Here is a 112,822-nt window from a genome sequence, read left to right as displayed (position 1 = left end):
GGGAGATCCGCGACAACCACGTGTACGCCACCGGCGACTCGGGGCGACGGACCCTGGAGAAGGAGGCCGAGGCACTCGCCGCCACGGGAGTGGCCTCCACGTGGCACGACGTCGCCGACGAGCTGCCGTTCGACGTCACGGGGCTGGTGCGCGTCGCCGACCAGCTGCAGATCCACCCCGTCCGCTACCTCGAGCACCTGCTGCGGGAGGCGTGCGGCGGGGCGGACGAGGGCTGCGTCCGGCTCGTGAGCGGCGCGCGGGTGACCGACGTGCACGTCGGCAACCCCGTGCGGCTGGAGGGGACGTGGCGCGGGGCGCCGTTCCGGATCGCCGCCGAGCGGGTCGTCGTGGCGACGCTCCTGCCGTTCCTCGACCGCAGCGTCCTGTTCGCGCGATCGGAGCCGCACCGCTCGTGGTGTCTGAGCGCGCGACTCGCCGGCCCCGCCCCGCGCGGCATGTACCTGTCGGTCGACTCCCCCACCCGCTCGCTGCGCACCGCGACCGCGCCCGAGGAGGTGCTCGTCGGGGGGCAGGGCCACGTCACGGGTCGCGGCGGCGCGACCTCGGACCGCCTCGCCGAGCTCGACCGCTGGGCCCGGCAGCACTTCGACGTCGTCGACGTCACCGGCGCGTGGGCGGCACAGGACTACACGACGGCGGACCGGCTGCCGTGGGTCGGGCCCCTCGTCCCCGGCAGCGAGCGGGTGCTCGGGGCCGGTGGGTTCGCCAAGTGGGGCATGACGGGTGGCACCGCCGCGGCGCTGCAGCTCGCCGAGGGCGTCCTCGCCGCACGCTCGGGTGGATCCGCGACGTGGCCGTGGACGCCGTGGCGCCCGACCGCGCTGAGCCAGGCCGTCGGTGCCGCGCCGATGAACGCGGGTGTCGGTCTCCACCTCGCCGCCGGCTGGGCGCGGGCGGCGCGCACCGCCGACCACGGCGCCGCGCCCGTCGAGGGCGGCGGCGAGGTGCGCCGCCAGAAGGGTCGCGTGCCGTGCGGCATCAGCACCGTCGACGGCACGACGCACGAGCGCTCGGCGGTCTGCACCCACCTCGGTGGGGTCGTGTCGTGGAACGACGCGGAGCGCTCGTGGGACTGCCCCCTCCACGGCTCGCGGTTCGCTCCCGACGGGCAGGTCCTCGACGGCCCCGCCGTCCGCGACCTCCCGCCGTGCCCGACCGCCCAGGAGCGCAGCGAGGAAGGCAGCCGGGAAGGCAGCCAGGAGGGCTAGCGTGCGCCCGTGAGCGCCGTCGCCGTGACCGTCTTCGCCGGTGGCACGGTCCGGCCCGGCGCGGGGCTCGCGCCCTCGACTGCTCTCGCCGTGCGCGGCGACCGGGTCGTCGCGCTCGACGACGCCGCCCTCGCCCTGCGCACGGCCCCGGGCGCCGAGGTCGTCGACCTCGCCGGCGACGCCCTGCTGCCCGCGTTCGGCGACGGTCACGTCCACGCCCTCTTCGCCGGCCTCGAGCGGCTGGGTCCGCGGGTGTCGGGGCTGCGCAGCGTCGAGGCCGTCGTCGCCGAGGTCGCCCGGTGGGCGGCGGCACACGCGGACGCGGACTGGGTGGTGGGCGGCCGCTACGACCCGGTGCTCGCGCCGGGCGGGGACCTCGACGCCCGGCTCCTCGACGCGGCCGTGCCGGACCGGCCGGTCGTGCTCGACGCCACGGACCACCACACGATGTGGGTCAACAGCGAGGCGCTGCGCCGGTGCGGCATCGACGCCGCCACGCCCGAGCCGGCGGGGGGCCGGATCGTGCGCCGCGCCGACGGCAGCCCGCTCGGGACGCTGCGGGAGTGGGACGCCTGCGACCTCGTCCGCGCCCACCTGCCGGCCCGGACGGACGCCGAGCGGGTCGCCGCCGTGGCGGAGGCGACCGCGACGCTGGCGGCGAGTGGCGTCACGTGGCTGCAGGAGGCGTGGGTCGAGCTCGACACCGTGCCCGCGTGGCTCGAGGCCGCCCGGCAGGACCGGCTCGCCGCCCGCGTCGACCTCGCGATCCGCCTCGACCCCGACCGCTGGCGCGAGCAGCTGCCGCTCGTGCGGGACGCCGCGGCCGACGTCGCCCGCCTCGCCCACCCCCGCCTCACCGCCCGCACGGTCAAGGTGTTCGTCGACGGGGTGCTCGAGGGCGGCACCGCGACGCTGCTCGAGCCCTACCTGCCGCTGCCCGGGGACCGCGCCGCGTGCGCGTGCCCCCACCCGGGGCGCGGCCCCGCCGTCCGGCCCGCCGAGGGGTGGGGCCTGCCGGTGTGGTCGGGCCCGGAGCTGCGGGCGGCCCTCGCCGCGTACGCCGCGGCGGGCTTCCGGCCGCACCTCCACGTCATCGGGGACGCCGCGGTCCGGCTCGGTCTGGACGCCCTGGAGTCGCTGCGCCCGCGGGGCCCGCTGCCCGCGCGGCGCGCGGTGCTGGCCCACGTCCAGCTCGTCGACCCCGCCGACCTGCCCCGTCTCGCCGCGCTCGGCGTCGTCGCGAACTGCGAGCCGCTCTGGGCGGCCTGGGACCCCGTCCAGCGCGACCTCACCGCGCCGCGTCTCGGGCCGGTCCGCACCGCCCGGCAGTACCCGCTCGCCTCCCTCGTGCGCAGCGGCGCCCACGTGTCGTTCGGGTCGGACTGGCCCGTGACGAGCCACGTCCCGCTCGAGGGGATCCAGGTCGCCGTGACCCGGCGGCCCGTCGACGAACCGGCCCGTGCACCGTTCGTGCCGGCCGAGCGCCTCGACGTGGCGACGGCGCTCGACGCGTACAGCCGGGGCAGCGCCTACCAGGCGTTCGCCGACGACCGGGGCGTGCTGCGCCCCGGCGCCGAGGCCGACCTCGTCCGGCTGTCGGCCGACCCCCACGCCGTCGACGCCCGCGACCTGCACGCCGTCGAGGTGCGCGGCACGTGGTGCGCGGGTGCGCGAACGGCGTGAGGCGGCTCAGCGCTCGCGGACGCGGACGGTCACCGGCAGGACGACCCACAACCCGACCGTGAGGGTCGCGACGGCCGCCGAGATCGTGATCGCCGTGCCGCGGGTGAGGACGACGTCGAGGGCGAGCACGAGCGCGCCGAGGACCGCGCCGAGCAGGACGTACACGCCGACGATCGCGAAGCGGTTCGACCACACGACGATGTCCTCCTTGAGCCCGCGCCGGAAGAGCGTGCGGTGGAGGGCGACGGGCGCGATGAGGAACGCGGTCGCGACGGCGCACGCGACGAGCGTCATCGAGTACACGACGTGCGTGAAGCGGTCGGAGTCCGCGAACACGCGCGTGAACGCGATGGTGAGGAGGAAGGCGAAGAGGATCTGGGTGCCGGTCTGCGTGACGCGCAGCTCCTGGAGCAGCTCGTTGTAGTTGCGGTCGAGCCGTTCCGCCTCGGTCTCGTCGCGGCTCTCGCCGACGCGCAGCTGCCGACCCTCACGCCGGTGCGTCCGGCGCTGCGCCTCGATGCGCTTGTCCGGCCGCGCCTCCTCCGCCTCCGTGTCGCTCGCGCCCACGACCGCTCACCTCGCCTCTCCCCTGCGCACCGACTACCCCCGCGGTCGACACACCAAACCCCCGCTGGCACCATGCGTCGGTGGCAGCAGGAGGCCGGACGGAGGCCGCGCCGGACGACGGCCCCGAGCCGCACCGGCTCGACCTGCTCGCGCAGCAGCGGCAGCTCGACGGGCTCCTCGCGACCCGGGAGCACCCGGGCGCGTGGCGGCGCTCCCTCGTCCAGGCGCTGCCGGTTCCCGTCGTGCTCACCGACGTCGACGGGCTCGTGCTCGAGCTCAACGGCGCTGCCTGGACCCTCGTGGGTCGCAGGCGCGACGAGCTGCTCGAGCGCCCGTTCGAGGAGCTCGTCGCCGAGGGGGACGCGGCCCGCCTCCGCGAGGTCGTCCGGCTCGCGCGTGAGGTCGACGCCCCCCAGCAGCTGTCCCTGCGGCTGAAGGACGCGGAGGGCCGCGAGACGCCGCTCGACGTCGTCGCCAGCGCCGACCGCGCCGGTGACGGCACCCTGACGTGGGTCGGGGGCCACGGCCGCACCGGGCCGGACCACGACGACGACCTGCGGACGGCCGAGGCCTTCACGGAGATGTGCCGGCTGCCCCTGGAGGTGGAGAACGACGCGCGGCGTCTGCTCGCCCGCGCCGCGCTCCTCGTCGAGCGCGCGCTGCCGGCGTGCGACGGGGTGAGCGTGACGCTCGGCGCGCCGGAGGCACCCACCGCACAGGCCACGGACTCCGCGTTCGCCCAGGCCGTGGACGGCGCCCAGCTGCAGGCCGGGGACGGCCCCTGCCTGCGGGCCTTCCGCACCGGTCGGGCCCAGGACACCGGCAACCTGCGGGAGGACGCCCGCTGGCCGCGGTTCGCGGAGCTCGCCGCGCCCGTCGGTGCCGTCTCGGTGCTCGGTCTGCCGCTGCGCTCGGACCGGGAGTCGCTCGGCGTCCTCAACATCTACTCCCGCGACGTCGCCGCCTTCGGTGACCGGGACCGGCGGGTCGCGGACCTGCTCGTGAGCGCCGTGGTCGCCGTCGTCCGGGCGACGCAGGAGCGGGCGGGCCTCGTCGAGCTCGGCGACCAGCTCCGCGAGGCCCTCGCCTCGCGGGCGGTCATCGAGCAGGCGAAGGGCGTCCTCATGGGTCGGGAGGGCCTGACGGCCGACCAGGCCTTCGCGCGGCTCGTCGCGCTGAGCCGTCGCAGCAACGTCAAGCTGCGGGACGTGGCACGGCAGGTCGTCGACGGCACGGCGCCCGCCGCCTGAGCTCCGGCGCGTCCTCAGAGGGGGACGGGACGCCCCGCGAGGACCGCGTCCACCGCACCGGTGCCGCTGCGGGCGGCGAGCCGGACGTACGTCGCGGCCACCTCGGCCCGGTCGGTCCCCTCCAGCGGCACGACGCACACGACGCCGGTGCCCGACGCCTCCAGCGAGCGGGCGAGGGAGTGCCCGAGCGCGAGGACCGCGCCCCCGGCGGCGGCGAGGTCGAGCGGCGGCACGGCGCTCACCGTCGCCCCGGGCGCCTCCGCGGTGAGCAGGACCCGGCCGCCACCGGTCAGGTGGGGGGCGGCGGCGTGCACGAGGTGGACGACGGAGCCGACGAGCAGCGACCACGTCCGGTGCCACGTGTCGGGCCGGACGTCGGCGAGCGTCGGGGCGGCGGAGGCGCCCGTCACGGCGTGGACGAGCACGTCGAGCCCGCCCAGGTGCTCGACGGTGTCCGCGACGACCGTCGCGCAGCGCTGCGGGTCGGTGAGGTCCGTGGGCAGCAGGAGACCGGCGCGCCCCGCCCGGGTGACGTCGTCCTCCGCCGCCCGTGCGTCGTCGTGCGACCCCGCCCGGGCGTCGTCGTACGCGACGGCGACGTCCGCGCCCGCCCGGGCGAAGGCCGCCACCAGCGACCGTCCGAGACCCCGCTCGCCGCCGACGACGAGCACGTGGACCCCGCCCAGCGGTCGCTCCGGTCGACCCCCCGGACGTTCGGGAGGGAGCGGACCGCGCCCGTCACCCGGGGGCCGAGGCCCCACCGGCGCGGGACGGTCCTGCACCATCCCCGGGTCGAGGGGCGCCGTCAGCCGGCGCCCGTCTCCTGGTTCTCGTGCTCCATCTCCGCGCGCAGCCGGGCGAGTGCGCGTGAGAGCAGGCGCGACACCTGCATCTGGGTGACCCCGATCTGCTCGCCGATCTCCGACTGGGTCCTCTCGGCGAAGAAGCGTAGCGACAGGATGTGCCGGTCGCGCGCGGGCAGACGGGCGAGGAGCCGCTCGAGCGCGACCCGGTCCGCGACCCGCGACTGCTCGGGCTCGCCGTCGGAGACGGTGTCGGCCCACGTCGTGCCGGGGTCGTCGCCCGGAGGGGCGTCGAGGGACGCCGTCGTGTAGCCGTTGCCGGACACCAGCGCCTCCACGACGTCCTCCTGCCCGACCCCGAGCTCCGCCGCGACCTCCGCCACCGTGGCGGAGCGGCCGAGGTCGGCGGCGAGGCGCTGCGTCGCGGTGGCGACCTGCGCCCGCAGCTCCTGCACCCGCCGCGGCGGTCGCACCGCCCACCCGGTGTCGCGGAAGTAGCGCTTCACCTCGCCCGTCACCGTCGGCGCCGCGTAGGCCATGAAGTCCGTGCCGCGCTCCGCGTCGTAGCCCTGCGCGGCCTTGACGAGACCGAGGGAGGCGACCTGGACGAGGTCGTCGACCGGCACGCCGCGGTCGCGGTACCGCATCGCGAGCGCGCGGGCCGAGGGCAGGTTGAGGAGCACGACCTCCTCCTGCAGCAGCCGCCGCTGCTCCTCGCACTCGCAGCGAGCGATCCGCTCGAACAGCTCGTGGGTGCGCGCCTCGACCTCCGCACGGGCGGCGGCACGCTCCTCCGAGCGCTCCCTCGCGCGGTCGTGGGTCCGGTCCTGCGTCGCGGCGGTCACGCGAGGACCTCCTGCGCCGGACCGGTGCGCCGGTCGCTGAGGTCGTCGTGGAGCCCGACGACGGTGTCGACGAACCGGTCGGGGGCGTACGTGGCGCCGACGCGCTCGTGCCCGGCGAGCCCGTAGGCTTCGAGCCGGAACGCGTCCGACAGGAGGTCGGCGACCGCCGCCCGGGTGCCGGTGCGGTCGCGCGGCTCGACGACGAGGCCGGTGACGCGGTCGACGACCATCTCGTCGGCACCTCCCGTGCCGGAGACGACGACCGCGCGGCAGGCGGCCATCGCGGCGAGGACGCCGAGACCCCGGCCGGGCTGCGTGGAGACATCGACGACGAGGTGCGCCTCCGGGCAGACCAGGTCGGCGGGCCGCCGCTCGACGACGCAGCGCGTGCCGAGCCGGCGGACGACCGGCAGCGTGCGGAGCCGCTCCTTGACGACCCCGGCGGTGGCCTCGTCCAGGCCCGTGGTCCGACCGACGACGAGCCGCGCGCCGGGGTGGTGGAGCACCGCCTCGGCGACGGGGCGCAGCGCGCCGACGTCGGCGGGGTCGCCGACGGACAGCACGACGACGCCACCGTCCGCGGGCACCACCACCGGGTCGAGGTCGGTGGGACTGCTGAGGCCCGGGTTGGCGACGTGGAGGGTCGGCTTCGGGACGCCGCGCTGGGTGGCGACCCCGCGGGCCCACTCGTTCTCCACGAGGACGGCGTCGGCCGCGGCGAGCGCGGCCCAGCCGAGCCGGCCGAGGACGGAGCCGTCGAGCCGGTCGTCACCCGGCCAGGAGGGGAGCTGGTCGGCGTGGGCGACGACGGGCGTACCCGTGCTCGCCCGAGCGGTCGCGGCGACCGCGGCGGCTCGCCAGCCGACGGCGTGGACGGTCCCCTCCGGCGCCTCCTGCGCGAGGCGTCGCGCGATCGGCCCGGCGGCGGAGATCCCGTCGTGGCGCTGGGCGCCCGCGGGGGCGGGTTCGAAGATGTCGGCGTCGACGAGCGCCGCGGCGGGCGCGGCGTCGTCGTGCTGCAGCGCGGTCGGCTCGAGTGCGCTGACGAGCCGCACGTCGCGGCCACGCTCGCGCAGACGGGTGGCGAGCTCCGCGGCATCGGCGAGGCTCCGGGCGGTGGCGCCGAGCGGACGTCGTCCGGTGGGCCCCACGAGAACGGTGACAGTCATGCTCCAGCTCCTTGCGTCGCTGGCGGTGGCGCCGGTGGTCTAGAGCGCCGGCCCCGGGGTCTGTCGAAACCCGGAGCAGTGGTGCATGTCTATCGGCATCCCACGTTCGTGTCGAGACCAAACCCCGTGAACCGGGCACGGCGGGAATGGTTCGCCGGATCGCCGGGTACCTGCGCGACGTGGTCCTGCGCACCGCGCGCCGGCCACGGACCGTCACGACCCGTGAGGAGATCCCCTATGGCCACCGCCGACGTCCCCCGCCACGAGGGCGGCTCGTTCGAGCCGGTTCCCCGAGCCCCGCAGGACACCGCCCGCCCCTACCCGCCGGAGGCCGACCCGGTGTCGCGCGAGCCCGACGTGGAGCCCGCCCAGGTCACGGGCGACCAGGTGGACCCGCTGCCGGAGGAGCTGTACCCGGAGAACCCTCGGCAGGACGACAGGCGCGCCGACGGGGCCGAGCCGCCGGACTGACGGCGGACTGACGGCGGACTGACGGCGGACGAGGTCGAGCCCCGCACCCGAGGGGGGAGGCCGGGGCGGGGCTCGACCGATCTGGGGGTCGCGCGGGCGCTGCGGGTCAGAGGGGGCCGGTGGACCCGCTCTGGACCTCACCGCGCCAGGCGCCGGTGGCGGTGCCGCGCTCCTCGATGAAGCGCTTGAAGCTCTCGAGGTCCTTCTTCACCTGGCCCTCGACGAGGCCGAGGGCGTCGCCGGCCTTCTCGACCGCGCCCTCGGGCTCCCAGTCCATCGCGAGGGTGACCTCGGTGCGGTTGTCCGTCAGAGGGGAGAAGGTCACACGCCCGGCATGGGTCGGGCCGTCGACGCTGCGCCAGGAGACGCCCTGGTCGGGCTCCTGCACGAGGATCTCCGCGTCGAAGTCGCGGCTCACCCCTGCGATCTTCGTCTCCCAGTGGGTGCGCGTGTCGGACAGCTGCTGGATCGACTCGACCGCGCCCATGAACTGGGGGAAGTCCTCGAACTGCGTCCACTGGTCGTAGGCGACCTGGAGGGGGACGTCGACCTCGATGCTGCGGGTGATCGTGTCCATGGTGTCCTCTCGTCTGCGTGTCTGGGCCGTCGGCCCGGGACGTCAGCGAGGTACCCGGCGAAGGGGCGGACAAACGTGACGGATCGCACGTGCTGCCCCCCGCGGAGGGCAGGGCGTCAGACGCGGGCGAGGAGGTCGTCGAGCGCCGCCCACGCCAGCGCGGGAGTGGCGGCGTCGTGGCGGAACGCGAGCCTGGCGTCGACCGACCGACCCGCCCCCTCGACCCGCAGCACGACCCCGTGCCGGTCGAGCCGCACCGGTACCGGCACCCGCTCGGGGGACACGGCGACGCAGGCCGGCAGGTGCGCGGCCAGCGCCGCGACCGCGCCGGGGGCGGCCGCGAGCCCGAGGAGCAGGTCGGCCTCCTCCGCCGCGAGCGGGTCCGGGCGGGCGGCGCGGTAGTCCGCGGGGTCGACGTCGACCGTGGGCCGGCGGCGCTGCCCCGGTCGCGGGACGGAGGTCCACCGCACGGCGTGGGGTCGCAGCCGGAGCCCGTGGCGGGCGGTCCCGTCGACCGCCGTCACGCGCGTCACGAGCTCCGCGCTCCCCCGCACGCGACCGCGCAGCGCGAGCGGGGCGAGGTCCGTCACCCGGAGCACCACGTCACCGGTCCCGCTCGACGCCTCCCGCCCGGGGAGCGGACCGAGCGCGCCGAGCGGGCCGTCGGCGGCCAGGACCACGTCGCCGTCCTCGGCGACGCAGACCGGCCCGTCGAGCGTGGCGGAGCCGGCCGCCCACGACACGTGCACCGAGCCGGCCGCGGCGAGGGCGGAGCGGACGCGGTCGGCGGGTCGGTACGCGGTCACCCGTCGAGGTTAGGCTCACCTCACTCGAAAAAGCAACGCGAGCGCGAGCAATCTCCGCGACGGGGGCGCGTGCGCGATCCTTCGGTCGTGAACCCGCCCCGCCACCCCCTGCGCGAGCTGTGGTCCCGGTACCGCGCCTACCGGCCGCGCCTCGTCCTCGCCGTCGCGATGTCGGTCGTCAACAAGGTGATGGACGTCGTGCCCGAGCTCGTCATCGGCGCCGCTATCGACGTCGTCGTGCGCGGCGACGACTCGCTCGTCGCGGCCGTCCTCGGCGTCGAGGACCGGTTCACGCAGCTCGCCGTGCTCGCGGGCGTCAACGTCGTCGTGTGGGTGCTGGAGTCGGCGACCGACTACGCGGCTCAGGTGCTGTGGCGCGGCCTCGCCCAGGCGGTCGAGCACGACCTGCGGACCGAGGCGTACGCCCACGTGCAGTCCCTCGACCTCACGTGGCACGAGGCACGCACGACCGGGGGCACGCTCGCCGTCCTCAACGACGACGTCAACCAGCTCGAGCGCTTCCTCGACGTCGGCGCGCCCCGCGTCATCCAGGTCGTCCTCAACGTCGTCCTCGTGGGGGCCGTCTTCGCAGCGAGCTCGTGGACGCTGACCGTCCTCGCGTTCCTGCCGATCCCCGTCATCGTCGTGGGGTCGCTGTGGTTCCAGCAGCGCCTGCGCCCGTTGTACGCGGAGGTGAGGCGGACCAACGGCGCCCTCAGCGGGACCCTCGCCGCCAACCTCGGGGGCCTGCCGACGATCCGGGCGTTCACGGCGGAGGACCGCGAGACCGCGCGCGTCGCCCGGGCCTCGCTCGCCTACCGCAGCGCCAACACCCGGGCGATCCGCAGCTCGGCGGCGTTCGTGCCGCTCATCCGCATGGCGATCCTCGCGGGGTTCACGACGACCCTGCTCCTCGGGGGTTGGGCGGCCCTGCGGGGTGAGCTCGAGGTCGGCCTGTACTCGGTGCTCGTCTTCATGACGCAGCGGCTGCTGTGGCCGCTCACCGACGTCGGGGAGATGCTCGACCTCTACCAGCGGGGCATGGCGTCCGCGCGCCGCGTGCTCGGGCTGCTGCGCGAGCGAGCCCGCGTCGTGCCCGGCGCGCGCTCCCTGCCGGCGCCCGTCCGCGGCGGGGTCACCCTGCGCGACGTGCGCGCCGGCTACGACGACGGCCCCGACGTGCTCCGCGGCCTCGACCTCGAGGTGCCCCCTGGAGAGGTCCACGCGGTCGTCGGTCCGACCGGCGCGGGCAAGTCGACCCTGCTGCGGCTCGTCCTGCGCTTCCAGGACCCACGCTCGGGCCAGGTGCTCCTCGACGGGGTCGACGTGCGGGAGCTGTCGTGGGAGGCGCTGCGAGGCTCCATCGGCTACGTGAGCCAGGACGTCTTCCTGTTCCGGGGCAGCGTGCGCGACAACATCGCGTACGGCCGGCCCGACGCGAGCGACGAGGCGGTGGTCGCGGCGGCCCGTGCCGCGGAGGCGCACGACTTCGTCGAGGCGCTGCCCGACGGCTACGCCACTGTCGTCGGCGAGCGCGGCGCGACGCTGTCCGGCGGGCAGCGGCAGCGCCTCGCCCTCGCGCGGGCGCTCCTGCGCGACCCGGCCCTGCTCGTGCTCGACGAGGCGACGAGCGCCGTCGACAACGACACCGAGGCCGCGATCCAGCGCTCGCTGGCCCGCGTCACCGCCGGTCGCAGCACCCTGATGGTCGCCCACCGGCTCTCCACCGTCCGCGACGCGCACCGCATCTGGGTGCTCGACGGCGGCCGGGTCGCCGAGGCCGGCACGCACGACGAGCTCGTCTCCCGGGGCGGGGCCTACGCCGCGATGTGGGCGGTCCAGACCGGCGAGCGGACGGCGGCTGCGGCGGGCGGGTGACGGCCGGCGACTGGGACGTCCGAGCGGCGACTGGGACGTTCTCGGGGTCACGGGGGCGCGCTGAGCCCGCAAACGTCCCACTCGGCGACGCGACGTCCCGGTCACGGGTCAGGAGGGCCGGGCGACCGCGTCACGAGGTCGCCCTGCTGCCGTCAGGAGCGCGCGTCGGCCGGGGACTGGACCGGCACGGTCGGCCCGGTCGGCCCGGTCGGCCCGGTCGGCCCGGAGGCCGTGGCGGCTGTCGGGGCGTCCGTCCCGTCGGCCGTGGCGGCGGGCACCTCGACCCACAGCATGGCGACGTCGTCACGCAGCCGACCGGCGGCGTGGGAGCGGACGGCCGCGAGCAGCGAGTCGAGGACGACGTCCCCGGGGAGCGGGGCGGTCGGGCGCAGCGCCGCCGGGAGGTCGAGGAAGCGACCGTCCCGCGCGCGGGCCTCCGTCACGCCGTCGGAGTGGAGCAGCAGCGCGTGCGGGCGGACGGACCCCCCGAGTCGCAGCGGTCGCGGCGCGACGGTCCCGGCACCGAGCCCGAGGGGGACGTCGACCGGGAGCGTGCCCTCGCGCGCGCCGACCCCGGCCAGCACCTGCGGCTGCGGGTGACCGCACGTGACGCCGCGGACGCCGGCCGGGGAGATCTCGAGGACGACGGCGGTGACGAAGTCCTCCGTCTGGCCCTCGGTGGCGACGAGGACCTCGAGGGCGCGGACGACCTCGCGCAGGTCCGGCTCGCGGCGGGCGGCGTCGCGGAAGGCGCCGAGGGTGTAGTTCGCGAGCCGCACGGCGGCGAGGCCCTTGCCGCGGACGTCGCCGAGGACGACCCGCACGCCGAAGCGGGTGTCGAGCACCTCGTAGAAGTCGCCCCCCACGTCGGCCTCCGCGTCCGCCCCGACGTAGCGCGCCGTGACCTCGAGCCCGCCCACGCGCGGCGGCAGCGGTCGGATGACGGCGTCCGTCATGGCCGCCACGACCTGGGAGGCGCGGGCGAGCCGCCGCTCCGACCGCAGGCGCTGCCCGGCCGCACCGGCAGCGAAGACCGTGAGGACGGCGATGACGACGAGCCGGGCGAGCTGCGCCGTCACCTGACCGTCGTCGGCCTGCAGGCCGTACAGCCCCGCCGCGACGAGGGCGCTGGCCCCCGTGACGACCGCGGTGAGCGGCGACCCGAAGACCGCGGACAGCATCGGCACCGCGACGAGCACGCCGACGTAGGCCGTCTTGGGCCCCTCGACCTCGTCGGCGACGAGGATGGCGGCGATCAGCGCCAGCGGCAGGACCAGCGAGGTCCAGGGCCGCTCGAGCGACGCCCACCAGGGCGTGCGGGTCGGCATCGGCCCCTCCTCGTGCCTGGTTCCGTCCTGTCCCGGTGTCCTGTCCCGGTGTCAGACTGTCAAGGCTGCCGGGGCGGGTGTCGGCGGGCAAGTCCGTGCGACCGGGGCGGGTCAGGGGTCGCCGCGCACGACCAGCACGTCGGCGAACGCCGGGTCGTGGCGGCTCGTGAAGCGGTGCTCCCCCGGGCCGGGTGCGGTGAACGTCGTGAGGGTGCGACCGGGGACGACGACGTCGAACGACCCGTCGGCGGCCGTCAGGGTCACCTCGGTGGTGCTCTGGTTGTAGACCGTCACGGGGCCGCCGGCGCTGGCGACGGACCCGACGTGGAACCGGTCGTCGTCGACGAGCACCCCGACGGACAGGTCGCCGTGGTCGTGGCCGCTCATGTCCGCCAGCAGCTCCTCGGCCGGCTCCTCGGCCGCGGGCACCGGGGCCGCGGGCACCGGGGCCGCGGGCGCCGGGGCCGCGGGCGCCGGTGCCGTCGGTGCCGTCGGGGTCGTGGCCGCCGGGGCGTCGGTCACCGCGGGCGGCGGCGAGGCCGCGAGGGCGACCGCGGCCCCGATGGTCGCCGCCATGACGACGACCTCCACCCCGAGGAGGCGGCGGAAGGCGCCCGGGCGGCCCTGGCGCAGCAGCGGGAGGGTGGTGCGCCGGTGCCACCACCCGAGAGCGACGAGCACGGCCAGGAGCGCGACCTTCGACAGGAGCAGGGCGCCCCACCCGGAGCCGAGCACACCGAGAGCGCCGAGCCCACCGGTGCCGCCGCCGACCCCGGCGCCCGTGAGGACGGGCACGGACGCCACGCCGCTCCCGACGACGACGCCGACGCAGCCGACGGCCAGGTGGGAGAACCGGGTCGCCGCCGACACCGGGTCGGTGAGCCAGGCGCGGTGCCGCAGGAGCCCGACCACGCCGCCCACCCACACCGCGGCCGCGACGACGTGCGCCGCGAGCAGCCACACCACCCCGCCGTGGCCGTCGCCTCCCGCGCCGTGCCCGCCGACCACCGGGAGCACCGCGGCCATGAGCACCGGGACGAGCAGGAGCCGGGCGTGCCGGGCGCTCCGTGCCCGGGCCGCCACGAGGGCGGTGACCCCCAGGACGAGCGCGGCCGCGAGCGCGGGCCGGGCGACGGGCAGCGCGGCCACGTCGAGCAGGGCACCCGGCGGGACCCGGTGGACGGGCACGGCGAGCAGGGCGCTCGCGGTGAGCGGCAGCCGCAGCAGCTCGAGGCCGCACCACGCGGCCGCGAGCGCTGGGACGGCGGCGAGCGCCCGGCGTGTGACGGCCGGCGGTCCGCCGGGCGCCGCGCGCGCGAGCAGGCCCGCGACGACGAGCTCCCCGACCAGCACGACGGCGACGACGCGGGTCGCGAGAGCCACTCCCGACCTCGCCCACCCCGTCACCGGACCCGCGTCGGGCAGTCCGGCGGAGGCGGGGACCGGGGCACCGCCGCCGACCGCGAGGCCGAGCGCACCGACGACCAGGGCGACCCCTGATGCCGCGACGACGAGGGCCGCGGCCCGGCTCCGGACGCGGTCGTCGCCGCGACGCACGGGGACCCGCGGGAGGACCGCCACGGCGCCGCCCACGTCACACCTGCCGGGCGAAGACGACGACGTTGTCCTCGAACCGGCCCGTGCTCTCCGCGATCGTCCCGCCGCACGTGATGAGCCGGAGCTCCGGGCCTGCGGTGTTGCCGTAGACGGCGAGCGTGGGGAAGGAGTCCTTCGGGAACTGCTGGAGCTCGTAGACCTCGAAGGTCGCCGTGGTGCCGTCCGCCCGCTCGACGTCGACGCGGTCGCCGGGGCGTAGGTCGCCGAGGTCGTGGAAGACCGAGGGGCCGCGTGCCCGGCTGCTGACGTGGCCGAGGAGGACGGCCGGTCCGACGTCGCCGGGTCGCGGGGAGCCGTCGAACCACGCGGCGGTGTCGAAGTCGGGGCCCTCCGGGACGGCCAGCCGGCCGTCGGGCTGCAGGCCGAGGTGGAGGAGGTCGGAGTCGACGTCGATGGTGGGGATCCGCACGGCGACGGGGGCGGCCGCGGGGTCGGGCGCCCGGATCGCGCTCGGGGCCGTCGACGTCCGAGCCGACGGTGCGACCGGTGAGGCGGGGGCGGTGGGCGCCGCGGTGGTGGGTGCCGGCTCGGTCGGCAGCGCGTCCGGCGCGGGGCGGGGCGCGGCGATCCCGCCCGCGGGTACCGCGGGCGGCGCTTCGGCGTCCCGGCCGACGAGCCCGACGACCAGCGCGGCGGCGCCCGTCACGACGAGCACCACGGCGAGCGCGGTCACGGCCACGGTGCGGCCGGGACGCCGGGCGGCGCGGTCCTCGCCGCGCCGCCCGGCGTCCGCCGTCATCAGCTGTCGTCCGCCGTGCGGCGACGGGCGACGAGGTAGGCGCCACCGGCGAGCGCGAGCGCCCCACCGGCCGCGAGCGCGATGTTGCGCCCGGCCGCCTCCGCCTCACCGGTGTCGACGCCACCGGCCGGCATCTCGGTCATCTGCGAGGCCTGGAGGACACCGCACAGCGCGGGGTCGGTGGCCTCACCGGGCAGCGACGGGTCGAGGTCGGACGCGCCGCGCTCGCCCTCGGAGTACGCGCCGTCGCCGTCGTGGTCGACACCGTGGACGACGACGACGGCCTCACCGGAGAGGATGTCCTCGGCGACCTCGGCGCTCACCTCGACGTCGCCGCGCGAGTAGCTGATGTCGTCGCCCACACCGAAGCGGTCGACGGCCAGGCCGGAGTCGGGCGAGGTGTCGCCCTCGGTGGTGAGTGACACGACGATGCCGCCGTAGAAGGGCGCGCCCTCGCTCGTGGTGAGGAACCCGTCGCCGTCCTCGTCGGCGTCGGCGGTGGGGCACTGGCCCATGGCGTCCTCGCCGTAGTGGATGTGGGCGGCGTGGGGCGCGTCGGCGAGCAGGCCGGAGGCCGCGAGCGTGAACTCGAGGGTGGTGCCGTCCACCTGGACCATGGCCGAGCCGGTGCCCCCGGAGTCGTTGAGGGGCGCGAGGTCCGCCTGGGCGGAGCCGTTCGTGCCGGAGGCCAGTGCCGGGGCGGCGGCGAGGAGCAGGGCGGCGGCGCCGGCCGCGGGGGCGGCGACGGCGAGTCGGGTGCGGAGCATCGTGGTGTCCCTTCGTCTGACGAGTCCCGCGCGGGGCGGGCGGTCAGGAAGGGGTCCGGCACGGGCGGCGGGGCGGATTGGTCCGGTCGCGCCGGACGCCGCCCGATCCCGCCCCGCCGAGCGGCGGCGCGGCTCAGCGCGCGCCGAGCGTGGCCTCGAGGTCGTCGAGGACGAGGTTCGCGGCCGTCACGCCGATGCCGAGGAACCACGTGTCGTCGGGCACCTCGTGGACGTCGCCGCGCTCGACCGCGTCGAGCCCGCCCCACAGCGGTCCGCCGGTGACGGCGGCGAGGTCGGTGTCAGCGGGGTCGCCGTAGGCGGCGTAGAAGACGACGTCGCCGTCCGCGGCGGCGATCGTCTCCTGACCGGCCTCGACGAACGTGTCGCCCTCCCGTTGCGCGGCCGGGCGCGCGAGGCCGGTGTCGGCGAGCACGGTCCCGATGAAGGACGTCGGCGTGTAGAGGCGCACCTGCCCGGGCAGGAAGCGCACGACGCTGACCTCGACCGACGCGGGGTCACCGCCGCTCACGTCCTCACCGACCTCCGCGGCGCGGGACTCGTACGCGGCGAGCAGCTGCTCGGCCCGCTCCGTCTCACCGAGCGCCTCGGCCGCGAGCCGGAGGGTCTCCTTCCACGAGTCGCCGACGTCGCCGGCCATGACGGTCGGCGCGATCGCCGACAGCTCGTCGTAGAGGTCCTCGTGGCGGACCGTGTTGGACAGGACGAGGTCGGGCTGCAGCGCCGCGATCGCCTCGAGGTTCGGCTCGCCGATGGTGCCGACCGGCTCGGTGTCCTCGAGGGCGGGTTCGAGGTACTCGACGAGGGACTCCGAGACGTCGGTCGTGACGGCACCCACGGGCGTCACCCCGAGGGACACGACGGCGTCGAGCTCGCCCGTGTCGAGCACGACGACCCGCTCGACGTCCGCAGGCACCTCGGTGGTGCCCATGGCGTGCTCGACGGCGCGGCTGCCGGCGTCGGTGGCCTCGGCGTCGACCGTGGGACCGGGGTCGACGGTGGCGGGGGCGGGAGTGGCCTCGGGGGCGGCCGTGCCGCCGCAGGCGGCGAGGGCGAGAGCGAGGCCCAGGGCAGCGGGCAGGGTCAGGGTCGTGCGGGGTCGCACAGGTCCTCCTCGGACGGGGTGGTGGGACCGTCGCTCACTCGGCGACGACGTCGGGGTCGGGCTGCTCGGTGACGAGGACGCGCTCGAGCTCGTCGAGGAAGGCGGCCATCTTCCCCCAGGCGGCGCCGACGGTGGCCGTTCCGTCGACGACGTGGAGCTGGTCGGCCTGCGAGGCGGCGAGTCCCTGCACGAGCGGCGCGTCGAGGAACGCCTGCAGCGTCGGGTCGCCGGCCTCGCCGGAGAAGTCGAGGACGACGACGACGTCCGCGTCGTGCGCCGGGACCTGCTCGAGGCTGTACTCGCCGCTCTCGTACGGCTGCGACTGGGGGTCGGGCCGCAGCAGGTCGAGGTCGGCCATGACGGTGCCGACGGCCTGGCCGTCGTCACCCCGGTAGAACTGGCCCGCGTCGCCGGTGGTGAGGACGGAGACGCTCAGCTCGTCGCGGACGGGCTCCAGCTGCTGCTGCAGGTCGGCGATGCGCGCCTCGTACCCCTCGAGCCGCTGCTGCGCCTGGTCCTCCTCGCCGACGAGCCTGCCGATGTCGAGGAGCGCCTCGGTCAGGGGCCGGTCGAAGATCTGCACGAGGACGGTCGGCGCCATCTGCGAGTACTCCTCGTACGTCTCGTCGAACTCGTAGCCGACGATGAGGTCGGGTCGCTGCGCGGCGACGGCCTCGAGGTTCGGCTCGCCGTAGGCGCCGACGAACTCGACGCCGCTCGTGTCGTAGCCCTCGACGCGCCGGAACGACTGCTCACCGTCGTCCCCGACGAGCCCGGCACTGGCGACGGGCGTGACGCCGAGCTCCAGGAGCGGGAGCAGGGCGTTCTGGTCGGTCGTCGTCACGATGCGCTGCGGGTCGAGGGGCACGTCGGTGGTGCCCGCGGAGTGCTCGAAGGCGAACGTGGCCGCGCTGGCCCCCGGCGAGGCCGCCGCGCCGGCCGAGGCGTCGTCATCGGCGGTGGTCGACCCGCAGGCCGTGAGCAGGAGAGGGGCAGCGAGGGCGAGCGCAGCGTGAGCCGGCCGGGGTCGCCGTCGGTCGACGGGAGGTGTCACGGGTTCTCCTCGGGTGCAGGTGGGCAGGAGGCAGCAGCCCCCGGGCGGCGAGAAGCCGGGGTCATGGGGCTGGGACGGACGGTCAGGTGGCCAGGGACTTCTCCAGCCACCACAGCTGTCGCTCCGCACAGCCGGCGGGGTCGCGTAGCGAGCACGTGGTGCACACGCGCTTGGTCCCCCGCTCCGGCGGGAAGCGGGCGTGGTACTCGCGCAGGGCGTCGGTCATCTCCTCGTCGGGGACCGGGTCGGGGTCGGGACGCTGGTACGCGAGGCAGCAGCCGCCCTTCTGGCCGAGGTAGGCCCGCCCCCACGACGTCGACACGGTGCGGACGCTCGGGCTGACGCGCCAGGGGGCGCCCGGCGCCTGCAACGCCGCTTGCAGCCGCGCCACGGCGTCGTCACGGACGGGCAGCTGCGGCTGGTAGAGCGTCGCCATGCCGACCTCGTCGGCGACCTCGGCCCACAGCGCACGGGCGCCGACGCGGGCCAGGCCGCGGACGGCGTCGACGAGGGGGCGGACGGCGCGCACGAGCGCGTCGACGGTCCGCGTCACGAGCTCGGCCTCGTCCGCGACCAGCTCCACCCGGTGCTGTCCGGGCGGGACGGGGACATCCGCGAGCCGGGCCCACGGGTGCTCCGGCGTCACGAGGAGCGTGGCGCCGCGCACGTCGAGCCGGTCCGCCCACCCCTCGGGGTCCTGCCGCCAGCGCAGGCCGTCACCACCGACGCCGACGGTGTCGGCGAGCAGGCCGGCACCGCCCGCCGCGAGGACGAAGCCGACGACGTCCGCGACGCGACCGGCCGTCCACGTGACGACCCACTTCGCCACCATCTGCGTCGTGCCGCCCTCGCGGGCGTGGACCTCCGCGTGGAGCCGCGCCAGGCCGCCGTCGAGCAGCTCGCCGTACGTCACCCAGCGGTGGGAGTCGGCGTCGGGCCCGTCGTGGCGGGCGAGGTGGGCGTGGAGGTGCTCGTCGAGCCACGCGCGAGGGGTGGGCGCGGCGAGCAGGGGCTCGGTCGCGCTCCGGTGCGCGCGCTCGGGTGCCAGCGTCACGAGTCCGTCTCCCCGACCTCGGTAGCGAGCACGCGGCCGCCGCGGCGCCCCAGGGGCACGACCATCGGGGTGCCGGTGACGGGGTCCGGCACGACCCGGGACCGGAGCCCGAACACGTCGGCGACGAGCTCCTCGGTGACGACCTCGGCCGGGGTCCCCTCCGCGACGACGCGACCGTGCTTCATCGCGACGAGGTGGTGGCTGTAGCGGGCGGCCTGGTTGAGGTCGTGGAGCACGAGGACGACCGTCCGCCCCTCCTGCTCGTTGAGGTCGGCGAGCAGGTCGAGGACCTCCACCTGGTGGGCGAGGTCGAGGAACGTCGTCGGCTCGTCGAGGAGGAGGAGGTCGGTGCCCTGGGCGAGCGCCATCGCGATCCACACCCGCTGGCGCTGCCCGCCGGACAGCTCGTCGACGTGGCGGTCGACGAGGTCGGCGGTGCCGGTGGCGAGCAGCGCGGCCGCGACGGCGGCGTCGTCGTCACGACCCCACGGCCGCAGCCACGACTGGTGGGGGAAGCGGCCGCGGGCGACGAGGTCGGCGACGGCGATGCCGTCCGGCGCGACCGGCTGCTGCGGGAGGATGCCGAGGCGGGTCGCGACCTCTCGTGTGCGCATGCGGGCGATGTCGCCGCCGTCGAGCACGACGCGGCCGGTCTCCGGCCGCAGCAGGCGAGCGAGGCCGCGCAGGAGCGTCGACTTGCCGCACGCGTTCGCGCCGACCACGCACGTGATGCGACCGGTGGGGATGCGGACGTCGAGCCCGTCGACGACCCGACGGCCGTCGTAGCCGAGCGACAGCCCCTCGGCGGCGAGCCGGGCCGCCACGGGCACGGCGCGCGAGCGGGGGGCGGCGTGCAGGAGCGTCATCAGCCGGTCCTTCCGACACGGTTGGCACGGGCGAGCAGCCACAGCAGGTACGGCGCACCGACGAGACCGGTGACGATGCCGACGGGCAGCTCGGTGGGGGCGAGCGCGGTGCGCGCGACGAGGTCCGAGAGCAGGACGAGGAGCGCTCCGGTGAGCGCGGCGGGGACCATCGTGAGGGGCGCGCCGACGAGACGCCGGGCCACGGGTCCCGCGACGAAGGCGACGAAGGCGACGGGCCCGGCGACGGCCGTCGCGACGGACACGCACGCGACGGCGACCACGACGAGCGCGGCGCGCGACGCCTCGACCCGGACGCCGACGCCGCGGGCGGTGTCGTCGCCCAGCTGCAGGGCGCGGAGCCGGGGGGCGAGCGCGAGCAGGGCCGGCACCAGCACGGCGAGGGCGACGGCGAGCACCTGCACCTCGTCCCACCCCCGGCCGTTGAGCGAGCCCGTGAGCCAGACGAACGCCCGCTGGGCGTCGGTGATCTCCGCGCGCGTGAGGAGGTAGCTCGTGACGGCGTTCAACATGGCGGCCACGGCGATGCCGACGAGGACGAGCCGGTAGGCCGAGAGGCCGCGCCGGTAGGCGAGCAGGTAGATGGCGGTGGTCGTGAGGAGGCCGCCGAGGAACGCCGCGGGAGCGACGAGGGACTGGTCGACGCTCACGCCGAGCGCGGTGCCCGCGACGAGGACGGCGACGGCCGCGACGGTCGACCCGGCGCTGACGCCGATGACGTCGGGGCTCGCGAGCGGGTTGCGCGCGAGGCTCTGGAAGACGACCCCGCCGAGCGCGAACGCGACGCCGACCAGGACGGCGGTGAGGGCACGCGGCAGGCGGAGCGTGCCGACGACGAAGGCGGCGTCGTCACCACCCCGCCCCACCAGCGCGGCCGCGACATCCCGCAGCGGCAGGGCGAACTCGCCCGTGACGAGCGAGACCGCGAACGTGACGGCGCAGCCGAGGGCGAGCAGGACACCGACGACGACGGCGCGGCCGCGACCGGTGGTACGGCTGCGGCGGACGCCGGCGACGACTGCGGCGACGTCCGCCGCCGTCGTGGTCCGCGCGGCTCGCTCGATCGTGGTGGTCGCCATGCTCACACCTGCGCGAGGGTGCGTCGGCGGACGAGGGCGATGAAGACCGGGGCACCGACGACGGCCGTGACGATGCCGACCTGGAGCTCGCCGGGACGCGCGACGACCCGGCCGAGCACGTCGGCCGCGAGCAGGAGGGCGGGGGCGAGCCCGGCGGAGTACGCGAGGACCCAGCGGTAGTCGGGGCCGGTGAGCGCGCGGGCCACGTGCGGCACGGTGAGCCCGACGAACGCGATGGGCCCGGCGGCGGCGGTGGCGGCGCCGACGAGCAGGACGACGGCGACGGCCGCGGTGACGCGCGTGAGCCCGACGCGGGCACCGAGGGAGCGCGCGACGTCGTCGCCGAGGGCGAGGGCGTTCAGGGCCCGCCCGGACAGCAGGGCGACGACGGCACCGACGGCGAGGAAGGGGGCCACCTGCGCGGCGACGTCGAGGCCGCGGCCCGCCACGGACCCCACCGCCCAGAAGCGGTACTGGTCGAGGGTGGCGCTGTCGAGCAGGAGGAACGTCGTCGTGACGGACACGAGGAAGGCGGTGACGGCCGCTCCGGCGAGGGCGAGCTTCACCGGCGTCGCACCGTCGCGCCCCATCGCGCCCAGGCCGTAGACGACCACCGACGTCACCGCCGCCCCGGCGAAGGCGAACCACACGTGACCGGTGACGGAACCGACACCGAAGGCGAAGATCCCGACGACCACCGCGAGCGCGGCGCCGGCGGAGACGCCGAGGATGCCGGGGTCGGCGAGCGGGTTGCGGGTGAGGCCCTGCATGACGGTCCCCGCGAGCCCGAGCCCCACGCCGACGAGCAGGGCGACGACGGTGCGGGGGACCCGCAGGGACTGCACGATGACGTGGTCCTCCTGCGCGGGGTCGTACGTCGTGAGCGACTGCAGCACCGTGTCGAGCGGGATGGGCTTGGACCCCACGGCGAGGCTGAGGAGGCAGAGCACCGCGAGCCCCGCGACGAGACCGAGCAGGCCGGCGGCCCGACCGGTGACCGAGGGCAGGAGGCCGCGGCGGGCGGCGGGTGCCGCGACCGGACCGGCCGGACGGGTCGTCGTCGTCGTCACGCGCACCTCCTCATTTCGTCGCTGCCTCGGATCGCTTGTCGGTGAGGCTAACCTAACTTGGCGTCGCCGCGGAGGTCACGAGTGTTCACCGACGGTTCACCACCGGTCTACGTCGCGTTGCCCGGCCTGTCCGCTCCGCCCGCTTCGCTCCCCTCGTCCGACCGACCGTCGCCCGAGGAGATCGCCGTGCCCCGCTCCGTCACGACCGCCACCACCCTCACCGTCGCCGCCACGCTCGCCGCGCCGGCCGTGCTCGCCGCGGTGGCAGCCGTCGCACCCGCCGGACCGTCGGAGCGGTCGACGCAGCCTGTCGCGGCGGCTGGGGAGCGCGCCCGACCGGCCGAGGCCACCGAAGCCCTCGTCTTCGGCCACCGCGGCGCCAGCGGCTACCGCCCCGAGCACACGCTCGAGGCCTACCGCCTCGCCGTGGCGATGGGCGCGGACTACATCGAGCCGGACCTCGTGCCGACCAAGGACGGCGTGCTGGTCGCGCGGCACGAGAACGAGATCAGCGGCACGACCGACGTCGCGGACCACCCGGAGTTCGCCGAGCGGCGGACGACGAAGACCGTGGACGGGGTGCAGTACACGGGCTGGTTCACCGAGGACTTCACGCTGGCGGAGCTGCGGACGCTGCGCGCCGTCGAGCGCATCCCCGCCACGCGTCAGGAGAACACCCTCTACGACGGTCGCTACCTCGTGCCCACCTTCGACGAGGTGCTCGCGCTGGCGAAGGCGGAGAGCCGCCGCACCGGCCGCACGATCGGGGTGGCGCCGGAGACGAAGCACCCGTCGTACTTCGACTCCATCGGGTTGTCGATGGAGGAGCCCCTCGTCCGCTCGCTGCGGCGGGCCGGTCTCGACCGGCCCGGGGCGCCCGTCGTCGTGCAGTCCTTCGAGACCGCGAACCTCCGCGAGCTCGACGAGCGCACCCGCGTGCCGCTCGTCCAGCTCGTCGCCGGCAGCGGACGGCCGTGGGACGTCGTCGAGGCGGGCGGGACCACGACGTACGCCGACCTCCTCACCGACGAGGGCCTGACGGAGGTCGCCACCTACGCGGAGTGGATCGGTCCGGACAAGAACCGCCTGGTGCCCCGTGCCGCCGACGGCACGCTCGGCGCCCCGACCGACGTCGTCGCCCGCGCCCACGCGGCAGGTCTGCAGGTCGTGCCCTACACCTTCCGCAACGAGAACCAGTTCCTGCCGGCGGACCTGCGCGTCGGGACGGCCCCGGACGACTACGGCCTCGCCTTCGAGGAGTACGAGGTGTTCTTCGACCTCGGTGTGGACGGCGTCTTCTCCGACAACCCCGACACCGCCGTCGCCGCGCGCGACGAGGGGTGACCCCGGGGCAGAATGCCCCCGTGAGCCACGACCTCATCGACACGACCGAGATGTACCTCCGGGTCGTGCTCGAGATGGAGGAGGACGGCGTCGTGCCGATGCGCGCCCGCATCGTCGAGGCGCTGGGGCACTCCGGGCCCACGGTGTCGCAGACGGTGGCGCGCATGCACCGGGACGGGCTCGTCGACCTCACCGACGACCGCCGCCTCCAGCTCACCGAGGAGGGGCGCCGGATCGCGACGGGCGTGCTGCGCAAGCACCGCCTCGTCGAGCGCCTCCTCGTCGACGTCATCGGCCTCGAGCTCGACCACGCGCACGAGGAGGCGTGCCGCTGGGAGCACGTGGTGTCCGACCGGGTGGAGCAGCGGCTCGTCTCGCTGCTCGGCGACCCCGACACCTCGCCCTTCGGCAACCCCATCCCCACGCAGGCCGACGGCACCCACCCGCTGGGCCCCGCCGAGGGGCAGCTGCCCCTCAGCGAGGTGTCGGGCCCGGGCCGCTACCGCGTCGTCCGGCTCGGCGAGCCCGCCCAGAGCCCCCGGGCGCTCCTCGTCGCGCTCGTCGAGGCGGGGGTCGTCGCCGGCGCCGAGGTCGAGGTCGCACCCGACGACGGAGCGCACCTCGTGTGCCGACCAGGGGGCAACCCCGTGCGTCTCGACGAGCCGCCGAGCCGGCACGTCCTCGTCCAGCCGCTGGGCTGAGGCGCCCGCGCACCGGCCGGGCTCGCGCCGGCTGGCGCTCGCGCCGGTCCGGCGTACCGTCCCGCGTCATGACCCCATCCCCTGCCGGTGCCTCGGGCGACGCCCGCGAGGCCTACGAGGACGTCAAGGACTCCGACGAGGTCGACGCGCTGCAGCGCATCGGTCGGTACGGCTACGTCGTCTACGGCGTCTTCCACGTCGCCCTCGCCGTCCTCATCTTCCGGCTCGCCTTCGGCGGCGGCGGGGACGCCTCGACGAGCGGCGCCCTGCGTCAGCTCGCGCAGCAGCCCTTCGGGATGGTCCTCATCTGGGCCATCGCGCTCGGGCTCGTCCTCCTCGTCCTCTGGCAGGCGATGGAGGCCGTCCTCGACCCCGACGACGCGGGAGGCAAGGGCCGGGCCAAGGCCGCCGGCCGCGCGGTCGGCTACGGCATCGTCGCCTTCGTCGCCGTCCGGCTCGCCCTGTCCGGCGCCTCCGGCGGCGGGTCCTCCGGCGGCTCCGGGGAGGAGACCCTGACGGCGAGGCTCCTCCAGCTGCCGGCCGGGCAGCTGCTCGTCGGTGCGGTCGGCGTCGGGATCCTCGTCGTCGCCGGCTACCACGTGTACAAGGGCTACAGCCGCAAGTACATGGAGGACGTCGAGACGCTCGACCTGTCCCGCCGGGCGCGCAAGGTCGTCGACATCAGCGGCCGCGTCGGGTACCCGGCCAAGGGCGTCGCCTACGCGACGATCGGCGTCCTGTTCCTGCTCGCGGCCCTGCGCGGCAGCAGCGAGCAGGCGGGCGGCCTCGACGAGGGCCTCTCGACGCTGCGCGACGCGCCCTTCGGGCCGTACCTCATCGCGCTGATCGGGCTCGGCTTCGCGCTCTTCGGCGTCTACTGCCTCGCACGTGCCCGCAGCGCGGGGGACGCCACCGGCTTCGTGTGACGGTCCGGCCGGGGGCGCGCCGCGGCCCCCGGCCCGGCGCCCTCACGCGCGACGCACGACCGCCACGGTCGTCGGGCTGCGGTGGAGCAGCGTCTGGCTGGTCGAGCCCAGGAGCAGGCCACCGAACCCGCCGCGGCCGCGGGAGCCGACGACGACGAGCCGCGCGCCCTGCGCCTCCCGCAGCAGGACCGGTGCGGGGTGGCCCCGCTCGACGACCCGCGTGACGCGGACGTCGGGGTACCGCTCGGTCCAGCCGGCGATCGTCTCCGACACCATCCGGACCGCCGCCTCCTGCAGGCTCGGCTTGTCCGGGACCGGGTCCGCGAGCTCCGGCGCGCCGATCCACAGCTCGTCCCACGCGAGGACGGCGGTCAGGGGGCTGCCGAGGCGCTGCGCCTCGGCCATCGCGAAACCGACGGCCGCGCCGGACTCACCCGAGCCGTCGAGTCCCACGACGACCGGGGCGTCCGGCTTCGGCTCCTGCCGCTCGCGGCCGCGCACCACGACGACCGGGCAGGCGGCGTGCGCGCTCAGCGGGACACCGACCGCACCGAGCAGCAGACCCGTGAGCCCGCCGTGGTCGCGGGACCCGACCACCACGACGGCCGCGCTGCGGGACTCCTCGCGCAGCGCGCCGGCGGCGCCGCCGAGGTGCAGCGCGCCGTCGACCCGGTCACCGACGAGGCTCCGGGCGTAGCCGGTCGCCGTCTCGAGCACCTGCTGGGCCTCGCGGGTGTGCCCGACCTCCGCGCCCTGCGCGGCGAGCTCGAGGCGCAGGGCCGCCGCACCCCCGCCGTAGGCGTGGACCAGGCGCAGGTCGCGGTCGGTGTCCCTCGCGTACGCCGCGGCCCAGTCGAGCGCGCGGTAGGACTCGGGCGAGCCGTCGACGCCGACCACCACCGGTCCGTGCTCGAGCCCGACGCGGGTGACGTCCTCCTGAGTCGCGGCCACCGCGACCACCTCCCTCGCTCCGGCGCGGACCGGGGTGCCCGCGCCCTCCCTCCCAGGCTCCCCGCCCGCGGGCGGTCACGGGCGGGACGAAGGTCCCCGGTGCCTACGGCAGGTCGGGCACCCGCTCCATCGCGTCGACGAGCGCGGACGTGCGGTCGTCGTGCAGCAGCGCGGCAGCGAGGTCCGGGTCGACGGACGCGGCGGCGACGCCCGCCTCGGCGAGGGCGAGCAGCCGCTCCTCCTGCCGGACGTCGGCGGCGAGCAGGTGCGTGCCCGGCGAGGCGCCTCGCTCGGCGCGGTCGCCGCGCCGACCGCGGTCGAGGAGCACCTGCATGCGCAGCACCTCCGCGACGCCGTCGACCCCGGAGTCGTCGATCCCGGCGACCGTCGGGGCCACCCAGCGGCAGCCGGTGTGGACGGCGCCGAGCAGCTGGGCCGGCCGGTGGAGGGCGGACACGAGCACCGGGCGCCCCTCCCGGACCATGGCCGCGGCGGCGGCGAGACCGCCGCGGGTGGCGGGGACGGCGACGGTGACCTCGGGGTGGACCGCCGCCACCCGGCGTGCCTCCCGCAGCAGCGCCTCGGGGTCCCGCGCCCGCGCCGGGACGCACACCTCCCGCGCACCCGCGCCCACGAGCTCCTCGACGAGGTGCGGCACGTCGTCGCGCAGGACACCGGCCCGCTGGAGGAGGGAGGGTGTCGTCACGACGCCTGCGAACGCCCCCGTGCCGAGCAGCGGTACGAGGTCGCCGACCATCGCCGAGGCGACGTAGATGCGCACGTCACGGATTGTGCTCGCCACCGCCCGCCGCCGGAAGGTGACGCCGGCCGATTCATCCCGCGGGCGGGTTCGCGCGCGACGGCCAGGACCGCTCGACCGAGCGCAGCAGCGGCAGGACCCGCGGTGCGACGACGGTCGAGAGGGCGACCACGCTCGTCGACCGGACCACGACCGCGGACCTGCTGATGGCGAGCAGGGTCTCCTGCAGCTGCTCGTGGCTCGCCGCGGCCACGGTGCACATGACGTCCCCGACCCCCGTGACGGCGTGCGCCTCGACGATCCCCGGCACCGCGGCGAGGTCGCGGACGGCGTCGTCGAGACCGCCCTGCGCGATCTCGAGGGTGACGAAGGCACGGACGCCGAACCCGGCCGCCGCGAGGTCGACGTCGGGTCCGTACCCCGTGACGACGCCCGTGTCCTCCAGCCGCTGCACCCGTGCCTGCACCGTCGCCCTCGCCACCCCCAGCCGGCGGGACAGCTCGAGGGCACCGGCTCGCGGCTGTGCGCGCATCGCCTCGAGCAGGGCGACGTCGAGGGCGTCCAGCTCCACGCTCACAACCTAGTCACAGCGCCCAGCACGTGTCGCCGGGTCCTGTCGCTGGTGGACCCACCGCCCAGTGCGGGACGGCCGGTTGCCCACCTCCCGCCCCGTCCGCTGTCATCGGAGCCAGGAACCGCCTGCCCGACCGGACGAAGGAGCCCGCCATGACCATCGAGCAGACCCTCACCGACGCCGAGCGCCTCGCCCACCTCGACGCCGCGAAGCTGCGCCAGCTCGTCGGCCTCGTCGAGTACGACGACTCGCGCGACCCGTTCCCCGTGTCCGGCTGGGACGCGATCGTGTGGGCGTGCGGCAACGCCACGCAGTCCGCGCTCTTCTACCAGCACGTCTTCGGCATGGAGCTCGTCGCGTACTCCGGGCCCACGACCGGGAACCGCGACCACCACGCGTACGTGCTCACCACCGGCGCCGTCCGCTTCGTCCTCAAGGGCGCGGTGGACCCCGACAGCCCGGTCGCGGACCACCACCGCGCGCACGGCGACGGGGTCGTGGACATCGCCCTGGAGGTGCCGGACGTCGACCGCTGCATCGCGCACGCCCGCGCCCAGGGCGCCCGCGTCGTCGTGGAGCCGCACGACGAGGTCGACGAGCACGGCACCGTCCGGCTCGCGGCGATCGCGACGTACGGCGACACGGTCCACACCCTCGTCGACCGCTCCCGCTACACCGGGGCCTACCTGCCCGGCTACGAGGCGCGCACACCGGTCGTCGCGGACCCCGGCGCCCAGGTGTTCGCCGCGCTCGACCACGTCGTCGGCAACGTCGAGCTCGGCCGCATGGACGAGTGGGTCGACTTCTACAACCGCATCCTCGGGTTCACGAACATGGCGGAGTTCATCGGCGACGACATCGCCACCGAGTACTCCGCGCTCATGAGCAAGGTCGTCGCCAGCGGCGACCACCGCGTGAAGTTCCCCCTCAACGAGCCGGCCGTCGGGAAGAAGCGCAGCCAGATCGACGAGTACCTCGACTTCTACCGCGGCCCGGGCGCCCAGCACCTCGCGCTCGCGACCGACGACATCCTCGCCGCCGTCGACCGGCTGCGTGCCGCCGGGATCCAGTTCCTCGACACCCCGGAGAGCTACTACACCGACCCCGAGCTGCGGGCCCGGATCGGCGAGGTCCGGGTGCCGATCGAGGAGCTGCAGAGCCGCGGGATCCTCGTCGACCGCGACGAGGACGGGTACCTGCTCCAGATCTTCACCAAGCCGATCGGCGACCGCCCGACCGTCTTCTTCGAGATCATCGAGCGCCACGGCTCCCTCGGATTCGGCAAGGGCAACTTCCAGGCGCTGTTCGAGGCGATCGAGCGCGAGCAGGAGCGCCGCGGCAACTTCTGACGCGCGGGGCCGGGAGCCACGGGCGTCGCCCGGTCCCGGCCCCGAGGACACTCAGCGGCGGAAGGCGTCCTTCGCCTTCTCGCCGGCCTGCTTGAGGTCGGCCTCGGACTGGTCGCGCTTGCCCTCGCGCTCCATCGACTCGTCGTCGTTCACGCGACCGAGGCCCTCCTTGGCCTTGCCCGCCATCTTGTCGATCGTGTTCTCGGTCTTCTCGGAGTCGGCCACGGTGTCCTCCTCGGGACGTCGCTGTGCGGAAAGGTCCGGACACGACGGGTGTACCCCCGTCACGGGCGTGTCACACGTCCCGACCGACCATCCGGGCACTCCGGGCAGTCCGGGCTCCCCCGTTCGGACAGACCCGTGGAACCGGCCGTCCCCCTGCCTCCGGCGCTCCTACGGTCGGAGGGTGCGCGTGATGACGACGGAGGCCTTCGACCTCCCCACCCCCGGCGTCGACCCCCTGGGATCGGCGTCCGGACTGCGGTCCGCGCTGCTGCTGCCCGTGGGGCTCCGGAGCCGTGCGACGCACGCCGTCGTCGACGCAGGGGTGCTCGGTGCGCTCCTCGCGTTCACGGGCCTCATCGGGCTCGCCGGGCTCCTGGCCGGGGCGCCCCCGGCGGTGGTGTCCGCCGCGTGGCTGCTCGCGGGTGCCGCCGTGCTCGTCGCCGTCACGGTCCTGTGGCCCGCGCACGACGGCGGCCGGACGGCGGGCATGCGCCGCACGGGGCTGCGCGTCGTCGACCGGCACGGACGGCCCGCGGGTACGGGCTCGCTGGCGGTGCGGGCCGCGTTCCTGCCCCTCGACGTGCTCGCCGGTCCCGTGCTCGTCGCGTGCCGCGCCGACCGGCGCCGCCTCGGGGACCTCGTGGCCGGCACGCAGGTCGTGCGGGACGTGCGGACGGTCGACCTGCGGGACCTGGTCAGCGCAGCGGGGGCGCCGGTTCCTCGTCCGGGTACTGCGAGGAGCCCTCGGGCGCCGTGGCCGACAGGCGCCGGAGCTCCTCGTCGCTCAGCCGGAGCGAGGCGGCCGCAGCCGAGTCGGTGATCGTCGCCGGGCGGGTGCTGCCGGGGATCGGCACGACGACGGGCGACAGGGACAGCAGCCACGCGAGGGCGACCTGCTGGGCGCTCGCGTCGTGCGCGGCGGCGACCTCGGCGAAGGCCGCGTAGCGGGACCCGACCTCCGACGCCTGCGCCGCGCCACCGAACGGCGACCACGGCACGAAGGCGATGCCGTGCTGCTCGCACGTCGTGATGACGTCGGCGTCGACACGGAAGCGCGGCGAGAACTCGTTCTGCACCGCGACGACGCCGCCGTCGTCCGGGCCGCCGGCGACGTCGAGGGCGACCGAGAGCATGTCCGGGGTGACGTTGGAGACCGCGACCTGCCGCACCAGCCCGGCCTCGCGCAGCGCCACGAGGTTCGCCACCTGCTCCGCGAAGGGCAGCGACGGGTCGTGCCGGTGCAGGTAGTACACGTCGACCTGGTCGCGCCCGAGCGCGGCGAGGCTCGCCTCGCACGCGCGGCGCAGCCCGTCGCGGCTCGCGTCGCGGCCGGCGCCGTCGGGGCCGAGGACGATCCCGCCCTTCGTCGCGACGACGACCGACGCGGCGTCACCGGACCAGGTGCGCAGCGCCTCGGCGACGAGGGCCTCGTTGTGCCCGACGTGCTCCCACGACGGGGAGTAGATGTTCGCGGTGTCGAGGTGGGTGACCCCGGCGTCGAGCGCGGCGTGGACCGTCGCGAGAGCGCGCTCGCGGTCGTCGAGCATGCCCTCCCACGACAGCGGCATGGCGCCGAGGCCGATCGGGAAGACGTGTCGGTCGCCGAGGCGGCGCAGGTCGGTGCTCGTGGCTGCGGTCACGCGGCGATCGTGCCAGGGGCGCCTCACCCGAGCAGCACGAGGCGCCACGTGCCCGCCGCGACGCCTGCTGCGGTCGACACGACGGCGACCCCGAGGCCGCCGACGACGACGAGCCAGTCACGGCCGGTGAACCGGCTCTGCCGCGCCCACGTGCGCTCGCGCACCGCGCCGAAGCCGCGGGCCTCCATCGCCGTCGACAGGACCGTGGCCCGGCGCACCGCGAGCACGAGCAGCGCGAACAGCTGGCTGCCGAAGGTCCGCAGGCGCGAGAGCCGGCCCCCGCCGCCGAGACCGCGGGCGCGACGGGCCTGCGTGAGCGTCGTCCACTCCTCCGCGAGCACACCGAACAGCCGCATGCCCGCGAGGGCCGCGAGCACGAATCGGTGCGGCAGCCGCAGCACCTGCCCGAGCGCGTCGGCGAGGTCCGTGGGGTCCGTGGTCGCGAGCAGGACGACCCCCGGCAGGCCGATGGCGAGGACCCGCGTGGTGATGGCGAGCCCCGCCGCGGCGGAGCCGGCCGTCACGTCGAGGAGCGTCGTGCCCCCGACCTGCCACGCCCACCAGGTGGCGCCCGAGTCGACCCCGAGGAGGGCGGTGACGACGCCGGCGGGGACGGCGGCCACGACGACGATCCAGCCCCGCCGCCACAACCCGCGTGCCCCCACCCCCGTGAACGGCAGGGCGAGGAGGACGCACGCGAGGGCGACCGTCACGGTCACGAGGTCCGTCGTGAGGACGAGCGCGACGGCGACGAGGGCGGCGACGGCGAGCTTGGCGACGGGGTTGGCGCGGGCGAGCGGCGCCGAGGTGTCGACGCCGACGGGCCCGGCGAGGACGTCGGTGGGCGGCCTCATGCCGCGCGCCGTCGCCGCGTCCACGCGCCGGGTGACCGCGGCGCCCGGTCCGCGGGGTGGACGAGGCGGAGGACGTCGTCGGCGAGGGCGTCGACGAGGGCGTCGTCGTGCGTGACGGCCACGACGGCCGTCCCGGCGTCGAGGAGCTCGGCGAGGAGGGCGACGAGCTGCTCCCACGTGCGGGAGTCCTGCCCGAAGGTCGGCTCGTCGAGCACGAGGACCCGTGGGCGCGTGGCGAGGACGGTCGCGACGGACAGCCGCCGCTGCTCCCCGCCGGACAGGGTGAAGGGGTTGGCACGGGCGACGCCGCGCAGCCGGAGGCGGTCGAGGAGGTCCTCCACGCGCGCCTCGACCTCGTCCCGTGGCAGTCCGAGGGCCCGAGGGCCGACGGCGAGCTCGTCGCGGACCGTCGCGGCGACGAGCTGGTGCTGCGGCTCCTGGAACACCGTGCCGATCCGCGCGGCGAGCTGCTGCGGGCGCCAGCGGTGCGGTCTCGGTCCGGCGTCGCCGGCGAGCGCCGGGACCGCCTCGAGCACGCCGGCGTGGGGCGGCAGGAGCCCGGACAGCACGAGGGCGAGGGTCGACTTACCGGCCCCGTTCGGCCCGACGACGGCGAGGAGCCGCCCCGCGCGGACGTCGAGATCGACCCCCGACACGGCCGGCTCGGGGCTGCCGGGACGACGTACGGCGAGACCGCGGGCGCGGAGCAGCACCTCACCGCCGACGCGGCCGACCTCACGGTCCGGGGTGGCAGGCGGGTGCTGCGGGGCCCAGACCCCCTCGGCGGCGAGGCGGGCGCCGTGGCGGCCGAGCACCTCGTCGGGCGGGCCGTCGGCCCGTACGCCCCCGCCCGGCTCGAGGACGACGACGCGGTCGACGAGCGGGAGCCACGGCCCGACACGGTGCTCGACGAGCAGCGCCGTCCCGTCCCGCCGCAGCAGCTCCGCGATCCGCGCGCGGACGACGTCACCGCCCGCGGGGTCGAGCATGGCGGTGGGCTCGTCGAGCAGGAGCAGCCCCGGCCGCAGGGCCACGACCCCGGCGAGGGCGAGGCGCTGCCGCTCCCCGCCGGACAGCCGCGCCGTGCTGTGCTCGCGGCCGTACGGGAACCCGACGTCGCCGATCGCCTCGTCGACGCGGGGCCAGATGTCGGCGGGCGGGACGGAGTGGTTCTCCAGACCGAAGGCGACGTCGTCGCCGCAGCGGGCGAGGACGGTCTGGGCGACGGGGTCCTGCAGGAGCAGGCCCGTGCGCGCGAGACCGGCCCGCACGCCCTCGACGCGGGCGCGGCGGGCGGGGACGTCGTCGAGCAGCAGCTCCCCCTCCTCCTCGCCGCCGCCGTCGCGGGCGTCCTCGCCGGGGTCGAGCAGCCCCGCCGCCCCGGCGAGGACCGTCGACTTGCCCGCGCCGCTGGGACCGAGGAGGAGGACGCGCTGGCCCGCCGGCACGTCGAGGTCGAGGCCGCGCACCGCCCAGGCCCTCCGCCCGGCGTGCCGCCAGCCCCACCCGCGCGCCCGCAGCGCGACCCCGTCCACGGCGGGCTCAGACCCGCTCGACGTCGCGGCCGGATCGCAGCGGGGCGAGCGCCCCGGTGCGGGCGAGCGCCCGGGTGAGGGCCCACGACCCGAGCCCGGCGATGACGACACCGGAGACGACGGCGAGACCGACGTAGGCGAGCTGGAGGACGGGGACGAGCTCCGGGTAGTAGAGGATCGAGTCGAGCACCCCGACGACGACGCCCGCCCCGGCGCCGGCGAGCAGTGCGACGGGCAGCCGGAACGAGCGGTAGAGGAACAGCGCGAGGACGAGCTCGGCGCCGAGGCCCTGGAGCAGCCCGTACCAGACGACGCTGAAGCCCCACGAGCTGCCGATGAGCGCGCTGAGGGCGGCGGCGACGAGCTCGGTGTAGACCGCGGCACCCGGCTTGCGGATGACCAGGCCACCGAGCACGCCCGGCAGGAGCCACACCCCGACGTACCAGGCGGACACCGGCGGCACGACGGCGGCGGACACGAGCGGGTACGCGACGGCGTTCCACACGGAGAACAGCAGGCCGCCGGCGACGCCGAGGACGCTCGCGACGACGATGTCGACGACCCGCCAGGGGGCCCGCGCGGACGCGATGCCGACGACGCTGCCGAGAACGAGGGTGACGAGCAGGGCGGCCGGCAGGGTGAGGTCGGCGAGGTCGGTGCGGAAGATCTCGACGCCGGACGGTAGGCCGACCGCGTAGACGGCGGCGCCCGAGACCACGGCGGCCGCGAGACCGGCGACGACCTTCGCCACGGGGACGGGACGCCGTGCGGTCCTCCCCGACTCCGTTCCCTCCGGCGCGGTGCCCGTGTGCTGGTGGTGCGTGGTGCTCATGGTTCCTCCCAGTCGTCCAGGAGGGGGACCCGGTCGACGGCCGGTGTGCCGTCGACGGGTCGAGGCTCGACTCCCTTCGCCGGTCCTAACCGGATCAGGTTCGAGGGTCTGCGGTCTCCCGCACTCTCAGCGCCCTGCGGCGCTCCCCTGTCGTGCCTCCCACCCTACGCCCGCTCCGCGGGCGTCTCACGCGCTGGCTCAGCCTCCCGTCGTGCTCCGGAAGCGACGCAGCCGCAGGCTGTTCGTCACGACGAACACCGAGCTCGCCGCCATCGCGACTCCCGCGAGGAGCGGGTTGAGCAGCCCGGCGACCGCGAGCGGGATCCCGGCGGTGTTGTAGGCGAAGGCCCAGAACAGGTTGCCCTTGATGGTCCGCAGCGTCGCCCGCGACAGCCGCACGGCGTCGACGGCGGCGCGCAGGTCCTCCCGCACGAGCGTGAGGTCGCCGGCCTCGATGGCGACGTCGGTCCCGGTACCGATCGCGATGCCGAGGTCGGCGGCGGCGAGTGCGGCCGCGTCGTTGACGCCGTCGCCGACCATCGCGACGACGCGGCCCTCGCCCTGGAGCCGCTGCACCTCGGCGAGCTTGTCCTCCGGCATGACCTCGGCGCGGACGTGCGCGGGGTCGATGCCGACCTGCTCGGCGACGGCGAGCGCGGCCGCGCTCCCGTCGCCGGTGAGCAGGTGCGGCTCCAGGCCGAGGGCGCGGAGCCCGTCGACGGCCTCGCGCGCAGTCGGCGTGACGGTGTCGGCGACGGCGAGGAGGCCGCGGGCGCGCCCGTCCCACCCGACGGCGACGACGGTCCGGCCGCGGGCGGCCTCGGCGTCGGCGCGCTCGGTGAGCGTGTCGTCGAGGTGCTGCGCCCACTCCTGCGCCAGCCAGCGGGGCCGGCCGACGACCACGGCGTGGCCCTCGACAGTGCCGGCGACGCCGAGCCCCTGCCGGGAGGCGAATCCCTCGACGGGCGGGAGGGCGCCGGCGGCACCCGCGACGACGGCGCGGGCGATGGGGTGCTCGCTGCCGTTCTCGAGGGCGGCCGCGAGCCGTAGCACGTCGTCGCGGTCCTCGCCGGCGGCGGGGACGACGTCGACGAGGCGCATGCGCCCGCTGGTCAGCGTGCCCGTCTTGTCGAGGACGACGGTGTCGACCCGGCGCGTCGACTCCAGCACCTCGGGGCCCTTGATGAGGACGCCGAGCTGGGCGCCGCGCCCCGTCCCGACGAGCAGCGCCGTGGGCGTGGCGAGCCCGAGGGCGCAGGGGCACGCGATGACGAGGACCGCCACCGCGGCGGTGAACGCGACCGTCGGCTCACCGGCGAGCAGCCACCACCCCAGCAGGGCGAGGAGCGCGACGACGAGGACGACGGGGACGAACACCGCCGACACCCGGTCCGCTAGCCGCTGGACCTCCGCCTTGCCCGACTGGGCGGCCTCGACGAGCCGTGCCATCTGCGCGAGGCGCGTGTCGCCTCCGACGCGGGTCGCCCGGACGACGAGCCGGCCCGAGGCGTTGACGGTGGCGCCCGTGACGGCGTCACCCGGCCCGACCTCCACCGGCACCGGCTCGCCGGTGAGCATGGAGGCGTCGACGGCGCTCTGCCCGTCGACGACGACGCCGTCGGTCGCGACGGTCTCGCCGGGACGGACGACGAAGTGGTCGCCGACGGCGAGGCGCTCGACCGCGCGTCGCTCCTCGCGGGTGGTGCCGGGGCCGTCGGGCAGGACGGCGACGTCCTTCGCGCCGAGGTCCATGAGCGCGCGCAGCGCCGCACCGGAGCGGTGCTTCGCGCGGGCCTCCAGCCAGCGGCCGGCGAGGACGGCGGCGGTGACGACGGCGGCGACCTCGAGGTAGATCTCGTGGGTGCCGGCGCCGCGCTCGCCGATGAGCTGCAGCCGCATCGTCATGCCGGGCATGCCGGCCTCGCCGAGGAACAGCGCGTACAGCGACTGCCCGAAGGCGGCGAGCACGCCGATGCTCACGAGGGTGTCCATGGTCGCCGCGCCGTGGCGGGCGTTGACGAGCGCGGCGCGGTGGAACGGCCACGCCCCCCACACCACGACGGGCGAGGCGAGGGTGAGGACGAGCCACTGCCAGCTGTCGAACTGCAGCGCGGGCACCATCGACAGCAGGAGGGTGGGCAGCGCGAGGAGGCCGCTCACGAGCGCACGCTGCCGCAGGGCGGCGACAGCCGGGTCGGTGGGCGGCTGCGCGCCGTCGCCGACCGTCTCCTCCGGTACCGGGGGCACCGGCAGGACCGCGCCGTAGCCCGTCTTCTCGACGGTCGCGATGGCGTCGTCGACGCTCGTCCCGTCGGGCAGCACGACCGTCGCCTTCTCGGTCGCGTAGTTGACGCTCGCCTCGACGCCCGGCATCCGGTTGAGCTTCTTCTCGATGCGCATGGCGCACGAGGCGCACGTCATGCCGGAGATGTCGAGGACGACGGGAGCGCCGGAAGCCGGCGCCTCGGCACGGGTCGGTGCGCTCACGCGCGGACGAGCTCGTAGCCCGCCTCGTCGACGGCCTCGGCCACGGCGGCGTCGTCGAGCGGGGCGGAGTGGGTGATGGCGACGGGGCTCTCGCCGCCGGCGACGAGGTCGATGCGGACGTCGACGACCCCTGGGAGCTTCGACAGCTCCTCGGTGACGGCGCCGACGCAGTGCCCGCACGTCATGCCGGCGACGGTGACGGTGGTGGTGGTCTCGGCCATGGGTGTCTCCTCGGGGGTCGGTGGGGTTCTCAGGAGCGGACGAGGCGCGCGACGGCCGCGGAGGCCTCGGCGAGCTTCTCGTCGGGGCTGGTGCCGTCCTCGACCGCGTGGCGGACGCAGTGGTGGAGGTGCTCGTCGAGGAGCTCGAGCGCGACACCGCGCAGGGCCGCGGTCGTGGCGGACACCTGCGTGAGGACGTCGATGCAGTACGTGTCCTCCTCGACCATGCGCTGCAGGCCGCGGACCTGGCCCTCGATGCGGCGGAGGCGGTTGAGCACCTTCGCCTTGTCGCCGCTCTGCACGTAGGCGGGCGGCTCGGTGGCGGCGGTCACGACGGTCTCCTCGGTCACGACGGGAACTTTACCCCTACCCCCTAGGGGTATCAAGCCGAGCGACCGGGGCCTCGCCCGTTCCCCTGGCGTGCGCTTCCTCGACCCCCTGGACGAGCCCGCTCCCTAGTCTCGTCCTCGTGACCGAGATGCCCCCGCCGCTGGCTCCGCTGCTCGAGCGCGCCGTCTCCCTCGCCGTCGCGAGCGTCGCGGACGGCGGCGGACCCTTCGGCGCTGTCGTCGTGCGACCGGCGGCCGACGGCTGGGAGACCGTCGCGGAGGGCACGAACCGCGTGACGGCGACGCACGACCCGTCCGCACACGCGGAGGTCGTGGCCCTGCGAGCCGCGGGTGCGGCGCTCGGCACCCACGACCTCGCCGGCTGCGTCCTGCTGAGCAGCTGCGAGCCGTGCCCGATGTGCCGCGCGACCGCGATGTGGGCGCGGGTCGACGCCGTGTGGTTCGCCGCGGACCGCCACGACGCCGCCCGCGCGGGCTTCGACGACCTCGCCTTCTACGACATGCTGGACCTGCCCCCGGAGCAGCAGGTGCCGCCCGTCCGGGCTGCGGCGCCGCTGGGCGCCACCCGGCCGTTCGAGGCGTGGGCCGCCCACGAGGCGAGGGTGGAGTACTGATGCCGGGCGGAGCCTCCACGCCGCCCAGCACCGTGACGGTCACCGTCACCAGACGCGCGCTGCCCGGCCGGGAGGCCGAGATGGGCGCGTGGATCGCCGCGGGCCAGCGCCTCGCTGCGGGCTTCCCCGGCTTCCTCGGCGCCGGGCACGTGCGGCCCGGGACCGACGGCGACGTCTGGCACATGCTCTACCGCTTCGCCGACCCGACGTCGCTCAGGGCGTGGGAGGGCTCCGAGCAGCGGCGGTGGTGGCTCGCGTCCGCGCTCGGCCTCGTGCAGGAGGAGCAGGTCGAGCAGCGCACGGGGATCGAGGGCTGGTTCGACGAGCCGCGGGGCCGCGTCGTGAGCACGCGGGGCGGGGCGCCGCCCCGCTGGAAGCAGGCGTGCGTCATCTGGACGGCGTTCTTCCCCACCAACCTCGCCGCGCAGGCGGCGCTCACCCCGTTCGTCGGCGCGTGGCCCCTCCTCCCGCGTGTCCTCGTCCTCACGCTCCTGCTGACGCCCGTCATGACGTACCTCGTCCTGCCGTTCGTCACCCGCCGGCTGCAGTGGTGGCTCGAGGGCCGCCCCGCGCCGTGGCGGCGTGCGGGACGGTCGGGCCGGAGCTCGGGCACGTGAGCGTCGACATGACGGTCGAGGACTTCGAGCAGGCGGTGTCCGAGGCCCTCGACGAGGTGCCGGGCGAGCTCGCCTCGCTCATGGACAACGTCGTCGTGCTCGTCGAGGAGGAGCCGCCGGCCCACGAGCCGCCCGACCTGCTCGGGCTCTACGAGGGGACGCCGCTCACCGAGCGCGACAGCTGGTACGCGGGCGTCCTGCCCGACCGCATCCTCGTGTTCCGCGGCCCGCTCCTCGCGATGTGCGACAGCCGCGAGGAGGTCGTCGAGGAGGTGCTCGTCACAGTCGTCCACGAGATCGCCCACCACTTCGGCATCGACGACGACCGGCTCCACGAGCTGGGGTGGGGCTAGGCGCATACCGGGTACGGACCCGTCATGAGTCCCGTACGGATCCGACCTCTCGGCGGCGCCCCCGGCTGCATCGCGATGATCGTCATATCGGTGCTGCTGTCCGTGGCCCTCACCGTGGTCCTCAACCTGCTGGTGTGAGGACGTCCTCGAGCGATCGAGCAGGTCGTCCGGTGACACGCGCCACGTCGTCGCTCACGCGCGCCATCTCACCGGCAGCGATCGCGGTGTACGTCGACACCCACGCCTCGACCTGCCAGTCCGGCGCGCCGTAGCGTGCCCGCGACGCGTACGCCTCCTCGAGCGTCTCCGGCTCGTAGCGGAGCGTCCGCCCGGTGACACGAGAGGCGACCGCCGCCGCCTCGGCGAGGGTGAACGCCTCCGGCCCGGTGAGGACGTAGGTGGCGTCCCGGTGGGCGTCCGGGTCCAGCAGGACGGCGGTGGCGACGTCGGCGACGTCGGCGATCGCGACGCCGGCCATGCGGCCCTCGCCGGCCGGACCCCGGATGACGCCGTCCTCGCCGGCGAGGAACGGGACGAAGTCGGCGTAGAGGTTGTCCCGGAGGAACGTGTGGTGGGCGACGCCGGACGCGCGGACGTGCTGCTCGGTCGCCCAGTGGTCGCGACCGAGCGTGAACGTCGACGTGGCCGACGCGCCTGCGAACGACGTGTACACGAGGTGCCCGACGCCCGCCGCGGCCGCGGCGTCGACGAAGGTGCGGTGCTCGTCGACCCGGTCCTCCGCCTCCGCGCCGCTCACCATGAGGACGACGTCGAGCCCGTCGAGCGCACGCCGGGACGCCCCGCCGTCGCGGTACTCGCACACGGCGACGTCGACCCGCCCCGGCCCCTCGAGGCCGGGGACCCGGGACGCGTCCCGCACGAGCAGACGCACGTCCCGCCCCGCCGACACGAGCGACCGAGCGACCCGGCCCCCGACCCGCCCGGTCGCACCCGTCACACCGATCCTCAGCTGCGTCATGCCGTCGCCAACCACCGGCGCGGGCCCGCTCTTCCGGCGCGCGACCCACCGCCTGAGGTGGCGTTTTGGAGCAGGGCGCCCTCTACACCTATGCTTCAACCGCTCCACACGGGACGTCCCGCGCCCCTATCGTCTAGCGGCCTAGGACGCCGCCCTTTCAAGGCGGTAGCACGGGTTCGAATCCCGTTGGGGGTACGAGCACCACCCGGCACCACGTTCCACCCGGTCAGGAACCACCCTGGCCCCGTAGCGCAGTTGGTTAGCGCGCCGCCCTGTCACGGCGGAGGTCGCGGGTTCAAGTCCCGTCGGGGTCGCACACTCACACAGGAGCCCGCCACCGTCCGGTGGCGGGCTCCTGTGCGTCGTGCCTCGGGGGCCGAGGACGTCAGCCGATGAGGTCCAGCTGCGTCTGCGGGTTGAGGTGGTCGAGCTTGACCGCGCCTGCCCGCGCCTTGTCGCTCAGCAGGAACACGTCCATGCCGCGGTCGGTGTCGTTGGCGTAGATGTGGCCGTTGTACCAGTACGACGACCACGTGTAGGCGCCGTGAGGACGGGCGAAGCCGACCTCCGCCTGGGCTGCGGACGCCCCGGCGAGCAGCGCGTCGACGTCGACGACGGTCGTGCCGCCGGTGTAGGCCGACGAGACGAGCACCTTCTTGCCGTCCCGACGCGGGACGAAGTTGAAGTTGTGCATCGTGCAGATGCCGCTCTCGGACCGCGGGATCTTGTAGTCGGCGAGGTGCTCACCCGTCGCGGCGTCGACGAACCAGATCCGACCCTGCCGGTCGTCGGGGTCCACGCACCGCGCGGCACCGCCGCCACCGGACTCGTCACCGAACGCGACGACCTCACCGTCCCAGCTGAAGCTCGCCGAGTGCCACAGGTCGATGTTCGCCGGGTTGACGGCCGGGTCGTCGAACTCCCAGAGCACCTCCGGCGCGAGCGGGTCGCTGATGTCCCACAGCTGCGCGACTCCGAGGCACGCCGCGGCGGCCCGGTCGATCTCCTTGAACACGGAGATGTCGTGGCAGGCGCTGAAGGTGAAGGCGTTGAGGTACGTCACCTGCTCCATCTCGAGCTGGTACTCCGTGACCGACGCCGCCGCGGGGTCGCTCAGCGGCACCTCGACGATGGAGACGACGTTGTGACCGTCCCCGCTCTGCGTCGGCCGGCAGTTCGGGCCGAGCGCCGCGCCGCCGAGGGGGTAGCTCGACACGTAGAGGATCGCCCGGTCGTTCTCCGGCTCCGGCAGGACGGTGTGCGTGTGCGACCCGCAGTCGGTCGGGATGGCCGTCACGAGCTGCGGCGACGTCATGTCGCTGATGTCGAAGACGCGGATGCCCTCGAACATGCCGGGTGTGCTCGCGGTCGCGTTCGTGCTGGTGCAGGCGGAGCTGCTCTGCGGGGAGTCGACGGACTGGAACACGAGGTTCCCGACGACGGACACGTCGCCCTGGGGACCGTTGCACCGGAAGTCGGTGACCGTGACCGGGGCGGCGGGGTCGGAGACGTCGAGGATGCGGAAGCCGGCGTAGTTGCCCGCGACGGCGTACTTGCCGAAGAAGGCGAGGTCGGACTGCGTGGCCGTGTTCGACTTCGGCGAGTTCGACAGGAGCTTGACGTTCTGCGACGAGATGCTCGGGCCCGGGTTGCCCGGTCCGAGGTGCTCGCCGTCGTGCGCGACGGCCGGGACGGCGACCGCGAGCGACGCGGCGACCGCGAGCGCGGCGATGATGGCTGGGGTCCTCATCGACCCACCCTTTCTTCGTGAGGGCTGGAGGGGCGCCACGCCGCACGGTGGCGCGCACCTCCTCGTGATCGCACCGTCGCGACGCAGGGCGTCGACAGGGCGGGGTACCGCCCTCCCGACCCCGGCCGCATGATCAGCGACCGGGTGAGCCGGGACGCTAGGTCCCGGCGCGGGCAGCGTCAAGGCTCCGGGCGCACGGGGCGCCGGGGGCGGGCCACGGCGGCTGCACCGACCTGGCCTACCCTTCGAGGGTGGCTGGGGTGAGGCGTCGCGTCGGCCGGTCCTCGACCGGCGTACGGCTCGCGGCGATCCTCCTCCTCGTCGCCGGGGTGCTCGGCATGCACGGTGTCGTCGACCTCGTCGGGACCGGGGCGGCCGCGCACACCGCCGCGGCCGGCCACCACGCCGACGTCACCGGCGGGACGGTCGGGCCGACGGCGCCGGGCCACGGCGACCACGGCTCACCGGTGCACGACGTCCTCGTCGGCTGCGTCCTGGCCCTGGTCGGGGTCGTCGTCACGCTCGCGGTCCGGATCAGCCGCCGCGCCGCCACCGGGTCCCCGTCCGTGCGCGATCGGCTGGAGCCGCTCGCCGCCGCCCCGGCCCTGCGCCTCGTCCCGCCGCCCCCGCGCGTCCGCCTCTGCGTCATGAGGGTCTAGGAGCGGCTCCCGCCGCCCCCGCACCCGACCCGACGACACCCCCAGGAGACACGCATGCGCACCACCCGACTCTGCTCCGCCCTGTCCGGCCTCGGCCTCGCCACCGTCCTCGCCGCCTGCGGCGGCGCGACACCGGGGGCGGACGGCGCGGGCGGTACCGCCGCGGCGGTCGCCGCCGCCGACATCTCGGCCGAGCACAACGAGGCGGACGTCACGTTCGCCCAGGGGATGATCCCCCACCACGAGCAGGCCGTCGACATGTCGGACATGGCGCTGGCCGCGGCCGAGGACCCGGCGGTCCTCGCCCTCGCCGAGGAGATCTCGGCCGCACAGGGACCCGAGATCGAGACCATGCGCGGCATGCTGGACGCCTGGGGCGCCGAGCAGCCCGCCGACCACGGCGACCACGCCGGCATGGACATGGACGGCATGGCGGGGATGATGTCCGCGGAGGACATGGCCGCGCTCGGGGACGCCGAGGGCCCGCCCTTCGACGAGATGTGGCTGACGATGATGGTCGAGCACCACGAGGGTGCCGTCGACATGGCGCGGACCCAGCTCGACGAGGGCGCCAACCCCGAGGCGCTCGCCCTCGCCGAGGAGATCATCAGCACGCAGGAGGCCGAGATCGCCCTCATGCAGGACCTCCTGGGCGGCTGAGGTCGTGACACGCCGTCCGACCACCCGGGTCGCGGTCGCAGCGTGCGCCCTCGTCCTCCTCGTCGGCTGCGCCGGCGGGGAGGACGGGGGCACCGCCTCGGACCTCGATCCCGGCATGCTCCACGTCCACGGTCTGGGTGTGGACCCCGTCGACGGGACCGTCCTCGCCGCCACGCACACCGGCCTGTTCCGCGTCGACGGCGACAGCCCCGACGTCTCCGTCGAGCGGGTGGCCGACCGGTGGCACGACCTCATGGGCTTCGCCGTCGACGGCGAGCGGCTGCTCGCCAGCGGCCACCCCGACGCGCGGGAGGACCTGCCCGTGCACCTCGGTCTCGTCGCGAGCGACGACGGGGGCGCCACGTGGCAGCCGGTCTCCCTGACGGGCGACGCCGACCTGCACGCCCTCGCCGCCCGCGACGACCAGGTCGTCGGGTGGGACGCCACCACCTCGGTGCTGCGGCGCAGCGACGACGGCGGGCGGACGTGGCAGGAGCTGGGCGGCGTCCCGGAGGTGAGCTCCGTGGCGCTGCTCGCCGACGGCACGCCGGTCGTCGTCTCGGCCGGCCGGGTGCAGCGGCTCGAGGGCGTCGACCTGGTGCCGTTCGATCCACCGGCCCCCGACCGGGCGCAGCACGTGGCCGTCCCGGCCGGGGGGTCGCCGGTCCTCGTGACCGGCGCCGGCGAGGTCGCGCGGCTGGACCCGGACGGGTGGGCGGTGACAGGTGACCTGGGGGCCCCGGCGACGGCTGTCGCCGCGGTGAGCGACACCGATCTCCTCGCGGCGACCGAGGAGCACGTCCTGTCCTCCACCGACGGCGGCCGGACGTGGACCGCGGTGGTCGCGCTCGCCGACACCCGGACCGGTACGGCGGCGGGATCGTGACGGGCGCAGTCGGTGCCCTCCCGGGGCTGCTGCTGACCGGCGGCGGGATCCCGAGCCCCGACACGGGCGTCTGGTACCTCGGCCCGGTCCCCGTCCGCGCGTACGCGCTCGTCATCATCGTCGGTGTCGTCGTCGGGGCCCTCATCGGCCGACGGCGCTGGGTCGCGCGCGGCGGGCGACCCGACACCGTCGAGGAGGTGCTGATCTGGGCGGTGCCCGCAGGCCTCGTCGGCGCCCGCGTGTGGCACGTCGTCTCGCGCTGGCAGGCCTACGCCGACGACCCGTGGTCGGCCCTGCGGGTGTGGGAGGGCGGGCTCGCCATCTTCGGCGGCCTGCTCGGTGGTGGCCTCGCGGCGGTGCTCGTGTGCCGACGCCGTGGTGTCTCCGTCGGCGCCTTCGCGGACGCGCTCGCGCCGGGCATCGCCGTGGCCCAGGCGATCGGCCGGTGGGGCAACTGGTTCAACCAGGAGCTGTTCGGTACCCCGACGGACCTGCCGTGGGGGCTGCGGATCGACCCGGAGAACCGGCCCGCGCAGTACGCGGAGGCGGAGACGTTCCACCCGACCTTCCTCTACGAGTCGCTGTGGAGCCTCGGCGTCGCGGCGGTCCTGGTGTGGGCGGACCGACGGTTCCGGCTCGGCCACGGCCGCGTGTTCCTGCTCTACCTGTGCCTGTACGGGACCGGCAGGATCCTCACCGAGACGCTCCGCACCGATCCGGCGACGCTCGTGCTCGGCGTGCGCTGGAACCAGCTGGCCGCGCTCGTCCTCGTGCTCGTCGCCGCGCTCGCCCTGCTCGTGCAGTCGCGTCGCCGCCCCGGTCGCGAGGAGGTCGTCGAGACCGGGACGGCGACGGGTCGTCGCGGCGCCGAGCCGGGCGCGGCGTCAGGCGCCGGTGGCGGCGCCCAGGCCCTGCAGGCGCACCCGCCGGAGCAGCTGCGCGTTGAGGGCGACGACGACGGTCGAGGTGCTCATGAGCACCGCCCCCACGGCCATGGGCAGGACGAACCCCCAGGGGGCGAGGACCCCGGCCGCTAGCGGGATCGCGACGATGTTGTACCCGGCGGCCCACCACAGGTTCTCGATCATCTTCCGGTACGTGGCCGCCGAGAGCGTGCGGATGGCGAGCACCGCTCGCGGGTCGTCGGAGGCGAGCACGATGCCGGCCGAGCGACGGGCGACGTCCGTGCCCGCGCCGATGGCGATCCCGACGTCCGCCCGTGCCAGGGCGGGCGCGTCGTTGACGCCGTCACCGACCATCGCGACGCGGTGGCCCCGCGCCTGCAGCTCCGCCACCTTCGCGTCCTTCGCCTCGGGCAGGACCTCGGCGAAGACCTCGTCGATGCCGAGGTCCCGACCGACGGCCTCTGCGACGGAGCGCGCGTCGCCCGTCACCATGGCGACCGTGACGCCCGCCTCGTGCAGGCGGCGGACGGCCTCGCGGGACACGTCCCGGACGGCGTCCTCCAGCGCGAGCGCACCGGCGACCCGGCCGTCGCGCACGACGTGGAGGACGGCGGCGCCGCGCGCGGTCCACGGTGCCGCCCACCGGGTGAGGTCGGCGGGGACCTCGAGGCCGTCCTCCCGGAGCATCGCGGGGCCACCGACGGCCACGACCCCGGTCCATGCACCGTCGGTGACGGTCGCCTCGACGCCGCGGCCGGTGCGGGATCGGAAGCCCCGCGTCGCGGGGACCGCCCCCCTCGCCGCCGCCGTGGCGTGCACCGCCCGCGCCAGGGGGTGCTCGGAGTCCGCCTCGACGGCGCCCGCGAGCCGCAGGACCGTGCCGGTGTCGACGCCGGCCGTCGCGGCCATGTCGGCGACGACGTGGCGACCCTCGGTGAGGGTGCCGGTCTTGTCGAACAGGACGGCGTCGACCGTGCGCATCCGCTCGAGGGCGAGCCGGTCCGTCACGAGGATCCCGGCGCGGGAAGAGGTCGCCGTCGAGATGGCGGTGACGAGCGGGATCGCGAGCCCGAGGGCGTGGGGGCAGGCGATGACGAGGACGGTCACCGTCCGGTCGAGGGCGACGAGCGGCTGGCCGAGCGCGAGCCACACGACGGCGGTCACGGCCCCGGCGACGAGGGCGACGTAGAAGAGGAGGGCGGCGGCGCGGTCGGCGAGGGCCTGGGCGCGCGAGCGGGAGGACTGCGCCTGCTCGATGAGGCGGCGGATGCCGGCGAGGCTCGTGTCGTCGCCGGTCGCCGTGACCCGCACCCGCAGGCTCGACCCTGCGACGACCGTCCCGGCCACCACCTCGTCGCCCGCGCCGCGCGGCACGGGGTTCGACTCCCCCGTGAGCATCGACTCGTCGACGTCGGCGGCGCCCTCGGTGACCGTGCCGTCAGCCGGCACCCGCGCGCCGGGCCGGACGAGCACGACGTCGCCCGCGGCGAGCACCGCGACGGGGACGGTCTCGACGCGACCGTCGGCGTCGACACGCTCGGCCTCGTCCGGCAGGAGGTCGGCCAGCGCGGACAACGCCCCCTGCGCCTGACCGACCGCGCGCATCTCGACCCAGTGGCCCAGGAGCATGACGGCGATGAGGAGCGCGAGCTCCCACCACACCTCCTGGGCGAAGAGACCGAGCGCGGTGGCCGTCGAGCTCACGTACGCGACGGTGATCGCGAGGCTGATGAGAAGCATCATCCCGGGGCGGCGGGACCTCAGCTCGGACCAGCCGCCGCTGAGGAAGGGCCACCCTCCCCACCAGAAGACGACGGAGCCGAGCACCGGGCCGATCCACTCCTGGAGCGGGACCGCCGGCGCCGTGTAGCCGAGCAGCCCCTGGACGTGGTGCGACCACACGACGACGGGGACGGTGAGGGCGAGCACGACCCAGAAGCGGTCCCGGAAGGCCGCGGCGTGGTCGCCGTGGTCGCCGTGGTCGCCGTGATCGGCGTGGGCGGGACGGGTCGCGTGGCCGGAGCCCGGTGAGTCACCGCCCGACGGCTCGTGGTGGTGGACGACGGGCTCTTCGACGGTTCCCTGTGCCGACATGGCTGCCTCCTCGGGCCGGCGCCGCCCGCTCGGGCGACTGGCAGATGTATATACCCCCCGGGGGTATAGCACAAGAGCGGTGTGCGACCGGATGACCCGTCGCCCGTCGCCCGGCACCATCGACGCGTGCGGTGTCGGTGGCGCTCGTGAGGCTGCTCGTCGTCGAGGATGAGCCGCACCTGGCCGACGGTCTCCGCGAGGGCCTGGAGGCCGAGGGGTTCGCGGTCGACGTCGCCGCCGACGGCTCCGAGGGCCTGCGGCTGGGGCTCGCCGGCGAGCACGCCGCGATCGTCCTCGACCTCATGCTTCCCCGCCTCGACGGGTACCGGGTCTGCTCGGCCCTGCGCGCCGCCGGCCTCGACACACCGGTCCTCGTCCTCACCGCACGCGAGGGGGAACGCGACGAGGTGACGGCGCTCGAGACCGGCGCCGACGACTTCCTCACCAAGCCGTTCTCGCACGCGGTCCTCGTCGCCCGGCTGCGGGCCCTGCTTCGACGGCGCACGAGTGACGAGCCGGACGAGCTGGCCGTGGGGGACCTCCGCATGGACCCGGCCGCCCGCACCGTGTGGCGCGGCGGTACCGAGGTGCGTCTGACGGCGCGCGAGCACGCCGTGCTCGAGCACCTCATGCGCCGTGCGGGTCGCGTCGTGACGAAGCGGGAGCTGCTCGACGAGGTGTGGGACCCCTACGTCGAGATCGACCCGAACATCGTCGAGGTGTACCTCCGCCGGCTCCGGAACAAGGTCGACCGGCCCTTCGGCCGTTCGAGCCTGCAGACGCTGCGAGGCGCCGGGTACCGGCTCTCCGCGGACGGCACCGACGGCACCGACGGGGCCTGACGTGCTCAGGTGGTGGACCCGGGTCGCCGGGGTGCGGGTGCGGACCACGGCGGCCGCGGTGCTCGTCGTCGGTCTCGCCATGACGGTCGGGGGTGTCGCGCTCGTCCTCGCGCTGCGGACCACCCTGCTCGACGGCGCACGCAGCACCGCGGAGGTGCGGGCGGCCTCGGTCGCGGCGTCGCTCGCCGCTGGTGCGGACCCGGTCCAGGCCGTCACCCCCCAGCGCGAGGGCGACGACCTCGTCGTGCAGGTGGTGGACCGGTCGGGTCGTGTGGTCGCCGCGTCGCCGCTCGGGCGGTCCCTCCCGGCGCTGCGACCGGCGGGGGCGGAGGGTGCGGCGGTGGTCGACGACCTGCCGGGCGGGGGCGAGCTCGACGACGAGCTCCTCGTCGTCGCGGTACCGGCGACGGCCGACGGCTCCGCGGCCACGGTGCTCGTGGGGCGCGAGGTCGACGACATCCTCGCGTCGACCCGGCTCGTCACCGTCCTGCTGGCCGCCGGTGGCCCGCTGCTCGTCGTGGTGGTCGGGGCGACGACGTGGGTCCTCGTCGGGCGCGCGCTCGCGCCGGTCACCGCCATCAGGCGTGAGGCCGACGCGATCGGCGACGACCGGCTGCAGCGGCGGGTGCCCGTCCCCGCCACGACGGACGAGGTGGCGCGCCTCGCCACGACGGTGAACCGCATGCTCGACCGTCTCCAGGCGGGCCGGCAGCGGCAGCAGCGCTTCGTCGCCGACGCCGCCCACGAGCTGCGCTCCCCCGTCGCCTCGCTGCGGCAGCACGCGGAGGTCGCCCACACGTACCCGGGGCGCACGTCCGCGGAGGAGCTCGGGCGCGACGTCGCCGAGGAGGCACGCCGGCTGCAGCGGCTCGTCGACGACCTGCTCCTGCTGGCGCGCGCCGACGAGTCCGCGGCCGGCACGTCGCTGGCGGTGGTCGACCTCGACGACGTCGTGCTCGCCGAGGCCGCGCGGGCGCGCGCCTCGAGCGGCGTGGTGTTCGACGTGTCGGAGGTGTCCGCGGGTCGAGTGCAGGGCGACGAGGACGCACTGCGCCGCGTCGTCGGCAACCTCCTCGACAACGCCGTGCGGAACACCGGCACCACCGTGCGGCCGGCCCTTCGGGAGGAGTCCGACGAGGTCGTGCTCGTCGTCGACGACGACGGTCCGGGCGTGCCCGCCGGCGACCGGGAGCGCGTCTTCGAGCGGTTCGTGCGGCTCGACGCCGGCCGCGGTCGCGCCGCCGGGGGGACCGGGCTCGGTCTGGCGATCGTCCGACAGGTCGTCACGTCCCACGGCGGCTCGGTGCGCCTCGGGACGAGCCCGCTCGGCGGCGCGCGCGTCGAGGTGCGGCTCCCGGCGGTCGTCGAGCCGTAGCGCACGGACCGCGTCGTTCAGCGGGCGGTCAGCCGGACGAGCGCATCGTGGGACCACGCCCGGGCAGGTGGCCCGGCGGGAAGGAGCCCCACATGCGACGCAGGACCACGTGGATCATCGGCGGGGTCGCGGCCCTCGCGGTCGCCGGCGCCAGCACGGGGGTCGCCGTCGCGGTGAGCGACGACGACGGCACGGAGCAGCCCATCACCGGCGACGCCCTCGAGCAGGCGTCCGAGGCCGCGCTCGAGCACACCGGCGGTGGCGAGGTCACCGACACCGAGGTGGGCGACGAGGAGGGCTACTACGAGGTCGAGGTCACGCTGCCGGACGGCGGCGAGGTCGACGTCCACCTCGACGAGGACTTCACCGTCATCGGTGACGAGCCCGAGGACGAGCCGGACGACGACTGACGTCGACCGCTCCGACGGACCCACGGCGACCGCCCACGACCCGGGCGGTCGCCGTGCCACGTCCGGGACGGCTCGGACCGGCCGGGGTCGACAGCTACGGCTTGATGCCGACGTACCGGGTCTCGAGGTACTCCTCGATCCCCTCCGGACCACCCTCCCGACCGAAGCCGGAGTGCTTGACGCCGCCGAACGGCGCGGCGGGGTTCGACACCAGGCCCTGGTTGATCCCGACCATCCCGGTGTCGAGCTCCTCCGACAGTCGCAGCGCGAGGGAGAGGTCACGCGTGTACGCGTACGCGACGAGGCCGTAGTCGGTCCCGTTGGCCGTCTCGAGCGCGTCCTCGACGGTGTCGAAGGGCACGACCGGTGCGACGGGGCCGAAGATCTCCTCCTCGAGGAGCCGGGTCCCCGGCGCCACGCCCGACAGGACGGTCGGGGCGTAGAAGGAGCCCGCGCCCGGCAACGGCTCCCCGCCGGTGAGGACGTCGGCGCCGGTGTCCCGCGCGTCCTGGACGAGGGCGTCGACGTCGTCGCGGGACCGGCCGTCGATCAGGGGACCCACCTGCACGCCGGGATCGGTGCCCCGACCCACGCGCAGCCGTGACATCCGGTGCGCGAGGCGTGACGCGAAGTCCTCCGCGACGGAGGCGTGGACGAGGAAGCGGTTGGCTGCCGTGCACGCCTCCCCCATAGTCCGCATCTTGGCGACCATCGCGCCGTCGACGGCGGCGTCGAGGTCGGCGTCGGCCATGACGAGGAAGGGCGCGTTGCCGCCGAGCTCCATCGACACCCGCAGCAGGTTGCGGGCCGACTGCTCGACGAGCACGCGACCCACCTCGGTCGAGCCGGTGAACGTCAGCTTCCGCAGGCGCCTGTCCTTCAGCAGGGACCCGACGACCGCTCCGCTGCGCCGCGTGGTGACGACGTTGAGGACGCCGTCCGGCAGTCCCGCCTCCTGCAGCAGCCGAGCGAGGGCGTACATCGACAGCGGCGTCTGCGAGGCGGGCTTGACGACCATGGTGCAACCGGCGGCGACGGCGGGACCGATCTTGCGTGCGCCCATCGCGAGCGGGAAGTTCCACGGCGTCACCATGAGCGTCGGCCCCACCGGGCGCTTCATCGTGAGCAGGCGCGTGGCGCCGTCCGGCGACGTCGACCAGCGTCCGGCGACCCGGACCGCCTCCTCGGAGAACCAGCGCAGGAACTCCGCGGAGTACGCGACCTCCCCACGGGCCTCCGCCAGGGGCTTTCCCATCTCCAGGGTCATGAGCAGCGCGAGGTCGTCCGCACGCTGCGTCACGAGCTCGTAGGCGCGCCGGAGGATCTCCCCGCGCTCGCGCGGCGGCGTCCGCGCCCAGGTGTCCGCGACCTCGACGGCGTGGTCGAGCGCGGTGGTCGCGTCCTGCTCGTCGGCGTCCGCGACGTCGGCGAGGGGCCGGCCCGTCGCGGGGTCGTCGACCGGCATCGTCGCACCGGACCGGGCGGCGACGACCTCCCCGGCGATCCAGAGCCCGTCGGCCGCCAGCCCGAGGGCGCGGGCCTCGTCCTCGCTCGTGATGACGTCGTGCACCGTCGCGGTGCTCATGATGCTGCCTCCAGGCGTCGGTGGACCTCGTGCAGCAACGACGCCACCTCGTCGCCGCTGGTGGCGGGGACCACGTACGTCACGGACACCTCGCTGTGCGTACGGATGGACAGGACCTCGGCTCCGTCGGGGTCACGGGCGACGACGGGTCGTCGGACCGGGCTGCCGAGAGCCACCGTCAGAGCGGCACCGGCCGGGACCGCCAGGGGGTCCGCCTCGGGACCGTCGGGGCGGGGACCGGCGACGACGACGGTGACGGGCGCGCTGCCGGGCCGGGACGAGGCGACGGCACGGCGAAGGCCGTCCAGGGACAGGCCGGACGGGTCCTCGACGACACCGGGGCTGTCGCTGCCGCCGGGTCCGTACCGGGGCAGCACGCCGACCGCCCCGTCGCGGTGCCCGGCCGCGCCTCGCGCGCCGAGCACGAGGTGCAGCAGCCGGACGAGGCACTCGTCCGCGTCCCCAGGGCCGAGCGGGACGCCGGGGTCCGTCCCGAGCAGCCGGGCGAGGTCGATCGTGGCGCGCGCTGTGAGCATCGCGGCCACTCCCTCGCCCCGCGTCGCACCAGGGGCCACGTCCGACGACGGAGAGCGGCGCGCGACGGCCAGGACGTCGTCGGCGCTCGCCCGACCACCTCGTCCCGAGGGCTGCAGCTGCGACAGGTCGACCCCGTGCTCCCGGGCCAGACGGCGGACCCGGGGGCTGTCCCGGTGCCGCCAGGGACGTCCGCCCGGCCCGGGGCCACCTCGCGCCGTTCGGGCGGGCGGCGGCGCGGTCGCGGTGCTCACTCGCCCAGCGCCTTCGCGATCTCCTGCTCGATCCGCTCCGCCGACGGCAGGACGAGGTCCTCGAGGGAGTCCGCGGACGGCAGCGGCACGTGCGGGGTGGTGATGCGGACGATCGGCCCGTCGAGGTCCCAGAACGCCTCCTCCCCGACGATGGACACGATCTCCGCACCCCAGCCGAGCAGCCGCGGGTTCTCCTCGACCGTGAACAGCCGACCCGTGCGCCCGACGGAGGCGAGGATCGTCGCGGTGTCGAGGGGGACGAGGGAGCGGACGTCGACGACCTCGACGTCGATGCCGCGCGCCGCGAGCGCCTCCGCCGCGGCGAGCGCCCGCGGCACCATGAGCCCGAGCGCGAGCACGGTGGCGTCGCGGCCGGGACGCCGGACCTTCGCGGTACCGAGCTCGTCGACGATCTCGCCCTCGGGGACGTCCGCCTTGCTCGAGTAGAGGCCCTTGTGCTCGAAGAACAGGACGGGGTCGTCGCTGCGGACCGCGGCGGCCATGAGGCCGACGACGTCCTCGGGAGTGGACGGCGTGACGACCTTGAGGCCGGGGACGGCCATCGCCCAGTTCTCGATGGACTGCGAGTGCTGGGCGCCGAAGCGCAGGCCGCCACCGTTGCCGCTCTTCACGACGAGGGGGAGGGTGACCTGCCCGTCCGTCATGTACCGGGTCTTCGCCATCTCGTTGACGACGAGGTCCCAGCAGACGGCGAAGAAGTCCGAGAACATGATCTCGGCGACCGGCCGCAGGCCCGTCATCGCCGCACCCATCGCGGCTCCGAGGATCGCCTGCTCGGCGATCGGGGTGTCGATGACGCGGCGGGGCCCGAACCGGTCGAGCAGACCGCCGGTCGTCTTGAAGACGCCGCCGGCTCCGGCGACGTCCTCGCCGATGAGGACGACGCGCTCGTCGCGCGCCATCTCCTGGGCGATGCCGCGCGCGACGGCCTCCCGGTAGCTCAGTTGCGCCATGAGTGGCCTCCGTCGGCGTACACGTCGGTGAAGGCGGAGCCCGGGTCCGGCAGGGGGCCGGCCTTCGCGGCCTCGGTGGCGGTGTCGACCGCGGCGGCGACCTCCCGGTCGATGGGCTCGATGTCCTCCGTTGCGACCCCGAGCCGTTCGAGGCGGCCCCGGTACACCGTCAGGGGGTCGTAGGCGAGCCACGCCTCGAGCTCGCCCGGCGGCTTGTACTTGCCGGGATCGGCCCGGGAGTGCCCGCCGTGACGGTAGGTGAGCGCCTCGACGAGGACGGGGCCCTTCCCGGACCGGGCGTGCTCGAGGGCGTCGGTCGCGGCGAGGTAGCAGGCGTCGGCGTCGTTGCCGTCGACCGCGACGGGTTCCAGCCCGTACGCGGAGGCGCGGTCCGCGGCGGGACGCTCGACCGCGGTGATGTCGCGGATGGCCGTGTACTCCATGTAGAGGTTGTTCTCGCAGACGAAGACGACCGGCAGGGCGAAGACGGCGGCGTAGTTGAGGGCCTCGTGGAACGCCCCGATGTTCGTCGTGCCGTCGCCGAAGAAGCAGACCGCGACCTGGCCGCTGCCGCGGTACTGCGCGGACCACGCCGCGCCGTTCGCGATCGTGAGGTGCGCGCCGATGATCGCGTAGGAGCCCATGACGCCGTGCTCGACGCTCGTGAGGTGCATGGAGCCGCCCTTGCCGGACATCAGGCCGTTGGCCCGGCCGAGCAGCTCGGCGAGCACCGGCTCCATCGGGACGCCGCGCGCGAGGGTGTGGGCGTGCCCGCGGTAGGTCGCGAAGGTGTAGTCGTCCTCGCGCATCGCGGCGCCGAAGCCGGCGGCGACGGCCTCCATGCCGAGCGACAGGTGCGACGTGCCCTTGACGAGGCCCTGCATGAACAGGTCGTACGCGCGCTTCTCGAACTGGCGGAGCTCCTGCAGCAGCCGGTACAGCCGCAGGCGCGTCTCGCGGCTGACGTCCGCCCCGTCCAGCGCCGTCGGGTCCTCCGGGGGGAGGACGACGGGGTGGTCGCCGTAGCGGTGCTCCTCGAGCGGGACCCTCATGCCTCGGCCCCCGTGCTCGTGGAGCCGACGAGAGAGCCTGCGGTGGCCGTGGCCCGTACGTCGGCGACCGGCGCCGCCGTCCCGCCCCGGCCCGCGACCGTGTTGAGGTGCGACTGGGCGTCGCGGGTCGCGGCGAGCGGCCCGTCGACGCTCCAGTAGCGGCGCCCGGCGACGAGGAGCTCCTCGGCGGGGAACTTCGTGATGACCTCGCACCCGTCCGCGGTGACGACGAGCTCCTCCTCGATCCGCGCCGCCGACCAGCCGTCCGCCGCCGGCCAGTACGTCTCCAGCGCGAAGACCATGCCCTCCTCGATGACCTCCGGGTGGTCGAGGCTGACGAGCCGACTGAAGATCGGTTTCTCCCAGATGGACAGGCCCACTCCGTGCCCGTACTGCAGTGCGAACGCCGCCTCCTCGTCCGCGAAGCCGAACTCCTGCGCCGTCGGCCACACCGACACGATGTCGGCCGTCGTCGCACCGGGTCGCACGAGCGCGATGGCCTGGTCCATGTACTCCCGGCAGCGGGTGTAGGCGTCCTTCATCGCGACGGAGGCGCTCCCGACGGCGAAGGTCCGGTAGTAGCAGGTCCGGTAGCCCATGTAGCTGTGGAGGATGTCGAAGAACGCCGGGTCGCCGGGTCGGACGATCCGGTCCGAGTACACGTGCGGGTGCGGTGCGCAGCGTTCGCCGGAGATCGCGTTGACGCCCTCGACGTGCTCCGAGCCGAGGTCGTAGAGGGTCTTGTTGACCAGACCCACGCACTCGTTCTCGCGCACGCCGGGCCGGAGGAAGTCGTAGAGGTCCTCGTAGGCTGCGTCGACCATCGAGGCGGCCTGCGTGAGGAGGCGGACCTCGTCGTGGGTCTTGATGCGTCGCGCCTCGAGGAACACCTGCTGGCCGTCGACGACCTCGACTCCGGCGGCCTGCAGGGCCATGAGGACCGGCATCTCCACGACGTCGACGCCGACCGGCTCACCGAGCACGCCGTGCCGCTCCAGCTCGGTCCGCACCTTGGTCGCGACATCCGCGGCGATGCCCGCGTCCGGGTGGAACGCGCCGCGCAGCGTCGAGATTCCGGCGCGGGCACGGCCGGGGCTCGCGTCGTGGTGGGGCGCGTGGCCGTCCTCCGAGACCGCCCCGGACGAGGACAGCCACGGGTTGTACAGCTGGTGGTGCCGGGCGGCGGAACCGAAGTCCCACACGACGGGGTCGGCGCCCCTCACGAGCAGCGAGAAGCGGATCAGCTTGTCGACCGCCCACGTGCCGATGTGGGTGGACGTCATGTAGCGGATGTTCGTGAAGTCGAAGGCGAGCAGCGCCCCGAGCGACGACCGCTCGAGCTCGGCGCGCAGGCGGGCGAGCCGTTCCTCGCGGAGGCGGTCGAGGTCGATCCGCTGCTCCCAGTCGACGGCCATCGTGCCGTACGTGTGCGTGCCCATGATCAGGTCCCTTCGGACGTGGCGGAGACCGCGGTCTCCTGTGGAGTGGGGGCATCGGTGCGGACGCGCGAGGCGAACCACGTGCTCATCGCGACCATGTCGCGGTCGCCGAGCCCGTCGGCGAGCGCGCGGGTGTGCAGCTCATGGGCGCGGCGGACGAGGGACGACCGCAGTCCCGCCTCCTCGGTCGCCGCGTCCGCGAGCGCGAGGTCCTTCGTCGCGGTCCGCAGGTCGAAGGCGACGGGGGCGGTGTCCGGGGCGAGGAACGCCTCCCGCTTGTAGGCGAGGAAGGTGTTGGCGAGGACCCCGGCCGCGAGCACGTCGAGCAGGCGGTCGCGGGCGACCCCGCCGGCCTCGGCGGTGACAAGGGTCTCGGCGAGCGCGGTGCTGAAGGTGTGGAGCAGCGCGTTGACGGCGACCTTCGCGGACGCCCCGGACCCCTGCGCCCCGACGTGGACGACGGTGGCGGCGACGGCGTCGAGCACCGGGCGTGCACGCTCGAGCACGTCGGCGTCGCCGCCCACCATGAGGCCGAGCCGCCCGGCCTCGGCGACGGCGGTGCTCCCGCTGACGGGGCTGTCGAGCATGTCGACGCCGGCCGCCCGGCACCGCTGCGCGGCCTCGAGGGCGTGCTCCCGGCCGGTCGTCGAGCAGTCGACGACGACCGTCCCCGACCCGGCTCCGGCGAGGACGCCGTCGGGACCGTCGAGCACGGCGAGGAGCGCCGGTCCGTCGGTGAGCATCGTGAGGACGACGTCGGCGCCGTCGGCGGCCGCGGCGGGTGTCGCTGCCACGCGCACGTCGTGGCTGCCCGCGAGCTGCTCGGCCGGACCCGGCGAGCGGTTCCACACCGCGGTCGGGTGCCCGGCCGCGGCGAGACGCGCCGCCATGCGCGAGCCCATCCGGCCGAGGCCGCAGACGGCGACCGGCACGGAGGCGGTGGAGGCGGTCGACGCGGTGCTCACGGGCTCACCGCCGTCGTGTCGACGAGCAGCTTGCCGCGGGCCCGCCCCTCCGCCAGGCGGCGCAGGGCGCCGTCGACGGCGTCGTGGAGCGGGACGACCCGCTCCACGAGGAAGGCGGCGAGGTCGCGTTCGGCGAGCAGCGCGAGCGCCGCGGGGATGTCGTCGTCGCACACGTGCGCGACGGTCGTCACCACGTCGATCTCGCGGAGGATGAGGTCGACCGCCTCGAAGGACACCGGCTTCTTGGGAAGGCCGACGAGGAGGATGCGGCCGCCGCGACGGGTGAGGCGCTGGACGGTCGACATGCCCTCGGGGACGCCGCTGGCCTCGACCGTGACGTCGGCGAGGTCGCCGCCGGTCAGCTCGGACACGACCGCGGACGCGTCCTCCGAGCGGACGTCGACGGTGTGCGTGGCGCCCATCTCCCGCGCGACCCGCAGCCGCTCGGTGTCGACGTCGAGGGCGACGACGGCGCGGGCGCCCGCGGCCGCGACCCCTGCGACGATGAACGAGCCGATGGCGCCGGCCCCGTTGACGACGACGACGTCGCCCGCGGCGACACCCGCGCGCCGGACCCCGTGCAGTCCGACCGCCAGCGGTTGCGCGAGGGCGGCGTTGTCGTCGTCGACGGCGTCCGGGACCCGCCGGAGCATGGCGGCGGGCAGCAGGACGTGCTCGGCGAGCCCGCCGTCCGCGGACAGCCCGGCCGTCCAGTACGAGCGGCACAGGTTCGTCCGGCCCTCTCGGCACCACTCGCACGAGCCGCACCACGCCCCGGCCCCCGCGACGACGCGGTCGCCGACGGTCACCTCGTGCTCGCCCGCACCGAGCGCCTCCACGACGCCGACGAACTCGTGCCCGAGGACCACCGGGCCGAGGACGCCGGAGGCCGGGTGACGCGTCCGGAGCGGTGTCATGACCGGGCCCGCGGTGAACTCCGAGGCGTCGGTCCCGCACAGCCCGGCGCGCACGACCCGCACGAGCGCCTGTCCCTCACCCGGCGCCGACGGCGCCGACCGCTCCTCCACGCGGGCGTCGCCGGCCGCGTGGAGCACGAGGGCCCTCATGCGCCGGCCCCCGACTCGATGTGGACCTTGACGTTCTCGTCGGTACGGGCTGCGGCCTCGTACGCCTCCGGTGCGCGCTCCAGCGGGAAGCGGCTCGTGACGATCGGCGACATGTCGATGCCGGTGCGCGCGAGGAAGCGCAGCGTCTGCGGCCACACCCCTGGCGAGCCGATCGTGCCGCGCAGCTGCAGCTGCTTGGACTGCACGAGCCCGAGCTGCGCGGGCACCTCGGCACCCACGTCGATGCCGATGTTGACCAGGCGCGCGTCGAAACCGGCGACCTCCAGTGCGGCGGCCATCGCCGCCGGATGGCCCGAGGCCTCGAAGACCACGTCGGCGCCGCGGCCGCCGGTCGACTCGTGGACGAGGTCGACGAAGCCCTCGGCGGTCGGGTCGAGGACCTCGTCCGCACCCAGGGTGCGGGCGACGTCACCGCGTCGGGCGTCAGGTTCCGCGCAGATGACCCGGGCTCCGAGCGCGTTCGCGACGGCGACCGCACTGAGCCCGATCGGTCCGGCGCCGAAGACGACGGCGGTGTCGCTGCCGTCGATGTTGTCGGCGCGGGTGGAGGCGAAGTACGCGCAGCTGAACGGCTCGACGAGGGCGGCCTGGGTGTCGTCGAGCTCGTCGGGCACGTGGTGCAGCCACTCGGGCCGGGCGACGAAGTACTCCGCGGCGGCCCCGGAGATGGAGAAGCCGAAGTGCTCCTGGCCGATCACGCACTCCCCGAGGACCCGGTCGCCGGGTCGGAAGGACGTCACGTCCTTGCCGACCTCCGCGACCGCCCCGGACCACTCGTGACCGGGGATCAGCGGGTAGGAGAAGGGGATGATGTAGCGCCCGTGCAGGAGCTCGAAGTCGGAGTGGCAGATGCCGACCGAGCGCAGCGCGACGAGGACCTCGTCGTCGCCGATGGCCGGCGGCTCGGTCTCGGCCAGGACGATCCGGTCCTTGTCGGCGAACTGCAGGGCCTTCATGTCGTGCTCCTCGCGGTGTCGGGGACAGTCGGCAGGACGTCCTCGGCGCGGAGGCGGTCGAAGACGTCGAGGAACGAGCGGCTGCTGTCCTGGGCGTCGGTGAAGCCGGCCTCGCGGCTCTTCGTCATGTCGGCCCACGTCTCGACCTGTCGACCGAGGTCGCTGTCGGTGTGCCACCACGACACGAGCCGGTCGACGTCGGGCTCCACGAGGCCCTCGCGCGCGGCGATGTCGCGCCACAGGGACGCCGCGTGGTCCATGCGGCCCTCGAGGGGCGTGGGGTGGCCGGGGTACGGGGCCGGCTCGACGCCGAGTCCGGCGGCGACAACCGTCCACATCTCCTCCCAGCGGAACGTGTCGCCGTTGGTGATGTTGAAGGCCTCGTTCGCGGCGCTCGGGCTCGTCGCGGCCCACGCCAGGTGCCGGGCGAGCAGCCGGGCGTCGGTGATGTCGGTGGTCGACGTGTACTGCTCGTGGGAGCCGGGGAAGACGAAGGGCTCGCCCGTCTCGCGACAGAGGGTCCCGTACACGCCGAGGGTCACCGCCATGTTCATCGCGTTGCCGACGGCGTAGCCGATGACGGTGTGCGGGCGGTGGACCGACCACGAGAAGCCGTGGCGGGACGCCGCGTCCCACAGCACGTCCTCCTGGTCGTAGTAGAAGTTGGCGACGGGCAGGCGCGGCTGGCTCTCCCGGAACGGCGGCTTGGCCGGCTCCTGCGCGTACGCCTCGAACGGACCGAGGTAGTGCTTGAGCCCGGTGACGAGCGCGGCGTGCTGCACGGTGCCCGCCGGGCCGACCGCCTCCAGCACGTTGCGGAGCATCGCGCTGTTGACGGTGATGTTCTGAGCCTCGGTGGGCTGCCGCGACCACGTGCAGAAGAAGACGTGGGTGACCCCGAGCCCGCCGAGGGCGTCGGCGGTCGCCTCGGCGTCGAGGACGTCGACGGGCACGTGGGTCATGCCCTGGGCCCGACCCGGTGGGCGTCGGCTGACGCCCAGCACCTCCCAGCCCTGGTCGAGCAGGTACTCGGCGGTGTTGCCGCCGGTGATGCCGGAGGCGCCGACGACGAGGGCGCGGCGGGCGCTCACGCGGCGGCCCCCGTCTCGTGCTGGAAGATTTCCAGCGTGACGCCGTCCGGGTCCCGGAAGTAGGCGAAGGCGCACCCGGCGAGGGGCCCGTCGGTGATGTCGAGCGGCGGCGCGAGGAACTGCACGCCCTTCGCCTGCAGGTCCTCGTAGGCGGCTCGGATGTCGGGGACGTCGATGCAGACGTGCGCGGAGCCGACGTCGGCGTTCGAGCGGGTGAAGGTCTCGTCCCGCCCGTTGTCGTAGCAGAGCAGCTCGACGACGGCGTTGCCGAGGCGGAGCATGGCGAAGCGGAGGCGGGCGTCGGGGACCCCGACCGCGCGGCCGAGCTCCTCCCCGGAGCCCTCGGCGATCCACTCGGGCTCGACGCCTAGGACGTCCGAGTACCAGGCGAGGGAGGCCTCGAGGTCCTTCACGGTGATGCCGACGTGGTGCAACGTGCCGATGGCGGCCATGGCTGTCCTCTCCTTCTGTGGCTGGTGGGCTCGGCGCGGCGGGCTCAGCGCGCGGCGCTGACGAGGACCTTCAGCTGGTCCCCGGTGGGGTCGACGAGCCGGTCGAAGCCGGCGGTCACGACGTCGGCGAGGTCGATCTGCGCCGTGACGGCGCGGGCGACGGGGTAGGAGCCCTTGGCGATGAGCCGGATGATGCGCGGCCAGTCCGTGAGCCGGTAGCACCAGGAGCCGACGAGGGTGACCTCGTTCTCCGCGAGCGCCATCGCGTCGATCGTCGCGGGCCTGGTGTGCAGGCCCGTCTGCACGACGGTGCTGCGCCGGGAGACGTTCGTCAGGCACGTCTGCAGGCCGGGGGTGGTCCCGGAGCACTCGACGCCGACGTCGAAGCCGGCGCCGTCGGTGAGGTCGCTGACGACCTCGTCGAAGCCGTCGGCCGTCGGGTCGACGACCTCTCCCAGCTGCAGGTCCCGCGCGAGCTGGGCCCGGGCCGGGTTCGGCTCGGCCACCACGACGAGCCCCGCGCCGACGGCGGAGGCGTACATCGCCGACAGGACGCCGATGGGTCCGGCGCCGGTGACGAGCACCGTGTCGCCCCCGGTGACACCGGCCCGGTCCACGCCGTAGGCGGCGACTGCTGCCGGCTCGACCACCGCAGCCTCGATGTCCGACACCTCGTCCGGCACACGGGCGACCTGGTAGTCCTTGACGACGGCGTGCTCGGCGAGCCCGCCGGTCTCGGCGCTCAGCCCCGTGCACGCGAAGCGCTCGCACAGGTGCCCGTAGCCGCGGCGGCAGTACCGGCAGCGCCCGCACACGATGGCGGGCATCACCGACACGCGGTCGCCCGGGCTGACGTCGCGGACGTCGGCGCCGACCTCCACGACCGTCGCGGAGAACTCGTGTCCGAGCGTCTGCGGCAGCACGGCCCCGGTGAGGGGGTGGGGGCTCGTGGGCGTCACGATCGGTCCCACCGCGTACTCGTGGAGGTCGGTCCCGCAGATCCCGCACCAGTGGACACGGAGGAGGACGTCGTCCGGGGCGGCGACGCGGGGCTCGGGCACCTCCTCGACGCGGATGTCGCCCTGACCGTGGAAGCGTGCGGCTCGCATGAGGGGGCTCCTCTCAGACGCCGGCCGCGCGGGTCCCGCGCAGCCGGCTGTAGACGACGGCGGCGACGACGATGAGCGCGCCCTGGAACAGGTACTGCCACTCCTGGTCGAGACCGAGGAACGTGGTGGCGTTGAGCAGCTGGACGACGAGGAAGGCCCCGAGCAGCGTCCCGACGAACGTGCCGCGGCCACCGAGCAGGCTCGTGCCGCCGAGGACGACGGCCGTGATGCTCGTGAGGGTGTAGCCGACGCCCTGGGCGGGGTCCCCGATCCCGAGCTGGGCGAGCAGGAGCACCGCGCCGCAGAAGACGAGCACCGAGACGAGGACGTACGCGGCGACCACCGTGGGGTTGACCTTGACCCCGAGGCGCCGCGCCGCCTCCTCGTGGGAGCCGACCGCTCGCAGGCGCAGCCCCCAGCCGCTGGCGCGCAGCAGCCGCTCGAGGACGAGCGTCACGGCGACGAGGACGACGAAGACGACCGGGATCGGCCCGACGGTCGTGAGCAGGGCGTCCGTCACCTGTCGGCTGATGATGCCGCCCGGCGAGGCACGCAGGGTGAAGCTGAGCCCCTGGAGCGCGATGTACGCGACGAGCGTCGCGGCGACCGGTGTGAAGTGCGCGAACCGGACGAGGGAGCCGTTGACGGCGCCGGTGGCGCCCGCCGCGACGAGCATGAGCAGGAAGCCGGCCAGCAGCACCGGTAGGGCGGCGCCGTCGTTGACGAAGAACGACGCGACCACGACGAGGAAGCCGGCCAACGGACCGACCGAGAGGTCGATCCCACCGGTGAGCAGGGCGACGGTCTGACCGAGGGAGATGAAGCCGAGCGCCGTCACGAGCATGAGGACCGACGTCACGTTGAACGGCAGCAGGTACCGGTCGTTCTGGCTGAGGATGAACGCCCCGAGCCCGAGGATCACGACGGCGAGGGCGACGACCGGCGCGTAGTCCCCCTCGAGTGCCCGGCGGATGCCGGCGGTGCGGGTCGCCGTCGCGGGACGCTCGACGTCGGTGGTCCGACGGTGGGTCGTCGACTCGACCGCGGCGCGGACCATGCGCTCCTCGGTGAGCTCCTCACCCTCGAGCCGTTCGACGACGTGACCGCGGGACATCACGACGACGACGTCGCAGAGGCCCTCGAGCTCCTTCGCGTCGGAGGAGGCGACGACGACGGGGACCCCCTGGTCGGCGACCCGACGCAGGATCGAGTAGATCTCCGCGCGGGCTCCGACGTCGACGCCCTGAGTCGGCTCGTCGGCCAGGACGAGGCGCGGCTCCGCGAGCAGGGCGCGGGCGAGCACGACCTTCTGCTGGTTGCCGCCGGACAGGCTGGTGACGGGCGTGTCCGGGTGCGGTGCCTTGACCGCCAGGGCGCGCATCTCCCCGCTGACGGCGTCGAGCTCGCGCCGCCGGGACAGGAACGGCCCGCGGGTGAACCGGCGCAACGCGGCGACCGCGGCGTTCTCCCGGACGGACATCGACATCATGAGCCCCTCGCGGTGCCGGTCCGCCGGGAGGTACGAGGCGTCGCGGAGCAGCTGGCGCCCGTGGCGCGCTTCGTCTCCCAGCCGCACGGCGCCGTGCGACGCGGCCAGGCCGGCGAGCGCGCGCAACAGCTCGGACTGCCCGTTCCCGACCACGCCGGCGATCCCGAGCACCTGTCCCCGGCGCACCTGGAGCGAGACGTCGGTGAACCCCTCGCCGGTGAGGCCGTCGACCTCGAGGACGAGCGGGGCGTCGGCGGCGTCCGGCCGCTTGGGCGGGAAGGTCGACTCGAGCGTGCGACCGACGATGAGGGCGAGGAGCTCGTCGTCGGACACGTCGACGGTCGCGGCCGTCCCCCGCAGCCTGCCGTCGCGGAGGACCGTGACCCGGTCGGCGAGCAGACGGACCTCGGCGAGCCGGTGGGTGATGTAGACGACGGCGGTCCCGGTGGCGGCCGCGGCGCGCACCCTGTCGAAGAGGAGGTCGACGCTGTCGCTGCCGAGCGGCGCCGTCGGCTCGTCGAGGATGAGGACGCGCGGGCGCTGGGCGAGCGCCTTCGCGAGCTCGAGCAGGTGCTTCTGCGCGACGGTGAGGTTGCCGACGCGGTCGTCGAGGTGCGCCTCGCAGCCCACGTCGTCGAGCAGGGCCCGCATGGTGCGACGCGGCTCGGCGCCCTCCTCCCGCAGGCGGGCCCGCCCCAGGGCGACGCGCAGGTTCTCGGCGACGGTGAGGTCGGGCAGGACCGCGGGGTGCTGGTGGACGATGGCGATGCCGAGCTGACCCGCCGTCACCGGCGTGAGGTGCTCGACGTCCTGACCGCCGACCACGATGGTGCCCTCGTCCGGGCGCAGCGTCCCCGAGGCGACGCCCATGAGCGTCGACTTGCCGGCGCCGTTCTCGCCCAGGAGGGCGTGCACCTCGCCGGGCAGGACATCCAGCGAGACCCCACCGAGGGCGACCACACCGCCGAAGCGCTTGTGGATGTCTGTCAGGCGGAGGACCGGCACGCGGGCCCCGGCGGTGTCGTGCGCACCGTCGGCTCGCAGGTCGGTCACCGGACCGGGCACCGTCGCGGCCCCTCCGGTGGTCCGGGGGGCGGCCGGGGCCTGTTCTGGCACCACGACGTGCTCCTCTCGTGCGGGCGGGGCTGGGGTTCGGGCGGCAGGGACGGGTGGGGCCCCGTGCCGGAGGGCGGGGGACCCCTCCGGCACGGGGGTCGCATCACTCGAGGAGCGCCGCCTGCTCCTCGGCGGGCAGCTCGGCGGACAGGTAGATGTCGCCGGGCAGGTCGGGCTCGCACTGCACCTCGTTCGGGTCACCGGTGACGGAGTTCTCGAACAGCGCGTGCTGGTGGGCCGTGCTCTCCGGCACCTCGCCGCCGGTCGCCTGGGCGATGGCGTACTGCATGGCGGTGCGGACGTGGTCGTTGCCGGTGGCGATGGTGAACAGCTCGAAGCCCTCGTTGGCCTCCTGGTTCTCCTCCCAGAAGCAGCCGAGGACGTTGCCGTCGGAGGTGACGAGCGGCGGGATCGTGCGGCCGGCGTTCTCGAACTCCGGCAGCGCGCCGACGAGCGAGGGGCCGAAGTCGGACACGATGACGTCGATGTCGTCGTAGCGGGCGATGGCCGCGGTGAGGACCTGCTGCGCGAGGGCCGGGTCCCAGTTCGTCACCTCGAACGGCTGCTCGCCGATGAAGGTGTAGAGCTCGGGGTCGAGCGCGGCCTGCATGGCCTCGGCCGCCTGGGTGCTCTGGCTGTTGCCGGCGGGGCCGCCGAGGAACAGCACGTTCCCGCCGTCGGGCAGCAGCTCCTGGATGCCCGCTGCGTAGTTCTGCCCGTCGTTCTCGTTGTCGAGGGCGATGAACGCCGTGTAGTCGACGCCGTCCTCGCCGCCGGGGTCGACGCGGTAGGGGACGGTGACCACGCCGGCCTCGAACGCGCTGCGCAGCGCGGGGAGCATCGCCTCGCCGGCGTCGGGGAAGACGACGAGGGCGTCGACGCCCTGCGCGACCATGCCCTGGATGTCGGAGATGGCCTTCTGGGTGTCGCCCTGCCCGTCGGCGTAGAGGAACTCGGTGACGCTCGGGCACTTGGCGGCCTCGTCCCGGCCGGACTCGGTCGTGACGAGGCGCCAGCTGTTGCCACCGAAGCCGTCGGTGAACCCGAGGGTGATCTCCTCGGGACCGCACCAGGCGGGGACGTCCCCGGAGGCAGCCGTGTCGCCGTCGCCCGCGGGCTCGTCCGTGCTGTCGGCGCCGGCCGCGGGGGCCGCGTCGGTGGCCACGGCGTCGCCGTCGTCGGAACCACCGCAGGCCGCCAGCAGCAGGCCTGCGGCTCCGAGCGCGGCGAGCGCCCGGAGGTGTGGGAGTGCGCGGGTCATGGGTTGGGTCCTCTCTGTGGTGCTGACGCCCCGGCGTCGTCGCCGGGACGGGTGGGAGGTGAGGGTCAGGGGCCGGTCGCGGGTGCGCCGGACCGGGCGGGCAGGAGGGAGGAGAGCCGCCGGCGGACCGATGTCCAGTCGACGGTGAACAGGGCCACCCCGAGGCCCAGGGCCGCGGCCTCGACGATGGTGCGGATCGCGAAGCTGACACCGAGCGCGAGGACGAACTGCTGCAGCTGGCTGAGGAACAGCGCGGCGACCGCCGTCGCGACGAGGTAGCCCCGGCCGCCGAGCAGCGACGTCCCGCCGAGGACGACCGCGGCCACGGACGGCAACAGGTACGCGTCGCCCTGGAAGGCGGTGGGCTGGGCGACGATGCCGGCGAGCATGATCCCGGCGATGCAGTACAGGACCTGCGCCCACAGGTACGCCGAGGCCCGTCGACGCACGACCGGCAGGCCCGTCGCGTGCGCCGCGGGGGCGCTGGCGCCCACCGCCTCGAACTCGCGGCCGGCGACCGTCGACTTCATGGCCGTCGTCGTGACGGCGACGACGACGACGGCGATGAGGACCGCGTGGGGGACGCCCGCGGTGATGCCGCCGGTGAGGTCCGCCAGCAGGTCGGTGGTCCGGCGGGGGGCACCGGAGCTGATCGCGAGGACCACGGCGTACAGCAGCGCGCTCATGCCGAGCGTGGCGACGATGGGGTTGAGCCGCAGGCGGCTCACGAGGAACCCGTTGACCAGCCCGGCCGCGATCGCGAAGCCGAGGGCGGTGAGGATGGCGAGGGGGAGGCGCGAGTCGTCGCCGTTCGGCTGGTGCGTGACGACGACGACGGCGAGGGACACCGCGCCGGGGACCGACAGGTCGAAGCCCCCCTGCTGGACGACCAGCGTCTGACCGAGGGCGACGACGGCGAGCACCGCGGCGAAGGGGAGCATGCCGAGGAGGGCCCCGCGGCTCACGCTCGACGGGGCCACGACGGCGCTCACGACGAGGAGGGCGACGAGGGCGACGCTGATCGTCGCGAGCCCGCGGGAGACCGACGGCCAGCGCGGCCGGCGCGCGCCGGACGCGTTCTCGGGATCGCGGGTCTGAGCGGGAGCGCTCACGTCCACCTCCTCGTGGCACTGAGCGGGCGCCTCCGTCGGCACCCTGTCTCGCTGTTCGGCAGGACTGTACAAGCCTAATCAGGTGTTCACAACTGGTGTACGCACGAAGTGAGACCGGACATCGACGTCCGACCGGTGGCCCCGTGAGCGCCGGGTGCCGGGGGCGCTGCTGCGACGACGTGGTCAGTGGTGCTGGTGGTGGACGAACCAGATGCCGCGCGCCGGGACGCTGCCCGTGTTGGTGAACAGGTGGGGCAGCGACGAGTCGAGGCCGAGGGCGTCACCGGCCCTCAGCACGAAGACGTCGAAGCCGGCGGTGACCTGCAGCTCCCCCTCGAGCAGGTAGCCGTACTCGAAGCCGAGGTGCCGCAGCATGCGCTCGTCGGTCGTGGAGCTCGCGCCCGGCGGGTACTCGATCTCGAGGAAGTCGAACGTGTGGTCCGTCGTGCGGGCCAGCTGCTCCCAGATGACCCCGGAGTCCATGACGAGCCGTGGTCGCCGGCCCGGCGACGTCACGGACCAGCGCGCTCCGGACGGCCGACCGAACCACTGCTCGCCGACCTCGTCGTCGAGACGGTCGCCGTCGTCCGACGGCGTCCGCGGAGCCCGGCGGGCGGCTGCCGCGCTCGACCGCCGCAGGACCGCGGCGACCGAGGGGGCGGGGTCCCGGGACGCCTTCGCGCTGTCCGCGCCGGCGCCCTCGGGCTCGGCGGGCTCCCCCGCCGGGGTGGGTTCCACCGGCTGCACGGGGTCGGGCTCGAACAGGACGTCGATGGAGACGTCGAGCAGCTGCGACAGGGAGTACAGCGTCGCGACGCTGGGCTGGGACTTGCCGTTCTCCAGCTGGGAGACGAACGAGGGAGAGACCCGGAGCTGCCGCGCGACCTCGCGCAGGGACAGCCCGGCCCTCGTGCGCTCGGCCCGCAGCCTGGCGCCGAGGCTCGCCATCGGCGCATCCGGATCGGTCGGGGGCCGTCCCGCCGGCTCCGCCGCCGTGTCCCGGGCCTCGGGCGGCGGGGGGACGCGCACTGCCTCCGACGAGCGGGGTCCGGCTGCCACGGTCACTCCTGGGGTGATGAGGATGTCGAGGATAGGTGCGAACGGCGGGGAGGGCAGGGCGGAGGTCGCGGTCAGAGCAGGACCATGCCCCCGTCGATCATGATCGTCTGTCCGGTCAGGTAGTCGCTGTCGGAGGAGGCGAGGTACAGCGCGGTGCCGACGATGTCGTCGGGGGTCGCGGGCCTGCCCCTCAGGATGCCCTCCGCGAACGCCGCCATCGCGCGGCCGGGCTCGTCGGCGTCGCCGATGGCGACGAGGTCGGCGTCCAGCGCGGTCCACAGCGGGGTGTCGACGACGCCGGGCGAGAAGGAGTTGACGGTGATGTCGTGCTCGGCGAGCCCGCGCGCCGCCGCCTGCGTGAGCGCGTTCACCGCGAACTTGCTCGCGCAGTACGGCGCGAAACTGGGGAAGCCCTGGCGACCGGCCATCGAGGACGTGTTGACGATCTTGCCGCCACCCCTGGGGATCATCCGCCGCGCGCCTTCCTGGATGCCGATCAGGGTCCCGAGGGCGTTGACGTCCATGATCAGGTGCCAGTTCTCCTCGGTGACGTCGAGGAGATGCATCGGGCGGTTCACGCCGGCGTTGTTGAACAGGACGTCCAAGCCGCCTGCTGCGTCGAGGAACCGGTCGAACGCCGCTGCGACCTCCTCCCGGCGGCGGACGTCCGCGACCAGGGGGACGCTCCTTCCCGGGTGCTCTCGGTCCAGGTCGTCGCACGCGGCTCGCGCGAGGTCCTCGCTGCGGTCGAGGACGCCGACGACGGCGCCCTCGGCGACGAAGGCACCGGCGAAGGCGCGCCCCATGCCGCTGCCGGCGCCCGTGACGACGACGGTCCTGCCGTCGAGTCGACCAGTCACTGGTGTCTCCTCTCAGGTCCGGGCCGGAGAAGCGGCGGCGAGCCGCTCCCTGACCCACTGCAGCTCTCTGACGACGTACGAGTCGACGTCACCGGTCTTGAGGTGCGGAGGAAGGACGTCCCACGTGTACGTCTCGATCTCCAGGTGCGAGGACAGCGGCGTGCGGGCGTGCACGCCGAGGGCCTGCTCGATGCCGAACCGTGTGGTCCCGAAGGCGCCGAGGTCGTCGAGGAAGACCGGCACGTGGAAGTGGGTGCGCCACTCTCGCGCCCCTCCGGGGTCCTCCCGCCAGGCGTCGATGGCGTCGGCGAGGGTGAGGAAGCGCCGGGTGGCGCCGTCGCGGAGCTCCGTCGTCTGGCTCAGGTAGATGGTGTCGGTGAAGCGCTCGAGCTCGGCGACGACGTCCGCGTCGACCTCCGGTGCGCGCAGCGCCGCGGCCTCCTGGAGCTTGAGGATCGGCACACCGCTGCGCACGAGCAGGTCGAGGGACTCGGGGACGTCCTCGAAGCCGACCGTCTGGTGGCAGATGTCGAAGACGACGCCGAGGTGGCGGCGGACGAGGTCGGTGGCCTCGGAGACGGGGACGCCGGCCCGTGCGGCCAGCGCCGTCAGGCCCTGCCGGGAGTACACGTGGTCCTCGAACCAGCGGACCGTCTCCTCGGTCGTCTCGAGGTAGCAGGCGGGCTCCGGCTCGAGCGCGAGCGTCACGCACCGGCCGGTCCGGCGCTCGAGGTCGGCGAGGTGCGCGACCACGTCGAGCACGTTGTCCGTGAGCCGCTGCACGACCTCGGCAGAACCCACGTCTGCGCGGAACGCCAGCGGCGCGGACTGGATGCTCGGGCGGACGTCGGCCGGCGCGATTCGCGCCAGCAGGTCGGCGATGTCCTTCGTGTAGCCGACGCGGGTCGAGGTGCTCCAGTCCGGGCGGTACACCTCCTCCATCACACGGCGACCCTTGAAGGGACCGTGGGGGAAGGCGTTGACGGTGAAGAGGTACAGCCGCTGCTCGGCGAGGAAGCCGGCGAGGCGCTCGACCTCGTCCGGCTCGTCGCGGAGCGTGTCGACCGAGGCGCCCGAGAGGCGCAGGCTCACGCCGAACGGGCCCGCCGCTGCCACGGCGTCCCTCACCGCCGGGACGTGGGTCGTCAGGCTGTGCCACATCTGCGACCAGTCGTCCCCGGGGTGAACGAGCGTGGAGTACGTGAGGTGTCCGTGGCCGTCCTCGAGGCGCATCGCACCCACCTTCGTCGTCGGAGGCCGAGCCGCGCGGGGTGGCACCTCGTCATCGCAACCCCGCGATGCATTCAGTATTACTGAACAGCCGCAGAGCGTTTGTGTCAAGCAGCACTGCCCGATACGGGTAGCCGCCCGTGACGGTCGTGCTCCGCCTGCGACGGCGAGGCCGCCGCCACCACTGCGCTATCGTTGCCGCGCGCCCAGGGCGCACGGCCAGATAGCTCAGTTGGTAGAGCGTCCGACTGAAAATCGGAAGGTCGGCGGTTCGACCCCGCCTCTGGCCACTCCCGCCGGCTCCACACCGAGGCTGTGGAAGCCCAGGGTCGCGGGTCCGTAACCGGGCTGGTGACGGTCGCGGGCGGTGGCCTCCTCAGCCCGGCCCTCGTGCTGGTCGCCGCCGTCGTCGACGGCGCGGGGTACCCCGCCTCCGGTGACTGGGACCGCCCGCGCGGGGGCGGGGGTCGGCCCGCCCGCTCGTGACAACCGTCATGATCGATGACGTCCGGTCGGTAGCCGTGCCGGCAGCGCCCTCACGCGCGGCGCTCAGCGCCACCGGCCCGACGCGTCACCCCGGGTCCTCGCCGTCCCACACCCCGTCCGGCGCCCGGTACCACCGCAGTCCGTCCCGCTCCCACGCCCGCGCCAGCACACGCACACGGTGGGCGAAGCCGTCGAACCCGTCGTCGTCGCGGCGCGCCTGCGCCGACCACGCGACCTCGGCGACAGCGGCGAGCCGTGGCAGCAGCAGTGTCGTCACGTCGTCGAGCGAGCGGGTGGTCTCCGACCACAGGGCCGCCTCGACCCCGACGACGTGCTCGGGCGGCAGGCCCGGCACGAGGTCGTCCGGGTCCCACTCCCACGAGCGACGGAAGGGCACGAGACCGGCCCAGTCGAGACCGAGCGGGAAGTCGGCGTCGTACTTCATGTCGAGGTACACGCGACTCGCCGGGGACAGCAGCACCTCCGCTCCGGCCTCGGCGGCCGCGACGAGCGGGCCGGTGTCCTGCCGCTCGTCCCACAGCTGGACGACCGTGCCGGGCGGCAGCGGCGCGGCTGCGGCCTCCTGCCACGCGACGACGGTGCGGTCCTGCGCCTCGACGGCCGCGGCGGCCATCTGCACGAGCCGCACGTACTCCTCGGGGTCCATGGCGAGGACCTCGTCCCCGCCGATGTGGAGCGGGGAGCCGGGGGTCATGCGGGCGACGTCGGCGAAGACGTCCCGCAGGAACGGCTCGGTGGCCGGCACGTCCGCCCACAGCCGGCTGAAGCCGACCTCGGTCCCCGTGTAGGCGGGCGGTGCCTGCCCGTCCGGCGTCAGCTCGCCGTACGCGTGGAGGGCGGCGTTGGTGTGGCCGGGGACGTCGACCTCCGGCACGACCGTGACACCGCGCCCGCGGGCGTGCGCGACCAGTGCCGCCCAGTCGGCCCCCGTGAGGAAGCCCCCGGGGTCGCCGTCGACGGCGGTCCCGCCGGAGCGCTCGGTGAGCAGCGGGCGCGAGGGCACGTGGAGCCGCCAGCCCTGGTCGTCGGTGAGGTGGAGGTGGAGGACGTTGAGCCGCAGGTCCGTGAGCACGTCGACGACCCGCAGCAGGTCCGGCAGCGGCAGCGGGTGACGCGCGACGTCGAGGCTCAGCCCGCGCCACGGGTACCGCGGGGCGTCGGTGACGGTGACGGGCGCGAGCGCCCGTCCCCCGCCCTCGGGCGGGGCGGCGGCGAGGAGCTGTCCGAGCGTCGTGAGCCCGTGGCGCAGGCCGGGGACCGCCCGCGCGGACACGACGACGCGTCCCTCGCCGACGGCGAGGTCGTAGCCCTCGTCCGCGACGTCGACGGCCGGCTCGCCGAGCGCACGGACGGCGTCCGGTGAGAGGACGAGCTCGAGGTCGCCCGGCCGGGCCGGCCCCTCGACCACGGCCGGGACGGAGCCGAGCGTCCGCGCGAGGCGGTCGGCCGCGACGGCGGCCACCTCCCGTGCCGCGCCGGTCGCGACCAGCCGCGTCGAGGCACCGACGACGACGGGCGCACCTCCACCCGGCAGGACCGACGCCGGCAGGGGGACGAGACCGACGTCGAGCACGCCTCGGCCCGCGACCCCGGGCACCGGTACCCCGCCCCGGAGCACGTGCAGCGGTCGCAGGTCGGGCGAGCACACGACGACATCGGCCCGCCGCCCGGCCTCCAGCGCCCCGACGTCGTCGAGACCGAGCAGGGCAACCGGTGTCGTGGCCGCGGCCCGGACGGCGTCGACGAGGGGGACGCCTGCCGTCACGGCCTGCCGGACGACGTCGAGCAGGTGCGCGGTCCCGCCGGCGAGCGCGTCCGCCTGCGCGCCGGCCGCGAGCCGCGCGGCGCCGTCCGCGACGCGCACCGCCTGCCCGCCGAGGACGTAGTCCCCGTCCGGCACCCCGGCTGCGGCCATGGCGTCCGTCACGAGCACGACGGCGTCGGGGGCGACGAGGTCGAAGACGCTCCGCACGGTCGCGTCGGCGAGGTGCACCCCGTCGGCGACGAGCTCGACGACGGCGTCCCCACGGGCGGCTGCCGCCAGGCACGCGGCGACGGGGCCGGGGTCGCGGTGGTGCCACGGCCGCATCCCGTTGAACAGGTGCGTGACACCCGGACGTCGCCCCGACAGCCCGAACGCGGTCGCGACGGCGTCGTCCACCAGCTCCGCCGAGGCGTCCGTGTGACCGAACGACACGAGCGCCCCGGCCGCGACCAGCGCGTCCACGACACCGTCCTCGTCGAGCACGCCCGGCACCTCCGGCGCCACGGTCATGCTCACGAGGTGTCCCCGGGCGGCGTCGGCCAGGGCGCGCACGAGGTCGGCGTCACCCGGCACGAGGTGCGCCGGGTCCTGGGCGCCGCACCGGGCGGCGGACAGGAACGGGCCCTCGGCGTGCACCCCGACGATCTCACCGTCGTCGGCGAGGTCGGCGAGCATCGCCGCCTGGGTGAGGAGCAGGTCGGCGGGCGCGGTGACGAGCGAGGCGACGAGCGACGTCGTGCCGTGACGGGTGTGCTCGGCGACCGCCCGGCGGGCGTCGTCCACCGAGGCGGCGTCGGGGAACCCGACCCCGCCCCCGCCGTGGCAGTGGACGTCGACGAGCCCGGGCAGCAGGACGACGTCGGCAGGGTCCGGCAGCGCGACGGGCGCCTCGTCGGCGGCGCCGACCCACACCACCCGGTCGCCGTCGACCACGACGACGCCGTCGGGCAGCACGGCGTCGGGCAGCACGACGGCACCGCGGAGGACGCGCACGGGTACGGTCACAGGACTTCTGTAGCAGGTCGCGCCCGCACACGGCGCGCACGAGAGGGGACACCGGCGTGCAGGTCGTCATCGCCCCGGCCGAGGAGCTGGCCCGGACGGCCGCCGACGCGGTCGAGGAGCTCCTCGCCCGGCGACCCGACGCCGTCCTCGGGCTCGCGACCGGCTCGAGCCCCCTCGGCCTCTACGACGAGCTCGTCCGCCGCCACGAGCGGGGGCTGTCGTTCGCGCGCGTGCGGGCGTTCTCCCTCGACGAGTACGTCGGGCTCCCGGCCGGGCACCCGCAGTCGTACCGCTCCGTCCTGACGCGGGAGGTCGTCGCCCGCCTCGACCTGCCCGCCGACGCCCTCCACGTGCCCGACGGCACCGCGGACGACCTGCCCGCCGCGGCCGCCGCGTACGAGGCCGCGATCGCCGACGCGGGCGGCGTCGACCTGCAGGTGCTCGGTATCGGCACCGACGGTCACCTCGCCTTCAACGAGCCGGGCTCCTCCCTCGCCTCCCGCACGCGCGTGAAGACCCTCACCGCGCAGACCCGGCACGACAACGCCCGCTTCTTCGACGACGACCCGGACGCCGTGCCGCGGCACGTCCTCACGCAGGGGATCGGGACCATCCTCGCCGCCCGCCACCTCGTCCTCCTCGCGACCGGCCGGGCGAAGGCGGAGGCCGTCCACCAGATGGTGGAGGGCGCGGTCAGCGCGCTGTGGCCGGCGACGGCGCTGCAGCTGCACCCGCACGTGAGCGTCCTCGTCGACGAGGCCGCCGCCGCCCGGCTGCAGCTCGCGGGGTACTACCGCGAGGCGTGGGCGGGCCGCCCCGACGGCTGGGGCCTCTGAGCCCCGAGCGGGGCCACGAGCACGACGAGGCACGCGCACACGACGAGGGCCGCGGGCACGCCGACGGACTCCGAGGTGCCCGCCCCGGCGAGCGACCACCCGACCGAGGCGCCGGCGAGGGCGCCGACGAGGGTCGCGCCGAGCGCGGTCCCGCCGTCGAAGCAGAGGTTCCACACCGCGCTCGCCGTGGGGGTGTCGGCGCCGTCGACGCGGGCGAAGGCCGCGACGAGCGTGAGGTTCTGCACCGCGCCGTACCCCACCCCGCAGACGAACGCGGCCACCAGGACCAGGGCCCCGGCGCGCCACCCGTCGCCCAGCAGCAGCGCTCCGCCGACACCGGCGAGCCCCAGCGCCCCCACGACGGCCGACGCCGGCAGGAGCAGCCGCGTGCCGAGCCGGTCGGCGAGGAGCCCGGCGCGCCAGCGCGCGACCGCCGTGGTCGCCCCGAACAGCAGCAGGGCCACGGGTGCGAGCACCCCGGCGGGTCGCTCGATCGGGAGGAACGTCATGAGCCCGGCACCGGCGAGGGTGACGACCAGCAGGACGGCGGACGGGACGAGCGCGGCGGTGACGGCACGCCCGTGGTGCGCCAGGCCGCGCGGACCCGAACCGACCGGTGCCGTGGCGTCGGCACGCTCGTCCCGCGCCATCCGCAGCGCCGCGCGGACGCCCAGCAGCGGGGCGGCGGCCACCAGCGCGACGGGCCAGAAGGCGACGTTCTGTGCGAGGGCGACGGCACCCGGCACGACGACGACCGACGCGAGCCCGACCGCGAGGCCGTACAGCCCGGCCGTCTCGCCGTGGCGGCCGCGGGGCGCGAGCGTCCACGTGAGCGTCGACCCCACGACCGTGAGCGCGGCGAAGCCGGTCCCCCGGACGGCACTCACCACCAGCAGCGGGAGGAGGTCGTCGGTGAGGGCGTACAGCGGCGCGGGCGCGCCGAGCGCGACGAGGCCCAGGGCGAGCGTCCGGCCGTTGCCGAGACGGCGCACGACAGCAGGCACGAGCGCCTGCGTGACGACCGTGGCGGTCAGCATGGCGGTCGTCACCAGCCCCGCCTGCGCGAGGCTCGCCCCGCCCTGCACCGCCCACCACGGCAGCGCCGCGAGGGTGGCCGCGAAGCCGACCATCCCGGCGAGGGTGACACCGACGAGCCGGCGGACCCCGGGCAGCGCCCACAGCGGGACCGGGGCCTCGGGCGTCACCCCGGAAGGGTAGACACCGCGGCATGACGGTGAGCCCGGCGAGCGGCCACCCGTTCCGTCCGGCCGTCGTGGTACACATCGACGACCGCGACGACGCGGCGGGGGCGGTCAGGCTCCCGGACGCCCCACCACCCCGAGGACGAACCATGGCCCGCCCGCGCCCGCTCCACGCCTTCGTCGCCACGACCGCCGCCGCTGCCCTCATCGCGGGGGCCGTGCTCCTCGGCGCGGCGCCCGTCAGCGCCGTCAGCACCGCCAGCAGCGCCCGCAGCGCCGCGTGCACCGACGCCCTCGCCGCGCTCGAGGCCGAGTTCGGGGACGTGGAGTTCCCCGACACCGGCGACCTCGAGCAGGTCCTCGCCGAGCTCGAGGCCCAGCTCGACGCCGACACCGAACCCCTCTTCCTCGAGCTCGACCGGCTCTTCGAGCGCGCGATCGCGCTCGGGGTCGACGACGAGGCCGAGGACCTCGCCGACGCGGTCGCCGCTCCGCTCGCCGACCTCGCCGCGGCGCTCACCGCCCTGCAGGCCGACCTCGTCACCGCGCAGGCCGACCTGGCGACGGCGCAGGACGACCTCGCCACCGCCGTCGCGGACGGCGCCGACACCGGCACGATCGCCGCGCTCGAGACCCTCGTGGCCGACCTCGGCCAGCAGGTCGCGGCCCTCGAGGCCGACATCCTCGCCGCCGAGGACGACGTCGCGTTCCTCCAGGGCTTCCCCGGCGAGGTCGAGGCGCTGTTCGTCGAGCTCGACGACCTCTTCACCGCGTTCGAGGACGCCCTCGGGGAGCTCCTCGGCACGGGCGCCGACATCGATTACGACCGGCTCCTCGAGCTGCTCACGACCGTCAGCCTCGAATGCCTCACCGACGACGCCGGGGCCGGTGCCGGCTCGGGCGGCGGCACCCCGGTCGCGACGCCCGCCACGCCCGTCACGGCGCGGGCGAGCTTCACCGGGTGAGCCTCGTGCCCCGCACCGGCACCGCGTCCGTCGCGGCCGCACTGACCCTCGCGCTGCTCCTCACGGGCTGCGCGGGCGGCGAACCGACGGCGCCCGCATCCACGGCACCGGGCCCGACCACCGAGGCGGCCCCGACCACCGGCGACCGGCCTCCGGGAGACGCGTCACCGGCGCCCTCGGCCTCCCCCACCGCCGCACCGTCACGACCGGTCCTCGCCGACACCCTCGACCCCGGCGAGGGCTACGCCCTCACCGCGCTCGCCGGGACGGTCGAGGTCCTCGACGAGCCCGGAGGCGAGGTGGTCCACGCCCTCGACAACCCCCGTGACACCGGCGCCCCCCTCACGTTCCTCCTGGCGGAGGACCCCGGCGACGGCTGGTACCGGGTCCACCTGCCCGTGCGACCGAACGGCAGCACCGGCTGGGTCGCCGCCGACGACGTGACGGTCGCCCGCGTGCCGTACCGACTCGTCATGGACGTCGCGGCCAACGAGCTCACCCTGCTCGAGGGCGAGCGGGTGCTGCGCACCATGCCCGCCGCGAGCGGGACGGGCGACACCCCCACCCCGACCGGGCTCTTCTACCTCACCGAGCTCCTCGAGCCGACGAACGCCGGCTACGGGCCGTTCGCCTACGGCCTGTCGGCGCACTCGGAGGTCCTCACGAGCTTCGGCGGGGGTCCCGGGCAGATCGGCCTGCACGGTACGGACGACGCCGCGAGCGTCGGACGCGCCGTCAGCCACGGCTGCATCCGGCTGTCCGACGACGACATCACGTACCTCGCCGGCCTGCTGCCGCTCGGCACGCCGATCGAGATCGCCTGAGGGCGCTCAGCCCTCGCGCGCGAGCTCGAGCACGACGCGGGTCCCGACGGCGCCGGGGTCGAGCCGCGCCGTGCCGCCCTGCGCCTCGGTGAGCGACCGGACGACGGCGAGCCCGAGTCCCGCGGTCCGGGCGCCGCCCCCCGGCCGCGTGGTGACGAACGGCTCGAACGCGCGCTCGCGGACGCTCGCGTCGATCCCGGGGCCGTCGTCCTCCACGACGAGGCGCACGTGGGCGGTGTCGGACTCGACGCGGACCCGTACGGCGGTGCCGGGCGGGGTGTGCGTGCGGGCGTTCACCACGAGCGCGAGCAGCGACTGCACGAGCCGGTCCTCGTCGCCGGTGAGGACCACGGGCTCCGCCGAGGTGTCGACGCCCGTCAGGCCGAGCCCGGCCAGCCGCTCCTCGAGCGCGTCGACGACGTCGGGGGCGAAGACCGGCTCACGGGCGACGGCCCGGTCCTGGCCCGCCGCGAGCGCCGTCAGGTCGGCGACCACCCGGGCGAGGCGGTCGAGCTCCCGCCGGACCACCCCGGCGCTACGGCGCGCGGAGGCCGCGTCCGCCGACCCGTGCTCGAACAGCTCGAGGTGGCCGCGCGCGACGGTCAACGGCGTCCGCAGCTCGTGGGAGACCGCCGACAACAGCTGACGCCGCTCCTCGGCGGCCCGGTCGAGCCGGTCGACCATCGCGTTGAACTCCGTCGCCACCACGCCCACCTCGTCGAGGCGGTCGGGCTCGGGCACGCGCCCGCCACCACCCTCCCCGACCTGCCGGGCCGCGCCGGCGAGGGCGCGGAGCGGTCGCAGCTCGCGCCGCACCGCGACGAGCAGCACGAGCCCGCCGACGAGCAGGCCGATCCCGCCCGCGAGGCCGATGCGCCACAGCACCGACGCGCCCCGGTCGCGGGCGTCGGCGAGGCTGCCGAGGGCGGTCGCGGACCCGACGACGACGCCGCCGTCGACGACGAGCGGCGCCGTGAGGACGCGCACGTCGCCGCGGGCGGTCGAGACGGTGGCGGCGCGGCCCGGTTCGCCCTCCGGGAGCTCGTCGGCGTCCCGGAGCGCCAGCAGCTCCGGCGGCCCGTCCGACCCTACGAGCCGCTGCCCGCCGAGGTCGAGGACGAGCAGGTGACCGCTCCCACCGGGGGTCGTCGCGAGGTAGCGCTCGCCGGCGAGCCTCAGCTCGGCGGGGGACGCGACACCGTCGGCGCCGGCGGTGCCGGCGATGTCCTCCGGCAGACCGGCGCCGACCTGGTCGAGCTGGCCGCGTAGGAGCGCATCGACGTCCGACTGCTCCCCGACGGCGACCAGACGCCACGCGAGCAGCGCGGCGACGACCAGCGTGAGTCCCATGACGGCGAGCGCCACGAGCGTGAGACGGACCCGCAGGCTCACCGTCGCATCACCGTCGCATCACCCGGCGACCAGGCGGTAGCCCGCGCCGCGGACGGTCTCGATCCTCTCGGGTCCGAGCTTGCGCCTCAGGTGGCCCACGTACACCTCGACGACGTTCGAGGCGCCGTCGAAGTCGTAGCCCCACACCCGGTCGAGCAGCTGGGGGCGGGACAGCACCTGCCCTGCGTGGCGGATGAGGACCTCGAGGAGGACGAACTCGCGGCTCGACAGCGTGACGTCCGAGCCGGCCACCCGGGCGCGGCGCGTGAGGACGTCGAGCTCGAGGTCGCCGGTGACGAGCGTCGTCGACGTCGCCTGCTCGGGCTGGCGGAGGCGGGCCCGCACGCGGGCGAGGAGCTCGCTGAAGCTGAAGGGCTTGACGACGTAGTCGTCGGCCCCGGCCTCCAGGCCGGCCACACGGTCCTCGACCGTGTCCTTGGCCGTGAGGACGATGACGGGCAGCGCCGGACGCAGCTGCCGGATGCGCGCGAGGACCTGCTCCCCCGACAGTCCCGGGAGCCCGAGGTCGAGGATCACGAGACGCACGTCCTCCCGGCGGGCGAGGTCGAGCCCCTCCCAGCCGTCGGCCGCGGTCGCGACCGGGTAGCCGGCAGCCTCCAGCCCCTGCCGCACGAACGCGGTGATCCCCGGTTCGTCCTCCACCACGAGCAGCGTCACGGGCACAGCGTGCACCTGCCGCGCCCGCCGCGGGGGCCTTCCGGGCACGAGGTCCACCAACCTGACGATGTCGTCATCCGCCTGTCAGGTACCGCTCACCCGACGAGCCGATCGTCCTCCCATGCGCAGTACAGCGGTCATGGCGACGGTCGGGGCTCTCACCCTCAGCGGGATCGCGGTCGGGGCCGCGATCGCCGCCCCCCGCGGCACGGACGACGACGCCGTCGCCGCGGTCACCCTCGACGCGGTGGCGGTCGAGACGCAGGCCGCGTCGGCCTCCGCCGGCCCGACCGTCCGTCCCCGCACCGTCGAGGGCCTCGACGAGCTGCGCGGGACGCTCGCGTACCAGTCGGACGACACCGACGAGTTCGCGGTGGGCGGGGTCGAGCTCGAGCTCGGACCCGAGGAGTGGCTGGCGACCGCGACGTCACCGGCCGACTTCGACGGCGACGGCGTGATCGGGACGGTCCTCGTGGAGCTGCAGGGCCTGGTCGGCACGGACGTCACGGTCGCCGGGCGTCTCGACGACGACGCCGAGGAGCTCGAGGTGTTCCGGGTGCAGGGGCTCGCGTACCGGCAGGTCGCCGACGGTCCCGCGCCGTGGGAGCGCGACTCCGGTGTCGCGAGCCGTGAGCGCATCATCGAGGCGGCCCTCGAGGCCGTCGGGGCCGGCGCGAGGGTCGTGTCGCTCGAGGAGGAGGACGACGACGGCGCGGCGTGGGAGGCGGAGGTGCTCGCCGCCGACGGCCTCGAGTACCGGGTCCTGCTGGACGCCGCGGGCGTCGTGCTCGACACCCGCAGCGAGGCGACCCCGACGGCGACGCGGTCGACGACACCCACCGCGACGCGCACCAGCGACGACGACGAGCCCGGCGACGACGACGAGCCCGGCGACGACGACGGCGGGGACCGTCCCGACGGCGTGAGCGACGACGGGCCGGACCACCACGCCGGTGACGACGACGGCGGCGAGCGGGCCGAGGACGACCCCGACGACCACGACGACGACTCCGGCCGCGGCCGCGGGCGCGGTGGTGACGACGCTTCCGACGACTCCGACGACTCCGACGACTCCGGGTCGGACGACTGACGCGACGGGCTCAGCGGAGGGCGGCCATGAGGTCGCCCACCGAGTCGACGCGCTCGAGCACCTCCCACGGCGACAGCTGCTCGAGGTCGTCGCCGACCTCGGCCCACGCCCGGGGTGCCGCGACCCGGGGCAGCTCGCGGCCCCGCAGCGAGTAGGGCGTGACGGTCGTCTTCGCGAGGTGGTTCTGGCTCCAGTCGACGAGGACCTTCCCGCTGCGCAGCGTCTTCTTCATGTCGCTGACGACGAGGCGGCGGTGGTCCCGCGCGAGCTGCTCCGCGAGCGCCTTCGCGTAGTCGCGAGTGCTGCCGTGCGCCCGGGCGGCGCGCGCGGGCCACGGCGCGTACAGCTGCATGCCCTTGCTGCCGGAGGTGACGGGGACGGTGTCGAGGCCGTCGTCGCCGAGCCGCTCCGCCACGAGGTGGGCGACCGACGCGCACTCGGCGAGCCCGGCGCCGGTGCCGGGGTCGAGGTCGACGACGAGGCGGTCGACGCCCTTGAACGCGCCGCGCGGGCCGACGCGCCACTGCGGGGTGTGGAGCTCGAGGGCCGAGAGGTTGGCGAGCCACACGAGGCCGGCGACGTCGTCGACGAACGGGAACTCGATGCGGGTCGAGCCCTCGTCCTCCGGCTCGGCGGGGATCGTCTGCCGTCGGACCCACGTGGGGGCGCCGCCCGGCACGTTCTTCTCGAAGAAGGTCGCGCCGGGGCCGGTGGCACCGACGCCCTGGGGGAACCGCTTGCGGCTGACCGGGCGGTCGCGCAGCTGCGGCAGCAGCACGTGGGCGATCCGGGCGTAGTAGTCGACGACCTCCGCCTTCGTCGTGCCGGTGGCCGGGTAGATCACCCGGTCGAGGTGGGTGAGGCGGACCGGCCGGCCGCCGACGTCGACCACCTGCGCGTCGCCGGGGCTCACGGCGCCTCCCAGGGGTCGGGGTCGGTGTCCTCGCGCACGCCGAGGACGACGGGGTGCCGCAGCCGTCCGCCGCTCGTGCGCTCGCGGTACGCGACCTCGACGGCCACCGCCGGGTGCACCCAGCGGGCGCCGCGGCGGTCGAGCGCGGGGACCGTGTCGGCGAAGGGGCCACGGTCTCGTTCGCCGGCACCGGCGAGCGCCGCGCCCACGCTGCGCGCGAGCGCGGCCCCGAGGCCGCTGCCGACCCGACCGAGGTAGCGGAGGTCGCCCGAGACGTCGGGGGCGCCGACGAGCAGGGAGCCGGGGGGTGGGCCGACCTGCCCCTCGACCGGGCGCCAACCGCCGACGAGCACGGTGCGCCGGCGCCGGTGTGCGTGCTTGCGCCAGTCCGGGGATCGCCGGCCCGGCCGGTACGGGGAGGCGCGCCGCTTGACGACGACCCCCTCGACGCCCTGCGCGCGCGTGGCGTCGAGGAGGGCGTCGACGTCGTCGAACACGTCGGGCACGATCGCGCACGGCGGCACCTCCCGCGCGAGGAGGCGTTGCCGCCGGGCCTCGAGGGGCTCGGCGCAGACGTCGGCGTCGCCGTCCCGCAGGACGTCGAAGACGACGACCCGCACCGTGCCGGCCGGGTCGCCGGCGGCCAGCGCGGTGAAGTCCGGTCGGCCGTCGACGAGGCTCACGACCTCGCCGTCGAGCACGGAGCCGTCGGCGACCGGCCCCGCGAGCGCACCGAGGGACGGGAAGCGGGCCGTGAGGTCCTGGCCCGTGCGCGACAGCAGCCGGTAGGCGCCCCGGCGGCCGCCCGGACCGACGAGCACCCGGTAGCCGTCCCACTTCACCTCCGCGAGCCACGCCTCGCCCCGCGGCAGCTCGTCGGCCGTCGCGGCGACGGGCAGCATGGGGCGGAGCGAGCCGTCCGCCCACCCGTCGCTGCCGCGCCCCGTGGCCACGGGAAGCACTGTGGTGCAACAGTTGACCATGCGCGCGATGTGGAAGGGTGCCGTCGCCTTCGGGCTGGTCAACGTGCCGGTCAAGCTCTACACCGCGACGAGCCAGCACGACGTCTCGCTCCACATGGTCCACGCCGAGGACGGCGGCCGGATCCGGTACCGCAAGACGTGCACCGTGTGCGGCGAGGAGGTGCCCTCGGACGAGATCGCCCGAGCCGCCACGACCGACGACGGGCAGATGGTCGTCGTCGACGAGGAGGACCTCGACTCGCTGCCGGTGTCGAGCTCGCACGAGATCGAGGTGCAGGAGTTCGTGCCGGCCGAGCAGGTCGACCCGATCATGTTCGACCGCACCTACTACCTCGAGCCGGAGGCCCGCGCGAGCAAGCCGTACGCGTTGCTGCGCGAGGCGCTGCGGGAGACCGACCGGATGGCCGTCGTCACCATCACCGTGCGGCGGCGGGAGTCGATGGCCGTGCTGCGGGTGCGGGACGACGTCATCGTCCTGCAGACGCTGCTGTGGCCCGACGAGGTGCGCGAGGCCGACTTCGACGTCCTGTCCGCCGACGTGGAGGTGCGCCCGCAGGAGCTCGCGATGGCCGCCTCGCTCGTGGAGTCGATGGCGTCGGACTTCGACCCGTCGGAGTTCAGCGACTCCTACACCGAGGCGCTGCGCGAGCTCATCGCCGCGAAGGCCGAGGGCGGCGAGGGGGTGCAGGCGCCCGTCGAGCGGGTGTCGGACGACCAGGACGCCCAGATCGTCGACCTCATGGCCGCGCTGCGGGAGTCGGTCGAGCGCACGAGCGCCGCACGGGGCACGTCGGGCACGGCCACGGCCGCCCCGAAGAAGACGACCGCGAAGAGGACGACCTCGGGCGCGAAGACGACGACCGCGGGCACGAAGAAGTCACCAGCGGAGAAGGCCTCGGCGGCGAAGAGGACGACCGCGAAGAAGACCGCAGCGAAGAAGACCGCAGCGAAGAAGACCGCGGCGAAGAAGACCGCGGCGAAGAAGACCGCGGCGAGACGCACCCCCCGCTCGGCGTGAGCACGCCGACGGGGCCGGTCCGTGGTGGACCGGCCCCGTCGGCGTCGCGCTGCCCCCACCCCGCGAGGGCAGGGGGTGGATCAGGCCTCGGGTGACTCCGCGCGCTGCCCGGGCACACCGGCGCGCAGGCGGGCGACCTCGGAGGCGCGGTAGCGGCGGTGGCCGCCGAGCGTGCGGATGCTCGAGAGCTTCCCTGCCTTGGCCCACCGGGTGACGGTCTTCGGGTCGACGCGGAACATCGCGGCGACCTCGGCGGGGGTCAGCAGCTCCTCGTCGTCGGAGGTGCGGGTCGTGGCCATGGGGGTCCTCTCGCAGGGCGGCGGTGCCCGGCACGGGGGGCATGTCGGACATCAGGGGTGTGTGAGAGAAGTGTCAACTAGCACCGCCTGCGACGGAAGTGGTCTTTTCGGCTCGACACGACCTCGGTCGTTCGGACGAGGCGAGGGCGGTTAGGGTCGCCCGCGTGACCGCCGACGACGAGGTCCTGCGGGCCGGGCACGAGCAGGTCGTGTTCTGCCACGACGAGCGCACCGGCCTCAGGGCGATCGTCGCCCTGTACTCCACCGCGCTCGGCCCCGGTCTCGGCGGCACCCGGTTCCAGCCGTACCCGGACGAGGCCACCGCCCTCACCGACGTCCTGCGCCTGTCGGAGGCGATGGCGTACAAGAACGCCCTCGCCGGGCTCGACCACGGCGGCGGCAAGGCCGTCGTCATCGGGGACCCCGTCACCGACAAGTCGGAGGCGCTGCTGCGCGCCTACGGCCGGTTCGTCGCGAGCCTCGGGGGTCGGTACGTGACCGCGTGCGACGTGGGGACCTACGTCGCGGACATGGACGTCGTGGCGAAGGAGTGCCGCTGGGTGACGGGCCGCAGCCCCGCCGACGGCGGGGCCGGCGACTCCTCGGTCCTCACGGCCTTCGGGGTCCACGAGGGGATGCTCGCCGCCGCCGAGCACGTGTGGGGCGAGCCGTCGCTCGCCGGGCGCCGCGTCGCCGTGCAGGGCGTCGGGAAGGTCGGACGCCACCTCGTCGACCTCCTCGTCGGCTCCGGCGCCCGGGTCGTCGTCGCCGACGTGCAGCACACCGCGGTCGAGCGGGTCCTCGCCGCCCACCCGCAGGTGGAGGTCGTCGACGACCCCGACCACCTCCTCGAGGCCGACGTCGACGTGCTCGCCCCCTGCGCCCTCGGCTCGGTGCTCGACGACCGGACCGTGCCCCGGCTGCAGGCCCGCGTCGTGTGCGGTGGGGCGAACAACCAGCTCGCCGAGCCGGCAGTCGCCGACGCCCTCGTCGCCCGGGGCATCACGTACTGCCCGGACTACGTCGTCAACGCGGGCGGGGTGTGCCAGGTGGCCGACGAGCTGCACGGTTTCGTCTTCGAGCGCGCGAGGGCGCAGGCCGCCCGGATCCGCGGCACGACCGCGTCGGTGCTCGCCGCCGCGGCCGCCGAGGGGTGCTCGCCGGACGCCGCCGCGCTCCGGCTGGCCCGCCGGCGCATCGCCGAGGTGGGCTCCGACCGGCCCTGGTTGCCGGCCCGCTGAGCCGGGCGCGGGGCGCCGACCCGGGCGCGACCTCTGAAGATGTGGGAACAGCGCACGACCCGCTACCGTTGGCCCTACGCAGACCGGATGAGTACTCCGGGGGCCCCGCCACGTGCGCCAGCCCCCCGGACCGACGTGAGGGGGTCGACGCCATGGGGCGCGGCCGTCAGAAGGCCAAGCAGACGAAGGTCGCTCGGCAGCTGAAGTACTTCAGCCCCGAGACCGACTACGACGCTCTGGCCAACGAGCTCCACCAAGAGGGAGCGAGCCGTACCGACGAGACGGGCGAGAACCAGCCCTTCGAGTCGGATGCGGAGGACGACGACTACGCGGACTGGGAGTCCTCCTACCGCTGAGTCGTCGACGTCGCCGTCCGAGTCGTCGTCGCGTCCGTCACCGTCCCGTCGTCACACCGGGTGCACACCCACGAGCCGCGCCGACCCGCCCGAGACGCCCTTCGTCCCGGTCGCGGTCGCCGGGTCGTCGAGCACGCCCTCCGGCGTCGCGACGACCTCCCCGCACACCCAGGCGTGGGTGCCGGTGGGGGCGAGGGTGCCGAGCACCCGTTCGGCGTCGTCGGGCGCGACGACGGCGACCATCCCGATCCCCTGGTTCCACGTGCGCTCCCGGTCGGCGACCGGCACCCCGCCGGCGTCTCCCAGCACCGAGGTCACGACGGGGGGACGCCACGTGGCGCGGTCGACGTCGACGTGCGTGCCGGCAGGGAGGACGCGGGCGAGGTTCGCCGCGATCCCCCCGCCCGTCACGTGGCTGAGCGCGTGCACGGCCCCCGGGACGGCGTCGAGGAGGTCGACGAGCAGCCCGGCGTAGACCGCGCACGGCTCGAGGAGCTCCTCTCCGATGCTGCGCCCCAGCCCCTGCGGCACGTGGTCCCACGCCCAGCCCTGCCGGGCGACGACCGCCCGGGCGAGGGAGTACCCGTTGGCGTGGAGCCCGCTCGAGGCGAGGGCGACGAGCACGTCGCCCGCCCGCACACGCTCCGGACCGAGCAGGGCGTCGGCCTCGACGACGCCCGTGGCCGCCCCGGCCAGGTCGTACTCGTCGGGGGCGAGCAGCCCGGGGTGCTCGGCGGTCTCCCCCGCCACGAGGGCGCAACGGGCGGTCTCGCAGCCCCGGGCCACCCCCCGCACGATCGCCGCCACCCGTTCGGGGACGACGGAGCCGCACGCGACGTAGTCGCTCATGAACAGCGGTGTCGCCCCGCACGCGACGAGGTCGTCGACGACCATCGCGACGAGGTCGACGCCGACGGTGTCGTGGACGTCCATCGCCTGCGCGACGGCGACCTTCGTGCCGACGCCGTCCGTGGACGTCGCGAGCAGCGGCCGTCGGTAGCGCAGGAGCAGCGAGGCGTCGACGAGACCGGCGAAGCCGCCCGCGCCCTCGACGACCGGCGCGAGGCCGGCCACGCCCGCGTGGGTGGCCCGCACGGCGTCCTTCATGAGGGTGACCGCCCGGTCGCCGGCCTCGGTGTCGACACCGGCCGCGGCGTACGTGAGGCCGTCACCCGTCACGTCGGCCGTACCCGCCCGGTCCGCCGTCACGGGCGGGTGAGCGCGTCCGCGGCGCCCCCGGGCGTCCCGGTGCCGACGCCCTCGGCGTCGAACACGAACTCGCCCTGCGCCACCCCCGGCATCCCGAGGTGGACCGTCCGCGGCGGCGTGATCGGGTACTCGCCGGTGAAGCACGCCGAGCACAGCTCGTCCGTGGGTCGACCGCTCGCCGCGACCATCGCCTCCCGGCTGAGGTAGCCGAGGGAGTCCGCCCCGATGCTCGCGCAGATCTCCTGCACGCCGAGGCCGGTCGCGATGAGCTCGGCCCGGCTGGCGAAGTCGATGCCGTAGAAGCACGGCCACATGACGGGAGCCGAGGAGATGCGGACGTGGACCTCGGCGGCCCCGGCCTCGCGCAGCATCCGGACGAGCGCCCGCTGGGTGTTGCCGCGGACGATCGAGTCGTCGACGACGACGAGCCGCCTGCCCTGGATGACCTCGCGTAGCGGGTTGAGCTTGAGCCGGATCCCGAGCTGGCGCAGGGTCTGCGACGGCGCGATGAACGTCCGGCCCACGTAGGAGTTCTTCACGAGCCCCTGCGCGTACGGGATGCCGGACTCGCGGGCGTAGCCGATCGCGGCCGGGGTCCCCGACTCCGGGACGGGGATGACGACGTCGGCGTCGACCGGGTGCTCCCGGGCCAGCGACGCGCCCATCTCCACCCGCGCGGCGTGGACGACCGTGCCGGCGATCCGGGAGTCCGGGCGGGCGAGGTAGACGTACTCGAAGACGCAGCCCTTCGGCTCCGCGGGCGCGAAGCGGGACGTGCGCAGCCCGTCGGCGTCGATCGCGACGAGCTCACCCGGCTCGATGTCCCGGACGACGCTCGCGCCGAGGATGTCGAGCGCCGCCGTCTCGCTCGCGACGACCCACCCCCGGTCGAGCCTGCCGAGCACGAGGGGGCGGACGCCGTGGCGGTCGCGAGCGGCGTAGAGGGTGTGCTCGTCCATGAAGACGAGGGAGAAGGCGCCCTCGAGCTGGCGGAGGACGTCGAGCGCGGTCACCTCCAGGCGTGCGCCCGGGTCCGCTCCCAGCAGGCTCGTGATGAGGACGGTGTCGGTCGTGTTGCCGCGCTCGAGCTCGCTCGCACCGTGGCGGCTCCCGTCGGCGCGGGCGGCGGCCTCGTGCGCGACGACCCTCTCCCGCAGCCGGTCGGAGTTCGTGAGGTTACCGTTGTGGCCGAGCGCGACGGTGCCCCACGCGGTCGGGCCGAGCGTCGGCTGGGCGTTCTCCCACGTGCTCTCGCCGGTCGTGGAGTACCGGGAGTGGCCGACGGCGATGTGCCCGCGCAGCGTCGCGAGGCTCGACTCGTCGAAGACCTGGGCGACCAGGCCCATGTCCTTGTACACGGTGATGTGGCGCCCGTTGCTCACGGCGATGCCGGCCGCCTCCTGGCCGCGGTGCTGCAGCGCGTAGAGACCGAAGTAGGCGAGCTTCGCGACCTCCTCCCCAGGCGCCCACACGCCGATGACGCCGCAGGCGTCCTGGGGGCCCTTCTCACCGGGAAGCAGGTCGTGGCTCAGACGGCCGTCTCCACGTGGCACGCGGCCAGTGTCCCATCCTCCGGGGGTCGCGTCGTCCGCCCGTACGCTCGCGCGTCATGGCGGTCCCCTGGCTCGACGTGCTCGGCTGGTCCGGCTCCGCGGTGCTCATCCTCTCGCTGTCGCTGGCGAACGTGCTCCGCTTCCGGGCCCTCAACCTCGTCGCGTCGCTCATGCTCGTGGTGTTCAACGCGTTCCTCGGAATCTGGCCGATGGTCGCCATGAACGGCGCCATCGCCGTCATCAACGTGTGGCACCTGTCGCGGCTGCTGCGCACGCGCGACGACGAGCGCACGTTCGAGGCGCTCCTCGCCGACCCGGGCTCGGAGTACGCCCGTCACCTGCTGCGGGTGCACGGTCCGGACATCGCACGGCACAACCCCGGGTTCGACCTCGACGCGGTGCTCGGTCGCCCGGGCCGCTGCTGGGCGTTCCTCGTGCTGCGCGGCGACGAGACCGTCGGGATCGTCCTGCTCCACGAAGTGCTGCAGGACGAGCGGCCGTCCGGTGACGTCCGCGTCGAGCTCGACTACGTCACCCCCCGGTTCCGCGACCTGTCGGTCGGGACCTTCGTCTACCGCCACGACGGGCGGCTCGCCGGTCTCGGGATGCGGCGGCTGGTCGCGAACGACCGGATGACCGACGACTACTTCCGCCACGTCGGGTTCCGACCGGACGGCGACCGGCTCGTGCGGCAGGTCCGGGCGTGAGCCTCAGCCGCTGCCGGGCGGCCGTCGCGCCGGGTCCGGCCGGCCGCGGTTGACGACCTTCTCGACCACCACGCCGACGACCCCCGCGACCAGGGCACCGAGGAGGCCGCCGACGGCGGCGAACCACGCGATCACGGTCGACCCGCCCTCGGCCTCGGGACCCGGGGCCAGCAGGGCGAGCAGCACCGCACCGACGGCCCCGAGCACCGCACCGGTGAGGAGGAACGCGGCGTAGCGGGGCGTCCGGTACGGCGGTCGTGGTGCCTCCGTGCGGTCCTCGCCCATGGCCGCCACGGTAGCCCCGGCGCGTCGCAGGGCCGGCGTCGAGGGCACGATGCCTCCCGTGCCGCGCCGCATCCCCGACCCCGACGGTCTCGCCGCCCTCGACCGCTGGCGCAACGGCGCTTCCGACCGTCCCACGCTCGCCACCGCGGTCCGCTGGAGCCTCCAGCACCTCGCGGAGGAGGCACCGGGCGCGACCGTCGAGGTGCGGGTGCCGCCGTTCGGCGTCGCGCAGTGCGTCGCCGGGCTGCAGCACCGTCGCGGCACCCCGCCCAACGTCGTCGAGACGGACGCCGCGACGTGGCTCGGGCTCGTCGTCGGTGAGCTGACGTGGGGCGAGGCCGTGACCTCGGGACGGGTGCACGCCTCAGGGCAGCGGGCCGACCTCGCGCACGTCCTGCCGCTGCACGACTGAGGCGATGCGCCCGGCGCGCGTCAGCCCGCGCCGGGCAGGGGGAAGCCGAGCAGCACACCGAGCCGCGCAGGGACCATCCCCTCCGTCTCCGCGACCGCGACGACGAGGACCGCGGCCGCGAGGGCGGTCGTCAGCCACAGCAGGACGTTGAGCGCGGTGAGCCACGGACCGGAGTGGCCGAGGTGCGTCGCCGCGCGGCCCCGCACCGTCCACGTCGAGCGGAGCTCCCGGTAGGCCGTCGTCATGTAGAGCCTGTCCACCCAGCGCCGCACGGGCGCGCGGGTGTGGCGGTTGCGCCGGGTCCGGTCGGTGACGACCCACCGGGTGCGGGGGAAGGCGACGACGAGCGCGGCGAGGTCGACGGCCACGCGGAAACCGATCGCGACCGCGATGCCGGCGAGCGGCGTCGCGAGCGCGGCGAAGAGCCGCAGCGGGTCGTCGAGCCTCACCAGCGCGACCGGCGTGACGGCACCCGCGAGCCAGCCGTACGCCAGGCCGAGCAGCAGTAGGGTCCAGAAGCTGCGGCGCAGCACCCACGTCACGAGGACGGCGGTCGCGTCGCGGCGCGACTCCGACATGACGTCCGCCGGGACCGCACCACCCCCGACGTCGTCGGCACCGGGGGTGTCGGCCCGGTCGTCGTGCGGGCCGAAGCCGTGGTCGCCGTCGTCGCCCGGACGCTGCGTCTCCGCGGCCATCAGGGCCCTCAGCCGAACAGCCGCGGCAGGGTGCCCTCGTGCGCGTCACGCAGCTCGTCGAGACTGACGACCCCGACACCGGCGAGGTCGAGCGCCGGTTCCCCGTCCTCGCCGCCGGCGTCGTCGGTCACCCCGATGCGGGTGTGGGCGAGGCCGCGTGCGGTGCAGACGTCGGTGAACCGGATCTCCTCGCTGCGCGGCACCGCGACGAGTGCGCGGGCGACGGACTCGGCGAAGAGGGCCGTCGTGAGGTCGACGCCGTCGCGGCGGAGCACGTCGTCGAGCCACACGCGGGCGCCGACCCCGTGGCGGAGGCAGCCCTCGACCAGCGCCTGCGCGAGCCCGCCGTCCGACAGGTCGTGCGCGGCGTCGACGAGCCCGTCGCGGGACGCGGCGAGCATGACGCCGGCGAGGAGCTGCTCGGCGTCGAGGTCGACCCGCGGCGGCAGCCCGCCGAGGTGGTCGTGGACGACGCCGGCCCACGCCGAGCCGGACAGCTCCTCGCGCGTCGTGCCGAGCAGGTACAGCGCGAGCCCCGCCCGGTCCCAGCCGGAGCCGATGCGACGGGAGACGTCGTCGAGCACGCCGAGCACGCCGACGACCGGCGTCGGGTGGATCGCGACGTCACCGGTCGAGTTGTAGAAGCTGACGTTCCCGCCCGTGACGGGGGTGCCGAGGGTCGCCGTCGCGTCGGCGAGCCCGCGGACGACCTCGGCGAACTGCCACATGGCCCCCGGCTCCTCCGGCGAGCCGGCGTTGAGGCAGTCGGTGACGGCGACCGGGGTGGCGCCGGTGACGGCCACGTTGCGGTAGGCCTCGGACAGCGCGAGCTGCGCGCCGGTGTAGGGGTCGAGGGCGGCGAGGCGGCCGTTGCCGTCGAGGCTCAGTGCGACCCCGCGGCCGGTGGCCTCGTCGACCCGGACGACGCCGGCGTCGTCGGGCGTCGCGAGGGTCGTGTTGCCGAGCACGTAGCGGTCGTACTGGTCGGTGACCCACGCCCTCGAGCACTGGTCGGGCGACGAGACGAGCGCGAGCAGCTGGGCGCGGAGCTCCTCCTGGGTCGTCGCACGCGGGAGGTCCTCCGCGCGGTCGGCCTGGCGCGCGTCGAGCCAGTCGGGACGCGCGTAGGGGCGCTCGTAGACCGGTCCCTCGTGGGCGACGGTCCGCGGCGGGACGTCGACGACGGTCTCGCCGTGCCACGTGATCTCGAGCCGGTCGCCGTCGGTGACCTCGCCGAGAACGGCCGCCTCGACCTCCCACTTCGTCGTGACCGCGAGGAACGCCTCGAGCCGGTCCGGGCGGACGACGGCCATCATCCGCTCCTGCGACTCGCTCATGAGGATCTCCTCCGGGCGCAGCGTCGCGTCGCGCAGGGGCACCTTGTCGAGTGCGACGCGCATGCCGCCGTCGCCGGCGGAGGCGAGCTCGCTCGTCGCGCACGACAGGCCCGCGCCCCCGAGGTCCTGGATGCCCTCGACGACCCCGGCGGCGTACAGCTCGAGGCAGCACTCGATGAGGAGCTTCTCCCGGAACGGGTCGCCGACCTGGACCGCCGGCCGCTTGCTCGGCCCGCCCTCCGCGAAGGTCTCCGAGGCGAGGACGCTGACGCCCCCGATCCCGTCGCCGCCGGTGCGGGCGCCGAAGAGGACGACGAGGTTGCCCTCGCCGGTGGCGTTGGCGAGGTGGAGGTCCTCGTGCCGCAGTGCGCCCACGCACAGCGCGTTGACGAGGGGGTTGCCCTGGTAGCAGGGGTCGAAGTACACCTCGCCGCCGACGTTGGGCAGGCCCAGGCAGTTGCCGTAGCCGCCGACCCCGGCGACGACGCCGTGGACGACCCGGGTGGTGTCGGGGTGCTCCGGCGCACCGAAGCGCAGGGAGTCCATGACGGCGACCGGGCGGGCGCCCATCGCGAGGATGTCGCGGACGATGCCACCGACGCCGGTCGCCGCCCCCTGGTAGGGCTCGACGTAGCTGGGGTGGTTGTGCGACTCGGCCTTGAACGTGACGGCCCAGCCGTCGCCGATGTCGACGACGCCGGCGTTCTCGCCGATGCCGGCGAGGAGCGTCGTGCGGCCCTTCTCCAGCGCCTGCTGCGTCGCGTCGCCGAAGCGGCGCAGGTGGACCTTGCTCGACTTGTACGAGCAGTGCTCGGACCACATGACGGAGTACATGGCGAGCTCGGCGGAGGTGGGCCGGCGTCCGAGGATCTCGCGGATGCGGCCGTACTCGTCGGGCTTGAGGCCGAGCTCGGCCCACGGCTGCTCGGTGTCCGGGGTCTCGGCGGCGTGCTCGACGGTGTCGACCGCGCTGCTCGTAGCCGTCGTCGGGACCTCGACGAGGTCGGGGCTGGTGGCGCCGTGCGGGCTCACGCGAGGACCCCCTCGAGGGCCGTCGCGAGCACGGAGGTGAAGAGCCCGAGCCCGTCGGTCGTCGGCCCGTACCCGGCCTCGACCGCGTGCTCGGGGTGCGGCATGAGACCGACGACCCGACCGGAGGCGTCGCTGATGCCGGCGATGTCGCGGCGGGAGCCGTTCGGGTTGACGTCGAGGTAGCGGAACACGACGCGCCCCTCGCCCTCGAGGGCGTCGAGGGTCGCCGCGTCCGCGATGTAGCCGCCCTCACCGTTCTTCAGGGGGATCGTGATCTCCGCACCGGGCTCGAAGGCGCTGGTCCACGCGGTCGCCGTGCTCTCGACGCGGAGGCGCTGGTCGCGGCACACGAACTTCTGGTGGTCGTTGCGTACGAGGGCGCCGGGCAGCAGGTGCGACTCGCACAGGACCTGGAAGCCGTTGCAGATGCCGAGGACCGGCATCCCCTTCCGTGCCGCGTCGACGACCTCGGTCATGACGGGCGCGAAGCGCGCGATGGCACCCGCGCGCAGGTAGTCGCCGTAGGAGAACCCGCCGGGCAGGACGACGGCGTCGACGCGCTGCAGGTCGTGGTCACCATGCCACAGCCGGACGGGATCACCCCCCGCGAGGCGCACGGCCCGTGCCGCGTCGCCGTCGTCGAGGGACCCGGGGAACGTGACGATACCGACGCGCACGCGCCCAGCGTAGGCGCACCGCGAGGGTCGTCCCGCAGGGCGGCCGCGGTGCGCGATCGCACGCTACAACCGCGCTACAACCGCGCTACAACCCCTGTGCCGCAGGGAACGCGGCGCCGAAACGGCCCGATCCCGCGCTACAACCCCTGTGCCGCAGGGAACGCAGCGCCGAAACAGGCCGATCCCGCGCTACAACCCCTGTGCCGCAGGGAACGCAGCGCCGAAACAGGCCGATCTCGCGCAACAACCCCTGTGCCGCAGGGAACGCAGCGCCGAAACAGGCCGATCCCGCGCAACAACCCCTGTGCCGCAGGGGCTGTGCTGCCGTCAGCGACGGGGTGGGGGTCCTGGTCGGGGGCCGGGGCGGGCCGGGGCGGCCGGTCGCGTCGAGGGCGGCGGGATGGGCGGGTCGTCCGAGGTCGCGGGCTGCGGCGCAGACTCCGACGACGCGGAGGCGGGACGACGCGCCCCCGCCAGGCCCATGAGCGCCTCGACCGCGCTGGAGGCGGGCTGACCCGCGCGGCTGGCCTCGGCGTTGGCGGCCTTCACCGCGGCGTAGACCTCCGCGCGGTACACCCGCGTGGAACGGGGCGCGTCGATGCCGAGCCGCACGGCGCCGTCGCCCTTGAGCTCGAGCACTGTGACGACGACGTCGTCCCCGATGACGACGCTCTCGCCGGTTCGGCGGCTGAGGACGAGCACCGGCTCACTCTAGGAGACTCCTGAGCACCAGGGGGTGAGACCGGCGGTCGCTGAAGGTTAATTGTCGATATGACGGAGGATAACCTCCATCATATGAGAACGGCGGCCCCGCTCCTCGCCCCGATCTTCCGATCGGACGGTCAGGCGCGTCTTCTCACGGAAGTGCTGCTGACCGGCGACGAGCTCAGCCTGACCGAGCTGGCCACCCGGGCCGGCCTCGCGTACCCGACGGCACACCGTGAGGTCGCGCGACTGCTGGACGCCGGCATCCTGAGCGAGAGGCTGGTGGGTCGCACGCGGCTGATCCGCGGCAACGACGAGAGCCCGTTGACCAGCCCGCTGCGCGAGATCCTCAGGGTCGCGGCCGGGCCGGTGGCGATGCTGACCGAGGAGCTCGGTCGCGTCCCCTCGATCGACTCCGCGTTCGTCTACGGGTCGTTCGCCGCGCGGATGCTCGGGGTCGCCGGTCCGGCACCGCACGACATCGACCTCATGGTGCTCGGTGATCCGGATGTCGACGCCGTCTACCAGGCGTGCACGCGGGTCGAGTCCGCGGTGCACCGGCCCGTCAACCCGACGATCCTCACCACGGAGGAGTTCGCGGCGTCGTCGGGCTTCCTCGACACCGTGCGCAGCGGCCCCGCAGTGGTCGTGATCGGTGAGCTCCCGTGGCGCTGACTCCGCTCACCCGAGTCCAGCAGGCGACCGTCCTCGCGCTGGTCGAGGCGGGACGTCTCGCTGTCGTCCCCGCGGACAGCGCGCGGGCGACCTCCTTCCTCCGTCAGGCGGAGGAACGCCTGGACCAGCTTCCGTTGCTCACGAGCGTCGTCGTCAGGTACGGCATCGCCTACGACGCCTGCCATGACACCGGGGAGGCGCTGCTCGCGGCGTACGGCTTCCGGACGACGAACGGGCCCGGCCAGCACGAGGCGCTCGGCCGCTTCCTGCGTGCGGTCGTCGACGAGCCGCCTGCCGAGAAGGCGGCGCGGGAGTTCGACCGCCTTCGACGCGCTCGGAACCAGGACCAGTACCAGGCGAGGCCGGTGGGTGCGGCCGCGACCGTGAAGGCCGAGGACGTTGCCCGGACGCTGTTCGAGGCCGCGCTGGCCCGAGGCCTGTCGCGGTGACCCTGTGGCCGGGCGGGGCGGATCAGGCGTCGTCGCGTCGGCGGCGCGGCTCGGCGCGTCCGTCGTAGGGCGTCGGCCGCACGGCAGGGGCGGGCGCCGGGGTCGTGACGACGGACCAGAGCCTGACCCCGCCCATCGCGAGCAGCATCGCGACGAGCCACACCACGAGGGCCTCGTGGACCGGTCGGTGCCCCTGCAGAGCCTGCAGGACCACGGGCGAGGCGAGCACCAGCCCGTACAGCGGGACGAACCCCATCACGACTCCCTCATGCCACGCGCCTCGGTCTGTCGGCGCAGGACCTCACGCCGCACCGCCTCGGCGTCACGGTCGGACAGCTCGAACCACAGCCGCAGCTGGTGGCGACGCTCGGTCATCGGCTCCGAGGCGACGACGTGCGCCTCGGCCACGACGACGGCGCCCGGCAGGTCGACGGTGAGCCGCAGCCGGTCACCGACCTCCACCGGCACGACGTGCCCGGCGGGCACGACGACCCGCGCCCCGCCCTCGCAGAGGTCGACGACCTGGCCCGGCACCAGCCACGCGGGGGCGGACACCGCCCGCGGGTCCGGACGGGCGGGCGTCGGGACGACGGGGTCCACCCACTCGGCGAGGAGGGCACGCGCCACGACGTCGGCCCGCACGAACCGCCGCCGTTGGACGCGACGCGGCGCGCCGACCGGACGCAGCACCCACAGGGGCGGTTGCTCGTGCTGCCGCGACTCCACGAGCGTGCACGGCAGCTCGAGCAGACCGCGCGGCGGGACCGCCCACGCGACGGTCATCTGCGTGCCGACGCGCCGGACCCCCACCCTGCCGGGCACGACGACCGCGGCGACGACGAGGTCGGCGCCCCACGTGTCCTCCAGCCGGCTGCGGACGTCGCCGTCCACGCCCGGCATGGTGAGCAGCACCGGGGTGTTGACCCGGGGCAGCTCGACGGCGGGGCTGCGGCTCACGTGCCGTCGACCCAGCGCAGGGCGTCGAGCAGGACCCCCGTCCACGCACCCTCGGTCGCGTGCCGGTCGTCGAGGAGCGTCAGCGGCGCCGGACGCGGCGTCGCCGGGGCGATCGCCGTCGCCGCCCCGACGAGCGCGACGACGTCGGGGACCACGGCGGTGGTCGGGGCGAGCGGCTCCCGCTCGGCCGGGCGGACCGCCCGCGAGGCGTCGACGACCGCGACGACGAGGTCGGGGGCGAGCACGTCGAGGAGGCCGGCGTCGGCGTCGACGACGTGGAGGACGAGCGCGGCGCCGGCGGCGCGGGCACGCTCGCGGAGGCCGGCGACCTCGTGCACGTCGGCGACGGCCTCGGTCGGCAGGTCCGCGGGCGTCGCGACGCCCGTGCGGCGTCGCGCGCGGGACCCGGTGGTCGAGTCGTCCCAGCGCGCCGTGCGGGCGCGACCGAGTCGTGCGGCGACGGCGGCAGCCGTCGTCACGACGTGGGCGGCGGGCCCGGTGACGACGACGAGCTCCCCCGCGGCGGCGGACAGCGGGACCGTGTCGGCGGCGAGCCGGGAGCCGAGGGCGGCCGCGAGGAGCGGCAGGCGCAGGTGGGCGGTCGTGCAGCCCGACGCGACGACGTCCTCGGCGGCGAGCCGGGCGAGCCGCGACGGCGCCCCGACGGCGACCGCGAGCGCGGCGAGGTGCGCGACGGGGTCGATCTCCTCGTCGATCCTCCGGCCGATCTCCCGGTCGATCTCCCGGTCGATCTTCCGGTCGATCTCCTGACCGACCTGGCGGTCGTCCGCCGCGGGCGGCACGGGCTGCGCCGGGACCTGGCGACGGGGTTCGAGCACCACACCGCTCGGGGTGGTCGACCCGACGGGGCCGGACGCCGGCTCGGAAACGGGTGCGGTCGTCGGGGCGGGCTCGGTGTCCGGTGCCGCCCCGCCCTCGACGTCGAGCACGGCCGTGGGCGCCCAGGTCCTCGCGCCGGCGAGCGCGGCAGCGGTCACCGGCAGGGCCGTGACGGCGTCCTCGGGCACCCCGAGCAGGTCGGCCCGGAGGGCGGCGAGCACGTCGTCGAAGGCCGGCGACTCGGTCGACAGCGGACGCGCCGGGGGCCGCGGGGCCGGGACCGGGGCGGGAGCCGGTCCGGCGACGCTCGCGACGTCGCCGCCGTCCGCGGCGGCGAGGAGGGCGCCGATGGAGCCGTCGACCGCCCCGGCGACCGGCCCGACGACCGGCCTGGCCACCGGGTCGGCGACCGGCCCGTCGACCGGCCCGTCGACCGGCCCGGCGACCGGCCCGACGACCGGCCTGGCCACCGGGTCGGCGACGCTCACCGTCACCTCGTAGTGCTCGCGGGCGAAGAACCCGCCGATCCCGCCGGTCCGCACGCGCTGGGCGTCGACGACGGCGACGTCGGCGCCGTGCTCCCGTCGTGCCTGCTCGAGGAGGGGCTCCAGGGCGGGGCCCTCAAGACGCAACTGCCGAGGCATTCGTCACCGTCCCAACTGCTTCGACCCGAGGCGCCTGACCGGCCTCGGTGTAGGAGAGGACCGCGAGCGTCGGCACCGCGGCCTGGACCAGCCGGCGCAGCGCCGAGCGGAGGCCCGGCGCGCACACCAGCACGTACTCGACGCCGAGGGCGTCCACCCGCTGCACGGCCGCGGTCAGCGCGTCGAGGACGCGGCCGAGGGTGCCGGGTTCCAGCTGCACGACCGGGCCGTCCTCACCGGGGCGGACGTGCTCGGCGAGCTCGTGCTCCAGCAGCGGGTCGAGGGTGAGGACGCGGAGGACGCCGTCGCGGGTGAACGCGTCCGCCACCGCGGGGCCGAGGCCGGCGCGGGCGGCCTCGACGAGGCCGTCGACGTCGCTCGACACCCGGGCGCGCAGCGACAGCGCCTCGAAGATGCTGACGAGGTCGCGGACGGGCACCCGCTCGTCGAGCAGGCCGCGCAGCACCCGCTGCACCTCCCCCAGCGACAGCTGGGACGGCACGAGCTCCTCGACCACCACGGGGTGCTGGCGCCGGACGGACTCCACGAGGCCCTTGACGTCCTCCCGCGACAGCAGCCGCGAGGCGTTCGCCCGGACCACCTCACCGAGGTGGGTGATGAGGACCGACCCGCGGTCGACGACCGTCGCGCCGGCGAGCTCGGCCTGGTGCCGGGCCTCGACCGGCAGCCACTTGCCGGGAAGCCCGAACACGGGCTCGACGGTCGTGACGCCCGGCAGGCCGTCGAGCATGTCGCCGAGGGCGAGGACCTTCCCGGCGGGCGCCTGCCCGCGCCCGACCTCGACGCCGGACACGACGACGGAGTACGAGCCGGGCGGCAGGTCGAGGGAGTCCCGGGTGCGGACGGGCGGCAGGACGAGCCCGATCTCGAGGGCGACCTTGCGCCGCAGGGCACGGACCCGGTCGAGGAGGTCGCCACCGGCGCCGGCGTCGACGAGGTCGACGAGGTCGCTCGCGAGGACCACCTCGAGCGGGTCGACGGACATGTCCTCGACGAGCTGCTGGGTGGGGTCGACGGGAGCGGGCTCGAGGTCGTCGCCGGGCTCGTCCTCGTCGCTGCCGGCGCGGCGGGCGCGCACGGCGAGGGCGAGCATGGCTCCGCCGACGAGGAGGAACGGCAGCTTCGGCAGCCCCGGCACGACGGCGAGGCCGGCGATGGCGGCGCCGCCGATGGTGAGGGCGCGGGTGCTCCGCAGCAGCTGCGAGGCGGCGTCGGAGCCCATGTCGCCCTGCGAGGTGGCGCGGGTGACGATGAGGCCGGTCGCGACCGAGGTGAGCAGGGCGGGGATCTGGGAGACGAGACCGTCGCCGACCGTCAGCAGCGAGTACGTCGACAGGGCGTCGCCCCAGCCCATGCCCTTCTGCGCGACGCCGACGCCGAACCCGCCGAGGAGGTTGATGATCGTGATGATGATCGCGGCGATCGCGTCGCCCTTGACGAACTTCGAGGCACCGTCCATCGCGCCGTAGAAGTCGGCCTCGGCCGTGACCTCCGCGCGCCGCGTGCGGGCCGTGTCCTCGTCGATGAGGCCCGCGTTGAGGTCGGCGTCGATCGCCATCTGCTTGCCGGGCAGGGCGTCGAGGGTGAAGCGCGCGCCGACCTCCGCCACGCGGGTGGCGCCGTTGGTGATGACGGCGAACTGGATGACGGTGAGGATGAGGAAGATCACGAGGCCGACGACGAGGGACCCGCCGATGACGAACTCGCCGAAGGCGCCGATGACGTCGCCCGCGTAGCCGTCGAGCAGCACGAGCCGCGTCGAGGCGACGTTGAGCCCGAGCCGGAACAGCGTGATGACGAGCAGCAGCGCCGGGAAGATCGAGAAGTCGAGGGGTCGCTCGACGTACATGGCGGTGAGGAGCACGAGCACGCTGATGGCGATGCTCAGCACGATGAGGCCGTCGAGCAGGGCCGGGGGCAGCGGCACAACGAGCAGCAGCACGATGCCGACGACCCCGACGGGCAGGGCGTAACGACCGATGCCGGACGCGCTCACGCAGACCTCAGCTCATGGTGCTCGTGGCCGTTCCGTGGCCGTGCTGCGCCGTCCTGGCACGTGCTCCGTCGGCAGACGGGGTCCCGGACTTGAGCGCCCGGCGCCGCGTCCCTCAGCCGGGCGCGGGCGCAGGGCGGCGGCGCCGCCGGCGGGCGCGCTCGCGGCGCAGGGCCGTGCCGTCCGGCACCTCGCCGCGCCGGCGGGCGTCGCGGTGGGTGCCGGCGGCGCTGCCCTTCGCCCGCAGCTGCATGACGAAGGCGAGGACGTGGGCGACCGCCTCGAACAGCTCGCCGGGGATCTCGTCGCCGACCTCGCACGCGGCGTGGAGGGAGCGGGCGAGGGGGACGTCCTCCACCATCGGCACGCGGTGCTCGCCGGCGCGCTCGCGGATCTTCCCCGCGACGGCGTCGACGCCCTTCGCGACGACCTTCGGTGCCCCCTTCCCCGCCTCGTAGCGCAGGGCGACGGCGTAGTGGGTGGGGTTGACGACGACGACGTCCGCGGTCGCGACCGCAGCCATCATGCGGTTGCGGGTGAGGGCGATCTGCCGCGAGCGGCGGGCCTGCTTCACCAGCGGGTTGCCCTCGGTCGTCTTCGCCTCCTCCTTCACCTCCTGCTTCGTCATGCGGAGGTCCTTCATCGACTTCCGCTTCTGGACGGCGAAGTCGGCCGCGGCCATGACGACGCCGGTCGCGACCGCGACCTGCAGGAGGAGGGCGAGGGAGTCCCGCATCGTGTCGAGCGTGCCGCCGAGGGGTGCCGACCCCGCCCCGAGGAGGGCGGGCATCATGCGGGCGACGGCCCACCACGCGACGAGGACGAGGACGACGCTCTTCAGCAGGGTCTTCGCCGCCTCCCACAGCGTCATGAGCCCGAACATCCGCTTGACGCCCTCGACGGGGTTGAGCCGCTTGAGGTCGGGCTTGGCCTTCTGCCACGCCGGGTGCACGCCGCCCTGGATGACGTGGGAGACGACTGTGGCGAGGACCGCCGCGCCCACCAGCGGCACGAGCAGGAGCATCCCGGAGCCGACCGCGTCCCCCAGCAGCCCGACCGCGACGGCCGGGTCCGGGTCCTCGGCGACGGCGGCCGCCCGCTGGACGACATCGGCGAGCTGCCGGTGCCCGGCGCCCACGACGGCGGGCGCCGTCACCGCCATCGCCGCCACCGACGCCCACGCCGACAGGTCCTGCGTGCGCGGCTGCTGCCCCTGGTCCCGCGCCTCCTTGAGCTTGCGCGGTGTGGGGGCCTCGGTCTTCTCCTGGCCGCCGCCGTCCTTCGCCACCCCCGCTACCCCGCGACCTGCAGGAGCGTGGCGCCGATGGTGTCCGCGGTGCTCGTGACGGCGCCCGGCATCGCGACGAACGTGTACCCGACGAGGGTGAGCGTGAGGAGGATCTTGACGGGGAAGGCCGTGGCGAAGGCGTTGAGCTGCGGGGCGATGCGGGTCGCGAGGCCGAGGCCGACGTCGGCGACGAAGAGGACCGCGAGCATCGGCGCGGCGATCTGCACCCCGAGGAGCAGCATCTGCCCGAGCCCGTCGGTCGCGGCGACGGCGAACGCGCGCGCGTCGAACGCGGCGTCGACGGGCAGCACCTCCCAGCTGCGGAAGAAGCCGTGCCACACGACGAGCCAGCCGTCGGTGACGAGGAGCAGCGCCCCGGCGAGCATCCCCTGGAACCGGCCGATGACCGAGGCCTGGGTCTGGTTCGTCGGGTCGAACGCGGTGGCGAGGGCGAAGCCGCCGAGGTTGTCGACGAGGTCGCCGGCGGTGCGGAACGCCTGGAACAGCAGGAAGGCGACGAAGCCGAGCCCGAGCCCGGTGAGCAGCTGCACGACGGCGGCCGCGGCGAAGGGACCGGGCTCGAGCGGGGGCAGGTCCGCCCGGACGGCGGGCAGCACCGGCAGGGTGAGCCCGACCGCGAGCAGCGCCTTGAGGGGCGCCGGGACCGCGCGACCGGAGAACGGCGGCGCGACGACGAGCCACCCGACGACGCGCAGCATGCCGAGCAGCAGCGCCGCGAGGGTCTCGGAGGGGACGTCGACGACCATCAGCCGTGCACCCGACCGGCTCAGCCGCCCCGGACGAGGTCCGGGATGCGCCCGTACAGCTCCTCCGTGAACAGCGTCGCCTCCGTGATCATCCAGCTGCCGAAGACGAGGAGGCAGATCCCGACGGCGACGAGCTTCGGCACGAACGCCAGCGACGGGTCCTGCATCTGCGTGACCGACTGGAACAGGGAGACGACGAAGCCGACCACGAGGGAGGCGACGAGGACGGGGGCGGCGAGCTTCGCCCCGAGCCAGAGCGCGGCGAGGGCGATCTCGACGACGGTGGCGTCGGTCACCGCGTCACCCCCCGCCGTAGGAGCCGACGAGGGCACGGACCACGAGGCCCCAGCCGTCGACGAGGACGAAGAGGAGGATCTTGAACGGCAGGCTGATGATGACCGGCGGGAGCATCATCATGCCGACGCTCATGAGCGCGCTCGACACGACGAGGTCGATGACGAGGAACGGCACGAAGATGACGAAGCCGATGATGAACGCCGAGCGGAGCTCGCTGAGGACGAACGCCGGGATGAGCGTCGTGATCGGCACCGACTCGGCGTCGGCGGGCAGCTCCTGGCCCGCCGCGCGCGTGATGAGCGCGAGCTCCTCCGGTCGCGTGCTCCCGAGCATGAACTCCCGCAGCGGCCCGAGCCCGACGGTGAAGGCCTCCCCGACCGGCAGGTCGCCCGCGAGGTAGGGCTGCACGGCCGTGTCGTTGATCGTGCTCACCGTCGGCGCCATGACGAAGAGCGTGAGGAACAGCGCGAGCCCGATGAGGACCTGGTTCGGCGGGGTCATCTGCAGCCCGATGGCGTTGCGCGTGAGCGCGAGGACCACAGCGATCTTCGTGAACGCCGTCGTCATGAGGAGCAGGCCCGGCGCCACCGACAGACCGGTGATGACGAGGATGAGGACGAGCGCGGACGCCGGTGTGCCGTCAGGGCCGTTGACCTCCAGGGACACCGTCCCGCCCTCCGACGGCCCCGCGGGCGCGGCGGGTGCGCTCGGCTCCGCGGGAGCCGTGGGGGTGGCGACCGGCGCGGGCGTGGCGGCGGCGGCCCCGTCCGCGAGCACGGCGCCGAGACCGAGCGCGCCGAGGAGCACGCCGAGCGCGACGAGGAGCAGCAGGACGCGCGACGGGCGTCCTGCACGGGCCGCGCTCACCGGCGGACGGTCCGGTCGCGGGCGACCTGCACGACGCTGCGCCACGTCGCCGCGTCGAGCAGCGAGCCCGCGACGGGCGAGCGCGGTGACGGCACGACGGCAGCGCCCGGCTCCACCACGCCGGGAGCGACCGTGCTGCGCTCGACCGGGGCCGCGGGGTCGTCGGTCACCGGCAGCGCCGGCTGCTCGGCGAGCAGGCGGACGGCGCCGTCGGTGACGCCGAGCACGAGGACCCGGTCCCCGGCGTCGACGCTCACGACGCTGGCGCGACGCCCGACCGACGCGCGTGTGACGACCCGCAGCCGGTGCCCGGTCGGGGTGCCCGCGCCGCCTCGCGCGCGTGCCACCCGCGTGAGCAGCCAGACGGTGCCGAGCACCGCCAGCAGGCCGCCGGCGCTGCGCACCACGAGCTCGAGGGTCTCCACGGGTCGGCCTCAGGCGGTCCGGTGGACGTCGTCGTCGGGCTCGACGATCTCCGTGATCCGCAGGGCGAACTCCTCGTCGACCACGACGACCTCACCGCGCGCGAAGAGGCGGCCGTTGACGAGCAGGTCGGCGGGGCTGCCGATGGGCCGGTCGAGCTCGACGACGGACCCGGCGGCGAGCTCGAGGAGCTCCTGGACCGTCATGCGGGTGCGGCCGATCTCGGCCGTGACCTCCATGTGGACACCGCGGAGCATCTCGATGCCGCGCCCGGTCGCGCTGCGCGTCGCCGCGCCGGCGCCGGCGCCGGCGGGCGTGCGCTGACCGGGCACGTGCGCGGTCGTCGGCGCGGTGGCGCGGGCCACGACGGCGAGGTGGACGGTGGCCGCGGGGTCGCCGTCGGCACCGAGCCGGACGAGGGCGGCGTCGGCGCCCTCGGCGAGCAGCTGCTCGAGGAGCCCGGGGGCGCTCGTGGTCTCCGCGGGTCCCAGCACGCACGGCCCGAGAGCGGAGGCGGCGGCCTCGAGGGCCGGCACGAGCGCCGCGGCGTCGGGGGACTCGCCGCCCGACAGCGCGAGGAGCGCGTCCGGGGAGAGCAGGAGCGCGACGAGCCCGTCGCCGGCGCCGGTCCAGCGGGCGGTGACGGCGACGTGGTCGGCCGGCACGGCGGTCGTGGGCACCCCGGGGACCGTGGAGACGGCGACGGGCACCGGCACCGAGCCCGGCTCGAGCGGCAGCAGCGCGCACGCGGCGGCGCCGGCGGTCGCGGCGGCGGCCTCGGCGTGGGTGCTGGCGGTCGTGCCGGTGCCGGGTGTCGAGGAGGAGAGGCTGGTCACGGGAGGTCCTTCCGCGGGTCGACGACGATGCAGGCGAGGCGGTTGCGGCGGTCGGCGGGCACGGCGCGCGCGAACGCGCGCTCGCCGGCGACGAGGAGGAGGGGGTGGTCGGCGCCGTGCCCGAGCCGGACGACGTCGCCGACGGCGAGGGCGAGGACGTCCTCGGACGCCATGGCGACCCCCCGCATGCGGGCCCCGACGGTCATGGGGACCTCGGCGAGGCCCTGCTGGGCGGCCGGGTTCGTGCGGACGACGGCGCGCTCGTCGCCCGCGGGGTCGAGCAGCGGCTGGAGGGCGTCGAAGGGCGCGGCGAGCGACGCGGTCGCTGTCACCTCGGCGACCGTGACGACGAACTCGATGACGACCATCGCCTCGGCGGAGCCGACGACCTGGGCGAACTGCGGATTGGTCTCGAGCGCGCCGACGCGGGCGGTGACGCTGCCGAGCGGCGCGAAGGCGTACGGCAGCTCCGCCACGACCCGGTCGAGGAGCCCGCGGAGCAGCTGCGACTCCAGCTGGGTGGCGGGCCGCGACGGCTGCTCGGCCTCGCCGCGGCCCCCGAGGAGCCGGTCGACCCACACCATCGCGAGCTCCTGCGGCACGTGGAGCACGAGGTCACCGATCTCGCCGGTCGCGACCGTCGCGAGCAGCGACGGCGCGGGCAGCCCGGCCACCCACTTGCCGTACGTCGTCTGGGACACCGGACCGGGCTCGACGACGCCGTCGCGGAGGATCGACGACATCTGCGTCCCCCACTGCCGCGCGAACGTCTCCGACACCACCTGCAGCGCACGGGCGTGCTCCCGCGACAGCTTCGTGGGTCGCCGGAAGTCGTAGGGCTCGGGCGTCCCGACGGCGCGCCCGCGGCCGGGGGCCGTCGAGGCGTGAGGTGTCCGCACGGATCACCTATCGGCGGCTCTCCGTGGTCCTTGAGCCTGACGGGTGACCCCGCTCGGGGGAGCCCGCCCGCTGCGCTCTCGTGCTCGGTGGGCCTACTGCATGACGAACGTCGTGAAGTAGATGTCGTAGACGGCCTCGTGGTACGCGTGCGCGATCTCCTCGACGAGGTGGGCCTTGACCTCCGCGCGCTTCGCCGGGTCCTGCAGCTCGGTCATCTCCTTGCCCGTGAGGTCGGCGATGAGGATGTCGAGGGCCTTGCTCCCCTCGAGCTCGCCGTGGCCACCGCCCTCCTCCAGCGCCGCCTGCAGGGCGATGCCGACCTGGAGGTAGTGGCCGTCGGCGAGGTTGATGGTGACGGGCTCGAGCGCGAGCACCTCCCCCGGCTCGGGCTCGGCGTGCTCCTCCGCGGTGGCCGCCTCCTCGGCCGTCGCCTCGCCGGACCCGCCGAGGAGGACGAACGCGGCGGCCCCTCCGCCGAGCAGGAGCACGACGACGGCGACGACCACGAGGAGCAGCTTCTTCTTCCCCTTGGGAGCGGCCTCCTCGACGCCGTCGCCGGCGCCGCGCTGCTGGGGCACCTTCGCGCCCTTGGTGAGCGCGCGGTCGGTCACGGTCGACATGTCGGGTCCTCCGGGTGGTGGTGTGCGGTGCAGGTCGGGCTGGTCGTCGGGCTGGTCGTCGGAGTGGTCGTGGTGCTCATCCGGCCGCCGTCCGTCGGGCCTCGGCGAGCTGCGGGAGCAGCGCGCGCACCTCGGGGCGGGCGGTCGAGCGGACGAGCAGGTCGACCCGGCGGTTGACCTCGATCGACGTCGGGTCCGACGGCGGGACCAGCGGCCGGGTGTCGCTGTAGCCGGCGGCGGTGAGCCGCGAGCCGTCGAGGCCGTCGACCTCGATGAGGCGGCGGACGACCGACGCGGCGCGCGCGGCGGACAGCTCCCAGTTCGACGGGTACGCGCTCGTGCTGCGTACGGGCAGGTGGTTGGCGTGACCCTCGGCGTCGACGGGACGGCCGCTGTCGGCGAGGACGGGAGCGAGGGCGTCGACGACCCGCGCGCCGGTGGGCTGCAGCTCCGCGCTCGCGCTGGTGAAGAAGACGTCGTCGGCGAAGAGGACGACGACGAGCCCGTCCTCCGTCACTCGGAAGTCGGCGCGGCTCTCGAGGCCCTCGGTCGCCAGCGCCTCCCGGGCCTCGGCGGCGATCTCGTCGAGGGACGCGAGCTCGGCCTGCGCGTCGCCGACCGCCTGCTGCGCCTCGGCGGCGTCGGCGGGCGAGGCCTGCTCGAGCGCGGTCTCCCCTTGCGCGGGCGGCACGGGCACGGGCGGGGCGATGACCGAGACCTGGACCGGGTCGATCATGGCGCCCTTGCCGTCGATGACGGCCTGCCCGCCGTCGCTCACGATGTAGCGCGGCGCACCGAAGCCGGCGGCGAGGCCCTCGCTGAGGGCGGCGAACTTCTTCTGGTCGACGTTGCTGATGGCGAACATCACGACGAACAGGACCATGAGCAGCGTGATCATGTCGGCGTAGGAGATGAGCCACCGTTCGTGGTTCTCGTGCTCCTCCTCCTCGTGCTTCGCGTGGCGCCTCGCCATGGCTCAGGCCGCCTTCTTCGCACCGGTGGCGGGCGCGGCCGTCCCCGGGGGCAGCAGGCTCGCGAGCTTGCGCGCGACGACGCGCGGGCTGGAGCCGGCCTGGATGGCGAGGACGCCCTCGAGGACGACCTCCATGCTCGCGACCTCGAGCTCGCTGAGCCGCTTGAGGCGGGCCGCCATCGGCAGGAACAGGACGTTGGCCGACAGGACGCCCCACAGCGTCGCGAGGAACGCGGCGGCGATGAGGTGCCCGAGCGTCTCCGGCTCGGAGAGGTTCTCCAGCACGTGGACGAGGCCGAGGACGGTGCCGATGATGCCGACGGTCGGCGCGTAGGCGCCGAGGTCGGCGAAGAACTTCGCGCCGTGCTTGTCGGCGGCCTTCTTCGCCTCGATGCGGCCCATGAGGACGTCCTGGAGGTCCTCGGGGTCGGTGCCGTCGATCGCGAGCTCGAGCGCCTCCTTGAGGAAGGGGTCGTCGACCTTCGCGGCGGCCTCCTCGAGCCCGAGGAGACCCTCGCGGCGCGCCTGCTCGGCGAGCTGGACGACGGTCCCGAGGGACCGGTCGGGCTGGACGGCCTTCCCGGCGAGGGACTTGATCGCGGCCTTGCCGAACTTCGGGGCGTCCTTGAGCGTGTTGCCGGCGAGGCCGGCGCCGAGCGCGCCACCGAACACGAGGAGCATGGGCGGCAGGAAGAACATCGCCATCGGGTTGCCGCCCTCGAGGATGGCGGAGGTGAAGATCGCCGCGAACGCGAGGGCGATCCCGATGAGGGTCATCGGGTCCATCAGGCCCTCCTGGTCCGGAGCTCGACGACGTCCGCGCCGTCGTGGTGGGCCTGGTCCTGACGCCGCTCGTCGGCGTCGTCGTCGGCGACCCACTCGCCCTCGGCGGTGAGCCGGTTGGCCTCGGCGACGACGCGCGCGCGGTAGGCGACGACGCTGTCGACGATCTCGGAGAGGGACTGCGTGACGACGTACCGGCTGCCGTCGATGAGGGTCAGCACGGTGTCCGGGGTCTCCTCCGCCCGGTGGATCAGGTCCGGGTTGAGCGAGAACTCGGTCCCGTTGAGCCTGGTCAGTCTGATCACGATGTCCGTCCGTGGGGTGTGGTCCGGTCCGCCGTCCGTGGCGGGCCGTGGTGCCGGGTGGTGCTGGTGGGTGGATCGGCAGGGCCGCCGGGCCGGTGAGGGGCCGACCGGGTCATCCCCCGGACGGGCGAACGTGCGTCCGTCCGGGGGACCCCTGCCCCGGTGCGCGTGTCAGCGCTTCATGTTGACGAGGTCCTGGAGGATCTCGTCGGAGGCCGTGATGACGCGGGAGTTCGCCTGGAAGCCGCGCTGGGCGATGATGAGGTTGGTGAACTCCTGGGAGAGGTCGACGTTGCTCATCTCGAGCATGCCGCCGGCGAGGGTGCCGCGGCCGTCGCCGGGGACGCCGACCTGCACGGCACCGGTGTTGACGCTCGGGCGGTACATCGAGCCGCCCGCCTTCTCCAGGCCGTTGGGGTTGGCGAAGGTCGCGAGGGCGAGCTGGCCGAGCACCTCGCGGCGTCCGTTGGAGAACACGCCGACGAGCCCGCCGTCCGGTCCCACGCCGAACGACGTGAGGGTGCCGACGGCGTAGCCGTCCTGGCTCAGCGCCGCGGCCGTGCTCGTGCCGGCGTAGCCGGTCATCCCCGACAGGTCGAGGGCGATCCCGCCGACGGTCATGGTCGGCGGTGTCGGGTTGGTCCCGTCGGCCGCGAACGTCACCGTGCCGGTCGTCGTGCCGCTCAGCGGGTCGGTCGCGGTGACCGTCCACTGCGTCGCGCTCACCTTCGTGAACTGCACCGTGACGGTGCGCGCGTTGCCCTGCGCGTCGTACACCTCGAGCGCGGTCGTGATCGGGGTCGTGCCCGCGGAGTCCGCCGGCAGGTTGCCGCCCATCGTGACCGTCGACGTCGCCTGCGGCTGCATGAGCACGCCGATCGGGAGCGTGAGGGGGCCGAGCGGGCCGTTGGTGTCGACGACACCACCGGTCGCGCCCCAGCCCTGCACCATCGCGCCGTCGGGCGTGACGAGCCGACCCTGCGCGTCGAAGCTGAAGGAGCCGGCGCGGGTGTAGAGCGTCTCGTTGCCGTTGTCGACGACGAAGAACCCGTCCCCACTGATCATGAGGTCGGTCGCGCGGCCGGTCGTCTGGGCGGCGCCCTGGCTGAAGTTCGTCGAGATGCCCGCGACGCGCGTGCCGAGGCCGACCTGGGCGGGGTTGGTGCCGCCGCTGTTGGCGTCGGGGGCGCCGGCTCCCTGCAGGAGCTGGCTGAGGGTGTCCTGGAAGATCGTCTGCGAGCCCTTGAAGCCCGTCGTGTTGACGTTGGCGATGTTGTTGCCGGTGACGTCCATCATGGTCTGGTGGGCACGGAGCCCGCTGATGGAGCTGAACATGGAGCGGAGCACGGTGGCCTCCTGGGTCGGTGTCGCGGTGGGGCTCTGACGGTCGTCAGGCCGAAGGGGCGGCATCCGTGCCTGGGGTGGTGCTCTCCGTGGTGCTGGTGGTTCTGCTGCCGGGAGCGAGGAGCTCCTGGACCTTCCCGAACGGGACCTCGGTCGTGGTCGTGCCGGTCTTGACCTTGAGCACCGGCTCGTCACCCGTCAGGACGGCGGCGACGACGGTCCCGGTCGCGGGCACCCCGTCGGCGGCGAGGAACGTGACGTCGGCCCCCACCGCCGCGGCCGCTCCCCAGCGCTGCTGGAGGGCGTACGACCCGGCGGTGGCGTCGGCCACCTCCTGGAGCTTCTCGACCTGGGTGAACTGCGCGGTCTGGGCGATGAACTCCGCGCCCTCCGCCGGGTTGAGCGGATCCTGGTAGCGCAGCTGCGCGACGAGGAGCTTGAGGAAGGCGTCCTTCCCGAGCTCGTCACCGGCGGTGGGCGCGGTGCTCTGGGGCTGATACGCGGTCGTCTGCAGCGACCCCGTCACGAGGCCGGAGGTGGGGACGGTCATGGTGCGCTCCTCGGGGTGGTGGCGTCGCGGGGCTGCAGGGGCGTCGGGCGGCTCTCACGCACGGACGTCCACCCCCCGCCGGGGACCCCCGGCGGGCCGCTCGACGGCGACGGCCGCGGGAGCCCCCTCGGGGCGGGACGGGACGAGGACCGGGGCACCCGGGCCACCGGCGGTCCCACCGGGCTCCCGGTGGCCGCCGCGGTGCTCGCGACCGGCGTCGTGGGAGCCGGAGCCGAGCTGCTGGCGGAGGTCGCCGAGGGCGTCGCGCAGGGCGTCTCGCGTCGCCTCGTCGCCGCCCGCCAGCGACAGCTGGAGACCGGCGGGGGCGAGCTCGGCGGTGATGCGGACAGGACCGAGCTCCGCGGGTGACAGGTGGACGACGAGGCGCGTGACCTCGCCGGCCTCCGCGACCGCGACACGGGCGCGGGTCGCGGCCGCCACCCGGTCGAGCTGGTCGAGGGTGAACGGCCCGATGCCGACCGTTCCGCCGACGGGCGTCGACGCCGGTGCGGCGGCCGGTCCGGTGACGGTCGGGCCGGCCGTCGACGGGGCGAGGGTCGCCGCGGTCGGCACCGGGGGGCCGGCGGGCTCGGCGGGCGCCGGCCGCACGGTCGCGACGCCGGACACGGACCGGGTCGCCCCGGCGGCCCCGGACGCCGCCGCGCTCGTGCTGGCCGCGGCCGGGACCTGCGACGGCGCGGGCCTGTCGCCGGAGGCGCCCGCGTCCGCGGCGTGCGGCGCCCCGGTGGTGGCGGCGGCGCCGGGTGCAGCGGCTGCGCCGGTCGGGGTGCCCGGGGTCGCGCCCGGCAGGGACGTCGCGTCGCTCGTGGCGACCGGACCGGCCGCCTCGGTCGACGAGGCAGGGGACGCCGCGGTCGGGGCCACCGGGAGCACCGCGACGTCCGCGCCGGGTGCGCCCGGAGCCGGTCGTCCTGCGGCCCCGCCGCCCGCCGCCGCGTCGGGAGCGGGTGCCGGCGCAGGGGACGTCGTGAGGGTGACCACGGGACCGGTGGGGCCCGTCGGGCCGACCCCCGCCCGACCGGTACCCGCTGCCGTCGTCCCGAGGGTGGGGTCCGCGGACGCCGGTGCCGCGCCCCGCAGGCCGAGGCGCTCCCGCGCGGCTGCGAGGGCGGCGGCCGGGGTGTCGGCGGCCGCGGCCTCGGCCTGAGCGCCGGTGTCGACGGTCGCGGCCGACCCCGTCGTGGGGTCGACGGCGGGCCGGTCCGTCGGGGCGTCGCCGTCGGTGCTGGGCGTCGCGGGGTCCGTCACCGTGCGGTCGTCGGTGCGGTCGTCGGCGTGTCCGGCGCGCACGGCCCGGACGGGTTCCGGACCGCCGTCGTGCGGAGCGGGGGCGCGGCGCGGCGCGGGCTCGCGCGCGTCGCCGGACCCCGCTCGCGCGAGGGCGCGCTCGAACCCGGCGGCCCGCTCGTCGCGCTGGGCGCGCTCCGCACCACGCTCGCTCGTCCGTCGCGCGGGCACGACCGCGTCGGCGAGGGCCGCGGCGGGGGGTGGTGTCCTCATGGCTGCTCCGGTCGTGGGCCGTCAGGCCCGAAGGTCGGCGAGGATCGCCGAGACGTAGGCGTGGGTCTCGGCGAAAGGCGGGATGCCGTCGTAGCGGCGGACGTTGCCGGGGCCTGCGTTGTAGGCGGCGAGCGCGAGCTCGAGCGTCCCGAACGCGTTCAGCTGCTGCCGCAGGTAGCGCGCGGCCCCGTCGATGGAGGCGACCGGGTCGCGGGGGTCGACGCCCAGCTCGCGGGCGGTGCCGGGCATCAGCTGCATGAGCCCGATCGCACCGGCGGGGCTGACGGCGTCGGAGCGCATGCCCGACTCCCGGCGCGCGACCGCCTCGAGCAGCCCGGTGGGCAGGTCGTAGCGGGCGGTGGCCGCCGTGAACGCCTCGGCGAGACCGCCCGCCGTCGCCGCCCAACCCGGACGGGCCGCCGCCTGAGCGGCCTGAGCGGCCTGAGCGGGCTGGGCCGGCTGCGCCGTCGCGGGCGCGTCGGCGGGCACGATGCGACGGATGGCGGTGATCCGTTCCGGGGCCCAGACGTCGGAGATCATGACGTCCTTGCCGGCCCGCGGGGCGTTGATCATCTTTCCGTCGCCGATGTAGATGCCGATGTGGCGCCCGCTCGGGGAGCGCTCGCTGGAGAAGGCGATGAGGTCGCCGGGTCGGGCCTGCGCGAGCGAGGGGACGGCGTCGCCGGCGCGGCGCTGGTCGGCGACGGTACGGGGGACGTCGACGCCGAGGTCCTTGAACACCCGCTGGACGAGGCCGGAGCAGTCGAGCCCCGTCCGGGGGTCGGTACCGCCCCACTTGTACGGCACGCCGAGGTACTTGCGCGCCGCGGCGACGACGTCGCCGCCGGTGACCCGGCCGTCGTCGGCGCTCCCGCCCGCCGTCGGCGACGTGCCGCCCACGGCGGCCACCCCGCCCGTCCCCCCCGCCCCCAGGAGCCGCTGGAGCGCGGCGACGTCGGTCACGGGCTGCCCGGGGCCGCCCGCAGCGGGCGACGACAGCCCGAGCGCGGCGCCGGCCTGACCGAGCTGGGCGGCGAAGGCGTCGGCCTGCAGCGGGTCGACCGCGGCGCGGCGCCCGGTGAGCTGCTGCAGCTGGCCGCTGATGGCGGCGATGCGGGCCTGCACCTCGACGACGCTCACGACCCCACCTCCGTCCGGGCCGCGGGGCGACGCGACGCGACGACGTCGTCGAGCTCGGCGGCCTCGGCGGCGGCCCGTCGGGCGCGCTCCTCCGCGACGCGACGTTCCTCCAGACGCTCGACCGCCCGCAGCCGCACCCGGGCCTGGGAGGCGAGGAGCCGTTCGCGCTCCTCCTCCGTCGAAGACGCGACGACCGCGTCCCCGGCCCGCGACAGGTCGGCGAGCAGACCGGCGCGCCGGGCGAGCGCGAGGCGGGGGTCGCCCGCGCTGTCGAGCAGGAAGGGGTCGTTGTGCAGCCGACCGACGACCTCGGCGCGCGCGGCCTCCGCGCGCACGCGCACGGCGGTCGCGGTGGCGAGGCTGCGCTCGGCCGTCGCGCGCTCGCGTCGGCGCAGACCCAGCAGGGCGGCGAAGCTCACGATGCACCTCCGGCGGCGTGGGCGAGGGCGCGCAGACCGTCGAGGGTCCGGGCGAGGGGGGCGGGCTCGGCGAGCCCCTGGCGGCAGAAGTCCTCGATCGGGCGCTGCAGTCGCAGGGCCGCGTCGACGTCGGCGTTGCTGCCCGGCACGTACGCGCCGACCTCCACGAGGTCGCGGGCATCGCGGTGCGCGGCGAGCAGCCGGCGCACCCGGGCCGCCGCGGCGAGGTCGTCCGGGGCGCTGACGTGGCGGTCGAGGCGGGAGATGCTCGCGAGGACGTCGACGCTGGGGAAGCGTCCGGCGGTGGCGATGGCCCGGTCGAGGACGACGTGGCCGTCGAGGACGGCGCGGACGTTGTCGGCGACGGGCTCGTTGTGGTCGTCGCCGTCGACGAGGACGGTGTAGACGCCCGTGATCGACCCGACGGGCAGCGGTCCGGCGCGCTCGAGCAGCCGCGGCAGCACGGCGAACACCGACGGCGGGAAGCCGCGCGTGGCCGGTGGCTCGCCGGCGCTGAGCGCGACCTCGCGCTGCGCGTGCGCGACGCGGGTGAGGGAGTCCATGAGCAGGACGACGTCGTGGCCGGCGGCGGCGAACCCCTCCGCGATGCGGGTGGCGGCGAAGGCCGCCCGGAGGCGGAGCAGGGGCGGGTCGTCGGAGGTGGCGACGACGACGACGGAGCGGGCGAGGCCCTCGGGACCGAGGTCGTCCTCGACGAACTGGCGGACCTCGCGACCGCGCTCGCCCACGAGCGCGACGACGGTGACGGTCGCGGCGTTGTTCCGCGTGATCATCGACAGCAGCGACGACTTGCCGACGCCGGAGCCGGCGAACACACCGATGCGCTGACCGCGCCCGACGGGGGTGAACGCGTCGAGCACGCGGACCCCGAGCGGCAGCCGGGCGTCGATGCGGCCGCGGGCGAGCGGGCTCGGGGCGCTGGCCTCGACGGCACCCCAGGCGGCCGCGACCGGTGCGGGGCGCCCGTCGAGGGGGCGGCCGGTGGGGTCGATGACGCGTCCGAGGAGCCCGGGGCCGAGCGGCACGCGGGCCGTCGTTCCCGTGGCCCGCACCGGGGTGCCGACGGACAGCCCGGTCGTGCCGTGAAGCGGCGTGCAGCTGAGGCGGGGTCCGTGCGCGGCGACGACCTCCGCCTCCAGGGGGCCGGTCGGGGCGTCGAGCTCGAGGATCTCGCCGACGGCGGCCTGGACCCCGTCCACCTCGACGCCGAGACCGACGACGCCGCACACGCGGCCGCTGCGGCGCGGCGCCGCGGCGTCACCCGCCCGCTCGAGCCGGGGAGCGAGCGCCGACGCGGTGGCGGCGGCGAGCGCGCGGCTCACGCGGTCCCCCCGGAGGTGGGCGCCGCGGCGTCGGGGTCCTCGCGGACGAGGTCGAGGGCCGCGACGGCGTCGGTGACGAGGTCGGTGACCGTGGCCGCGCCCGCGCGGACGACGACGTCGCCGGGGGCGAGGGAGCCGTCGGCGACGACCGAGAGCCCGGTCGGGAGCGCGTCGGGCCGCACTCCGGTGGCGCCGAGGACGGCGGCACCGTCGGGGGACACGCGGACCTCGACGGGGCCCGTCACGGGCCCGCAGGCGGCGACCGCGCGGTCGAGGCGCGCGCGCAGGGCGGCCGCCGTGGGTGCGGCCTCGAGGACGACGTCGCGGGCCAGTCGCGCAGCGGCGGCGGCGACGACGTCGAGGTGCGGCGCGAGCTCGGTGCGGGCGGCCTCGGCGCGGGCGACCTCCGCGGCCCGCAGACCGAGGAGGAGGTCGACGAGCCGGGCCCGCTCGCGGGCGGCGGCGTCCTCCCGGGCGGCGAGCCACGCGCTCTGCTCGGCGGCGGCCGCGGCGGCGGCGCGCCGGACGCCCTCGGCGTAGCCGGCGGCGTACCCGGACGTGAAGCCGGCACCGCCGGGGGCCGTCGCGGGTGCCCCGGCGACGGCGCCGGGCACCCGGCCCGGGGTGAACGTGCGGACGGTGAGCGTGCCGGCCTCACGAGACATA

At 75.3% G+C, this 112,822-nt stretch carries 114 protein-coding genes, 3 tRNA genes, 3 pseudogenes and 1 riboswitch (2 of these 121 running past the window's edge); of the genes and pseudogenes, 35 read left to right on the top strand and 85 right to left on the bottom strand.

Features of this window, described 5'->3' with window-relative positions:
- Together WAB14_RS10325 and WAB14_RS10320 are read left to right on the top strand one after the other, a co-directional pair.
- On the top strand, positions 1-1,229 hold the 3' portion of the coding sequence (locus WAB14_RS10325; protein ID WP_340269551.1) for an FAD-dependent oxidoreductase. The gene continues 388 nt to the left of window position 1, outside the view; only the last 1,229 of its 1,617 coding nucleotides appear in the window; the start codon falls outside the window, past its left edge; the stop codon is at positions 1,227-1,229.
- Between the two features lie 9 nt (positions 1,230-1,238).
- On the top strand, positions 1,239-2,912 hold the full coding sequence (locus tag WAB14_RS10320; RefSeq protein WP_340269549.1) for an amidohydrolase: 1,674 nt from the start codon (positions 1,239-1,241) through the stop codon (positions 2,910-2,912).
- A gap of 6 nt (positions 2,913-2,918) precedes the next feature.
- On the opposite strand, the gene WAB14_RS10315 is transcribed toward WAB14_RS10320, so the two are convergent.
- Complete coding sequence (locus tag WAB14_RS10315; protein WP_340269547.1) at positions 2,919-3,479, bottom strand: DUF6328 family protein; 561 nt, start codon at positions 3,477-3,479, stop codon at positions 2,919-2,921.
- 80 nt (positions 3,480-3,559) lie between these two features.
- Here WAB14_RS10315 and WAB14_RS10310 point away from each other — a divergent pair, with 80 nt between their 5' ends.
- Entirely contained in the window at positions 3,560-4,729 is a 1,170-nt protein-coding gene (locus tag WAB14_RS10310) for an ANTAR domain-containing protein (RefSeq protein ID WP_340269545.1), read from the top strand.
- Positions 4,730-4,743: 14 nt separating this feature from the next.
- Here WAB14_RS10310 and WAB14_RS10305 read toward each other — a convergent pair whose 3' ends face one another.
- The 3 genes from WAB14_RS10305 to WAB14_RS10295 form a co-directional block, all read right to left on the bottom strand.
- Positions 4,744-5,400, bottom strand: a complete 657-nt coding sequence (locus WAB14_RS10305) for an SDR family oxidoreductase (protein ID WP_340269543.1) — start codon at positions 5,398-5,400, stop codon at positions 4,744-4,746.
- 134 nt (positions 5,401-5,534) lie between these two features.
- On the bottom strand, positions 5,535-6,377 hold the full coding sequence (locus WAB14_RS10300) for a SigB/SigF/SigG family RNA polymerase sigma factor (RefSeq protein ID WP_340269541.1): 843 nt from the start codon (positions 6,375-6,377) through the stop codon (positions 5,535-5,537).
- On the bottom strand, positions 6,374-7,546 hold the full coding sequence (locus tag WAB14_RS10295; RefSeq protein WP_340269539.1) for a glycosyltransferase: 1,173 nt from the start codon (positions 7,544-7,546) through the stop codon (positions 6,374-6,376). The genes WAB14_RS10300 and WAB14_RS10295 overlap by 4 nt, the downstream gene beginning before the upstream one ends.
- A 237-nt stretch (positions 7,547-7,783) precedes the next feature.
- Here WAB14_RS10295 and WAB14_RS10290 point away from each other — a divergent pair, with 237 nt between their 5' ends.
- Positions 7,784-8,017 carry a hypothetical protein gene (locus tag WAB14_RS10290; RefSeq protein ID WP_340269537.1) on the top strand — a complete coding sequence of 78 codons (234 nt, stop codon included), beginning with the start codon at positions 7,784-7,786 and terminating at the stop codon, positions 8,015-8,017.
- A gap of 106 nt (positions 8,018-8,123) precedes the next feature.
- On the opposite strand, the gene WAB14_RS10285 is transcribed toward WAB14_RS10290, so the two are convergent.
- A complete protein-coding gene (locus tag WAB14_RS10285) occupies positions 8,124-8,594 on the bottom strand; it encodes an SRPBCC family protein (protein WP_340269536.1) in 471 nt (156 codons plus the stop codon).
- Positions 8,595-8,710: 116 nt separating this feature from the next.
- Positions 8,711-9,400 carry a hypothetical protein gene (locus WAB14_RS10280; protein ID WP_340269534.1) on the bottom strand — a complete coding sequence of 230 codons (690 nt, stop codon included), beginning with the start codon at positions 9,398-9,400 and terminating at the stop codon, positions 8,711-8,713.
- An 87-nt stretch (positions 9,401-9,487) separates the two neighbouring features.
- Between WAB14_RS10280 and WAB14_RS10275 the strand changes: the two genes are divergently transcribed.
- Entirely contained in the window at positions 9,488-11,278 is a 1,791-nt protein-coding gene (locus WAB14_RS10275; RefSeq protein ID WP_340269532.1) for an ABC transporter ATP-binding protein, read from the top strand.
- Between the two features lie 152 nt (positions 11,279-11,430).
- Here WAB14_RS10275 and WAB14_RS10270 read toward each other — a convergent pair whose 3' ends face one another.
- The 10 genes from WAB14_RS10270 to WAB14_RS10225 all read right to left on the bottom strand — a co-directional run bounded on the left by WAB14_RS10270 (position 11,431) and on the right by WAB14_RS10225 (position 21,993).
- The gene (locus WAB14_RS10270; RefSeq protein WP_340269530.1) at positions 11,431-12,606 is read right to left on the bottom strand and encodes a PP2C family protein-serine/threonine phosphatase; all 1,176 of its coding nucleotides are present in this window, start codon (positions 12,604-12,606) and stop codon (positions 11,431-11,433) included.
- A 111-nt stretch (positions 12,607-12,717) separates the two neighbouring features.
- Complete coding sequence (locus tag WAB14_RS10265) at positions 12,718-14,199, bottom strand: CopD family protein (RefSeq protein WP_340269528.1); 1,482 nt, start codon at positions 14,197-14,199, stop codon at positions 12,718-12,720.
- Position 14,200: 1 nt separating this feature from the next.
- Positions 14,201-14,962, bottom strand: coding sequence for a class F sortase (locus WAB14_RS10260; protein ID WP_340269526.1), 762 nt, complete (start codon positions 14,960-14,962; stop codon positions 14,201-14,203).
- Positions 14,962-15,729 carry a CHRD domain-containing protein gene (locus WAB14_RS10255; RefSeq protein ID WP_340269525.1) on the bottom strand — a complete coding sequence of 256 codons (768 nt, stop codon included), beginning with the start codon at positions 15,727-15,729 and terminating at the stop codon, positions 14,962-14,964. Before WAB14_RS10255 ends, WAB14_RS10260 begins: the two co-directional genes overlap by 1 nt.
- A 133-nt stretch (positions 15,730-15,862) precedes the next feature.
- Positions 15,863-16,852, bottom strand: a complete 990-nt coding sequence (locus tag WAB14_RS10250) for an ABC transporter substrate-binding protein (protein ID WP_340269524.1) — start codon at positions 16,850-16,852, stop codon at positions 15,863-15,865.
- Between the two features lie 34 nt (positions 16,853-16,886).
- Positions 16,887-17,906: an iron-siderophore ABC transporter substrate-binding protein gene (locus WAB14_RS10245; protein WP_340269523.1), complete on the bottom strand. Its 1,020-nt coding sequence runs from the start codon at positions 17,904-17,906 to the stop codon at positions 16,887-16,889.
- Positions 17,907-17,988: 82 nt separating this feature from the next.
- A complete protein-coding gene (locus tag WAB14_RS10240) occupies positions 17,989-18,960 on the bottom strand; it encodes a hypothetical protein (protein ID WP_340269522.1) in 972 nt (323 codons plus the stop codon).
- Positions 18,957-19,826 carry an ABC transporter ATP-binding protein gene (locus WAB14_RS10235; protein ID WP_340269521.1) on the bottom strand — a complete coding sequence of 290 codons (870 nt, stop codon included), beginning with the start codon at positions 19,824-19,826 and terminating at the stop codon, positions 18,957-18,959. Before WAB14_RS10235 ends, WAB14_RS10240 begins: the two co-directional genes overlap by 4 nt.
- Positions 19,826-20,923 carry a FecCD family ABC transporter permease gene (locus WAB14_RS10230; protein WP_340269520.1) on the bottom strand — a complete coding sequence of 366 codons (1,098 nt, stop codon included), beginning with the start codon at positions 20,921-20,923 and terminating at the stop codon, positions 19,826-19,828. Before WAB14_RS10230 ends, WAB14_RS10235 begins: the two co-directional genes overlap by 1 nt.
- 2 nt (positions 20,924-20,925) lie before the next feature.
- Entirely contained in the window at positions 20,926-21,993 is a 1,068-nt protein-coding gene (locus WAB14_RS10225) for a FecCD family ABC transporter permease (protein WP_377002768.1), read from the bottom strand.
- Positions 21,994-22,179: 186 nt separating this feature from the next.
- On the opposite strand from WAB14_RS10225, the gene WAB14_RS10220 reads away from it, so the two are divergent.
- The 3 genes from WAB14_RS10220 to WAB14_RS10210 all read left to right on the top strand — a co-directional run bounded on the left by WAB14_RS10220 (position 22,180) and on the right by WAB14_RS10210 (position 24,964).
- Positions 22,180-23,337, top strand: a complete 1,158-nt coding sequence (locus WAB14_RS10220; RefSeq protein ID WP_340269518.1) for a glycerophosphodiester phosphodiesterase — start codon at positions 22,180-22,182, stop codon at positions 23,335-23,337.
- 20 nt (positions 23,338-23,357) lie between these two features.
- Entirely contained in the window at positions 23,358-24,038 is a 681-nt protein-coding gene (locus WAB14_RS10215; RefSeq protein ID WP_340269516.1) for a metal-dependent transcriptional regulator, read from the top strand.
- Positions 24,039-24,106: 68 nt separating this feature from the next.
- Positions 24,107-24,964 (top strand): DUF1206 domain-containing protein, encoded by an 858-nt coding sequence (locus WAB14_RS10210; RefSeq protein ID WP_340269515.1) that lies wholly within the window; start codon positions 24,107-24,109, stop codon positions 24,962-24,964.
- Between the two features lie 42 nt (positions 24,965-25,006).
- Here the strand turns inward: WAB14_RS10210 and WAB14_RS10205 are convergent, their stop codons facing one another.
- The 3 genes from WAB14_RS10205 to WAB14_RS10195 form a co-directional block, all read right to left on the bottom strand.
- A complete protein-coding gene (locus tag WAB14_RS10205; protein WP_340269514.1) occupies positions 25,007-25,915 on the bottom strand; it encodes a universal stress protein in 909 nt (302 codons plus the stop codon).
- 103 nt (positions 25,916-26,018) lie between these two features.
- Positions 26,019-26,696, bottom strand: a complete 678-nt coding sequence (locus tag WAB14_RS10200) for a transaldolase family protein (RefSeq protein ID WP_340269512.1) — start codon at positions 26,694-26,696, stop codon at positions 26,019-26,021.
- A 52-nt stretch (positions 26,697-26,748) separates the two neighbouring features.
- Complete coding sequence (locus WAB14_RS10195; RefSeq protein WP_340269511.1) at positions 26,749-27,246, bottom strand: Lrp/AsnC family transcriptional regulator; 498 nt, start codon at positions 27,244-27,246, stop codon at positions 26,749-26,751.
- A gap of 155 nt (positions 27,247-27,401) precedes the next feature.
- Here WAB14_RS10195 and hppD point away from each other — a divergent pair, with 155 nt between their 5' ends.
- Positions 27,402-28,598 (top strand): 4-hydroxyphenylpyruvate dioxygenase, encoded by a 1,197-nt coding sequence (gene hppD / locus WAB14_RS10190; protein WP_340269509.1) that lies wholly within the window; start codon positions 27,402-27,404, stop codon positions 28,596-28,598.
- 51 nt (positions 28,599-28,649) lie between these two features.
- On the opposite strand, the gene WAB14_RS10185 is transcribed toward hppD, so the two are convergent.
- Positions 28,650-28,823 carry a CsbD family protein gene (locus tag WAB14_RS10185; protein WP_340269507.1) on the bottom strand — a complete coding sequence of 58 codons (174 nt, stop codon included), beginning with the start codon at positions 28,821-28,823 and terminating at the stop codon, positions 28,650-28,652.
- Between the two features lie 190 nt (positions 28,824-29,013).
- Here WAB14_RS10185 and WAB14_RS10180 point away from each other — a divergent pair.
- Positions 29,014-29,460: pseudogene (locus WAB14_RS10180) on the top strand (RDD family protein); the annotation flags it as partial.
- Positions 29,461-29,518: 58 nt separating this feature from the next.
- Here WAB14_RS10180 and WAB14_RS10175 read toward each other — a convergent pair.
- The 7 genes from WAB14_RS10175 to WAB14_RS10145 form a co-directional block, all read right to left on the bottom strand.
- Positions 29,519-30,463, bottom strand: a complete 945-nt coding sequence (locus tag WAB14_RS10175) for an aldo/keto reductase (protein ID WP_340269505.1) — start codon at positions 30,461-30,463, stop codon at positions 29,519-29,521.
- 23 nt (positions 30,464-30,486) lie between these two features.
- Positions 30,487-31,317 carry an energy-coupling factor transporter transmembrane component T family protein gene (locus WAB14_RS10170; RefSeq protein ID WP_340269504.1) on the bottom strand — a complete coding sequence of 277 codons (831 nt, stop codon included), beginning with the start codon at positions 31,315-31,317 and terminating at the stop codon, positions 30,487-30,489.
- Complete coding sequence (locus WAB14_RS10165) at positions 31,314-32,852, bottom strand: ABC transporter ATP-binding protein (RefSeq protein ID WP_340269503.1); 1,539 nt, start codon at positions 32,850-32,852, stop codon at positions 31,314-31,316. The genes WAB14_RS10170 and WAB14_RS10165 overlap by 4 nt, the downstream gene beginning before the upstream one ends.
- Positions 32,853-32,859: 7 nt before the next feature.
- Complete coding sequence (locus WAB14_RS10160; RefSeq protein WP_340269502.1) at positions 32,860-33,684, bottom strand: ECF transporter S component; 825 nt, start codon at positions 33,682-33,684, stop codon at positions 32,860-32,862.
- Between the two features lie 54 nt (positions 33,685-33,738).
- Positions 33,739-33,843: riboswitch (TPP riboswitch) on the bottom strand.
- Positions 33,844-33,882: 39 nt separating this feature from the next.
- Positions 33,883-36,171: a heavy metal translocating P-type ATPase gene (locus WAB14_RS10155; protein ID WP_340269501.1), complete on the bottom strand. Its 2,289-nt coding sequence runs from the start codon at positions 36,169-36,171 to the stop codon at positions 33,883-33,885.
- Positions 36,168-36,392, bottom strand: a complete 225-nt coding sequence (locus WAB14_RS10150) for a heavy-metal-associated domain-containing protein (protein WP_340269499.1) — start codon at positions 36,390-36,392, stop codon at positions 36,168-36,170. The genes WAB14_RS10155 and WAB14_RS10150 overlap by 4 nt, the downstream gene beginning before the upstream one ends.
- A gap of 29 nt (positions 36,393-36,421) precedes the next feature.
- Positions 36,422-36,742 carry a metal-sensitive transcriptional regulator gene (locus tag WAB14_RS10145; RefSeq protein WP_377002762.1) on the bottom strand — a complete coding sequence of 107 codons (321 nt, stop codon included), beginning with the start codon at positions 36,740-36,742 and terminating at the stop codon, positions 36,422-36,424.
- Positions 36,743-36,870: 128 nt separating this feature from the next.
- Between WAB14_RS10145 and WAB14_RS10140 the strand changes: the two genes are divergently transcribed.
- Genes WAB14_RS10140 through WAB14_RS10130 form a run of 3 tightly spaced genes read left to right on the top strand, consistent with a single transcriptional unit; the run spans position 36,871 to position 38,326 of the window.
- Positions 36,871-37,356, top strand: a complete 486-nt coding sequence (locus WAB14_RS10140; protein ID WP_340269654.1) for a nucleoside deaminase — start codon at positions 36,871-36,873, stop codon at positions 37,354-37,356.
- Complete coding sequence (locus WAB14_RS10135) at positions 37,356-37,973, top strand: antibiotic biosynthesis monooxygenase (RefSeq protein WP_340269497.1); 618 nt, start codon at positions 37,356-37,358, stop codon at positions 37,971-37,973. Before WAB14_RS10140 ends, WAB14_RS10135 begins: the two co-directional genes overlap by 1 nt.
- An 8-nt stretch (positions 37,974-37,981) precedes the next feature.
- On the top strand, positions 37,982-38,326 hold the full coding sequence (locus WAB14_RS10130; protein WP_340269652.1) for a metallopeptidase family protein: 345 nt from the start codon (positions 37,982-37,984) through the stop codon (positions 38,324-38,326).
- A 121-nt stretch (positions 38,327-38,447) separates the two neighbouring features.
- Here the strand turns inward: WAB14_RS10130 and WAB14_RS10125 are convergent, their stop codons facing one another.
- Positions 38,448-39,305, bottom strand: coding sequence for an SDR family oxidoreductase (locus WAB14_RS10125; protein WP_340269496.1), 858 nt, complete (start codon positions 39,303-39,305; stop codon positions 38,448-38,450).
- 122 nt (positions 39,306-39,427) lie between these two features.
- Here WAB14_RS10125 and WAB14_RS10120 point away from each other — a divergent pair.
- A tRNA-Glu gene (locus WAB14_RS10120) sits at positions 39,428-39,500 on the top strand.
- A 45-nt stretch (positions 39,501-39,545) separates the two neighbouring features.
- Positions 39,546-39,619: transfer RNA gene (locus WAB14_RS10115), tRNA-Asp, on the top strand.
- Positions 39,620-39,690: 71 nt separating this feature from the next.
- Here the strand turns inward: WAB14_RS10115 and WAB14_RS10110 are convergent.
- On the bottom strand, positions 39,691-41,055 hold the full coding sequence (locus WAB14_RS10110) for an LVIVD repeat-containing protein (RefSeq protein WP_340269494.1): 1,365 nt from the start codon (positions 41,053-41,055) through the stop codon (positions 39,691-39,693).
- Positions 41,056-41,315: 260 nt separating this feature from the next.
- Here WAB14_RS10110 and WAB14_RS10105 point away from each other — a divergent pair, with 260 nt between their 5' ends.
- The 4 genes and pseudogenes from WAB14_RS10105 to lgt all read left to right on the top strand — a co-directional run.
- The gene (locus WAB14_RS10105) at positions 41,316-41,714 is read left to right on the top strand and encodes a DUF6153 family protein (protein WP_340269493.1); all 399 of its coding nucleotides are present in this window, start codon (positions 41,316-41,318) and stop codon (positions 41,712-41,714) included.
- 54 nt (positions 41,715-41,768) lie between these two features.
- Positions 41,769-42,374 (top strand): DUF305 domain-containing protein, encoded by a 606-nt coding sequence (locus WAB14_RS10100; RefSeq protein WP_340269492.1) that lies wholly within the window; start codon positions 41,769-41,771, stop codon positions 42,372-42,374.
- A gap of 4 nt (positions 42,375-42,378) precedes the next feature.
- Positions 42,379-43,260 (top strand): WD40/YVTN/BNR-like repeat-containing protein, encoded by an 882-nt coding sequence (locus WAB14_RS10095; protein ID WP_340269491.1) that lies wholly within the window; start codon positions 42,379-42,381, stop codon positions 43,258-43,260.
- Positions 43,203-43,997, top strand: a pseudogene (gene lgt, locus WAB14_RS10090) (prolipoprotein diacylglyceryl transferase); the annotation flags it as partial. The gene WAB14_RS10095 and the pseudogene lgt, both read left to right, overlap by 58 nt.
- Positions 43,998-44,144: 147 nt before the next feature.
- Here the strand turns inward: lgt and WAB14_RS10085 are convergent.
- Positions 44,145-46,259: a copper-translocating P-type ATPase gene (locus tag WAB14_RS10085; protein ID WP_340269490.1), complete on the bottom strand. Its 2,115-nt coding sequence runs from the start codon at positions 46,257-46,259 to the stop codon at positions 44,145-44,147.
- A gap of 146 nt (positions 46,260-46,405) precedes the next feature.
- On the opposite strand from WAB14_RS10085, the gene WAB14_RS10080 reads away from it, so the two are divergent.
- From WAB14_RS10080 to WAB14_RS10070, 3 genes are all read left to right on the top strand, one after another.
- The gene (locus tag WAB14_RS10080) at positions 46,406-47,101 is read left to right on the top strand and encodes a response regulator transcription factor (RefSeq protein ID WP_340269489.1); all 696 of its coding nucleotides are present in this window, start codon (positions 46,406-46,408) and stop codon (positions 47,099-47,101) included.
- Between the two features lies 1 nt (position 47,102).
- Positions 47,103-48,476 carry an ATP-binding protein gene (locus WAB14_RS10075; RefSeq protein ID WP_340269488.1) on the top strand — a complete coding sequence of 458 codons (1,374 nt, stop codon included), beginning with the start codon at positions 47,103-47,105 and terminating at the stop codon, positions 48,474-48,476.
- 92 nt (positions 48,477-48,568) lie between these two features.
- The gene (locus tag WAB14_RS10070) at positions 48,569-48,886 is read left to right on the top strand and encodes a PepSY domain-containing protein (RefSeq protein ID WP_340269487.1); all 318 of its coding nucleotides are present in this window, start codon (positions 48,569-48,571) and stop codon (positions 48,884-48,886) included.
- A 94-nt stretch (positions 48,887-48,980) separates the two neighbouring features.
- On the opposite strand, the gene WAB14_RS10065 is transcribed toward WAB14_RS10070, so the two are convergent.
- The 18 genes and pseudogenes from WAB14_RS10065 to eboE all read right to left on the bottom strand — a co-directional run bounded on the left by WAB14_RS10065 (position 48,981) and on the right by eboE (position 68,515).
- Positions 48,981-50,471: an NAD-dependent succinate-semialdehyde dehydrogenase gene (locus tag WAB14_RS10065; protein WP_340269486.1), complete on the bottom strand. Its 1,491-nt coding sequence runs from the start codon at positions 50,469-50,471 to the stop codon at positions 48,981-48,983.
- A complete protein-coding gene (locus WAB14_RS10060) occupies positions 50,468-51,007 on the bottom strand; it encodes a hypothetical protein (protein WP_340269484.1) in 540 nt (179 codons plus the stop codon). The genes WAB14_RS10065 and WAB14_RS10060 overlap by 4 nt, the downstream gene beginning before the upstream one ends.
- Before the next feature lie 81 nt (positions 51,008-51,088).
- Positions 51,089-51,259 (bottom strand): annotated as a pseudogene (locus WAB14_RS18235) (E3 binding domain-containing protein); the annotation flags it as partial.
- Entirely contained in the window at positions 51,256-52,233 is a 978-nt protein-coding gene (locus WAB14_RS10055) for an alpha-ketoacid dehydrogenase subunit beta (RefSeq protein ID WP_340269482.1), read from the bottom strand. The gene WAB14_RS10055 and the pseudogene WAB14_RS18235, both read right to left, overlap by 4 nt.
- Positions 52,221-53,285, bottom strand: coding sequence for a thiamine pyrophosphate-dependent dehydrogenase E1 component subunit alpha (locus WAB14_RS10050; protein WP_340269480.1), 1,065 nt, complete (start codon positions 53,283-53,285; stop codon positions 52,221-52,223). Before WAB14_RS10050 ends, WAB14_RS10055 begins: the two co-directional genes overlap by 13 nt.
- Positions 53,282-54,724 (bottom strand): M24 family metallopeptidase, encoded by a 1,443-nt coding sequence (locus tag WAB14_RS10045; protein WP_340269479.1) that lies wholly within the window; start codon positions 54,722-54,724, stop codon positions 53,282-53,284. The genes WAB14_RS10050 and WAB14_RS10045 overlap by 4 nt, the downstream gene beginning before the upstream one ends.
- A 2-nt stretch (positions 54,725-54,726) precedes the next feature.
- Positions 54,727-55,689 (bottom strand): NAD(P)-dependent oxidoreductase, encoded by a 963-nt coding sequence (locus WAB14_RS10040; RefSeq protein WP_340269477.1) that lies wholly within the window; start codon positions 55,687-55,689, stop codon positions 54,727-54,729.
- Positions 55,686-56,756 (bottom strand): zinc-dependent alcohol dehydrogenase, encoded by a 1,071-nt coding sequence (locus WAB14_RS10035; RefSeq protein ID WP_340269475.1) that lies wholly within the window; start codon positions 56,754-56,756, stop codon positions 55,686-55,688. The genes WAB14_RS10040 and WAB14_RS10035 overlap by 4 nt, the downstream gene beginning before the upstream one ends.
- Positions 56,753-57,733: a zinc-dependent alcohol dehydrogenase gene (locus tag WAB14_RS10030; protein ID WP_340269473.1), complete on the bottom strand. Its 981-nt coding sequence runs from the start codon at positions 57,731-57,733 to the stop codon at positions 56,753-56,755. The genes WAB14_RS10035 and WAB14_RS10030 overlap by 4 nt, the downstream gene beginning before the upstream one ends.
- The gene (locus tag WAB14_RS10025) at positions 57,730-58,824 is read right to left on the bottom strand and encodes an SDR family oxidoreductase (protein ID WP_340269471.1); all 1,095 of its coding nucleotides are present in this window, start codon (positions 58,822-58,824) and stop codon (positions 57,730-57,732) included. Before WAB14_RS10025 ends, WAB14_RS10030 begins: the two co-directional genes overlap by 4 nt.
- Positions 58,821-59,276, bottom strand: a complete 456-nt coding sequence (locus WAB14_RS10020) for a VOC family protein (protein ID WP_340269470.1) — start codon at positions 59,274-59,276, stop codon at positions 58,821-58,823. The genes WAB14_RS10025 and WAB14_RS10020 overlap by 4 nt, the downstream gene beginning before the upstream one ends.
- 44 nt (positions 59,277-59,320) lie before the next feature.
- Positions 59,321-60,385, bottom strand: coding sequence for a 2,3-butanediol dehydrogenase (locus WAB14_RS10015; protein WP_340269468.1), 1,065 nt, complete (start codon positions 60,383-60,385; stop codon positions 59,321-59,323).
- A gap of 13 nt (positions 60,386-60,398) precedes the next feature.
- Positions 60,399-62,993 (bottom strand): ATP-binding cassette domain-containing protein, encoded by a 2,595-nt coding sequence (locus WAB14_RS10010; RefSeq protein ID WP_340269467.1) that lies wholly within the window; start codon positions 62,991-62,993, stop codon positions 60,399-60,401.
- Between the two features lie 100 nt (positions 62,994-63,093).
- Positions 63,094-64,251, bottom strand: a complete 1,158-nt coding sequence (locus WAB14_RS10005) for a substrate-binding domain-containing protein (RefSeq protein ID WP_340269465.1) — start codon at positions 64,249-64,251, stop codon at positions 63,094-63,096.
- A 65-nt stretch (positions 64,252-64,316) separates the two neighbouring features.
- Positions 64,317-65,363, bottom strand: a complete 1,047-nt coding sequence (locus tag WAB14_RS10000; protein WP_340269463.1) for an ABC transporter permease — start codon at positions 65,361-65,363, stop codon at positions 64,317-64,319.
- A 183-nt stretch (positions 65,364-65,546) separates the two neighbouring features.
- Entirely contained in the window at positions 65,547-66,311 is a 765-nt protein-coding gene (locus tag WAB14_RS09995) for a helix-turn-helix domain-containing protein (protein WP_340269462.1), read from the bottom strand.
- Between the two features lie 182 nt (positions 66,312-66,493).
- A complete protein-coding gene (locus WAB14_RS09990) occupies positions 66,494-67,282 on the bottom strand; it encodes an SDR family NAD(P)-dependent oxidoreductase (protein WP_340269461.1) in 789 nt (262 codons plus the stop codon).
- A 12-nt stretch (positions 67,283-67,294) separates the two neighbouring features.
- Positions 67,295-68,515: a metabolite traffic protein EboE gene (gene eboE / locus WAB14_RS09985; RefSeq protein WP_340269460.1), complete on the bottom strand. Its 1,221-nt coding sequence runs from the start codon at positions 68,513-68,515 to the stop codon at positions 67,295-67,297.
- A 214-nt stretch (positions 68,516-68,729) separates the two neighbouring features.
- On the opposite strand from eboE, the gene WAB14_RS09980 reads away from it, so the two are divergent.
- Together WAB14_RS09980 and WAB14_RS09975 are read left to right on the top strand one after the other, a co-directional pair.
- A tRNA-Phe gene (locus WAB14_RS09980) sits at positions 68,730-68,802 on the top strand.
- Between the two features lie 25 nt (positions 68,803-68,827).
- Positions 68,828-68,998: a hypothetical protein gene (locus WAB14_RS09975; protein ID WP_340269458.1), complete on the top strand. Its 171-nt coding sequence runs from the start codon at positions 68,828-68,830 to the stop codon at positions 68,996-68,998.
- Positions 68,999-69,083: 85 nt separating this feature from the next.
- On the opposite strand, the gene WAB14_RS09970 is transcribed toward WAB14_RS09975, so the two are convergent.
- On the bottom strand, positions 69,084-71,789 hold the full coding sequence (locus WAB14_RS09970) for a family 20 glycosylhydrolase (RefSeq protein ID WP_340269457.1): 2,706 nt from the start codon (positions 71,787-71,789) through the stop codon (positions 69,084-69,086).
- A gap of 56 nt (positions 71,790-71,845) precedes the next feature.
- Here WAB14_RS09970 and nagB point away from each other — a divergent pair, with 56 nt between their 5' ends.
- On the top strand, positions 71,846-72,625 hold the full coding sequence (nagB, locus tag WAB14_RS09965; protein ID WP_340269455.1) for a glucosamine-6-phosphate deaminase: 780 nt from the start codon (positions 71,846-71,848) through the stop codon (positions 72,623-72,625).
- Here nagB and WAB14_RS09960 read toward each other — a convergent pair.
- On the bottom strand, positions 72,580-73,830 hold the full coding sequence (locus WAB14_RS09960; protein ID WP_340269453.1) for an MFS transporter: 1,251 nt from the start codon (positions 73,828-73,830) through the stop codon (positions 72,580-72,582). The genes nagB and WAB14_RS09960 overlap by 46 nt on opposite strands.
- 146 nt (positions 73,831-73,976) lie before the next feature.
- Here WAB14_RS09960 and WAB14_RS09955 point away from each other — a divergent pair, with 146 nt between their 5' ends.
- Positions 73,977-74,792 (top strand): hypothetical protein, encoded by an 816-nt coding sequence (locus WAB14_RS09955; RefSeq protein ID WP_340269452.1) that lies wholly within the window; start codon positions 73,977-73,979, stop codon positions 74,790-74,792.
- Positions 74,789-75,616: a L,D-transpeptidase family protein gene (locus WAB14_RS09950; protein WP_340269450.1), complete on the top strand. Its 828-nt coding sequence runs from the start codon at positions 74,789-74,791 to the stop codon at positions 75,614-75,616. Before WAB14_RS09955 ends, WAB14_RS09950 begins: the two co-directional genes overlap by 4 nt.
- Before the next feature lie 6 nt (positions 75,617-75,622).
- Here WAB14_RS09950 and WAB14_RS09945 read toward each other — a convergent pair whose 3' ends face one another.
- A complete protein-coding gene (locus WAB14_RS09945; RefSeq protein WP_340269449.1) occupies positions 75,623-77,008 on the bottom strand; it encodes a sensor histidine kinase in 1,386 nt (461 codons plus the stop codon).
- An 18-nt stretch (positions 77,009-77,026) separates the two neighbouring features.
- On the bottom strand, positions 77,027-77,686 hold the full coding sequence (locus WAB14_RS09940; RefSeq protein ID WP_340269447.1) for a response regulator transcription factor: 660 nt from the start codon (positions 77,684-77,686) through the stop codon (positions 77,027-77,029).
- Between the two features lie 121 nt (positions 77,687-77,807).
- Here WAB14_RS09940 and WAB14_RS09935 point away from each other — a divergent pair, with 121 nt between their 5' ends.
- Positions 77,808-78,776 (top strand): PepSY domain-containing protein, encoded by a 969-nt coding sequence (locus WAB14_RS09935; protein WP_340269445.1) that lies wholly within the window; start codon positions 77,808-77,810, stop codon positions 78,774-78,776.
- 10 nt (positions 78,777-78,786) lie between these two features.
- Here the strand turns inward: WAB14_RS09935 and ligD are convergent, their stop codons facing one another.
- Together ligD and WAB14_RS09925 are read right to left on the bottom strand one after the other, a co-directional pair.
- Positions 78,787-79,689 carry a non-homologous end-joining DNA ligase gene (gene ligD, locus WAB14_RS09930; protein ID WP_340269443.1) on the bottom strand — a complete coding sequence of 301 codons (903 nt, stop codon included), beginning with the start codon at positions 79,687-79,689 and terminating at the stop codon, positions 78,787-78,789.
- On the bottom strand, positions 79,686-80,642 hold the full coding sequence (locus tag WAB14_RS09925) for an ATP dependent DNA ligase (protein WP_340269442.1): 957 nt from the start codon (positions 80,640-80,642) through the stop codon (positions 79,686-79,688). Before WAB14_RS09925 ends, ligD begins: the two co-directional genes overlap by 4 nt.
- 37 nt (positions 80,643-80,679) lie before the next feature.
- Here WAB14_RS09925 and ku point away from each other — a divergent pair, with 37 nt between their 5' ends.
- On the top strand, positions 80,680-81,690 hold the full coding sequence (gene ku / locus WAB14_RS09920; RefSeq protein ID WP_340269441.1) for a non-homologous end joining protein Ku: 1,011 nt from the start codon (positions 80,680-80,682) through the stop codon (positions 81,688-81,690).
- Positions 81,691-81,770: 80 nt separating this feature from the next.
- On the opposite strand, the gene WAB14_RS09915 is transcribed toward ku, so the two are convergent.
- A complete protein-coding gene (locus tag WAB14_RS09915) occupies positions 81,771-81,989 on the bottom strand; it encodes a BldC family transcriptional regulator (RefSeq protein WP_340269440.1) in 219 nt (72 codons plus the stop codon).
- 164 nt (positions 81,990-82,153) lie between these two features.
- Between WAB14_RS09915 and WAB14_RS09910 the strand changes: the two genes are divergently transcribed.
- Both WAB14_RS09910 and WAB14_RS09905 read left to right on the top strand, forming a co-directional pair.
- Entirely contained in the window at positions 82,154-83,230 is a 1,077-nt protein-coding gene (locus WAB14_RS09910) for a Glu/Leu/Phe/Val dehydrogenase dimerization domain-containing protein (protein WP_340269439.1), read from the top strand.
- A 152-nt stretch (positions 83,231-83,382) separates the two neighbouring features.
- Positions 83,383-83,586 (top strand): DUF3073 domain-containing protein, encoded by a 204-nt coding sequence (locus WAB14_RS09905; RefSeq protein ID WP_340269437.1) that lies wholly within the window; start codon positions 83,383-83,385, stop codon positions 83,584-83,586.
- A 51-nt stretch (positions 83,587-83,637) separates the two neighbouring features.
- Here the strand turns inward: WAB14_RS09905 and purM are convergent, their stop codons facing one another.
- Positions 83,638-84,795 (bottom strand): phosphoribosylformylglycinamidine cyclo-ligase, encoded by a 1,158-nt coding sequence (purM, locus tag WAB14_RS09900; protein WP_340269435.1) that lies wholly within the window; start codon positions 84,793-84,795, stop codon positions 83,638-83,640.
- Positions 84,792-86,348 (bottom strand): amidophosphoribosyltransferase, encoded by a 1,557-nt coding sequence (gene purF, locus WAB14_RS09895; RefSeq protein ID WP_340269433.1) that lies wholly within the window; start codon positions 86,346-86,348, stop codon positions 84,792-84,794. The genes purM and purF overlap by 4 nt, the downstream gene beginning before the upstream one ends.
- Positions 86,349-86,404: 56 nt before the next feature.
- Here purF and WAB14_RS09890 point away from each other — a divergent pair, with 56 nt between their 5' ends.
- Positions 86,405-87,055, top strand: a complete 651-nt coding sequence (locus WAB14_RS09890) for a hypothetical protein (RefSeq protein ID WP_340269432.1) — start codon at positions 86,405-86,407, stop codon at positions 87,053-87,055.
- A gap of 3 nt (positions 87,056-87,058) precedes the next feature.
- Here the strand turns inward: WAB14_RS09890 and WAB14_RS09885 are convergent, their stop codons facing one another.
- Complete coding sequence (locus WAB14_RS09885) at positions 87,059-87,340, bottom strand: hypothetical protein (RefSeq protein ID WP_340269430.1); 282 nt, start codon at positions 87,338-87,340, stop codon at positions 87,059-87,061.
- 49 nt (positions 87,341-87,389) lie between these two features.
- Between WAB14_RS09885 and WAB14_RS09880 the strand changes: the two genes are divergently transcribed.
- Complete coding sequence (locus tag WAB14_RS09880) at positions 87,390-87,752, top strand: sterol carrier family protein (protein WP_340269429.1); 363 nt, start codon at positions 87,390-87,392, stop codon at positions 87,750-87,752.
- Positions 87,753-87,772: 20 nt separating this feature from the next.
- On the opposite strand, the gene WAB14_RS09875 is transcribed toward WAB14_RS09880, so the two are convergent.
- The 4 genes from WAB14_RS09875 to csrA form a co-directional block, all read right to left on the bottom strand.
- Positions 87,773-88,450 (bottom strand): hypothetical protein, encoded by a 678-nt coding sequence (locus WAB14_RS09875; protein WP_340269428.1) that lies wholly within the window; start codon positions 88,448-88,450, stop codon positions 87,773-87,775.
- An 8-nt stretch (positions 88,451-88,458) separates the two neighbouring features.
- The gene (gene purL / locus WAB14_RS09870; protein WP_340269426.1) at positions 88,459-90,819 is read right to left on the bottom strand and encodes a phosphoribosylformylglycinamidine synthase subunit PurL; all 2,361 of its coding nucleotides are present in this window, start codon (positions 90,817-90,819) and stop codon (positions 88,459-88,461) included.
- Positions 90,816-91,496 (bottom strand): phosphoribosylformylglycinamidine synthase subunit PurQ, encoded by a 681-nt coding sequence (gene purQ, locus WAB14_RS09865; protein WP_340269424.1) that lies wholly within the window; start codon positions 91,494-91,496, stop codon positions 90,816-90,818. Before purQ ends, purL begins: the two co-directional genes overlap by 4 nt.
- Positions 91,497-91,823: 327 nt before the next feature.
- Entirely contained in the window at positions 91,824-92,198 is a 375-nt protein-coding gene (csrA, locus tag WAB14_RS09860; protein WP_340269422.1) for a carbon storage regulator CsrA, read from the bottom strand.
- Between the two features lie 93 nt (positions 92,199-92,291).
- Here csrA and WAB14_RS09855 point away from each other — a divergent pair, with 93 nt between their 5' ends.
- Both WAB14_RS09855 and WAB14_RS09850 read left to right on the top strand, forming a co-directional pair.
- Complete coding sequence (locus tag WAB14_RS09855; RefSeq protein ID WP_340269420.1) at positions 92,292-92,876, top strand: winged helix-turn-helix domain-containing protein; 585 nt, start codon at positions 92,292-92,294, stop codon at positions 92,874-92,876.
- The gene (locus tag WAB14_RS09850; RefSeq protein WP_340269419.1) at positions 92,867-93,325 is read left to right on the top strand and encodes a hypothetical protein; all 459 of its coding nucleotides are present in this window, start codon (positions 92,867-92,869) and stop codon (positions 93,323-93,325) included. The genes WAB14_RS09855 and WAB14_RS09850 overlap by 10 nt, the downstream gene beginning before the upstream one ends.
- Before the next feature lie 22 nt (positions 93,326-93,347).
- Here the strand turns inward: WAB14_RS09850 and WAB14_RS09845 are convergent, their stop codons facing one another.
- From WAB14_RS09845 to fliG, 23 genes are all read right to left on the bottom strand, one after another.
- Positions 93,348-93,584, bottom strand: a complete 237-nt coding sequence (locus WAB14_RS09845; protein WP_340269418.1) for a hypothetical protein — start codon at positions 93,582-93,584, stop codon at positions 93,348-93,350.
- Positions 93,581-94,282: a PilZ domain-containing protein gene (locus WAB14_RS09840; RefSeq protein WP_340269417.1), complete on the bottom strand. Its 702-nt coding sequence runs from the start codon at positions 94,280-94,282 to the stop codon at positions 93,581-93,583. The genes WAB14_RS09845 and WAB14_RS09840 overlap by 4 nt, the downstream gene beginning before the upstream one ends.
- Positions 94,279-95,766 (bottom strand): hypothetical protein, encoded by a 1,488-nt coding sequence (locus WAB14_RS09835; protein ID WP_340269415.1) that lies wholly within the window; start codon positions 95,764-95,766, stop codon positions 94,279-94,281. Before WAB14_RS09835 ends, WAB14_RS09840 begins: the two co-directional genes overlap by 4 nt.
- Positions 95,744-97,783 (bottom strand): flagellar biosynthesis protein FlhA, encoded by a 2,040-nt coding sequence (gene flhA / locus WAB14_RS09830; protein ID WP_340269413.1) that lies wholly within the window; start codon positions 97,781-97,783, stop codon positions 95,744-95,746. Before flhA ends, WAB14_RS09835 begins: the two co-directional genes overlap by 23 nt.
- Before the next feature lie 112 nt (positions 97,784-97,895).
- Entirely contained in the window at positions 97,896-99,068 is a 1,173-nt protein-coding gene (locus tag WAB14_RS09825; RefSeq protein ID WP_340269411.1) for an EscU/YscU/HrcU family type III secretion system export apparatus switch protein, read from the bottom strand.
- A 5-nt stretch (positions 99,069-99,073) separates the two neighbouring features.
- Positions 99,074-99,835, bottom strand: a complete 762-nt coding sequence (locus WAB14_RS09820; RefSeq protein ID WP_340269409.1) for a flagellar biosynthetic protein FliR — start codon at positions 99,833-99,835, stop codon at positions 99,074-99,076.
- Between the two features lie 20 nt (positions 99,836-99,855).
- Positions 99,856-100,131: a flagellar biosynthetic protein FliQ gene (locus WAB14_RS09815; RefSeq protein WP_340269408.1), complete on the bottom strand. Its 276-nt coding sequence runs from the start codon at positions 100,129-100,131 to the stop codon at positions 99,856-99,858.
- A 4-nt stretch (positions 100,132-100,135) separates the two neighbouring features.
- Positions 100,136-100,999 (bottom strand): flagellar type III secretion system pore protein FliP, encoded by an 864-nt coding sequence (fliP, locus tag WAB14_RS09810; protein WP_340269407.1) that lies wholly within the window; start codon positions 100,997-100,999, stop codon positions 100,136-100,138.
- Positions 100,996-101,424 carry a FliO/MopB family protein gene (locus WAB14_RS09805; protein ID WP_340269406.1) on the bottom strand — a complete coding sequence of 143 codons (429 nt, stop codon included), beginning with the start codon at positions 101,422-101,424 and terminating at the stop codon, positions 100,996-100,998. Before WAB14_RS09805 ends, fliP begins: the two co-directional genes overlap by 4 nt.
- Before the next feature lie 9 nt (positions 101,425-101,433).
- On the bottom strand, positions 101,434-102,258 hold the full coding sequence (gene fliN / locus WAB14_RS09800) for a flagellar motor switch protein FliN (RefSeq protein WP_340269405.1): 825 nt from the start codon (positions 102,256-102,258) through the stop codon (positions 101,434-101,436).
- Positions 102,255-103,157 (bottom strand): flagellar motor switch protein FliM, encoded by a 903-nt coding sequence (locus WAB14_RS09795; protein ID WP_340269404.1) that lies wholly within the window; start codon positions 103,155-103,157, stop codon positions 102,255-102,257. Before WAB14_RS09795 ends, fliN begins: the two co-directional genes overlap by 4 nt.
- A 93-nt stretch (positions 103,158-103,250) precedes the next feature.
- The gene (locus WAB14_RS09790; protein WP_340269403.1) at positions 103,251-103,778 is read right to left on the bottom strand and encodes a flagellar basal body-associated FliL family protein; all 528 of its coding nucleotides are present in this window, start codon (positions 103,776-103,778) and stop codon (positions 103,251-103,253) included.
- A gap of 76 nt (positions 103,779-103,854) precedes the next feature.
- Entirely contained in the window at positions 103,855-104,751 is an 897-nt protein-coding gene (locus WAB14_RS09785) for a flagellar motor protein MotB (protein ID WP_340269402.1), read from the bottom strand.
- 3 nt (positions 104,752-104,754) lie between these two features.
- Positions 104,755-105,537, bottom strand: coding sequence for a motility protein A (locus WAB14_RS09780; RefSeq protein ID WP_340269400.1), 783 nt, complete (start codon positions 105,535-105,537; stop codon positions 104,755-104,757).
- The gene (locus WAB14_RS09775; protein ID WP_340269398.1) at positions 105,537-105,839 is read right to left on the bottom strand and encodes a flagellar FlbD family protein; all 303 of its coding nucleotides are present in this window, start codon (positions 105,837-105,839) and stop codon (positions 105,537-105,539) included. The genes WAB14_RS09780 and WAB14_RS09775 overlap by 1 nt, the downstream gene beginning before the upstream one ends.
- Before the next feature lie 171 nt (positions 105,840-106,010).
- Positions 106,011-107,186, bottom strand: a complete 1,176-nt coding sequence (gene flgF / locus WAB14_RS09770) for a flagellar basal-body rod protein FlgF (protein WP_340269396.1) — start codon at positions 107,184-107,186, stop codon at positions 106,011-106,013.
- A 43-nt stretch (positions 107,187-107,229) separates the two neighbouring features.
- Positions 107,230-107,733, bottom strand: a complete 504-nt coding sequence (locus WAB14_RS09765; RefSeq protein ID WP_340269395.1) for a flagellar hook assembly protein FlgD — start codon at positions 107,731-107,733, stop codon at positions 107,230-107,232.
- Between the two features lie 54 nt (positions 107,734-107,787).
- The gene (locus WAB14_RS09760; RefSeq protein ID WP_340269394.1) at positions 107,788-109,254 is read right to left on the bottom strand and encodes a flagellar hook-length control protein FliK; all 1,467 of its coding nucleotides are present in this window, start codon (positions 109,252-109,254) and stop codon (positions 107,788-107,790) included.
- Between the two features lie 21 nt (positions 109,255-109,275).
- On the bottom strand, positions 109,276-110,394 hold the full coding sequence (locus WAB14_RS09755; RefSeq protein ID WP_340269393.1) for a transglycosylase SLT domain-containing protein: 1,119 nt from the start codon (positions 110,392-110,394) through the stop codon (positions 109,276-109,278).
- A complete protein-coding gene (locus WAB14_RS09750) occupies positions 110,391-110,813 on the bottom strand; it encodes a hypothetical protein (protein WP_340269392.1) in 423 nt (140 codons plus the stop codon). Before WAB14_RS09750 ends, WAB14_RS09755 begins: the two co-directional genes overlap by 4 nt.
- Positions 110,810-112,156 carry a FliI/YscN family ATPase gene (locus WAB14_RS09745; protein WP_340269391.1) on the bottom strand — a complete coding sequence of 449 codons (1,347 nt, stop codon included), beginning with the start codon at positions 112,154-112,156 and terminating at the stop codon, positions 110,810-110,812. The genes WAB14_RS09750 and WAB14_RS09745 overlap by 4 nt, the downstream gene beginning before the upstream one ends.
- Positions 112,153-112,821 carry a hypothetical protein gene (locus tag WAB14_RS09740; protein ID WP_340269389.1) on the bottom strand — a complete coding sequence of 223 codons (669 nt, stop codon included), beginning with the start codon at positions 112,819-112,821 and terminating at the stop codon, positions 112,153-112,155. The genes WAB14_RS09745 and WAB14_RS09740 overlap by 4 nt, the downstream gene beginning before the upstream one ends.
- Positions 112,811-112,822, bottom strand: the end of a protein-coding gene (fliG, locus tag WAB14_RS09735) for a flagellar motor switch protein FliG (protein ID WP_340269388.1). The gene runs 1,107 nt beyond the window's last position; only the last 12 of its 1,119 coding nucleotides appear in the window; its start codon lies off the right edge, out of view — the gene reads right to left on this strand; its stop codon occupies positions 112,811-112,813. Before fliG ends, WAB14_RS09740 begins: the two co-directional genes overlap by 11 nt.

This window comes from Aquipuribacter nitratireducens (assembly GCF_037860835.1).
GTDB classification, from domain to species: Bacteria; Actinomycetota; Actinomycetes; order Actinomycetales; family JBBAYJ01; genus Aquipuribacter; species Aquipuribacter nitratireducens.
The sequence above is the reverse complement of the archived record's forward strand: the minus strand, read 5'-3'. Positions and strand labels throughout refer to the sequence as shown.

Coding starts and splice junctions, on each gene's coding strand:
- WAB14_RS10295 (WP_340269539.1), bottom strand. CDS start 7,546: ATGACTGTCACCGTTCTCGTGGGGCCCACCGGACGACGTCCGCTCGGC.
- WAB14_RS10290 (WP_340269537.1), top strand. CDS start 7,784: ATGGCCACCGCCGACGTCCCCCGCCACGAGGGCGGCTCGTTCGAGCCG.
- WAB14_RS10285 (WP_340269536.1), bottom strand. CDS start 8,594: ATGGACACGATCACCCGCAGCATCGAGGTCGACGTCCCCCTCCAGGTC.
- WAB14_RS10270 (WP_340269530.1), bottom strand. CDS start 12,606: ATGCCGACCCGCACGCCCTGGTGGGCGTCGCTCGAGCGGCCCTGGACC.
- WAB14_RS10260 (WP_340269526.1), bottom strand. CDS start 14,962: ATGACGGCGGACGCCGGGCGGCGCGGCGAGGACCGCGCCGCCCGGCGT.
- WAB14_RS10255 (WP_340269525.1), bottom strand. CDS start 15,729: ATGCTCCGCACCCGACTCGCCGTCGCCGCCCCCGCGGCCGGCGCCGCC.
- WAB14_RS10235 (WP_340269521.1), bottom strand. CDS start 19,826: ATGACGCTCCTGCACGCCGCCCCCCGCTCGCGCGCCGTGCCCGTGGCG.
- WAB14_RS10230 (WP_340269520.1), bottom strand. CDS start 20,923: ATGGCGACCACCACGATCGAGCGAGCCGCGCGGACCACGACGGCGGCG.
- WAB14_RS10210 (WP_340269515.1), top strand. CDS start 24,107: ATGACCCCATCCCCTGCCGGTGCCTCGGGCGACGCCCGCGAGGCCTAC.
- hppD (WP_340269509.1), top strand. CDS start 27,402: ATGACCATCGAGCAGACCCTCACCGACGCCGAGCGCCTCGCCCACCTC.
- WAB14_RS10170 (WP_340269504.1), bottom strand. CDS start 31,317: ATGAGGCCGCCCACCGACGTCCTCGCCGGGCCCGTCGGCGTCGACACC.
- WAB14_RS10160 (WP_340269502.1), bottom strand. CDS start 33,684: ATGAGCACCACGCACCACCAGCACACGGGCACCGCGCCGGAGGGAACG.
- WAB14_RS10150 (WP_340269499.1), bottom strand. CDS start 36,392: ATGGCCGAGACCACCACCACCGTCACCGTCGCCGGCATGACGTGCGGG.
- WAB14_RS10140 (WP_340269654.1), top strand. CDS start 36,871: ATGCCCCCGCCGCTGGCTCCGCTGCTCGAGCGCGCCGTCTCCCTCGCC.
- WAB14_RS10135 (WP_340269497.1), top strand. CDS start 37,356: ATGCCGGGCGGAGCCTCCACGCCGCCCAGCACCGTGACGGTCACCGTC.
- WAB14_RS10130 (WP_340269652.1), top strand. CDS start 37,982: ATGACGGTCGAGGACTTCGAGCAGGCGGTGTCCGAGGCCCTCGACGAG.
- WAB14_RS10125 (WP_340269496.1), bottom strand. CDS start 39,305: ATGACGCAGCTGAGGATCGGTGTGACGGGTGCGACCGGGCGGGTCGGG.
- WAB14_RS10110 (WP_340269494.1), bottom strand. CDS start 41,055: ATGAGGACCCCAGCCATCATCGCCGCGCTCGCGGTCGCCGCGTCGCTC.
- WAB14_RS10100 (WP_340269492.1), top strand. CDS start 41,769: ATGCGCACCACCCGACTCTGCTCCGCCCTGTCCGGCCTCGGCCTCGCC.
- WAB14_RS10085 (WP_340269490.1), bottom strand. CDS start 46,259: ATGTCGGCACAGGGAACCGTCGAAGAGCCCGTCGTCCACCACCACGAG.
- WAB14_RS10070 (WP_340269487.1), top strand. CDS start 48,569: ATGCGACGCAGGACCACGTGGATCATCGGCGGGGTCGCGGCCCTCGCG.
- WAB14_RS10065 (WP_340269486.1), bottom strand. CDS start 50,471: ATGAGCACCGCGACGGTGCACGACGTCATCACGAGCGAGGACGAGGCC.
- WAB14_RS10060 (WP_340269484.1), bottom strand. CDS start 51,007: ATGCTCACAGCGCGCGCCACGATCGACCTCGCCCGGCTGCTCGGGACG.
- WAB14_RS10055 (WP_340269482.1), bottom strand. CDS start 52,233: ATGGCGCAACTGAGCTACCGGGAGGCCGTCGCGCGCGGCATCGCCCAG.
- WAB14_RS10050 (WP_340269480.1), bottom strand. CDS start 53,285: ATGAGGGTCCCGCTCGAGGAGCACCGCTACGGCGACCACCCCGTCGTC.
- WAB14_RS10045 (WP_340269479.1), bottom strand. CDS start 54,724: ATGGGCACGCACACGTACGGCACGATGGCCGTCGACTGGGAGCAGCGG.
- WAB14_RS10035 (WP_340269475.1), bottom strand. CDS start 56,756: ATGAGGGCCCTCGTGCTCCACGCGGCCGGCGACGCCCGCGTGGAGGAG.
- WAB14_RS10030 (WP_340269473.1), bottom strand. CDS start 57,733: ATGAAGGCCCTGCAGTTCGCCGACAAGGACCGGATCGTCCTGGCCGAG.
- WAB14_RS10020 (WP_340269470.1), bottom strand. CDS start 59,276: ATGGCCGCCATCGGCACGTTGCACCACGTCGGCATCACCGTGAAGGAC.
- WAB14_RS10015 (WP_340269468.1), bottom strand. CDS start 60,385: ATGCGAGCCGCACGCTTCCACGGTCAGGGCGACATCCGCGTCGAGGAG.
- WAB14_RS10005 (WP_340269465.1), bottom strand. CDS start 64,251: ATGACCCGCGCACTCCCACACCTCCGGGCGCTCGCCGCGCTCGGAGCC.
- WAB14_RS09995 (WP_340269462.1), bottom strand. CDS start 66,311: ATGGCGAGCCTCGGCGCCAGGCTGCGGGCCGAGCGCACGAGGGCCGGG.
- eboE (WP_340269460.1), bottom strand. CDS start 68,515: ATGCGCCTCGAGGACGGCCACGGACACCTCACGTACTCCACGCTCGTT.
- WAB14_RS09955 (WP_340269452.1), top strand. CDS start 73,977: ATGGCCCGCCCGCGCCCGCTCCACGCCTTCGTCGCCACGACCGCCGCC.
- WAB14_RS09935 (WP_340269445.1), top strand. CDS start 77,808: ATGCGCAGTACAGCGGTCATGGCGACGGTCGGGGCTCTCACCCTCAGC.
- ku (WP_340269441.1), top strand. CDS start 80,680: ATGTGGAAGGGTGCCGTCGCCTTCGGGCTGGTCAACGTGCCGGTCAAG.
- WAB14_RS09915 (WP_340269440.1), bottom strand. CDS start 81,989: ATGGCCACGACCCGCACCTCCGACGACGAGGAGCTGCTGACCCCCGCC.
- WAB14_RS09905 (WP_340269437.1), top strand. CDS start 83,383: ATGGGGCGCGGCCGTCAGAAGGCCAAGCAGACGAAGGTCGCTCGGCAG.
- WAB14_RS09890 (WP_340269432.1), top strand. CDS start 86,405: ATGGCGGTCCCCTGGCTCGACGTGCTCGGCTGGTCCGGCTCCGCGGTG.
- WAB14_RS09885 (WP_340269430.1), bottom strand. CDS start 87,340: ATGGGCGAGGACCGCACGGAGGCACCACGACCGCCGTACCGGACGCCC.
- WAB14_RS09880 (WP_340269429.1), top strand. CDS start 87,390: ATGCCTCCCGTGCCGCGCCGCATCCCCGACCCCGACGGTCTCGCCGCC.
- WAB14_RS09875 (WP_340269428.1), bottom strand. CDS start 88,450: ATGGCCGCGGAGACGCAGCGTCCGGGCGACGACGGCGACCACGGCTTC.
- WAB14_RS09855 (WP_340269420.1), top strand. CDS start 92,292: ATGAGAACGGCGGCCCCGCTCCTCGCCCCGATCTTCCGATCGGACGGT.
- WAB14_RS09835 (WP_340269415.1), bottom strand. CDS start 95,766: ATGCCTCGGCAGTTGCGTCTTGAGGGCCCCGCCCTGGAGCCCCTCCTC.
- WAB14_RS09820 (WP_340269409.1), bottom strand. CDS start 99,835: ATGGTCGTCGACGTCCCCTCCGAGACCCTCGCGGCGCTGCTGCTCGGC.
- WAB14_RS09790 (WP_340269403.1), bottom strand. CDS start 103,778: ATGTCGACCGTGACCGACCGCGCGCTCACCAAGGGCGCGAAGGTGCCC.
- WAB14_RS09785 (WP_340269402.1), bottom strand. CDS start 104,751: ATGGCGAGGCGCCACGCGAAGCACGAGGAGGAGGAGCACGAGAACCAC.
- WAB14_RS09780 (WP_340269400.1), bottom strand. CDS start 105,537: ATGGACCCGATGACCCTCATCGGGATCGCCCTCGCGTTCGCGGCGATC.
- WAB14_RS09765 (WP_340269395.1), bottom strand. CDS start 107,733: ATGACCGTCCCCACCTCCGGCCTCGTGACGGGGTCGCTGCAGACGACC.
- WAB14_RS09760 (WP_340269394.1), bottom strand. CDS start 109,254: ATGAGGACACCACCCCCCGCCGCGGCCCTCGCCGACGCGGTCGTGCCC.
- WAB14_RS09740 (WP_340269389.1), bottom strand. CDS start 112,821: ATGTCTCGTGAGGCCGGCACGCTCACCGTCCGCACGTTCACCCCGGGC.